Consider the following 115,343-nt stretch of genomic DNA (forward strand, 5'->3'; position numbering starts at 1 on the left):
AAAGACAAAATCAATTTGGTTTCATTAAGACATTATCATATTCGAATCATATTTTTTTGCGATTTATTGAAAATTAAGCTAGACTTTTAAAAATGTCTATGTTATACTTTTATGGCAGTAGGAAATCAGACGTTTTGTCGTTGCTCTACTGGTCAACACTGGAGTAGTACTCAAGAGGCTGAAGAGGTGCCCCTGCTAAGGGTATAGGTCGGGAAACTGGCGCGAGAGTTCAAATCTCTCCTACTCCGCCAATGAACAAATAACATCCGCAAGGATGTTTTTTTCATGCGGAGTAACAAACGTACAATCTCTCGCACCTTAAAACGTTTCGCGCCCTGTTGACTTCAGCAATACCTGTTTTTGTATCGCTGTTATAAACAATAAAATCAATTTTAAAATAAATACATCAGAGCTGCCGTTTTAAAAATGGCAGCTCTGTGTTAGTGAAGATGAAATCTTCACCGTGCCGAAGCACATGAGTTCAAACCCCGGAACGCTTTTTATGAGCCACGCGTGAACTCAGGTGCGTACTAACCAATCCCCAAACAGAGCATATTAGCTTTTGGGGCAGGCCATCAGGCCTTAGGTGCATGAAGAATATTCATGGCACCGACTAAATCACGGTGTTTGTGAAAACCACAGTTGCAAATGTAATCACGACCTTTGACATTATTGATTTTGCCGCATTTGGGGCATCTTTTTGTTGTCAGATAAGGATTTACATATTCAACGCGAATTCCTTCTAGATTGGCTTTATATTCAATGTAATTAGCTAATCGCTGATAGGACCAGCAAATCATATCGTGTCGATGGAATTTCTGTTGAAGATTTAACAATTTTTCTAAACGAATAACAGTGACATTTTGTTGCTTTGCATACATTACAATATCTTTTGATATACAATGATCGATATGCTTTTTGTAGTTATGTAATTTGTGTCCATAATTTTTTAGTTTTACAGGATTGTTTGATTTTTGCAGTTTACGATATCGTAAATTGATTCTGCGAAATTCATATTTCATTTGCCTTCCATTTCCTACAAATTTAATTTTTCCATCACTTGTATAACATACGGCAGGACATTTCATCCCAAGATCAATTCCCATGGAAATTTCATTTTCCTGTGTGTGTTGTGACAAGATACTTTCAGTTTTGAGAATAAAGCGTACAACGTAATATTTGTTTTCCTTACAGACATCCATGCGCAGAACTTCGTGTTGTCGCAGCATTTGTTTTTGATGATCATTCAAAAGAATTGTGCATCGCAATGGATATTTCATAAAGCCTCTGCCAAATTCCATAAGTACTTCATCATCTTTCAATTGAAATGATCTGGCCGATAGTACAAATAATCGATGATATTGTGCAGTAGCATGTTTTTTACGTATCTCATAGAATGTTTGCGCAAGGCGTATTAATTGTTCTTTAGAATGAAATGCAATTTCGCTATTGATTTCACGATATCCTATGAAAATGATTTTGCCGGCTTGTTGATATAGATGAATTAATCGCTCAAATTCTTTATGATAGATAATTCCATATCGTTGAATAACATCCATGGCCCATGGGGTAATTTTTAAATTTGTCTTGATCGTTAGATACATTAGATTCACCTCCTTACACTTATATACATACGTAAAAAATTCTGAAAATCCTAAAAAATCGTAAAAAAAATTAAAAAAACCTATATGTAGTTCATAAAACATACAATTTTGGCAGTTTTTTTTGTATATAGGTTTCTTTAGAATTTGTTGCTATATACATAAAGTTGAAAATCAATCACATGCAACCATTTTTTGCTTATCGCAAAAAATATGCCTTAGATGAAGGAAAGACAATTTTTCACAATGTGATTAATCCATCGTTTTCGTGTCTATGATTGAACAAAAATAAAAAATCAAAAAAATTTAAAAAAATTTCAAAAAAGGGGTTGTCAAAATTTTAAACCCATGGTATTATATACGAGCGCTAAGGAAATAAGGCGTGAACGAAAAACTAAATGATGGTCCAGTGGTGTAGTGGTTAACATGCCTCCCTGTCACGGAGGAGATCGTGGGTTCGAGTCCCATCTGGACCGCCATGCAGATGTAGTTCAATGGTAGAACACAGCCTTGCCAAGGCTGATACGGGGGTTCAATTCCCCTCATCTGCTCCATTAAAATTAAACTTATACAAAGACCTGCAAAGGTCTTTTTTGTTGCAGATGAGGGGAATATAAAAGGCAAGGTTTGTTCTACCATCTTAATAAGGTTGGCGGACCAAGATGGACCCTCCCCACGATTTACTTAAAAAGGCATGTTATGTGTTCGCGTTTTACACTGGACAGGAAAATAAAAGAAAAAGGTTATTAAGAAAAAGATTTTCCTGAATATAAGAAAACGTTTTATATAGGAGAAGATAATAGAGGATCATTTCTTAAAATGCTGATGTGGTCTTTAATAGGAATGCCTTTTGCACTAAAAAATACAACAAGGTAAGATATTCTAATCTAAGAATGTTTGAAAATCAATGCTTTAAAAAGAATGAAAATAATACTATGAACGTATGAATAAGGACTTTTTAATCATTGACATCAAAACTTTTACATGATAAATTTAAAAGGTACGATTTAGGAGGTCCTGTTATGAATAAAAATGAATTAGAGAAGGATCAGTTCACAGAAGAACTTGTGGATGGCGATACATTAATAGAAGAATTAAGAGCAGAAACACAACTACTGGACGATGCTGATGATGAAAAACAGGAACCAGTTCAGGAAGTCACGAATACACAAATAAAATCAGAAAAAAATAAAGCAAAAGTGAATGATGCTTTAAAATCAGTGAAAGAAAAAGCATCATTATTGAAAAATAAAACAGCAGCTGCAGGTAAAGACCTGTTAGAGAAAAAAGAAACATGGGTCAAAAATAGAGAAGCATCAGGAAAGAAACCGGTTGTTTCTGTTGACCAGATCAAAGAAAAAGGCGGCGCTGTTGTGAAAAAAGTTCACACACAGCTCAAAGAAAAGAAAGCAGAAAAGGATGAATTTAAGCCTGAAAAGGTTGTATTAGCTCCAGGAGAAGTCAAAAAATATAAATTATTTTTTGTGTCCGATATGGAAGAAGAAGCTAAATATCTGCATGAAATGTCATTAAAAGGGATGCATTTCGTAAAGAAAGCTGGAATTCAATATGTTTTCCAGACTGGTGAAAGTAAAAATTACTTCTATCATTTAGGATATTATGAAAAAGATAAACGAGAAGGTTCTCGTTATGAAACCAATTATAAAGATGCTGGCTGGGAAAAAATCTATAGTGAAAAAGGTGAATTTGATGGTATGTGGAATTATTTCCGTACAGAAGTCAAAGAAGATGAAATAGAACCACATATTTTTAGTGACCGTGTATCACGTGTAGCATTATATAGTCGTTTGCTGAGTTCCTGGCGTTCTCTGCTTGCGATGATGATTGCATGTCTTGTATGTATGGGTGTGTTCTTATTCTTCTTAAACTCAAAAACAGGACGTGTAGATTCTATATTTTTGATTATTAGTATCACAATCAGCATTATCATTTTGTTGATTTTCGCAATCTATAGCAGAGTTTATTTAAAAATCAATCGAAAACTGGTTGAATTAAAACAATAAAATAAAACGCCATTGGATTATTTCCATGGCGTTTTTTGAAAAGGAGAAAAAGATGCTGATATTTTATTATGTAGTACTATGGCAGATTACGGAAGCATTATCTATTATTTTTCCAGCAGTAATTTTTCTTATAATTCATTATGTATTACACATAAATATTGCGGATGCAAGAAAAATAGTAAAAAAATATTCTAAAATAAAAATAGCAGCGATATTACTAATGATCGAGGCGAGTGCATTTTTACCAATGTTTCCTTTCATCTGTAATGTTTTTTCTGTTTATACAAAGCATTTTCAAGTTTTAGCGTTTTCAATTTTTTTATTACAGCTCATACCATGGGTTTTAAAGTTTCAAAAGGCTAGAGAGTTATTGGAAGAAACAAATGATGATACTGCGATTTATCAATGAAAAAGGGCATATGCCCTTTTAGTTTGTCAAAAAGTCTAAAATATTCCAACCTGCATCAGTTTCACGTTTATATAATTCCGTATAACCACATCTTGTACAAGAAATTGTCACAAATTTTTTGTTTTGTACGTCAAATATTTTTGAAAAATTTCCTCCAGTTGCTTGAAACTGATCACTTTCATAGTGCGTATTGCCACATTTTGGACAAATATATTGTTGTTTAGCCATGAGGTACCTCCTTGTTATGGTAGGTTAATTATATCATGCTATCTTTTGTTGACAAGATATCTTTTGCGAAAAAAAACACAGAAGCTTTTTAACTTCTGTGTCTAATGTTTAGAATAGATTTTTAAAGAAATCGCCGATTTTATCAAGGAAGTTTTCTTTTTTACTTTCTGTTGTTGTGGTTTTTTCTGTATCAGCTTTTTTTGTTTTTTCCAATTCTTCAGTTTTATAAATGAATTTTACTTTTGATTCACTGTTTTCTGGAGCGCCTGTAAAGGTATGTTGTGTTTCATTTTCTTTGATGATTTCATCTTTGATCGCAAGAATCTGATTAATATCATCAACTGTTAAAGTTACACGGCGGTTCATTTCATCAATACCACTTGTTTTGAATGTACTCATACCATTGTTTAATTCTTTTGTTTTACTTGCCAATAAGCTGCTTGCATCATATAACTGTCCAGCACCATTTGTTATTGTTTTCGCACCACCCTGTAACTGTGCAACACCTTGATCTGCACTTTGAATACCTTGTGTTAATGTCTGGCTGCCTGTATATAATTGAGAAGAACCATTCTGTAATTGTCCTAAAGCACCATCTAGTTTTTGTAAAGAAGGATTTAATTGTAACAATGCACCAGCTTTTTCATTTAATTGATTTGTGCCGGCAGCTAAAGTTTCTGCAGATTGAGCAGCTGTATTCAGATTGTTAGAAAGATCATTTACCTTACTTAATAAACCTGAGGCATTTGTTGCTAGTGATTTTAAATTTTCCAATTCTTGCTGTTTAGATGCTAATCCTTGTACACCTTCTGCTAATGTATTGACTCCATCTCTTGTATTATCTAAAGCACCGGTAACACCTTTTAATGATTTATAAATACCACATTCTTGGCTATTAGCATCAAGTTCACAAGCTTGAGCGTATTGCGCAGCGACTTGATTTACAGTTTCTTCTGCAACAGCCAAATCTGTTTTGTTTCCATTAGCATCTACGGTACTTAATCCAGCTTGTAGTTGTCCAACACCATTTGCTAACTGGGATAAACCAGCTTCCAAGCTATTTATTTCATCTGGTAAACCAGATAAGCTGCTTGCTACTGATTGATAAATATCACTTGTTAATAAACTGTTTAATTGAGCACTACCATCTTTTAAACCAGCTGCCAAAGCAGTATTTCCGCCATTGACTTGTTTGATTCCATCCACCAGCTCATTCATAGAACCAGTTGCACTCACCAAGGCAGATGTGCCTTCCTTTGCCTGTGATAATCCATTCTGTAACACATTTAAATTAGAAGATAATGCAGTAGAACCACTAACCAGCTGTCCTGTACCATTTTTCAATGTATCCACACCATTTGTCAGGGTAGGGACACCATCTACTAATTCTTTCATCTTGGAATTGAACGTATTTGTACCATCCGCAAGCTGTGTTGTACCATCTAACAGCTGTTCACTTGCACTTGTTAAGTCATTTAAACCTTTTGTTAAATCATCAAAAGAATCAATATCTTTCAATTTATCTAAAGGAACTTCTGGTGTGAAAGTTACCATAATTGGTCCTAGTTCAAAATCGTTTGTTTCACATTCGATAACATATTCATCACTATAATTTACAGCTTCAGGATCAATATTGCTACTTTTTAAAGTATCTTCAAGACCAGGAATGCTTACAAAACCTACTACCTGATTATTACCTTCAGATAAAACAGTTCCATGATTAATTTTTACATTTTTGAAATGGTCACTACTTAAATCAACAACCCCTGCACCTACATATAAAGGGTGAATATTAGTATTTTTCCCATTGATATTTACTACTTTTGTCTGTGTATTTTTCATTTGGATATGGATTTCTAGTTTTCCACTTTTTCCAATTAAATCTTTACCTTTGATTTCTTTGCCATCTAATTTGTAAGTGACGTTTACGTTTACAGGCAGTTTTTTCGTTGTAGTTCCTTCATAATAGATATCGTTGCTTTCTGAATCCCATGTATAGGTATTTCCAGAAATATTTGGCTTCTCATCACTTTTTACATTCTTAACATCTTTGATATCCAGATTTTCTTTAATATTCTTGATTCCATGATCATTGTGCAGCCAGCTGCTGACAATTTGTTCTTCCACAGTGCCATCACTGTTTAGAATCGCATAGATGGTTTCATCTTTTGTAGTATCTGTATCATCACCATCTTTTGCGTAGACAGCAAGACCAGAGTTTGCCAGCATCATACTTAACATTGTACAAGTTAATACTTTTACATTTTTCTTCATTTTCCTCTACCTCTCTTATTTTAAATTGGCTTTTGGCCAGTCTTTTGTTGTTTTTTCAATAAATTTGTGACATACGATCAATAATGCAGGAAGTACCAGCAAGATGACCAGCATAGAAATAATTGCGCCTCGTGAAATCAAGGTACATAAACTCTTGATCAAGTCCATTTTCGCAATAAAGGATACCCCAATACATGCAGCAAAGAAGGATAAACCAGATGTGATGATACTTGGCGCAGATTTTGCGGCAGCTTCTTTTGCGGCTTCTATGACGGATTTACCATTTAATAGTTCTTCTTTGTATCGGGTGGTCATTAAAATTGCATAATCGACGGTAGCTCCTAATTGGATAGTGCCAATGACAATACTAGCTATGAATGGCAGCACACTTCCTGTGAAATATGGAATACCCATATTGATACAAATAGCAAATTCTATGGAAGCGACCAGAATAACCGGTAATGCAAATGATTTAAAGGTAATGACAATAATTAAGAAGATTGCTAAAACAGATAAGATGTTTACCATCTTAAAGTCGATATCGGTTGTTGTGATCAAATCTCTTGTTAAGGAGCCTTCACCAGCGATAACCGCATGTTTATCATATTGATGCATAATCTGATCAATCTTGTCTAATTGCTCATTTTCTTCATCTGTTGCGGCAGTATACGTAGAGTTTACCAATATCATTTTCTTACCACCGTTATTTAATATATCTTTGATAGCGTCTGGTTCAAATTGTTGAGGAATACCTCCACCAATCAGACTTTCGTAGGATACAACATTGTATACCCCATCTAATTGTTCTACCTGATCGCAGATATCTTTGATCTTATAACTCTCCAGATTTTCATCTACCAGCAAGAAGTGGGTCGTTGTCATATGGAATTGATCTTTTAATTTATTTGTGCCAATAATACTTGCGAAATCTTGTGGCATATTTGCACTTAGATCATAGTAAACACTTGTATGATTTTGTGCGTATCCCATAGGAATAAATAAAACTAAGAAGATGACCAAAATGGATTTATAGTGTTTTGTAAGGAAACCTGGTAACATCTTTGGTTCTTTTAAGATGATTGGGTGTTTCCATTTTTCAATATATTTATCAAAGCGCATCAATAAGGATGGCAGGATGATGATTGTGGACAATACGCCAAATATAACGCCTTTTGCCATAACGATACCAATATCTTTTCCAAGGGTTAACTGCATTGCACATAATGCTAAGAAACCGGCAATGGTTGTGATGGATGAGGAAGTGATAGAGGTAAATGTTGCCTGAATGGCATTTGACATTGCTTCATCACGATCATCTGTTTTCTTCTTTTCTTCTTGGTATCGATGCAACAGGAAGATGGAGTAATCCATTGTTACACCAAGCTGCAAGACTAAGGCAAGTGCTTTGGTGATATAGGATATCTCACCTAAAAATACGTTGGTACCAAAGTTATATGCAACAGGGAAGGCTATACCAGCAACGAAGATAAATGGAGCTATCGTTGATTCAAGTCCCATAAATAAAACAATCATACATAAGATAATTGCGGTTATTCCATATAATGGGGTTTCTTTTTCTGATAAGTCTTTGATATCTTCAGATACAGCTGAGAATCCGCCAAGGTAACATTCTTTTTCGCTATATCCTTTGATTTCATGAATCGCATTCATGGTTCTTTCAGAAGCACTGTCTTCTTCAAAGGTGATAATCATTAAGGTTCCTTTATCAGAATACAGCATTTCTTTTATATCTTTGGGAAGTACTTCTTTTGGTATAGCGATATCTAAGACATCTCCACGCCATAATACATCTTTCACACCATCAATTTTTTCAATTTGTTTTTTTAAATTCTCAACATTTTTATCTGGCATATTTTCAACAACCAGCATACCTGTACTTGCTAACTGGAAATCATCTCCTAAGGATTTTTGTCCAATCATGGATTCTGCATCCGCAGGTAGATAACTTAATAAGTCATAATTGACTTTGGTTCTGGCGTATCCGATTGCACTTGGAATCAGCAGTAAAATGGCGATTACAAGAATCAGATTACGCTTTTTTACGATGAATTGACTTAATTTGCTTTTCATCATTTCTCCTCCTTTATCTTTGAATCATTTTACGAATGGTATCGTAAAGCAATGGTTTCACATGATCGATATCATCTGGCTGTTTTAACACAATGCTGGAATAGCAAAGGGTGGATACCAGTTCTATGATCATGAATATCAGTTGAAATGCTTCGTCTTTGGTATAACCAAGACTGACCAGAAAATCACTGTAGCATTCTAAATGATTGCTGACTTCATAGGTGTCACTGTCCTTTAATTTGTCAGAGATAAGACTCCAAGATAGATTTTTCTGTATGACCTTGATTCTTGCGGGATTCTTCTTAAAAAATTCCACAACATAATCAATCAGGAAAATCAATTCTTCTACACGATCATCAATATTCGCCTCTTTGGCTTTTTCTAAAGCTTCATCAATCAGCAGGGAACTGTATTTGATAATCAGATGGTTGGTTAGCTGTACTTTATCTTTGAAATATAAATAGAAAGTACCTTTCGCAACTCTGGCTTTTTTGACGATTTGATCAATAGAAATTTTATTGAAGTCATCATGTTCAAACAAATTGATTGCAGCTTCTTCTATGCGTCTTTTCTTTTCCGTTTTATTTAACGAAACCTTACTTTGCATATACGAATCACCTCTTTAAATTGACTAACAGTCATTTTCTTGACGTACTTTAGGATATTGCAAAAATGACCAACAGTCAATAAATGCTATGCGCTTACATTCAAATTCATCTATACACTTTTTTTAATTTGTCTAAAATAGTAAAAATACAGGGTTGTAAAAAAATAAATGACAGTTTTGTTATTTTATACCATTTATATATCAAAAGTATGTTATGATTATATAGTGAAGGGTGGTTTGTAATGAAAAAGAAGTATTTGATTTGGTTCATGATTATTTTATTAGCAGGTGTTGGATGCTTTGAAATTACCAGAACAAAAACTACTGAGATCGCATGTGCTCAGACTTTTTCTTATGCCGATTATCCTTTGAATAAACAAATGTTTGAAAGACATGCAAATGAATGTAGTATCTCTTCAAAACTTCTACAAGATAATCATATTTTAGAGTTTTCAGTTAATGGCATACGTGTAAAAATCACAAAAGAGCGTCAACGCTTGATGTTTCATAATAAGAAGCCTAGAGAAAAAACGATACGTAAACAGTTAGAGCATGATGGTAAAATCATCAAAGTGATTTATAAAGGTGTGGAGGAAAACGGTCAAACAGGGATTTATGCTAAATTCATGTTTTCATATAAAGGATATTTCATCCGTGGTAATTTACGTGGTGTTTATTATCAGGAAAAGAAAAAAAGCGTAAAAGAAATACCTGAAGAAGTTTTTACGCAGACAGAAACACGTATTTTAAAATTTGTAGATACTTATATCGCTTAAACCACATTGCGAAAATTAGGAAAAAGTGATATCCTTATCTCTATATGTATGGAGGAATTAACATGGTAAAAGCAGTATTATTTGATTTAGATGGTACTTTATTGCCAATGGATAACGATTATTTCACAAAATGTTATCTGAAATTATTGGGCAAAAAGTTTTATGAACTTGGTTATGATGGAGAAAAAGCCATCAAAGGTGTTTGGAATGGCTTAAAACATATGGTTGGAAATAATGGTACCAAAAGTAATGAAGAAGCCTTCTGGAAAGGTTTTGATCAGGTGATGGCAAGTGATCTGAACCATGATCGAGCACAGTTAAATACTTTATTATTAGGATTTTATCAAAATGAATTTCATGATGCGAAAGCCGCAACAGCACCTTCTCATATCGCTAAGGATATTGTGGAAAAAGTGAAACAGGCAGGGCATAAGGTAATTCTTGCTACCAATCCAATCTTTCCAAGAGAAGCTGTTTTATCCAGATTAAGCTGGATTGATTTAACACAAGATGATTTTGATTATATCACGACATATGAAATATCCCATTATTGTAAACCAAATCCTGATTATTATAAAGAAATTCTAGAGAACTGTAATTTACAGCCTGCAGAATGTGTGATGATTGGAAATGATGTAAAAGAAGATATTGTTCCAGCATCCTCTTTACAAATACCAACCTATCTTGTAAAAGACTATCAAATTGGTGATGAAAGTGGTCTTGATACAGATGCAGGTTCATTAGCTCAGGTTATATCATATTTGAATATTTAAAGAAAAAGGTACGAAAATTCTACTCGTACCTTTATTTTAAGCTTTTTTCTATCGCTGTGATATGTTCATAATGTTCAATTTTTTTATCTAAACGATCAAGGGTAGCCTGCATATCTTCCATACGTTTAATTAACAGGGAACGCTGTTCTATCAGTAACGCTTTTCTAGCATCCGCAGTGTCATCCCCTTGTCGAAATAAGCTAACATATTCAATCAATGCTTCAATTGGTAAGCCAGCACTACGCATACATTTAATAAATTCTACCCATCGAATATCTTCTTCATCATAATCACGGATACCGCTTTTATTACGGTGAACGGGTGGAATTAGTCCGATACGTTCATAATAACGCAGGGTGTCATTTGATAAATCAACTAATTTACTTACTTCTGCAATTGTCATATAAATCACTCCTTTATTTTTAAATCGCAGTATAATATGTTGTGGTCAGAGAATGAGGAGGGAATGGTATCCGCATGTGTTAGCGTAAAGTTATTGGAATAATATATATTGTCTGGAAAACCAAAATCCCGAAAGGTGATGAAAGGATTTTTAAAATGATTCACTGCCTGCATACCATCTATGGAAAAGAAATCAGATTCTTGGAAAGTATTGAAATCACCCAGAAACAAAGTATCTGTCGTATTTTGTATTTCCTTGGAAATAAATGCAATCTGTTTTTTTCTGGCTTCACGCTCTTTAAAACTTAAATGAGAAAGATAGACTTGAATGATACGATGATGAATTTGCACTTTTGCTTTTCCTAATACTCTTGGTTCTTTTAGTAATTCATTGGGTAATTGTGTAGAGGATACTTCTGTGATTGGATAGCGACTTAAAATCCCAATGCCATAGTATCCATCAATGATCCACATCGTTTGAAAAAAATGATAGTAAGGCATGTCACATGCTTCTGCCATTTCTTTTACCATATCCATATTGCCACTGCGCAAAGCATTTTGATCTACTTCCTGAAGGCATAAGATATCAGGCTGTAGAGCTTTGATTTCCTTGGCGAACTTATCTAAATCCTCTCCGTGATTTAATAATTTTACATTATAGGTTGCCACACGCAATTGATCAGGCATCCCTGCTTGAGAAGAAAGTGTTGTATATTGAAGCGTATAGTTACGACAATGTTGCCGCCATAAGAAAAAGCAGGGTATCACAATGATCAGGATCATCATAAATATAAAGAATTTACGTTTCAAATAACATCACTTCCTTTCGCATAGCTATTATAACATGATTTTCTATGTATAATTGTGAAGGTATCCTTAAATAGAATATGTAAAAACAGATATTCATAGAAGCCTTTTGTGGTATATATCTGTCTGTATTAAGCTTAACACCTGGAGTAAACTCCAGGTCAAGGAATTTAAAAAAAATATTTTTTACTTGACTTGGAGTGCACTTCAACTGTTACACTATGGAAGCAATTGTAAAATGATTTACATAGATTGTGATTTACTTTATACTTAAAGAAAAGAGGAGCGATGATTATGACGAAAAATATTCGAAATATGGTATTCTGTGCATTATGTATTGCGATAGGACTGATTTTGCCAATGGCATTACATGTGATACCAAATGCGGGAAGTATCTTTTTACCAATGCATATTCCAGTCTTGTTATGTGGACTGTTGTGTGGGTCTTATTATGGTTTATTATGTGGGTTGCTGGTGCCTGTTTTATCCAGTGTTTTAACAGGAATGCCACCTGCGCCAATACTTCCGGGGATGATTTGTGAATTAGCAATGTATGGCTTTATGACAGGATGGATGTCAAAGAAAGTACATTTGAAAAATGAATTAACAAGTACTTATGTGCAATTGATCATTGCCATGATTTCAGGCCGGTTGTTTTATGGAATATTGAATGGTTTGATTTTTGCGGCTGGTAAGTACTCTTTACAGGTATTTATATCCGCAGCATTTGTGACAGCATTACCAGGTATTGTGATTCAACTGGTATTTTTACCATCGATTGTGGTACTCTTACGAAAGGTAAATAATAAATATCTTGAACAAAAGGTGTAATATGTTTGATATATTAGACGCAATAACATTAGAAAAGAAGCTACATCCCCATACGCAGCCCCAGGATATATTAAAGTTGATCATACAGGCAGGTATGGGAGGGGAACATATGGTGGAAGATGAAATACAAACATTACAATATTTAAAAGAAGAAAAAAAGGCAGCGTGTATGTGTACAAGTGAGCAGCTTCAACCAATTGGCAATGGCTATGTGCGGGTACCACTAGCCATGATGAAGGAAGAGGATCTATCCTTATGGAATCATATGTTTGTGACGGCAACAAAGCATATCAAAAAGGATGTATCCCTTGTGCGAGCACTGATTGAAAAAAATGAATTATCTACATATTTTTCCACAGCACAAATAGAAGATGCACTTGAAAACAGTATGCATCACAGTGTTACATATGCCAATGCATATCATCCTCATTATCGAATACTGCCAAAAGTTTATGTGGATTTTTTTCCTGTATACAAGCAAATCCATGATACGCTTCATAAACAAGCACATGCCTGTTTTATGATTGATGGTTGTTGTGCAAGTGGGAAATCAACACTTGCGCATACCCTTGCCCAGTTATTCCCAGTTCATATATTTCATATGGATGATTATTTTCTTCGCCCGGAACAAAAAAGTGAAGAACGTTTATCAAAGCCTGGTGGCAATGTCGATTACGAACGCTTTGATAAAGAAATTCTTTCATCTTTGCGACATCAAAAGGATGTCATTTACCAGCCATACGATTGCATGAGTCAATCATTAAAGGAAGAGGTGAAAGTTAAGTACCCGCCTTATTCCGTGATCGAAGGCAGTTATGCCCACCATCCTTATTTTCAAATGGATGCGATAAAAATCTTTTTATATTGTGAACGTGAGGTACAGTTACAGCGTTTAAAACAGCGTTCACCTAATCTATATGAACGATTTGTTCATGAATGGATTCCAATGGAAAATACTTATTTTGAAATATTTGATATTAGAAATCAAGCAGATTTTATACTTGATACAACTACATTTTAAGAAAGGGGATATAAATGAAAAAGATATTATATTTGATACGTCATGGTCAGACACAGTTTAATGTAAGAAGAAAGATTCAGGGATGGTGTGATTCACCATTAACACCACTGGGTATTGCCCAGGCCAAGGTAGCAGCAGCTTATTTTAAGGATCACGATATTACATTTGATCATGCTTATGCTTCTACATCAGAGCGTGCATGTGATACCCTTGAAATTATCACATCACAAACTTATACACGTGTCAAAGGTCTAAAGGAATGGAACTTTGGGACATTTGAAGGAGAAAGTGAGGATTTAAATCCAAAGCTTCCTTATGGTGATTTCTTTGTGGCATATGGAGGAGAAGGAGAAATGCAGTTACGTGAAAGAGTATCTAAAACACTGCTCGATATTATGCGTAAGGATGATCATAACTGTGTACTTGCTGTATCACATGGTGCCAGCTGTCGTCAGTTTATGCGTGCTTGGGAGCATACATCTTCTGTCAATGTCAAAGAGCGTTTATACAATTGTTGTATATTGAAGTTTGCGTTTGAAAATGATACTTTTACACTTGAGGAAATCATCAATCATGATTTTAAAGATTTGAAACTGGATTAAAGCAGAACATTTGTTCTGTTTTTTTGTTTTCACATATTCATGCGGGTATTTCTATCAGGAATGCGTGTATAATTTGATTGAACAATTGTTGAATGAATGGAGGTGTCCCATTGACATCATCAAATACAAGAAAGGAACAGGCTTTAGAAACAAGGAAAAAGCTACTTGCCTCAGCACAGACGCTATTCGCGTCCAAAGGCTATGAAGGAACATCTGTTCGTATGATCAATCAACAGATTCATATGGCAGATGGTTTATTGTATCACTACTTTCCAGGTGGAAAACAGGAAATTCTTCAGGTAATGGTAAGAGAACATGTGCTGGCGATGAGTACTGCATTAACAAAAGATATTGAAATCTATGATGAAATGTCTATCGAAGAAGTCCTTGAACAGCTGTATCATCATTTACACAGTGTGGTATTAGAGCATGTGGATATCATCAAAATTTTGATTAAAGATGGAGAAGCGATGAAACTGATTGAGCGACAGGAATTAATCGATATCTTGGAAGAGCGAAAACACTGGCTGCCTGCCTTATTTCAAAAACGTATAAATTCAGGTGAACTAAAGGCAATGGATTGTGAGAGTGCATCAGAAGTTTTGATGTCCTTGTTGATGAGTCATCTGCTGGCAGAGGTCATAACAGGTGAAGATAGTTGTATGGCAAATGAAATAAAAAGAAAACAATTGTTTCGCTATCTGAGTGATATGTGGAAAAACTGCAAATAAAAGAAAGGAGCATTTATGTTACAGTTAAAAAATATAGTAAAAGATTATGTGAGTGGGGATGAAACTGTTCACGCATTAAAAGGTGTATCCTTAACCTTCAGGGAAAATGAATTTGTATCTATTTTAGGACAAAGCGGTTGTGGAAAAACAACCATGTTGAATATCATAGGTGGATTAGATCAATATACCAGCGGTGATTTGATCATCAATGGAAAATCCACAAAGGATTTTAAAGATAAGGATTGGGATGCTTATCGTAATCATTCCATTGGCTTTGTATTCCAAAGCTATAATCTGATACCACATCAAAATGTATTATCCAACGTAGAACTTGCACTGACATTATCTGGTGTATCCAAAGCAGAAAGAAAACAGCGTGCAATAGAAGCACTTGAAAAAGTAGGTCTAAAGGATCAAATATATAAGAAACCAAACCAGATGAGTGGAGGACAAATGCAGCGTGTGGCGATTGCTCGTGCGCTGGTCAATAACCCTGATATTTTATTGGCAGATGAGCCTACCGGAGCATTAGATTCTGCGACAAGTATTCAGATTATGGATCTGTTGAAGGAAGTTGCACAGGATCGCTTAGTAATCATGGTAACTCACAATCCGGACTTGGCAAAACAATATTCTACGCGTATCATCCGTTTATTAGATGGTAAAATTGTGGATGACAGTAATCCTTATGCATTAAAAGAAAGCAAAATACAAGCTGCTGTGGATAAAATTAAATACACCTCCATGTCATTTGCGACAGCCTTATCCTTAAGTAAAAATAACTTAATGACCAAAAAGGCAAGAACTTTTTTAACAGCATTCGCAGGCAGTATCGGTATCATTGGTATCGCATTGATTTTATCCTTATCCAATGGGGTACAAAGCTATATTGATGGTGTGGAAAAAGATACCTTATCTTCTTATCCAATCACGATTCAGGATAACTCCATGGATATGAGTGTCATGATGGAAACCATGATGGGAATGCATGAAAAAGAAACAACACACAATGATGATAAAATCTATTCCCGTCAAATGATCAATGATATCCTGGAAACCATGTCTGATAAGATGACCAACAACAATCTTGCGGCATTTAAAGAATATCTAGAAAGCGCAGATTCTAAGTTTCAGGAGCATACCAAAGCGATTGAATATGGATATCCATTGACACTAAATGTATTTAATGAAAATGGGGCAGCTGGACTTGTACAGGTATCCCCTAATCAGTTGATGAAAACATTAGGTCTGCAGGAAGCAATGGATGCCAGCAGCTTCATGGGATCCAGTGATTCCAGTATGGGTATGGGCAATGAAGTGTGGGCAAAACTGCCTAGTGAAAAAACAATGCGTGATGATGAATATAAACTTGTCGATGGAACATGGCCAAAAGCATATAACGAAGTTGTACTGGCAGTTGATTCTAATAAAGAAATCAGTGATTATACCTTATATTCATTAGGCTTGATGGATCAGGAAGAGCTTGCGAAAAACTTCAAGGCATTACAAAACAAAGAAGAAATAGAAGCTGGGAAACAACGCTCTTATACAACAAAAGAACTACTGGATATGAAGTTTAAATTAATTCTAAACACAGATTTATATGAAAAAGTAAACGGAATCTGGGTTGATCGCAGCGATGATGAAGCATATTTGAAGAAGATTGTGGATAATGGACAGGATATCAAAGTCGTTGGTATCATACAGCCGAAAGAAGGCGCTTTAAGCAAGTCTGAACAAGGTGGTATTTATTACACAGATGAACTTCAAGAATATGTAATTTCTCATGTGGAAAATACGGATATCGTTAAGGAACAAAAGGCTGATAAGAAAATCAATGTCTTTACCGGAACAGCATTCTCAGATGATAAGAAAATGGATTTTTCTACCTTAAGTGATGAACAAAAAATGCAGTTAATGACGATGAGTGAGGAAGAACGTCTTCAGTTTATCAACAGTTATAATGATGCATTAAATTCTACCTATGATGGCAACCTGAAAAAACTTGGCGCAATTGATTTGGATTCTCCAAGCAGTGTGAATATTTACGCAAAAAGTTTTGATGATAAGGAAGCCGTCGCAGATTTAATCAACGACTATAATGAAAAACAAAAGGCTGATGGAAAAGATGCAAATGTTATCAGTTATAATGATATCGTTGGCACCATGATGGAATCTGTCACAACCGTTATAGATATGATTTCTTATGTATTAATTGCCTTTGTCAGTGTATCTTTGATCGTTTCCAGTATTATGATTGGTATTATCACCTATATTTCTGTATTAGAAAGAACAAAGGAAATTGGTATTTTAAGAAGTATTGGTGCCAGCAAGAAAGATATTTCTCATGTATTTAATGCGGAAGCATTTATCATTGGACTGATATCTGGATGTATTGGTATCGGTGTTACAGTACTTTTAGATATTCCAATCAGTATCATTGTGGAAAACTTAACTGGTGTAACCAATATCGCATCTTTACCAGTTGCAGGTGGTGTTATTCTGATTTTGATTTCCCTGTTACTAACAACCATCGCAGGATTGATTCCTTCAAGAATCGCATCAAAGAAGGATCCTGTGGAAGCTCTGCGTACAGAGTAAAAACATTACCCAATCTATACGATTGGGTTTTATTTAAAACTTTGACTAAAAGAATGGAAAAATTCATCCTATAAAAATCAAAAAATCTAAAACTTAAGGTAAAAAAGCAATTAAAAATTTCGATGTATGAAAGCCACTTAAAAAAGAAGAAAATGAATATTCCATTTTAAATGTTGAAGTTGGTTATGGTTCTGTAATTTGTATAATTGATGATTTATCACTAATTGATGAAAAAAATTGGTACGCACCACATGGTTAATAAAAAAATGCAGCAAGCATGAAGTTATTTACTTAACTTTGTGCTTACTGCTTTTCTTTTTTGATCACATGCAATCCACTCATCTAATGTCAAAGGTGTATAATCAGAATACATACAGAAACAATTGATCATATTGCATGGGATATGTACTTCTTCACCTCCAGGATTTTGTACGATCGTAGAGGTTGTAATATCTTGAAATTGTTCTATCAAGCGCTGGTCATGGGTATCATGCACGTGTCCATACAACATATAAGTCTTTGGCTGACCTTCTTTATTTAAACGATATTGCATGTTATAAAACATGATAGGATAATGACTTAAAATCACTTTACGATTATTGTCTGACAATTCTTCATATGATTTGATCCATTCAAAGCGCTCTGTGTGGAAATCTTTACTTTTCAGATATCGATCATGGTTTCCAATAATCAGAAATAAACGCCCGTTTAATCGCTTTAACAGTTCATTTGTTTCCTCATCTTTTCCCCAGGATAAATCTCCCAGAATAACAACTTCATCATTTTTTCTTACTTTTTTATTCCATTGTTGAATCATATATTCATTCATTTCTTCTACACTTTCGAATCCACGTTTATCCATCTTTGTGTTTAAAGCAGCATGGAAAAAATGGCAATCAGCGATATAGTTGCGCATCGTATCACTCCTTTTATAACTATGCGTATTATAAGCGAAAAGATACAAACGTGCAATGGTTGTACATAAAAACCTTGCATTAATCCGCTTGCCGTTTTATCTTATAGATAAAGCTTTGTGGAAGTTTATGTAATAGGGAACTAATCAACAGGATACTGATGATACGGTCTAAATAATCTGTAAATAGCTGTACGATAAAACAACTCAGTGTTAATCCTAATGGTGTTTTGGCTAATAATTGTACGATAAATGTGGAACCTGAAGATGTAATGCCTCCAAAAAGGTATGCGGTGATACAGGCTGATATTAGAGAAGTTGGAATTGTCACAAAAAGTGCACTGAAAAATGCCCATGCAAGATTATCTTTTTTCTTTTTCCAGACAATGCCGACTAACATTCCTAAAAGGATACCAACAGGAGCATAATACAAAGCATAGATATCTGATGTCATTCCTAAAATCAAGCCACTTAAGATACTTGGCATAGCACCATAAAAAGGACCATAAACAGCTGCGATAAAGATAGTGCCCATACTGTCTAAATAAATTGGAAGTTTTAGCATTAAAGCAATTTGACCACCAACCAGATTTATAACAATCGCAAAAGCAATCATGCTGATATGATATACTGTAATTTTTGATTTCATAAATGAAAACCCCTTTCTTTATATGAGTGTGTCCAAAAGATCAATCTGTGCAAGATCCAGATGTAATATACGGGATATAAATAATTGGAAAAAGGCTTTTACATCCACTTGTGTCAAAATGACTGCATTATTCTCCTTGCGATAGAAATGAAAGGCATCCACAACACTTTGTCCTCTTGATATGCCATCTGTTTCAATTTGTACATAAGATGAAAATCCAGAACATATTTCAGGAAAAAGAAAGTAAGCGACAGCAAGGGGATCATTGATCACACAGCCAATCAAATGTTCTTGTGTCCAATGAAAATCAAAATAGAACTTGGTGATTTTTCTTATAAATGCTCCCTTCTCAGGATGCAATCGTTCCATATAGGAAAGAAGATTTGGCGTAAGAACGATTTTGCGTGTGACATCTAAACCCACCATATGTATTTGTTTCTTTGTTTTGGCCATTTGTTGATAAACAAGACAGGCAGCTTCAGGATCTTCCCAATAATTGTATTCAGCGACAGGAGAACAATTACCATGAGATTTATAGCTGCCACCCATGGAAACAAGCTGTTCTATTTTATCAAAAGCTTCCACATCCTGTGAAATAAGCTGAGCTAAATTGGTCAAAGGTCCTAAAGCGATGATGGAACAGGATTGTTTCTTTAAGGTTTTTGATAAAAAGGTGACAGCATCCATTGTTTGATGATATCCAGGAATATCCTTTAAGAAGCTTTCACCAAGACCATCGGCTCCATGCGTATCTAAAGCATCACAGAAAGTTTTCTTTAAGGGCTTATCAGCGCCCACAAATACCGGTATATCCAGACGCTGCATATGTGCTAATATCTTTTTAGCATTTTTAAAACCCATTTCAACAGGTGAATTACCACAAACAATGGTAATGCCTATAACTTCAATCTCATCCGATGATAACGCCAGCATGAGTGCAAGACTGTCATCAATACCCGGATCACAATCGATGATTACTTTTCTTCTCATAAATACTCCTCCATTCAAAAAAAAGACCTTACCAATAAGCAAGGTCATGAAAAAAAAAGCATTTATAAAAAAATTATAAATCTATTATTTCATTTCGTTTGCCTATGATTATACTGGGAGGTAAGGAACCAGTGCGTATTCTTTATACCATAAAAGACAGGAATTCGTAAAGCCTAAATGATACATTTTTAAAAATTTTTACTGTATATCTTACAGAAGAAATAAGATAAAATATGCATATTTCATTTATAGAAACACGATAGTCATGGTATAATGACATATAATACATAAATAAAAAGGAGACATTATGAAACATACAGAACATAAATCGGAAACCATTGATGGTTTTCAATATGATAATGAAAGTCAGTTGTATAAAGCAACCATTCAGAATATTGATTTTATGATGGATGAATACACAGATGAAAATGCAGAATATGCGAGGAAGCTTGCATCTGCTTATCACTTGTATTTATCAAAAATTATGGATTTTTTATTAGAGGATGAAGCCTTTCGTGATGATGGCATATTCCCTGATCAAAATAAAGAAACACTGTTGCCTGCACTGGGAACACCATCTATTTTGCTGTTGTCAAATAATGATGGACAATGTTCCTATTGTAATCAAACATTAGATGATACGCATATCATTTCTTTTGAATTTTCAGATATCTTTGATGATTTATATGATTTAACGATAGAGGGGTGAACCATATGGATATACAAAATTATTGGAAAGCAACACTTCAACAAAATCCTGTACTCATGCGCTCATACTTTCATGAAAATGCAGTCATTCGATGGCATAATACCAATGAAGAATTTACACTGGATGAATTCATACAGGCGAATTGTGAATATCCGGGCAGATGGGATGGCGAGATTGAAAGAATAGAAAGAATAGATCAAGTGATTATCACAGTGACACATGTGTTTTCCACAGAGCTATCTTTTCATGTAACTTCCTTTATAAAAGTAAAAGATGATAAAATTGAATGCATTGACGAGTATTGGGGAGATGATGGTGAACCTCCTTTATGGCGAAAAGAAAAACATATTGGTACATCAATAAAAAAGATATCCATACCATTGCCGGAGTAGAAAAAACAGGAAGTATTTTCCTATACCTATGATGGCATAACTTATACAGAAATACGTATGAAATTCACGATACATAAAGGAGAACATGATCATGTATGAAAGAATGCTTGAGAAAAGTAAACAACCAGCTATTGAAGAAATGGAGGCGTATTGTGGCGATTGTGGAGCATTGTTTATGTTGCTTAATGAGTGGTTATCAACAACCTACCATACCCGGCAAGAATTATCCTATCCATATGGAAATCATTATGGCTGGTGTATTGCCCATCGTATCAAAAAGAAACTCATCTGTAACGTATTTCCTGAACGAAATGCTTTTACAGTGATGGTAAGATTATCAAATAATCAGTTTGATACAATTCTTTCAAAGGTACAGCCTTACACAAAAGAGCTTATTATAAATAAGTATTCTTGTGGAGATGGTGGATGGATACATGAACGTGTATTAACGCAAGAGCATTATGAAGATGCTAAAATTGTATTATCAGCGAAATTCACAAAGGTATCATAATATATAAAAAAATCAGTACTTGATATGGGTACTGATTCATTTTCTTATATGGTGCCGACTAAGGGACTTGAACCCCCGACCTACGCGTTACGAGTGCGTTGCTCTACCAGCTGAGCTAAGTCGGCCTATCGCTTTTGAAAGCGAATTTATTATAGCACAATGCAAAATCAATGTACATAGTTAAAACGAAAATTTCCTTGTCAGTAAACTGGCACCATACATTCCCAAAGATACCCCAATCACACATAACATGACACTAGCGAAAATGTATGAAACAGCTGGTATCCATGCTTTTTTCTCAATTAGTTGGAAGGTTTCTAAAGAGAATGTGGAAAACGTTGTAAAACCACCACAGATACCTGTTTTAATCAGTAACACAAGTTGTGGAGATATATGAGATGATAAGGCAAGCTGTGCAATAAAACCAATGAGAATAGAGCCTAATAAATTAATGAGGAGTGTGTTGATGGGAATGGCAGCTTTCATGGAAATCATAGAAAATCCATAACGAGCCATTGCGCCAATGGCACCACCCAATCCTACATATAAAAATGCTTTCATATCAGCCCTTCTTTCCAATTACTTGTAAAATATGCTCATACTCATATTCGATATGATGATATGTTGACAACAAAGGAATACAATCTGTTTCAATATTCTCCATAATGGTATGAAAATGTTCGTGGCATATATCCACAATTGTGGAATCAATGGCACCTTCATCAGCCATCTGGTATAAAATATGCATCATTTGTTGTTTATCGAATGCTTCTTTATAACTTCGTTTACCACTTAAAGCACTAAAGATATCCGCGACCGCAAGAATACGCTGTTCTAAGGTTAAATCTTTTTCTGATAAACCATAAGGATAGCCTTTGCCATTTAATTTTTCATGATGTCTGACAGCAATCTGTACGATTTCATTATCCATGGTACCTTTCAGAATATGAATAGAGTGTGTGACATGTTCCCGCATGATTTTCATTTCACTGGCAGTTAATCTGCCTGGCTTTTCTAGTATGCTCACAGGTGTTGCGACTTTTCCAATATCATGAAGAAGGGCACCATACATAAGCTTTTGTATCTGTATATCCGAAAGTTTTAAAAGTGTGCCCAGTGTTTTAGAGATACTGGTTGTGGTTATCGTATGTGCGACCATATGTTTACTTTGAAAGTCGATAGAATAACTGATCAATGATATATACTGCAGAATCTCCTGTTCATTAAAATGTAATTCCTCCATCAATCTGTTTTCATGATGTTCATGGGTAATGACTTCCACAACATTACTTTTTTGAACAGTTTTTTTCAATAAGGCAGTTAATTCAGGATCATATTCTTCGGTTGATAAACGATCATGGAAATCATCAGGAAATTTTTCCTTTCGTATCAGATAGAGATCACAATGATCTACCAGATGCAGCATTTGTGTTAATTTAGGATAGGGGATATCATACAGTCCATAATCCTGAAATGGAACATGATGATAAAGTACCACGGAAGACAGTTGTTTTAACGGAGATAAATATTTTAAAAACAAATACCCATAAACAGCATGCTTCCATATATGCCTGGATTCAAAACCTAACATCGCATCAATTTCATCAGTTTTATATGCGCCGATATCATGCAGGATGGCAACCATACTCATATCTCTGATTTCTTCTTCAGAATAGCTTCCATCTTGTATCATCATTTCACGTAATAAATACGCTACACGAAATCCATGGTCGATCAGTCTTTCATCAATTTCATTTAGCGTATTGTGGATAATATGTAAAAGTTCACTGTCATTTATAATCTTCATATAATTTTCCTCATTTTATGCGTTTCCATTATAACAGAAACATCTCATAAACAAAAGGACTTCAACCATTTTTAAGCGGAAGTATCAATTGAAAACAGCATCCTTCTACTTCATTGCTTTCTACCTGTATCTGACCATGATGGGCATCCATGATACTTTTTGCAATTGGTAAGCCTAAACCATAACCACCCTCATGTACTCTTGCTTTATCACAACGATAAAAACGTTCAAAGATATGGGCTTGTTCCTCCTTGGAAATATAACTGCCGGTATTGTGAATCTTACAGACTAGTTTTTCATTGTTTTTTTTCAAATGAATCGATATCTTTCCTTTTGCGGGTGTATATTTACAGGCATTATCAAGAAAAATTAGCATGACTTGTTTTAGCTGTGCTTCATTGCCGCTTACATATAAATCGTTTTCAATTTCGCTGTGTAAATGGATGCCGTGTTCATAAGCGATACTTTCAAAGGGCAGGATACAGTTCCATACGATATCACTGAAGTTTATGTTTTGAAATTCCACAGGCAGACGGTTTGCGTCACTTTTCGCAAGAAATAACAAACTTTCTACCAGTTTTTTCATACGTTGTGCTTCACTTTGTATGCTGTTGATCCACTTCACCTGATGATTAATAGTATCGTTTGCATGGGCAAGCAAGATATCGCTATCCGCTAAGATCACAGTTAAAGGTGTTTTTAGTTCATGCGAAGCATCCGCAACAAACTGTTTCTGTTGATCCCATGCATGCTGTACTGGCCGTAATGCCCAGTTAGACAAAATAAAACTCAATAGTAAGAAAGCCAGAAAAGCAAAAGTACCCACAATCATCGATGTAATAATTAAATTTTTCATATCTTTAAGATTGGCGCTGATATCAACAAACGCAATTTGATAGTTGGAAGATGTCTGTTTGATCTGATAAGCCAGACTTTGTGATTGTAAGATACCTTTTTGTTTATCCTTAATATCCATAGTGGAAAGAATGTTCTGCAGGCTTTCTTGATCTACATCCAGATTCATGGCATGTATGGAAATGATCGTACCATTGAAATCTGTTTCTACACGAAAAGCATTATGCATGCCAAAAGCTTTATCATCTTTATGATCATTAAACTCAAACTTTGGAATTTCTTCTTTCTGTTGCATCATCAACGTACGTGACAAATTATCATCTATCTCTTGCTGCATATGATGATAATTACTGAAACAAAGGATACCGAATACAATGATCAATATCAAAGTGACACAGGACATGGTGATCCAAATAAACTTTTTACGAAGTTTTTTTATCATAAAGCATCACACTCCAAACGATAACCAAGTTTTCGATGAGCTTTAATCTCTACCTTGCTTTCAAGATAAAATAGTTTCTTTCTTAAAAAGGAAATATACGCTTCTACATTATTATCTACAGCCTCACTGTCACAACCCCATACTTTTGTGATCAGTTCTTCTTTACTGATGATCATGGATGGATGCTGCATAAATAACTTCATGATTTCAAATTCTTTATATCCAAGGGTGATATGTTTTTGTGCACACAGTAATTTACATGTATTTAATTGAAGACGCAAGTCATGAAAGCTTAATTCATGAAGGATCATTTCACCTTTTCTTCGTGTAAGGGCATAGATTCTTGCCAATAATTCAGCCGGCGCAAATGGTTTGGTCATATAATCATCTGCCCCAAGCGTTAAACCTTTTACTTTATCGGGGATTTCATCTAATGCGGTCAACATCAGCACTGGTGTATGATGGTTCATTTCTCGTAACGTCTGTACGATCTCAAAACCATTTTTCTTTGGCAGCATGACATCCAGTATGATCATATCAAAGAGATCACTCATGGCATAAGACAAACCCTCCTCGCCATCATATGCAATGGTTGTCTGAAATTTTTCTTCCTCTAATATCTGACGAAGTGCATCGGCTAAATTTCTTTCATCTTCTACAATCAATACCTGCATAACATCACCTCATTTCTACCTCCATTATACACAAACTTTCGCAAAGAAAGCTGAAAATAAGCTGAAACTTGTCTTTCAGTTTGATTTAAGGTTTCTGTTATATCATGTAAGTGTAAAAGGAAAGCAGGTGGAAATATGGCAAAAACACAAACCGTGTTTGCACGCTATGAGAAAAAATATGTGGTATCATCTAAAAAATATGCAAAACTAATAGAAAAAATAACGCCGTATATGGCATTAGACGAATATGGAAAATATACGATTTGTAATATTTATTATGATACCGACAGTTACGAATTAATTCGCCATTCTCTGGATAAACCTTCTTATAAAGAAAAACTGAGAATACGCAGTTATGGTACACCACATGATGAGGATTCGGTATTTATAGAATTAAAGAAAAAGGTAAATGGTATTGTATATAAACGAAGAACGATTTTGCCTTGTGCAATCGCTATGGATTATATGAATCGGGGTATTATGCCAAAAGATGAACAAATTCTAAAAGAAATTGGATGGTTTATCCAGCGTTATGATTTATCAAAACAGACATATATCGCATATGATCGTATGGCGTATTTTGGTAAAGAGAATCATGATCTTCGTATCACTTTTGACTTTGATTTACGCTATCGATTAGACCACTGTGATTTGCGTTTTAAAGATGATGGCGCACCAATTCTTGATCATAATGATATACTAATGGAAATCAAAATGCCATTAGCGATGCCTTTATGGTTATCGAATATCTTAAACGAATTAGAAATATATCCATGTTCCTTTTCTAAATATGGAACATGTTATCGGGAACATATATTTGCACAAGAAAAAATAGGAGGATTTGTTTATGTTTGATAGTATTTTTACATCGATGAATGTCATAGATATGTTGATTTGCAGTGGGGTATCCATTATTTGTGGATTATTCATTGGTTATGTATATATGTTTAAAAATGTATATCATAAAGGTTTTGTGGTCAGTGTGGTATTGATGCCTGTCATCGTGCAGGTAGTCATTATGATGGTCAATGGCAATTTAGGAACCGGCGTCGCTGTTGTTGGAGCATTTTCATTGGTACGTTTTCGTAGTGTTGCCGGCGGTGCACGAGAAATATCTACTATATTTTTATCAATGGCAATCGGTCTTGCGACAGGTATGGGCTATGTTATGTTCGCAATCGTCTTTGCGCTGTTGATTGGTATTACCAGTATGATTTTATATGGCAGTTCATTTGCGGAAGCGAATGTAATGGAAAAAGAATTAAAAATAACAATACCAGAATCTTTGGATTATGAAGGCATCTTTGATGATATTTTCCAACAATATACCACAAAAAACGAATTGTTGAAGGTGAAAACGACCAATATGGGAAGTTTATACGAATTACATTATCATATCTGTTTACGAAAAGGTATTGTGGAAAAAGAAATGATTGATGAATTACGGTGTAGAAATGGCAATCTGAATATCATATGCGGCAGACTGCCTGTAAATAAAGAAGAACTTTAGGAGATGAGGATATGCGAAAACAAACAATGATTGCTTTTATACTCAGTATGGCTTTATTAATTAATGGATGTCAGAAGAAAGAGGAATCTACCACCAATACATCACAAGCTCAATCCACAACGGTAAAGAATGCCACAACATCCAAAATCGATTTCACTTTTGCGGATGAAGATTTTGATGATTCCTATGATGAACAGGCGATATCCATTGACTTATCGGATGCATCTTTGAAGGCTGATGGTGTTTCTATCAAGAATGGAAGTATTACCATATCCAAGGCAGGTACTTACGTATGCAACGGTTCGCTAAAAAATGGTTCTATCATTGTGGATGCAGGTAAAGAAGACCTAGTTCGTATCGTATTAAATAATGCCAATATCACAAGTGATACAAGCAGTGCAATCTATGTAAAACAAGCAAAAAAGACAGTATTGATTTTAGCGAAAGATAGTGAAAATACAATCAGTGATGCGAAAGATTATACCTATGAGGATGCAGAAAAAGAAGAACCCAATGCCGCAATCTTTTCAAAAGATGATTTAAGTATCACTGGTAGTGGAAAACTTATTGTAAATGCAAATTTCAATCATGGTATTTTCTCAAAAAATCAACTGGTCATTACGAGTGGTAGTTTTGATATTACAAGTCAAAATGATGGATTAAAAGGAAAAGACGGTATTGCGATTGCGGATGGTACATTTACCATCAACGCTCAGGGTGATGGTATGCAGGCAAGTGAATCACAAGAGGAAAGTAAAGGCTGGGTATATATTGAGGCAGGTACTTTTCATATCACATCTCAAGGGGATGGAATACAGGCAGAAACAAATTTAGAAATTAGTGATGGAACCTTTGACATCACAACCGGAGGAGGCAGTCAAAATGCTTCCACAAAATCTGATTGGGGCAGATGGGGACCACAGGATCAAACATCCACAAATGAAGATACTACCAGTGCTAAAGGTATAAAGTCTGGAAAAGATATGATCATATCCAAGGGTACCTATACGTTTGATACAAGTGATGATGCGATACATACCAACGCATCTATGGATATCAAAGATGGTACTTACACCATACAAAGTGGAGATGATGGCATACATGCAGATGAAACACTGACGGTGGAAAAAGGCAGTATGGATATCAAAAAAAGTTATGAAGGAATAGAAGGAAATCAAATAGTGATACAGGGTGGAGATATTCAGGTCGTGTCAAGTGATGATGGTTTAAATGCAGCTGGAGGAAATGATGGAAGTTCGATGAATGGGCGTCCTGGACAAAATACATTTAGCTCATCTGACAGTGATGTATCTATCACGATTACGGGTGGAAATATCTATGTCAATGCATCCGGAGATGGTTTAGATTCTAATGGCAATTTATATATCAAAGGTGGCAGTGTGATTGTGGATGGACCCCAAGATAGTGGAAATGGTGCATTAGATTATGATGGAACATGTGAAATTACAGGTGGAACATTGATTGCGGCTGGTATGAGTGGCATGGCGCAAATGCCATCAGATACAAGTTCTCAGGCAAGTGTGATGATCACCTTTGATCAAACACAAAGTGAAAATACACTGATATCACTCATGCAGGATAATGATTTGATCATTGCCTATGCCCCATCAAAGAAGTTTAATAATATCGTCATATCCACGCCATCTCTAACAAAAGATAAAACATATTCGATTCAAAGTGGTGGCACCATCAGTGGTTTAGAAAGCAAAAAAGCAATCACAGAAGGTACAATCAACAATGCTTCTACCCTTGGCAGCTTTACTTTGTCTGATATGGCCACAAGTATTTCGCAGGATGGTACAAGTGTACAGGCAGGTATGAATCAGCCACAAGGAAAGCCAGGTGGAGATAAAAAAATGGGCGGCCCAGGTGGTCATGGTATGTAAGAACAGCAGAAATGCTGTTTTTTTCTCTTGTTTCATGTTAGAATAAGAACGCAATCTTGATAAAAGGAGTCGTTATGAAGAAATATCGAAGTTTACTATTTGATGCAGATGGAACATTATTAGATTTTGAGGCGGCGGAGAAAAGTGCATTGCGCAATACATTTGCGAAATACCAGCTGCCATTTAATGAAGAAATCGAACAGACATATACTAAATTAAACCAGGAGTTGTGGAAAGCGCATGAGCGAGGCGAAATTGATCGTCATACCTTGATTTACACCCGTTTTGGCAAGCTGTTTGATATATATCATTTTGACGCTGATGGTGTAAAATTTGAAGATGATTATCAATTGGCATTAGGACAGGGACATGAATTAATTGATCATGCGATGGAAGTTGTCACAAACTTAAAAAATGATTATGATTTATATATCGTAACTAATGGCGTAGTCGCAACACAATATTCTCGTTTAAAAGACAGTGGTTTGGATCAGCATTTTAAAAAGATCTTTGTATCTGAAGAATGTGGATATCAAAAACCATCAAAAGAATATTTTGATGTTGTTTTTGAGGCAATCAAGCCAAAATCCAAAGAAGAAGTATTGATCATTGGAGATAGTTTATCCAGTGATATACAAGGGGGCAACAATGCAGGTATTGCGACCTGCTGGTTTAATCCAAAAGCTCATCCACATAAACATCACTTACGAATTGATCATGAAATAAAAGACTTACGCGAATTATATGATATTGTCGGGAAAGGAGATACATATGGCAGATAAGAAATTAGATACAAAAGCATTGTTAGAAAAAAGCAGAGCTGCAAAAGCAAATACACCAACCAAAGCATTACAGAAAAAATTAGGCAAGAAGAAAAATGGTGCGAAATTTGGCAAAGTAAATTTTAACGGATAAGAAAAAATGCTGATGATGTTTCAGCATTTTTTTGTGATAGTTGGGTAGAGATATTATACCTAAATATCTATGAATCAAATTTAAGATATGACTATTACTATACCAAAATCGTAACAGCTTTATTTTTATTTTCGATATGTGCCAGTGTTGTACTTCCACCATCCTCACCATCAAGTGTCCAAGGGATATCTTCTACAGATTCGATATCTAAACTGCTGGCAGTGGTAAAATACATCCAGTCATGGTTGACTTCACGTTTTAACAATGCGGCAATAATTACCTGAGCATCAAGGGGATTATTGGGTGTTCTAATCATCAGAATTTCAAACAGACCATCATCCAGCTGCGCATGTTTTGTGGAAACAGTCGTAAATCCAGCGACATATTTAGAATTGGTGATACATCCAAACATATAATCATCTTCAATCATTTCGCCATTAACATGTAATTTTATATGATAGCGGGGAATATTTGCCAATTGTTTCATACCTTCCAGATAATAAGCAACTTTTCCAAACATGTTTTTTGATTGTTGTGGTGTGGAATAGGATACATCAGTAAAAATGCCAAATGCAGCAACATATGTGAAATAGCGGGTATTGAATAAACCGATATCACAGGCAAAAGGATTCCATCGTTCAATGGTATCCATTAATTTCTCAGGACTTTTACTGATTTTTAGAGTAGATGCGAAATCATTGACTGTACCAGAAGGAAGATAGGCAAGATGTGGTTGTGTGGATAAAGGAAGTACACCATTGATAACTTCATTCCATGTTCCATCTCCACCAATACATAATAAAATATCATGACTTGGCCCAAGCTCTTTACTTAAGGTAATCGCATGGCCTTTTGATTGTGTAATGTACACATGAACATGATCTTGTGCCTTACTAAAACGATCGCATATCGTAAATAAAGCACTCTTTCCATTGCCTTTACCGGCTTTTGGATTCATAATGATCATTACATTTCGATTCATTGTATCACCCCATCATTTTTATTATTATAAACCAAAGCTTGTAAAAGGTAAAACAAAATGACAAAAACTGTGAATGAGTGAACTTCAAATCTTTTACATTCAGTATTTGCGATACTTGCTTTTCATAAAATTTTTTATGTTCTTCATTTCTTTTTTTGCGTAAATGCTCTATACTATTGAGGTGGCAGGAAGTAGGGATAATATGGATACCAATCGTTTATTGGATATGGCGGCTTTTGCAGGGAAACTGTTAATAGAAAGCGGCGCAGAAATATATCGTGTAGAAGAAACTATGGTACGTTTATGTACCTGTTTTCATGAAGTAGAAGATGCACAAAGTTTTGTGACACCCACGGGTATCATGTTCTCTATCACTGTAGGGCAGCAAACACTAACAAAAGTATTACGTGTGAAAAGCCGTGGAACTGATTTAAACTGTATTGATAAAATAAATGATTTATCAAGACGTGCGACACAACATGCGTATTCTATAGATGAAATATGGAAAGAGTTACAGGATATCGCCAATGAAAAGCGCTATGGCTTTTGGACTACTTTATTATTTGGGGCACTAAGTGCCTTGGGTTTTGCGATATTTTTTCATGGGACATGGAAAGAAGCATTCGTATCTTTTTTGATTGGAATGTTAATTAAAACTGTAAGCTTTTTACTAGAGAAGCGGGAATGGAATGTATTCTTTACCAATGCATTATCAGCAGGCTTGGCAGCAGTAGCGGCACTTGGTTTTCAATATATGGATCATGGTATTAATAGTGATATCGTGATTATCAGCAGTATCATGCTTTTGGTTCCAGGACTTGCGATTACCAATGCTGTTCGAGATACCATGGCAGGAGATTATTTATCAGGAGTGGCACGTGCAACCGAAGCATTTTTAATTGCTGTAGCAATCGCAGTAGGTATAGGTTTTGTGTTAAGCATGTCTATCCGTTTGAAAGGAGGATTATAAGATGCTGGAAATATTAATTGGCTCTTTTATCGCTTCTTTAGGCTTTGGAATATTATTTAATATCAAAGGAAAAAAGCTGTTACTGGCAGCAATTGGCGGTTCTTTGGGTGGTGTTGTTTATCAACTATGCTTAGATTTTGGCGCAAGTGAATTAAGTGCAATGTTTATCGCATCCATTTGTTTTTCACTTTATTCTGAAATATTGGCAAGAACTGCCCATACCCCGGTTACAACATTTATCATTTGTGCATTAATTCCCTTAGTACCAGGAGGTGGCATGTATCGTACGATGCTTGCCGCAATACAAGGAGATATTATGAAAGCTTTAACAATGGGCTTAGATACGATAACGATTGCAGGGGCACTTGTACTTGGGATATTACTTGTGTCCACGATTATGAAAGCAATCACAAAACGTAAAAAAACAGAGGTGAAAGCATGAAAAAAGTAGAACTATTAGCACCCGCAGGATCGATGGAAGCATTATATGCAGCTGTACAGAATGGTTGTGATGCTGTGTATCTTGGCGGAGAAATGTTTGGCGCAAGAGCATTTGCGCAAAACTTTACAAGAGATGATTTAAAAGAAGCGATATGCTATGCTCATATGTATGGTGTAAGTGTTTATATCACAGTTAATACATTAATCAGAGAAGATGAAATGCATGCGGCTATAGATTATGTTTCTTATTTACAAGATATTGATGTAGATGCATTGATCATACAGGATTTAGGATTACTTCATGTTGTTAGAAATGTGTTCCCGGATATGGAAGTACATGCTTCTACTCAAATGCATGTACATAATCCAGATGGTATTTTATTCTTGAAAAATCAAGGTGTAAAACGAGTCGTTGTCCCAAGAGAAACAACCATCGAAGAAATAGAAGCATACGCAAAACTTGGCGTGGATTTAGAAGTATTTGTACAAGGTGCTTTATGTGTGTCCTATTCTGGACAGTGTTTGATGAGTTCTGTTTTATTTGATCGAAGTGGAAATCGTGGCGCATGTGCACAACCTTGTCGTATGCAATATGGTTTATATCGAAAAGAAGAAGATTGTCTAGTGCCAATTAAAAGTAAAGGAGATTATCTGTTAAGCCCAAAGGACTTAAATACCTTAGAACGTTTACCAGAATTAATAGATGCTGGCGTTGCTTCTTTTAAAATTGAAGGAAGAATGAAACGACCAGAATATGTAGCTTATATGGTATCACTGTATCGTCAGGCAATTGATGCACATTTAGCACATCGTAAATTCAAAGTTAGTAAAGAAATGATAGAAGATATGCAGAAATTATTTCATCGTGGATTTACAACAGGACATATTTTTCATCAAAAAGGCAGTGCATTAATGAATCCGATTCGTCCTAATCATATGGGCGTGGAAGTCGGTAAAATCATTGGTTTGAAAAAAGATAAAATGCGTGTGAAATTAAGCCGTGATCTTGATCAGGGAGATGGTGTACGTATTTTAGGTGATGAAGATGAAGGATTTCGTGTGAATAAAATATATAAAGATGGCTTGCTTGTCAATCATGGCGATGCGGGAAGTATCATTGAATTAGATCGTATCTATGGTGTAAAAGAACATGCGATGATTCTAAAAACCAGTGCTGTTCACCAATTAAAACAGCTGCAGGAAAGCTATCAGGGATATCAGCGAAGAGTTGATATTTATGGCAGATTCACGATGAAAAAAGATCAACATCCATCACTTTCTGTATATGATGAGCAAGGCAATCAAGTAGAAATCATCAGTGATTGTATTGTGGAAAAAGCTATGAAAACACCATTATCCAAAGAACGTTTAGAAGCACAGCTGATGAAAACCAAAGATACCCCATATACTTTTCAAAATATCGAATTTGATATGGATGAAGATGCAATCATGCCAATCAAAGAAATCAATCAGATGCGACGAGATGCTTTAGCGGCATTGAATGAAAAACGTGTCCTACAACATCCAAATCGCAGGAAAAATGATAAAAAAGATCAAAGCATATCTTTAACACAAAAGAAAGAATGCAGTATCATCCTTCATACCTATGAACAATATCGTGCATGTGTTGATCAGGATGTTACCATCTATATTGATTCTTTGCCATTATATGAAAAAATCAAACAAGAAAATCCAGAAGTAAAGCCGATAACACCACGCATTATGAAAACAGCCTATCCAGATCAGGGTATGATACAAGATATTGGTGGATTATATCAGGAAAAAAATTATATTTATGGAACATCTTTAAATGTATCCAATTCCTATAGCGCACAGTTCTTATTTGAACATCAGGCACAAAGTGTTGTTTTCTCATTAGAAACAGATAAAGATGAATGTATAAAGATTATGAAGCAGGCAAAACAGCGTTATCATGGTGGAAGCTTTGCGTATGTAGTATATGGAAAACGAGAACTTATGGTAAGTGAATATTGTCCAATCAACGCAGTGGAAAAAGACAGTGATAAGAAGAACTGTGGCTTATGCCGTAAACATGATTATTTATTAATCGATAAGAAAAAACGTCAGTTTCCTTTGATGATGGATGAAAACTGCCGTATGCATTTATTAGAAGAAACTGCATGGAATCGTTTAGAGGATATTCAAGAGCTGAAAAAAGCAGGAATACAACATTTTATCTGTATATTGAACGATGAAGACGAACAGACAAGTAGAGAAGTAATCAAACAGGTGACAAGCCTATGTCAATGAATACCAAAACATTATTAACAGCTCCGATCCCTAAGCTGTATCTTTCATATTTATTGCCAACATTAATCGCAATGTTATCTAATTCTTTATATTGTCTGGTAGATGTTTATTTTATCTCAAAAGGGGCTGGCAGTGTTGGTCTTGCGGCATTAAATATTGCCATGCCAATCTTTACACTATACTCAGCAATCGGCTTATTATTTGGTGTTGGTGGAGCAACGGTTATGGCAGTTGCAGAAGGCTCACATCATTTAAAGGAAAGAAATCAGGCGTTCACATTAAGTGTGGCATGTATGCTCATCATTGGGATTTTTATCAGCATTGCCGGTACTGTTTTTTTAGAACCTTTTGCCTATGCACTAGGCAGCAGTGAAGCATTATTGCCTTATGTAAAACAATATATGCTACCTGTTAATATCAGTGCTTTTGCTTTTGTGTTAATGTATGCTGCAAGTATTTTAATACGTGCAGACCATGCGCCAAAGCTTGCGATGAATGCCATGTTGCTTGGAAATATCAGCAATATGATATTGGATTACGTATTTGTAATGTTGTTTGGTATGGGACTACAGGGAGCCGCAATTGCGACATGTATCTCACCATTTTTAACGATTATCGGTGTATCCTTTCATTTTATACTAAAGAAGAATACAGTGCATTTTACAAAGGATTGTTTTCATAAAAATCTATTAAAACGTATTTGCAGCAATGGATTAGGCAGTGGAATCATGGAAATCAGTGCAGGGGCAATCATACTATTATTCAATGTGGTAATTTTGCATATGGCTGATGAATTATTTTTAGCAAGTTATGCGATTGTGACCAATATTGCTTATGTTTGTAAAGGTCTGTTGAATGGTTTTGCACAGGGAATCCAGCCAATCATATCCGCAAATTTTGGTGCTGGCAATCGTGAACGTGTCAAAGAAGCATTAAAGGTATGTATTTGTTTCGCATCTGCCTTCGCTATTATCGTATATTTGATTTTTTTGATATTTCCACAAGGTGTCGCTGCGTTATTTGCGAATGGTGATGGCGAGCTGATTACACAATCCGCTACAGGCATTCGTTTATATTTCTCATCTTTGTTATTCACTGCGATGATCACTATGATTATGTATTATTTCCAGTCTATTGAAATGGGAAAGCTATCCACAATGCTTGCGGTATTAAAAGGTTTTGTATTTATTGTAGTCAGTATGGCAATCCTGATTTTCTTATTTGGTATTGATGCTATCTGGTTAAGTGTAACTGCAGCAGAATTATTTGCATTAATGACTGCAGTTATGATCATCAAGAAAGGAAGATTGCTGGCATGATCAATTTAGAAAAAGCAAAGCAGGCATTTGCAGCCTATGTAAAACAATATGATGTACATGATGAACAAATTCAATTGAAAATCAAACATACATATGAAGTTATGCGCTACAGTGAAATGATAGCGAGTGATTTAGCATTATCAGATGAACAAATAAAGCTTGCTTCTCTTATTGGTCTATTACACGATATTGGACGCTTTGAACAAATCCGAAGATATCATACATTTATTGACCGCGATAGTGTAAATCACGCAATGCTTGGCGTTGAAATATTAAAAGAAAAGGATTTTATACGAACTTTTGTAGAAGAAGGATATGATGATATAATTTTTACTGCCATTGCTAATCATAACAAATTTCGTATAGATGAAAGCCTTACAGGAGATACATTGATACAAGCAAAAATCATTCGTGATGCAGATAAAATTGATATCTTTCGGGTAAACAGTACACATAGCTGTGAAACATTGTTTATGTGCAGGGAAGATGAAATGAAAAATACATTAATATCTAAAGAAGTTTTTCAAGATTTTATGACACATACTTCTATATTAAGTGAAAAACGTAAAACACCAGGAGATATTTTAGTATCGCATATAGCTTTGATTTATGATTTTAATTATCCAATTTGTTTTAAAGTACTTTTACAACATTCATGGATACATGATCTATTACGTCGATTTGAATTTGAAAATCCGAATACGAAAAGAGTTATTCAACAGATAGAACAGGAAATACTTGATTATTTAAATAAACATCAATTTAATAGTTGAATGTTGAATGACATCAAGTTATAATAAGGATGCCAGTATTAGGTTGCATCGAAAGATGCTAGCTTATGTAAAAGGGATGGAGTGACTGTAACACTCCATCCCTTAAATTCTTTAAGGAGTACCAGTATTAGGCAAAGGCAGAAACTTCAAAGCAACGCCACTCACCCATTATGTACACCTTACTGGGGTGTTCCCCCAAAACATTCTTCTACAAGAGGAAAGCTATTGCTTCTTGTTCTTGTGTATTGAAGAAATGATTGTGTATACAAGAATTTTAAATAATTAAAATTAACAAAAAAATATGAATTTATAGTTGAATAATGAATGACATCAAGTTATAATAAGGATGCCAGTATTAGGTTGCATCGAAAGATGCTAGCTTATGTAAAAGGGATGGAGTGACTGTAACACTCCATCCCTTAAATTCTTTAAGGAGTACCAGTATTAGGCAAAGGCAGAAACTTCAAAGCAACGCCACTCACCCATTATGTACACCTTACTGGGGTGTTCCCCCAAAACATTCTTCTACAAGAGGAAAGCTATTGCTTCTTGTTCTTGTGTATTGAAGAAATGATTGTGTATACAGTTACTAATAAGACATACGTCATATTAAGCAATAAGTATAACATAACCAAATAATCCATTATACACATGACCTTCCTTCCTAAAGTTCTGGCACGTTGTAATTCAAGTACCATATACTTAACCTCCTCAATTATACATATACGTAAAAAAGGTATGAAAATCCTAAATTTTCTATAAAAAAGTTAAAATAACCTATAAAAAATTAATAAGCATAAATATTATATAAAGTAAACAACAAAAAATATGAATTTATAGTTGAATGGTGAAAGACATCAAGCTATAATAAGAATGCTAGTATTAGGTGGCATCAAAAGATGCTAGCTTATGTAAAAGGGATGGAGTGTAAGTGGCACTCCATCCCTTAAATTCTTTAAGGAATATTATAAGAAAAGGCAACCTTTTAAATATCTCATAGCGGTTGCTTTTTCTTATCTTTCTGGATATAGAATTGTTGTAAAATTCAGTGGATCTATCGTATCTCCATTGTAATAGAAAGTATTATCGGCATATTTTTTTGGAATCTCTATGATATGAATGTATGGTGTCAAATATAAGGCTTTTTCACCTTCAAGCTGTATGATATGATCTTTTAAAGACATCTGGGTGATATCATTCGTATTACTACAAATAATTAGATAGTATCTATCATTACTTTTATCCAAAAACAGGCAGAAGACTCCAACTTCAACGGCGACAAGTAAGTTGGAATACACGCTGTGCACCCTTTGGGCGTGAATGCAGCAATATGAAAATTTCTTGTCTTTTCTTTCTTCTTGTTTCTGTCTTTTTCTATCACAATATTCCACATAATCTTTGTAAGCATTTCTCCTCTTTTTGTGCTATTATTAGCTTAATTACAAAATAGAAAAGAGGTGCTTACATGGTTAAAGAAAAAGAACCTGATGATAAGAATTACCGTGTCTTTCGCTGTATTATAAAGCCTACTCATACGTTTTATGAACCATTTCTACTTGTGACTCATCTTGCGAAAAACCTCTATAATATTGGGATGTTCTATATCCGTAATGCTTATAGTGGTGCTATCAAATCTCCACAGGATAGATTTCTTAATGAAGCGAATGTGATCAACGATCTCAATGGTGTCATTGATCAATTAAATGAAATACGATTGTATGATAAGAAAACGAAACAGAAGAAGAAAAAGCCAGGTAAAATGTTCTCAAAAATCAATGAAGAAAACAGATTCGTTTCCTATGAGCTTTTGGATGGTCTGTTCAAAGTAATGAATCAAGTTGACTATCGTGCATTGCACTCTCATGTAGCTCAACAGGTATTGAGGATGTTGATGCGTGACTGGGATAGCTTTTTCAAAATTCTAAAGAAATATCGTAACGATCCAACAAGCTTAAAAGCTGCACCACATATCCCAAATTATGCAGACAAAAATGGTTATAAAACTGCGACTTTTACCAATCTATCTTGTGATATCAGAAAAGATAAGAAAGGTGGTTATGTCCAATTCCCTAAAATAGTGAAGAAGCATGGATTTCCAAGTGATAGATTCTATATCGGAAAATTAGATATGATGGATAAGGACTTTAAACAAATACGTTTGGTGCCAGAAGAAGATCATATCGTTATGGAGATCGTATATGAGATCAAAGCTGTAGAAGATACTGTAGATGTAGAAACAACAGAAAGGATCGCTGGTATCGATATCGGTGTCAACAACTTGGCAAGTATTGCTTTCACTACAGGGCATCAGCCAGTCATCGTAAAAGGAAGGAAAGCAAAGTCGGTAAATCAAAGATACAATAAAGTCATGGCGCATTTACAATCTGAGCACTTAAAAGGCAAGAAACAAGAAACTCATATCAGAACGAAAAGGATGAAACGTGAAACAAGAAGACGCAACAATCAAATGGATGATTTCATGCATAAGAAATCAAGAAAGATCGTTGATACATGTATGGAAGAAAACGTTGAAGTCATCGTGATCGGCAACAATAAGGATTGGAAACAGAACATCAATCTAGGCAAGAAGAACAATCAGAATTTTGTGCAGATGCCATTTCAGAAATTCATCAAAATGATCAAGTATAAAGCAGAAGCAGCCGGCATCAAAGTAATGATAACAGAAGAAAGCTATACATCCAAAGCCAGTAGTATAGACGAGGATCAAATACCTTGTTATGGCGAAGAAGAAAAGGAATATACATTTAGTGGGAAACGAATAAAACGAGGCTTGTACAGAAGTAAAGAAGGTATCTTGATAAATGCAGATATCAATGGCGCAAGCAATATCATAAGAAAAGTATATCCATGTAAGCCAAAACTCAAAGAGCGATGGTATAGAGGTACAGTGAACGTACCAGTCATGTGTATCTAATTGTAAACACGATCAGATACAGATACGAAAAATTCTAGCTTGTACAAATAATGGATAAGCCAGAAGCTCCCTGCTCTATAGCTGGGAGTAGTTCACCTAGACTAGAATAAAATTTTAGCGATAGATAATTTATTGATAATTCATCAGCTTGAATCAATTGTTCTTTTATTGTATATTTCCTATCGTGTGGTGTAGCCATATTTGAAATTACGAACAGCAGGCAAATAAACACAAGCGATAAAATTATTATTTTCAGTATAAATAAGCGTTTCTTTTTACGATTGATAATATATTCATTACCATCTAATAATTCATTATAATTTAGTTCTAATATTCTCGCGATGGCAGGCAGCATGGTGATGTCAGGATATCCTTTACCAGTTTCATAACAAGATATAGCTTTATCTGAAACATGAAGTTTTTGTGCAAGTTCTTTTTGTGTCCACCCTTTTTCTTCTCGATTTCTTTTTATAATAATGCCAAAGTTTTCCATAATACCCCTCCAAGTACATGGTAAGGCAATTGATACATAAAGTCAATAAAACAGGACTCTCGTTAAATGAGAGCCCTGCTGCTTAAGAAAATTTAGTTTCGATTTTTTGTGACATGAGGATCTACAGTATTTAAATCATCGCCAATGGCATGTAAATGATATCCTGCAGGTCCTTTAATAACCTCACCTGTGTAGGAAAAGCGTGACCCATGACATGGACAATCCCAGGTTTTATCCACATGATTAAAACTACAGATACATCCCATATGCGGGCAAGTGATATCCACAATAAATAATTCATCCTGTTCATCACGATATACACCATATAAATGCCCATCAATTTCCATTTGTTTTGCTTCTTTTTTCAAAGGATAATCAAATTCTCCCTTTTGAAGCTTGCTTTTTATAAAATGAACAGCGGTATTCATATTCTCTTTTAAGAAAGGCAAAGAAAGGAATGAAGTACGTTGTGGAGATGTTAACATTGCATAATTACTATATTGATCTAATAAGTAAGCACTCAGTATTTTGGCAGCCATATTGCTGGTGATATTGCCCCATGCATTATAACCACTAGCAAATAATAAATCCGCATTGTGCTTATCCAGTTTTCCGATTAATGGCAAATAATCAAAAGTAAAATAATCTTCATTTGACCATTCTTCACTGATTTCGTGTATTGGATATAGTGCATATAAGCTTTTTTCAAAGTCCTCATGTTGTTGCGATGTACCTTGACCTGATTTATGCTGATTACCAGCCATGACGATATTTTCTTCAAAAATATTGGCACTATGCATTGGCTTTTCTGCATTAATGATCATTAGATTTGACTGTTTCTGTGTGATCTTTGCGGCACATAATGATTCCTGAATCGGGCGCATACGGGCAAAGTATAAATGCATGTGATCAATAAAAGGAAACTGACATGTGAATACAACTTTGTTGGCATGAATAATACATCCATTAATAGATAATTCATAACCATCATCCTTTTGCTTCATATCTCTTAAAGCACTATGCTCATATATCTGTATATGTCGTTCATCCAATATATCGCTTAATCCTAAACAGTATGCATATGGATTGAATTTCGCCTGATCTTTGATTAAAAGACCAGCTTCCATATAAGTTGGTTCATCTTTACAGCGAACGTATTCACAAGGGATATCTAAATCAAGATATGCTTGGTATTCATCTTGGATATCCGCAACTTTTGCGGCATCATTGGTATAAACAATGGCATCGCTTTTCTGATATTCACAATCAATATGATGCTCCTTAATTATTGCGTCAATGGAAATCATCGCATCATGTTGTGCTTTATAATAGCGTTTCGCAAAGATACGATCATACTTTTCAATTAATGTATGGTATAACAGTCCATGTTGGAACGTTATTTTGCCAGTATTTCTTCCGCTCGCTCCATAACCAATTTGATCAGATTCAAAAATCATGATTTCTGATGTAGCTTTACTGGTATAATAAGCAGTTGTAAGGCCGGTTAATCCAGCACCAATAATCGCAATATTGGTGTATAAATCTTGTTCGACTTTAGGATAATGTTTATCACATTTTGTGTGTTTGATCCAATAGGATTCTTTCATGAAATCACCTCTGCTCACAGTATGGCCTTTTTCAAAGATTTTATAATAGATAATATAGTTGAATTATCATAATGAAACCGATATACTTTATGTAATGAATAACGAGGTGGTATTCTGTGAAGCAGATTTTAGTCATTGATGATGATATACATATTGGAAATGTAATAGAGGAAACTTTAGTGAAGGAAGGATATGATGTCGCAAGAGCATATTCTGGTACGGAAGCACTTCTTTATTTATCTAAACAGCATCCTGATTTGATATTACTAGATTTAATGCTGCCAGGTTTAAATGGGGAGGAAATCCTGCCAAAGATGGCTTCGATTCCGGTTATTGTTGTGAGTGCCAAAGTGGATACATCTGATAAAGTAAATTTATTACTACAAGGTGCAAATGATTATATCACAAAGCCATTTGATATGGCAGAATTACTTGCAAGAATCACTGTACAGCTAAGAAAGATAAAATCTCCAACATCTCATATTTTTCATTTTCATGATATTACATTAGATTTACAGACACACAAAGTATATGTACTTAAACAGGAAATCAAGCTTACGAAAACAGAATATGCCATTTTAAAATTGTTAATGCAGAATCCATCCCAGGTATATACGAAATCAAATATATTAGATGAAATTCGTATGGATACTTTGGATTGTGTAGAAAGTTCTTTGAAAGTACACATCAGCAATTTGCGCAAGAAATTACGGAGTGTAAGTGATCAAGAATATATAGAGGCAGTATGGGGAATTGGATTTAAAATGAAAGAAAACTGATTCTTTACGATTTCTTAACGTTTTTCTTAACTGCTTCCTTAACCTTTTATTTATATAATAAGGCTGTGAAAACAAGGAGGTATAAGAAATGGAATATATATTTACAACCAATGCATTAGAGAAAACCTATAAGCATTTTGATGCGTTAAATCATTTGAATATGCATGTCCCAAAGGGTTCTATTTATGGGTTTGTGGGAAAGAATGGAGCAGGAAAAACAACGTTGATTCGTTTATTATGTGGTTTACAAAAACCAACCAAGGGAAGTTTTTCTTTATATGGCGTAGCACATGATGATGCGAAAATTCATGACGTACGAAAAAGAATTGGCGCAGTTGTGGAAACACCCTCCATATATTTAGATATGAGTGCAAGGGATAATCTAAAGGAACAATATCGCATCTTAGGTTTGCCATCAGATGATGGCATAAACAAGCTGCTTCATCTGGTAGGATTAGATCAGACAGAAAAAAAGAAAGCGAAAAATTTTTCTTTAGGCATGCGGCAACGGCTGGGCATTGCGATTGCACTTGCGGGCAACCCAGACTTTCTAGTTTTAGATGAGCCTGTGAATGGTCTTGATCCGGAGGGTATTATTGAAATCAGAGAATTGATTTTAAAATTAAATAAAGAATATCAAATCACAATTTTGATATCCAGTCATATTCTTGATGAATTATCCAGACTTGCTACACATTATGGCTTTATAGATCATGGAATGATTGTAAAGGAAATCAGTGCAAAAGATTTGGAAGCTGCCTGTAGAAAATGTGTACGTATACAGGTATCAGATACAGCGATTCTTTCCCGTATTCTGGATGATATGCATATGGACTATAAAATATTATCCACAAAAGAAGCAGATATTTATGGAAAAATTAATGTCACAGAATTAACATTAAAGCTTTTGGAGGAAGGCTGTATCATCGATAGAATCAATGAACATGATGAAAGTCTAGAAAATTATTATATTAATCTGGTGGGAGGTGGCCGACATGAATAAATTATTGTCCGCAAATTTCCTGCGTCTTAGAAAAAATACATGTTTTTGGGGCTGTGTCATCTATATGATCGTTGTCGCAGTTATATATCCCATCATACGATATGTTGGAATGAAGCATACAGGATATATCACTTATTTAGAAGGTGGATTTAGTGTATATGCAATATTTGTGCCCATCTTAATGGCAATCTTTTGTAGCTTATTTGTGGGAAGAGAATACAGTGATGGCACTATTCGCAATAAGATCATGATTGGACATAAGCGATTAGATATTTATTTGTCGAATCTGATAACCAATGCGATTGTGATGTTTTTGCTTTGTACCATATTCATAATAGTTTATTTATGTGTAGGAATACCTTTGCTAGGCTTTTTTAAATCAGATGTTTCCTATGTTTTACAGATTGTTTGTCTGGCTTATATACTTTGTCTGGCATTCACCTGTATCTATACAGCGGTGTCCATGATTAGTTCAAGTAAAGCAATATCTTCGATTGTATGTATGATGAGTGTGTTTATTTTGATCATGATTGGAATATATATCAACGCCCGTTTAGAAGAACCAAAAATGTATCCTGCTTATAATGTTTTACAAGATGGAGAAATGGAAGAAAAAGAAGAATTAAATCCTAATTATCTAGAAGGTACAAAACGTGATGTATATGCGTTCTTAAATGATTTTTTACCTGGTGATCAGGTGGTTCAGTGTGCTTCTATGCAGATAGAAAAACCAGTTGTGTTGATGATATATTCTGGCATGATTAGTATCATTTCTAGTGGAATTGGTATATATCTGTTTAAACAAAAAGATTTAAAATAGAAACGAGGTGGTATCATGATGTATCTATTATTGCTATGTATCATCATAATTTTATTATTGTGCTATAAAATCCATTGGATGCGTCAATCAATGAAAGAGATACAAACAGGCGTCATGGATAAGCTTCATCATGATACCAATACTTTAATTTCGATATCTTCCCATGATAAAAAAATAGAGGAACTGACTGCTTGTTTAAATGTTGAACTGGTTCATTTACGTGAATTACGCCAGCGCTATCAACAGGGCGATTTGGAATTAAAAGATGCTGTTACAAATATCTCTCATGATCTTCGTACACCATTAACTGCGGTATATGGATATTTGGATTTATTAGAGAAAGAGGATAAGTCTGAGGACGCAGCACGTTATATTCATATCATAAAAGGACGCATGGATGCATTGAAGCAGTTAACAGAAGAATTGTTTCATTATTCTGTTTTTCTAAGTGAAGCTAAAGAAAGTTTTGAAGTAGTGGAATTAAAACGGGCGATTGAGGAATGTTTATCTGCCAATTATGCATCTTTGAAGGGATGTCATATTACACCGGAAATTGTGTTTTGTGAACAGGAAATCAAAGTGTATATCAATCAAAATGCACTTTCTCGTATCTTAAATAATATCGTGAGCAATGTGATCAAATACAGCACTGGAGATTTTAAAATAGAGTTACTTAATACTGGAGAAATGATTTTTTCCAATCATGCGCCAGCACTTGATGAAACAACGGTTGGCAAGTTGTTTGACCGTTTTTATACAGTAGAAAATGGGATGAAGTCCACAGGGCTTGGTTTATCTATAGCGAAAAGCTTATGTGAACAAATGCATGGGGAAATATATGCAAATTATAAAAAGGATATTTTATATATTCATCTACTATTCCATGATAGGACATAACCATGTGTTATGTCTTTTCTATGTGATTTTATTTCAAAAATGGTAGACAAATGAAGTGAGTTTTGTTAAACTACTCATTAGAGTGAGGAGTGATAAGATGTATAGATAACCAATGATTATTCAACAGATCACGAAAATATCATAGCTGTTTTTTTCGTTGTATCCAATGTCATTGTTATCGATAGCCTCTAACAGGAGGTGCATCTTATGCTGCAAATAAAAAATTTAACCATTAAGGATTTAAAAAATCATATATTAATTGAGAATTTTAATTATTCCCTAGGAAATAACGATAAAGTAGGAATTATCGGTGAAGAAGGGAATGGAAAATCAACGCTTTTAAAAGCAATCAAAGATAAAATATTAATAGAAGACTATACGGTTATCGAAGGTGACATTGTAACAGATTTTCAAAATATCGCATATTTTGAACAACACATACATCCCAAATGGAAGGATGCACAGCTTTATGAATATCTGTTGAAAAAGGATGTGGAAGATGAAATTGAACCACACCAGTATAATGAATTATTAGCATATGAAAAAATGTGTCAGCGATTGTTTCTCCCTGGGGATTTTATACAAAGAAATCAGTGTGTAGGATCATTAAGTGGTGGAGAAAAGGTAAAGCTTCAATTGTTGAAGCTGATGCATGAACCAATGGATTTATTATTGCTGGATGAACCAACGAATGATTTAGATATGGAAACATTAAAATGGCTGGAGCAATTCATTAAGTCATTAACAATACCGGTGATGTTTATCTCACATGATGAAACGTTATTAGAAGAGTGTGCAGACGTATTGATTCATCTAGAACAGCTGAATAAGAAAACAAAAGCAAAAGCGAATATTTATCGTGGAAAATATTCGACATATGTAGAAGAACGTTATCAGAAACGAGAAAAAGAGCTTCAGATAGCGCATAAAGAAAAACAGGAATATATGAAAAAGAAAATCAGGCTGAATGATCAGATGAATGCTGTTCATGACGCATTAAATGATACGGTGAGAAATCCAGGGCAGGCAAGACTGCTGAAAAAGAAAATGAAAAATATCAAAGCATTAGAACGTCGTTTTGATACAGAAAGTTATTCGCATGTGGACAGTGTGGAAGAAGCGATTGATGTTTATTTTCCACCATGTGGACTGCCAGCCACAAAAGTCATATTAGATACGATGATCAAAGATATTCAGATAGAAAATAAGGTACTGATTTATGATGTGCCTTTACAAATCTATGGAAAAGATAAAATCGTGATAACAGGTAATAACGGCTGTGGAAAAAGTGTGTTGATGAAACAGATTTATCAATTACTACAAAGTCGTCAGGATATACGCTTGTGCTATATGCCCCAAAATTATGCTGATTTATTCCATCCAAATGATACACCAGTATCCTTTTTAACAGAGGAAGGCGATTGGGAAGAGATCACAATGGTTCGTGAATTATTAGGCAGGATGAAATTTACCAGAGATGAAATGGAGCACTGTGTTCATGAGTTAAGTGAAGGACAAAAGGCAAAGCTTTATCTCATTCAGGCAATCAAAAAGAAAAGCAATGTTTTATTATTGGATGAGCCTACACGAAATCTTTCACCGCTTACCAATCCTACCATTCGAAGGATTTTATCTACATTTGATGGATGTATCATTGCAGTATCTCATGATCGAAAATTAATACAGGAAGTCTTTCATCGTCAATATTGTATACAAGAGAAACATATTCAAATCAAAGAAATCAAGTGATTCATAAAAACGTCAAAATCTGGCATCATAAGAACAGGGTATATCTGATCCAAGGAGGAAGACTATGAATGTCATATATATAAATGGAGATATTCTTACCATGAAGGAAGGTCAGAACAGCGCAGAGGCTGTTGTTGAGGAAAATGGCAAGATTGTTTTTGTGGGAGATAAGCAAAAAGCATTTACATATCAAAGAAAAGACAGCAGGGTGATTGATTTACAGGGAACATGCATGCTGCCAGGTTTTATTGATGGGCACAGTCACTTTGTTTCTGTAGCGAATTCCCTTCGTTTATGTGATTTATCAAATGCTAAAAGTTTTGCGGATATCGTAAAGCTCATGAAGAAGTTTCAAGAAAAACATGGTTTAAAGGAAAATGAATGGTTGATTGGTACAGGATATGATCATAATTTTTTGAAAGAAAAGAAACATCCTGATCGCTATGTGCTGGATGAAATCAGTCAGGATACTCCTATTTATATCACACATATTTCTTCTCACATGGGTGTTGCGAATTCTAAAGCTTTGAAGCTGTTAGATATCAAAGAGGATATAATTGATCCACAGGGTGGGCGTTATGGTAGAGATGCAAAAGGCAAGTTAAGTGGCTATATGGAAGAAAATGCTTTTTTGACTTTTCAAAAGCGTGTGCCAATGCCCGATATTTCTCAGTTATTTGATTTAATGAAACAGGCACAGGATATTTATGCAAGTTATGGCATTACCACCATTCAGGATGGCATGGTCACAAGAGAATTATTTGCGCTATTAAAGGCCGCTGCAGATCAAGGAATTTTTCATCAGGATATAATTGGATATCTGGATCTAGCAAAAGCTGGTGATTTAGAAGAAAGTTGTCGTCCATATTTTGAAGATTATCATCATCACTTCAAATTAGGGGGATACAAAGTCTTTCTGGATGGTTCCCCTCAGGGAAAAACGGCATGGATGTTAACACCATATAAAGGCGATCATCAATGTGGATATCCCGCATTACAGGATGATCAATTATATCAGTATATAGAAACAAGTGTGAAACAACATCATCAAATCATTGCACATTGTAATGGAGATGCAGCTGCTAAACAATATGTGGATCAGTTTGAAAAGGTCATAGAGAAATATCCAAAGGCACAGGATATACGTGCAGTCATGATTCATGCACAACTGGTACGAAAAGAGGAATTAAAACGCATGAAAGCGATCGGTATGATGCCATCTTTCTTTGTGGCACATACATGGTATTGGGGAGATATTCATATAGAGAACTTTGGATATGAGCGTGCATGTCAGATATCCCCTGTGAAAACAGCTGTAGAGGAAGGACTTCCTTATACCTTTCATCAGGACAGTCCTGTGGTACCATGCGATATCATGAAGAGTATCTGGTGTGCAGTGAATCGTAAAACCAGAACGGGTATATCTATTGGGAAAGAGGAGGCTGTGAGTGTTTGGGATGCATTGAAAGCAAATACCATTTATGGTGCGTATCAGTACTTTGAAGAAGCTCGTAAAGGCAGTATAGAAGAAGGAAAACTGGCAGATTTTGTGATCCTTGATCATAATCCTCTTACTGTAGATACAAAGGATCTGGCGGATATTAAAGTATTGTGTACGATAAAAGAAGGAAATATAATCTATCAGGCAAAATAAAGCTTCAGGGGAACTCCTGAAGCTTTTCTCTTATATTTTAAGATCTTTTAAATTGATAGTTTCAATAAGGAGAATGATACCACCGATACATAAGTAACATGCCAGTAAGTTACTAATCATCAAAGGACCAGCCATAGGCATCATAATCAACAGCAGCGCAAGAAGAATTGCCAATATACCATCTACAACCATCCAGCTTGTGCCAATGATACCAAAAAATCGAAGTTGACTGGAAAAATGCAATAGACCAATACCTGTGATGAATGAAATCATTGCAAATAACCAGCTGAAGGTGGATAAGCCAAGTGATGCTGGAGAAAACAACAATAAGCATCCCAGAAGGATATTGCAGATACCAGTGAATAATTCAAATGCCTGACGAAAGTATACTGGAGTTTTAAAGTAATTGATAATTTCATAAACGCCAGCAACCAGAATCAGAAAAGCAGCACTCTTTTCCAACACGCCCATGGTTTTTACTGGATACAGAAAACATACCACACCAAGAATCATCATCAGTATTGACAACAACAATGCAATGATACGCATGGAACGAAGGCGTTTGTTCCAGTTATTTCGTAATTCCTGTGGATAATCAAAACTGTCCATATCAAAATAGATTTTCATAAACATCCCACTTTCTTTATCTGCTTTCATTATAATACGCATAAAAGTTATTGCGATATACAAAGCTTGGGGACTGTCTAAAACATGGGGAATACCCAGGGTTGTAAGAGATTTCAACAGCTTTTTAAAATTGAATGTAAAAAATTTTAACCCCTTTCTTGCGAATGCCTGAAGATTGGGCTATAATATAACGGTTGCAGGCGCAACGAAATCAAAGAGGTGATAGGCATATGCCTGGAATCAATAAATATGCTTCTATCTTATATCGAATATCACAAATATATTATGATGAACAGCTGGCACCGTACCACATCGGCAGTGGACAGCAGTTTTTTCTTATGCGAATTCATAAACATCCGGGGATATCCCAACAAGAACTTGCGGAGAAAGGTTTTTATGATAAAGGCACTACCGCTAGAGCAGTTAAAAAACTGGAACAGGAAAACTATATCATAAGAAAAGCAGATGAAAATGATAAGCGTATCATTCGTTTATATGTGACGCAGAAGGGTGAATCGCTGATGCCCATCATTGATCAGGTGATTGCCGACTGGCGTGGAATCATCACAGAGGGTATGAGTAAAGAAGAAGCAGATGAAATCGAAAAAGGTATGCAGAGAATCGCTCAAAATGCAAAAGCTCATGCGAAAGGTAAAAGAAAGAGGGTAGGTTATGGAAGCAGTAGAGAAAAAAGCTAGAACGAAAAATCCATTGGGTTATCAGCCAATTGGTAGATTATTAATGAAATTTGCAATTCCTTCCGTCATATCCATGTTGGTAAATGCGGTATATAATATCGTTGACCAGATATTTATCGGACAGGGTGTTGGTTATTTAGGAAATGCCGCAACAACCGTTGCTTTTCCTATCGTTACGATTATCCTTGCGGTAGGAACCATGCTGGGTGCTGGAGGAAGCGCTTATGCCGCCATCAAGCTTGGTGAAAAAAAGGATGATGAAGCAGAAAATACATTGGGGAATGTTTTTATACTGCTGGTTGTTATAGGAATTGTGTTAACTGTTATCGGTCTGGTATTCCTTGATCCAATTTTAACCATTTTTGGCGCTACACCAAAGAATATGGGATATGCAAGAGATTATGCAGGCATCATTTTAATTGGTACGGTATTTAACTTATTAGGTATTGGATTAAGTAATATGGCGAGAACGGATGGAAGTCCAAATATCGCAATGATGAGTATGGTCACAGGCGCATTATTAAACTGTGTGCTTGACCCTGTCTATATTTTTGTGTTCCACTGGGGAGTAAAAGGTGCCGCAATCGCAACCATTACATCACAGATTATCGCAACCATTATTTTAGTATATTATTTCATGAAGAAAGGAAATATGCGTTTACGTTTTGATCATATGAAGCCAAATGGTATCATTATCAAAGCTGCATTTTCCCTTGGTATTTCCAGTTGTATTACACAGTTATCTTCCACGATTCTTCAAATTGTATTAAATAACTCTCTTGTATATTATGGAGATCAGACAAGTGTAACCGGAGATGTTGCATTATCTGCGATGGGAATCGTTATGAAGGTTTCTATGATTATTATTTCTATATGTATTGGAATCGGTATTGGTGCCCAGCCTATTTTAGGCTTTAATAAAGGGGCAAATCAGCCAAAACGTATCAAAAAGACGTATCGTATCGCAAGTAATGTTGCCACTGGTGTAACAGCTTTGGGATGGGCGATGTTTATGTTGATTCCTCATATTATCCTAATGTTGTTTGGAAGTACGGATGAAAACTTTACAAATTTTGCCATTAAAGCGATGCGTATTTATGATTTAGGTGTATTTACTGCCGGATTCCAGATTACCAGTACATCTTATTTCCAGGCAACTGGACAGCCAATGAAGGCAAGTATTTTATCTTCCCTTCGTCAGCTATTACTTTTAATTCCATTAATTATCATACTTCCAATGTCTTTTGGATTAGATGGTATCTTATATGCAGGTCCTGTTGCGGATATCTCCAGTGCAATCATTGTATTCTTCTTTATTCATCATGAAATGAAGAAACTGGACGTACAAATTGCGAATGAAGCAGGGGATGAATTAGGCGTCTTTGACGATGAAGTAAAAACAGCATAACAGTAAATTTGATCATTGTATACGTACAATGGTCTTTTTATATGGTATACTATAGATTAGAAATCAGGAGGCAATGTATGGGACTATTTAAAAAGAAAGTAAAAGAAAAGCAGGAATCGGCATTAAAAATGGATATTATCAAGGCAAAAGACTGGATCATATTAGCGCTTTGTTCATCGGGATATCCTGTGGATACAACATTAGAAAGCTTAAAAGAAATTGACCGTTTTTTTGATGAACAATGTGGCCCAAATGGATTATTGAGTGAACAGCGGGGCAATCGATTATTTGCCATTGGCGCCTATATTGGAGAAGTGATCATTTCAACATATGGTGGAGAATGGATTTGTGATGATGAGGATCCTATGGGAGAAGTCAACGCAAGTATCAGGTTGCTTGATGGAACGATCATCTGGCCAATACAACGAGCAGTCAAACGATATCAAAATGGCGCAGAAGATAGTATCTATGCGTATGCCTGTGCCTTAAATAGTAAATAAAATGTGAGAAGCGGTTTGCATATGAAATCGCTTTTTTTTTGTTCTTTCATTTACATTCGTCAGTGATAAAAGTTATAATAAAAGTAAGAAAAAGCCCATAAACTAAGGCTGTTTAATTCTGTCAAAAAACGTGGTGACAAAGCTGAATTTCATTTGATTGTTTTTTTGCCAAGTGGAAATTATACTGAAAGTGTAAAGAGGTAAACACTTACAGAAAGAAGGGAATTTATGAAAGAATCAGTTCAAAAGTTTGGCCGTTTCCTTAGTGGAATGGTCATGCCAAACATTGCCGTGTTCATTGCGTGGGGTATCATAACGGCATTGTTTATCGCAGATGGCTGGCTGCCAAATGAAACACTTGCGGGAATCGTAGGACCAATGCAAAGATTCCTGTTACCAACGCTGATTGCTTATTCAGGTGGTAAAATGATTTATGATACAAGAGGAGGAATCGTCGGTGCTGCTGCGGCTATGGGGGTTATGGCAGGTACAAAAGATCCAATGTTTATCGGTGCCATGATTATGGGTCCACTTGGCGGTTATCTGATTAAAAAATTAGACAGTGTATTGGAAGGACATATTCCAGCAGGATTTGAAATGTTGATCAACAACTTCTCCGCAGGAATACTTGGTGCATTATTAGCCATCTTTGGATGTCTTGCGATTGAACCAGTATGTGTTGGCATCAAAGATGTTATGGTCACTTGTGTCAATTATTTAGTAGGTCATGGCTTATTGCCATTAACATCTATTCTGGTAGAACCTGCTAAGGTATTGTTCTTGAATAATGCCATTAATCATGGTGTATTTACGCCACTTGGCATGGATCAGGTCGCAGAAGCTGGAAAATCTATCTTCTTCTTGATTGAAGCTAATCCAGGACCAGGTTTAGGATTATTATTGGCATATTGCATCTTTGGCAAAGGCAGTGCAAAAAGCTCTGCGCCAGGAGCTGTCATCATTCACTTCCTTGGTGGAATTCATGAAATCTATTTTCCATACGTATTAATGAACCCATTAACACTACTTGCTGTTATTGCTGGTGGAATGTCTGGTGTCTTTGTGAACAGTATCATGGGCTCAGGACTTGTATCTGCAGCATCACCGGGAAGTATTATCGCCATCCTTGGCATGTGTGCAAAAGACAGCTATCTGGGCGTTATCTTAAGTGTGATTGTGGCAGCTGTGGTATCCTTCTTAATTTCTATGGTCATCTTAAAATTCAGCAATAAAGGTGATGACATGGATTTAGAAGAAGCATCTGCGGCAGTATCTAATATGAAAAGTGAAGCCAAAGGCAAAGCCAAAACCATCAGCGTATCAAAAATCGTATTTGCATGTGATGCTGGTATGGGTAGCTCTGCCATGGGCGCAACAACATTAACCAAGAAGTTAAAAGCAAATGGTATCAACGTTGATGTCAAACACTTTGCGATTGATGATGTACCGATGGATACAGAAGTCATTGTTACCCACCAATCTCTTGTGGAACGTGCAAAAGATCATTGTCCAAATGCAACGATTTTCCCTATCACCAACTTTATGGGTGGTAAAGAATACGATGATATCGTAGAAAAATTAAAGAATCAATAAGGAGGAACACGCGATGATATACTCACCCAGATTAAAAAAGATATTAGAATACTGTCTTGAGATGGATGCGTATGTCAGCGTGGACACCTTAGCAAATATATGCAAGACAAGCACCAGAACCATCTTTCGTGAAATTAAAGATATCGATCAGGATTTAAAAGCATATGATTTGCAGTTAACGAAAACAAAAGCCGGATTGTGTATCGAAGGAAAAGAAGAAAACAAAGCTTTCCTCTTAAAAGAATTGAAAGTACAGGGAATTGCTTATCTGGATAAAACAGAACGAAGAAACATGTTGATTTTTGAACTACTGCATAGTGAAGATTTAGAAAAGCTCATACATTATGCGGGTATGTTTCAGGTCAGTGAAGCAACTATATCCAATGATCTGGATGCGATTGAACCATGGCTTCAAACATATGATTTATCCTTACTGCGTAAGCCTGGCTTTGGTGTACAGCTTATTGGAAAAGAAGAAAATTTCAGAAGGGCAATCACTTCTATCGTAAATCAGAGCATTGTTCAAAATGAACAATTGCAACGTATCAATTTCTTAGATTCATCCAGTTTATTGCATCAGATTTTTATAGATACCGGCTCACAAAGTATTTTAAAGCTGTTAGATCAGGATATCTTAACTAGAGTATTACATGTATTTGAAACTTATCAACATGAACTATCACTTGATCGCTATGCCAGTGTAGGATATATAGGATTGATCATCCATCTGGTCATTGCCATTGACCGTATTCAAAAACATGAGGCGATTGAAGAAAGTAATGAAGTGCTTTCCATGGTTCACATGGACCCGGCTTTCCAGCAGGCCAGAAAAATGGCATATTATCTGGAAATAGAATTTGATATTGATATCCCAGATGTAGAAATCGCATTTATCGCCTTGCATATCAAAGGCGCAAAAATTACTAGACCAGAAGATAAAGCACATGCGACGACCTTAAAACAACAGGTATATGAAATGTTGAAAAGCTTCGATGAAGCAAAACGTGTCATTCTGTTATCAGATGAAGAATTCATGAATGGTTTATTGACACACCTAGAGCCTACCATTATACGATTAAAAAACAATTTACCAATCTATAATCCTTTAAAGGAAACCATTTCCACAATGTATCATGACCTTTATGAACAAACAAAACAAGCATGTCAATATATAGAAAAATGCTATGACTGCAAGGTCAGTGATGATGAAATTGCCTTTATCACCATGCATGTAGGCGCAAGTATTGAACGAAATCAACAGAAAAAATTAAAGAAACGTGAAGTCATGTGCGGCGTTGTATGTGCCAGTGGAATTGGGGTCAGTGCACTATTATCTGCCAGAATATCCAAAGCGATACCAGAAGGTATCAAATTAAAAACTTTATCCATGGAAGATATTACACGTCATCACTATGAAGATATGGAACTCTTGATTTCTACCTTTGATTTACAGCTTGATGATACAGAAGTTTTAATGGTAACACCACTTCTAAATGATGAAGATTTACACCAGTTACTAATGAAACTGCATCCCTTATGGGAAAAAGAAGGGATAAAACCATTAAATAAACAAAGCAATCTGCTTTATCGTATCAAAGAAGCAAGTCATTTGGCTGTAGATATTTTAGAAGAATTTCAAACATATACCATTGATGATACATTAAAGATCAATGATATGATTCACTTTGTTTCATCACACTGCAGGGAATCAGAAAGTGTGTATACAGCGTTAATGAAACGTGAACAAATGGGTTCCGTCATTATGGAGGACTTCCACTTTATCTTATTACACGCACTTGTGCCAGATATAAAGAAGCCCATGATGATGTGCTTATATCCCAAACAGCATTTTCAACATTATCCCAATATCTGTTTTGTACAGGTGATGCTGATGCGAAAAGATGCTAGTGAAATCGAACAGGAATTATGCAGCTATATCAACCGTTCTATTATTGAAGATGATGCATTTCTAACATATATGCAAAAAGGAAATCGAGAAGATATCGTAAAACACCTGCAAATGATAGAAGAACAGTATGTGAAAGAATGTATAGAAGAATAGGAGGTGCATCATGCAGGAAAACTTAAAAATATACTTTGTATGTGATGCTGGAATGGGAAGCAGCGCATTAGGTGCCGGTTTATTACAGAAACGTTTAAAAAAAGCAGGCTGTCATGATAAAGTAAAAAACTGTTCCATTGCGGCAGTACCTGATGATGTAGATATTCTTGTTTCACATATCAATTTCAAACACCAGATCGAACAAGCATTTCCAAACGCTGTGTACTATGGTGTGGAAAGTTTTATGGATCAGAAAGCTTACGAAAGGATCGTGAAGGAAATTATGTTATTTAAGAAGAAAAAAGAAAAAAATGAAATTCTGGAAAAACAGAACATTCGTCTAAATTGTCATGCTAAAAACAGTGATGATGCCATCATGCAAATGGGAAATTTATTATTATCTGCCGGATATATTGAAGAAGGATACATTCAGGGAATGTTAAATCGTGATCATAGCCTAACAACTTATATTGGAAATGATATCGCTATTCCTCATGGAGAATATGAAGTAAAGGACTGTGTAAAGAAAACCGGTATCGCTGTAATGATTTATCCTGATGGCATTCCATGGGCACAGGGAAACGCAAGAATCGTGATCGGTATTGCTGCTAAAAACGATGATCATATGAGCATTCTTGCCAATATCGCAAGTAAACTTGGAGAAATGGAAACTGTTGAACAAGTTGTCGCAGGAGATGTCGATACCATCTATGATATCTTAACGAAGGAGGAAGCATAATGATCATTACCGTTACCTTTAATCCTGCCATTGATAAAACAGCAGAAGTAGAAGAACTAAAAGTTGGCGGATTAAACCGATTAAGCAATGTGATGCAGGATGCAGGTGGAAAAGGTGTCAATGTATCAAAAACAATCAAAGCATTTGGCGGAGAAACTTTATGTACTGGATTTTTAGCTGGCTCTGCTGGTGAATATATCGATCATACCTTGAAAGATTTGCATATCAATACCAATTTCGTATGGGTAGAAGGCATGACACGTACCAATTTAAAAGTATTGGATAAGGATATGGAGTTAACAGAATTAAATGAAGCAGGACCACTCATTGGAGAAGTGGAAGTAGAACAGTTAAAACAAAAAATCTGTGAATTATGTAAGAATGACAGTATCGTTGTATTATCTGGAAATGTCAGTAAAGGTGTAGATACTAACATCTATTATGAATTGATTAATGAAATCAAAAAAGCCGGAAGTCGTGTTGTATTTGATGCAGACGGAGAATTATTTGCGAAAGGGATTCAGGCAAAACCACTTGTGATCAAACCTAATAAATATGAATTAGCTACTTACTTTGGTGTATCACAGGATGTAGATAACAAAGAAATCATCTCTTTGGCAAAGACACTGTTAAATGAAGATACGAAGTATGTTGTCGTATCCATGGGAAAACAAGGAGCTATCTTTATTACCCAGGATCAGGTTATTTTGGCAGAGGCATTAAAAGTAGAAGCACATTCCAGCGTAGGTGCAGGGGATGCAATGGTCGCAGGTATCACGTATGCCATCGAACAAGGCTATTCTTTAGAAGAAATGATTCGCTTTGCGGTAGCCGCAAGTGCAGGCGCTGTGATGACGAAAGGAACACAGCCAGCATCTATGGAGGTTGTGAAGGAATTAAAAAATAAAGTTGTATTAACAACATTGGAGGAAAATTAAATGAAAACAAAAGCAGTACGCTTATATGGCGTTGATGATATTCGCTTAGATGAATTTGAATTACCAGAAATCAAAGATGATGAAATACTAGTAAAAGTTGTATCTGACAGTATTTGTATGTCCACATGGAAAACAGTAAAACAGGGGGCTAATCACAAACGTGTACCAAATGATGTTTATGATCATCCTATTATTATTGGACATGAATTTGCGGGAGATATCGTTCAGGTAGGTAAAAAATGGCAGGAAAAATTCCAGCCAGGACAAAAATTTGCCCAGCAGCCAGCCATTCCAGGCCAGATGGAAAGCCCAGGCTATTCTTACAAGTGGTGTGGTGGAGATACACAATACTGTATTTTCCCAAATGATATCATTGAAGCAGGATGTTTATGGACATTTGAAGGCGACAGCTATTTCGCAAGCTCTGTGGCTGAACCAGTTAGCTGTGTCATTGGTGGATATCATACTAACTATCATACGATTCCAGGGACTTATCAGCATGTGATGGGTACTAAAGAAGGTGGAAATATCATTATCCTTGGAGGATGTGGACCTATGGGCCTTGGTGCCGTAAGCTTTGGCTTAACATTTGAAAACAAGCCAAAACGTATCGTTGTCACAGAAATCAATGATGATAGAATTTATCGTGCAAGAGAAGTGATATCAGAAGCAGATGCCGCAAAACATGGCGTAGAATTAATCTATGTCAATACGGCAAATATGGAAGATCAGGTTCAAGAATTAATGGCATTGACAGATGGCAAAGGTTATGATGATGTCTTTGTATATATCCCAAATCGTGGTGTATGTGAAATGGGGAATCAGATTATGGCATATGATGGATGTATGAATCTGTTCGCTGGACCAACGGATATGAAATTCTCTGCGATGGTCAATTTATATGACTGCCATTATTCAAGAAGTAAAATCATCGGTTCAACAGGAGGAACCATTGATGATATGAAAGAAGCAATTGAAAAAGATGCCAAAGGATTGATTCAATCCGCTGTCATGATTACACATGTTGGAGGACTAGATTCAGTAGTAGAAACAACCAAGAACCTGCCAGATGTACCTGGTGGAAAGAAACTTGTCTATACCCACATCAACATGCCAATGACTGCTATTGAGGATTTTGGCAAACTTGGTGAAAATGATCCATTCTTCAAAGAATTAGATGAAGTATGTAAAAACAACAAAGGCTTATGGAGTGCCAAAGCAGAAAAGATGTTATTGGAACACTTCGCACAATAGCAAGTATCATAAAAAGAATGCGTTATCCGCATTCTTTTTTAATATATAAGTGTACATGGGCTGCAAAAAAATTAAAAAATAAAAAGTTTTTGCACTTCAGTGCATAAACTTGTGTTTTTAATGAGTTTATGCTATATTCATGTTAGGAGGAATGCTCAATGATAGATACTCATAACCTAAAAAAAAGAGATTTATATTTGAATAAAATGATTGCTTTTCAAGATAGTGAACCTGTAAAGGTTGTTACCGGAATGCGCAGATCTGGGAAGAGCAGTCTACTAAAGTTAATGGCAAATCATTTAAAGGAAAGTGGGATTGCGGATGAACAAATTCTTGAAATGAACTTTGAATCCTATGCTTTTAAAAATATGAATAGCGACTCATTATATGATTATGTAAAGCAACATGTTGTTTCAGGTAAAAGAATGTATTTGTTTTTTGACGAGGTTCAGCGAGTTTTAAACTGGGAAGATGCGATCAATGCTTTTCGTGTGGATTTTAACTGCGATCTCTATGTAACTGGGTCTAATGCCTATATGTTATCTTCTGAATATGCAACCTATTTATCCGGTAGATATGTGGAAATAAAGATGTTACCTTTGTCATTTTCTGAGTTTTTATACTTTCATGATTTTGAAATAAAAGGAACAAAAAGTGCACTTGGAGGTACACATAAACAGGTGTTTGACAAAAATGGTGAACATTACGATATTCGTGAAGTCTTTGATGCATATATGAGATTTGGTGGTATGCCAGGAATCGCAGATGTTGGGTTGAATCAGGAAAAAGCATTGGTTTTACTTGATGGTATTTACTCAACAGTAGTTATGAGGGATATTCTTGAACGTGAAAATCGTAGAGGGCAAAAACGTATTACAGACCCAATTCTTTTAAAAAAGATTGTCATGTTTCTTGCGGATAATATTGGTAGTAATATATCTGTGTCTTCTATCGGCAATACGTTAGTGAATGAAGGTTTACTTGAAGATGGAAAGCATAAAGGAACACCTAGTGCACATACTGTGCAAGCTTATGTGAATGCACTTCTAGAATCGTATTTCTTTTATGAAATCAAAAGATTTGATATTAAAGGAAAAGAATTCCTTCGCACACTTGGAAAATACTATATTGTTGATATTGGACTTAGAAATTATTTACTTGGATTTAGAAATCGTGATAGTGGCCATGTATTAGAGAATATAGTGTACTTTGAATTACTTCGTCGAGGTTACGATGTATCCATTGGTAAAGTAGATAATACTGAAGTAGATTTTATTGCCACAAAGGCAGATGATAAGATATATATTCAAGTAAGCGAATCTATGATGAGTGAGGATGTTCGCAAAAGAGAACTTGCGCCATTGCAGAGAATCAATGACAATTATGAAAAAATAGTTCTTTCCATGAATACTGGAATGGATTCATCTTATGAAGGAATTAAATCCCTTGATCTTATAGATTGGTTACTTAGCGAAGCTGTAGAAGAAACGTTATGAAACTGAGAATTACAAAATTTCTCAGTTTTTTGTTTGAAAAAAATGGAATATATATTGTGAAATATAATACTATTCGCTATATCTGATGTTTTTTGTGAAATTATGTAAAAGTCTTTAAAAACACTCGTATTGTAAAGATAAATACGATACAATTGCACAGAAAAACAGAGAGGATGTGTGTCTATGTATAGGCATTATTTGAATAGCGATACACCAATAGAATTGTTTAAAATGAGTTGTGGCAGTCCTTATGTGGATAAAACATTAATGATAAGAGATCTGTCAAAAAGGATCAATACAAACAATCGATACATTTGTGTGACAAGACCAAGGCGATTTGGGAAAACAATGATTGCACATATGCTGGCATCTTATTTCGCAAAGGGTTATGAAACTAAAGAATTATTTGAAGGATTAAATATATCCAAAGTGTCAGAATGTGAAAAACAAAGAAATCAACATCAAGTGATGTATATCGCGTTTAATAGAAGCAATCATTATGAGATAAAATCATGCCAACAATACATAGATTATATTACAGAATGTATACAAATAAATTTATGTGAAGCATATCCAGCAATATGTGGTAAAAAATATCTTTCTTTGCGAGATATGTTTCTAGATATAAATGATTCATTTATTTTTGTTGGATCAATTATTCTATAGATCCAGATGAGTAATCATATATTTATCTAATTTTACTGTATCTTTATAATGATTAATGCTTGACAGTATTTAAAACAAATACGAAATATAAGTTTTCAGTATGTAAAGGTAGTATTTTTTATAATTGTATGTTAATATTTTTTTGAAGTTTTGAGGAGGAAAAAGAAGTGGCAGTAAAGAAAAAAAGTAAAATTAGTGCAGATGCAAAATATTCTGCTAAGGTTACAATCATTGTAGCATTATTTAGTTTTGTTGTAGGAGGTACTGGAGGTTCTTTTATAACCTTTCGTCAAAATGAACAGAATATTAATCAAATAACTATTGAAAATAAAAAAGAAATAGAAAATTTAGAAAAAGAAAATGATGCATTGAATAAACAACTTACTGATTTGAGTAAGGGAATTATTGAAAACGAAGAAGGAATAAAGACAGGAGATTTAATGGAAATAGCGGCTCCTTATAATACTGAGACTTATAATATGAAAATACATGATGGATCTAGCGATGAAAGTATTAAGATTGCGGGAACTGATTATTCAAAAGGGATTGTTCTGAGAATGTCATATGATGAAGAGTCATGTGGTTATGCTTTGATTAACTTAAATGCTGCTTATCATAAGTTATCATTTGAATATGGACATATAGATGGTTCATCTACAGGTGAAACAACATTAGCTATAGAAGGTGATGGAAGAGTACTTGATACCGTAAGCTTAAAACATGACGCGGGATTGAAAAAAACCTCAGTAGATGTATCAGGTGTGAAAATATTAAAAATAAGATTAAAATACTCAAAAGATTTTAATAATGGAGAATATGGAATTGTTAATCTTAATATAGAGTAAGTACAATCCTTTAATTTTATTTTGCTACTTGTATATTCAAAGTAAATAGCGTATGCTTAACATGTATCAGGGGATGGCACCCATCAAAACAAACAGCGATACAAAGGATGAACTTATGATAAAGGTAATAGATGTACAAGGTAACTATTTGCATGATACATATGAAAGACGTGCAAAGGGACTTGTGAAAAAAGGCAGAGCATCCTATATAAATGAATGTACAATTTGTATGGGAAGTGCTTCTGGAAAGGAACCCTATATGGAACAGATGACAAAAGAAGAAATGTTAAAAGAAATAGAATTAATGTTAAAGAATCAGGATTACTTTAAAATGGCATTGGATACGATTGAAAAAATACCAACAGATATGGATAAAGAATTGGTAGAACAACGTATCACAGCTGTCATGAATATTGTGAAAGAAAAAGAAACAACCAACCAGAAGTTGATTGATCTTTGGACACAAATGTATCAAGCTTAATGAAGTTGGGGCCATCAAATGATGGCCTTTTCATTATGAAATGGTAGTAAATGATGCCTTTTTAATCTTATTATCACCGGAATGTAAGCGGACACATTGCTTTGAACTACAAAGTGTGATACACTTATGATATATATCAAAGGAGGAGAACCATGAGATTACTTACAAGATCAGATTTTGATGGTTTGGCATGTGCTGTTTTTTTGAAGGAAGCTGGCATTATTGATCATTGGAAGTTCGTGCATCCCAAAGACTTGCAGGATGGCTTAGTGGAAGTCAGTGAAGATGATTGTTTGGCGAACGTTCCATTTGTGGAAGGCTGTGGCCTTTGGTTTGATCACCATTCCAGTGAAGATGAAAGAAACGCATATAAAGGAAAATATATAGGGGAGAGTAGACAAAGTCCTAGTTGTGCACATATTGTCTATGATTATTATGGTGGAAAAGAAAGATTTCCACAATATGATGATTTATTATGGGCAGTAGATAAAGTAGATAGTGCAAATCTTACAATTGATGAAGTCTTACATCCAACAGGATGGATTTTATTAGGCTTTTTAATGGATCCAAGGACTGGCTTGGGACGTTTCCGTAACTTTACCATCAGTAACTATCAGTTAATGGAAAAAATGATTGACTGGTGCAGCACCTACAATATTGATGAAATACTGGCAATGCCAGATACAAAAGAACGTATTGAATTATATTGGGAACAAAATGATAAATTTATTGAAATGGTAAAGGCACATTCCCGTGTAGAAAATAAGATTATCATTTCTGATATGCGTGGTTTAGAAACAATTTATTCTGGGAATAGATTTTTGATTTACAGTTTATATCCAGAAGCAAATATATCTGCCTGGATAGTAAATGGAAAGGGTGGCAAAGGATGCAGTGTCGCTGTTGGCTACAGTGTGCTGAATCGTACATGTAAGATTGATGTGGGAGAATTGATGTTGAAATATGGCGGCGGAGGTCACCATGTGGTTGGTACCTGCCAGTTCTCTGATGAGGTAATGGAAGAAAAATTACCAATCTTATTAGAAGAAATGAAAGAAATGAACAAATAAGAAGCAACCGGAAGTCGCAAATGACAGCCGGTTTTTCTTATCTTACAAATTTGAAAGGTGATTGTAAGTAACATCCATGGAAGAAGGATGACACCTTTATTATAATAATGGTGTGAAATGAGGTGTGAGCGTTTATGAAATTATCAAAACTGGCTTTTGAAAATGTAAAGAAAAGCTATAAAGATTACTTTATCTATTTTTTAACACTGATGTTCTCAGTATGTTTGTTTTATACCTTTAATTCCTTTTCTTCACAGAAAAATATTATGGAATTAAGTGAATCACAGGCTATGTCCTTACAGATGGTTGGATTGTTTATGAATATGTTATCATTCTTTGTGGTATTTGTTTTAGCATTTTTGATTCTATATGCAAATAACTTTCTGATTCGCAGAAGAAAAAAAGAATTTGGAATTTATATGATGCTGGGAATGGAGAAAAGAGATATCTCTAAAATACTGATATATGAAACGTTATTTGTTGGATCATTATCTTTGATTACTGGATTGATATTAGGAATTGGATGTTCTCAGATTCTTGGTATCGTTACCGCAAAAGGTTTTGGGATTACAGTGGATTATCATATCATCTTCTCTTTTGGCGCAATGTTGGCAACGATTCTATCCTTCTCGGCGATTTTCTTTATTTTGATGTTGTTGAATACAAGAGTTATCGCAAAGGTTAAATTGATTGATTTATTGCAGGCAAAGAAGAAAGTAGAAAAAATCAGAATCAATAATCCATTTGTCGCAGTGATTCTGTTAATTATTTCTTTGATTTGTTTAGGTATTGCTTATTGGTTAACAACCTATTCATTAGAAAGTTTTGCGTTGAGTCTGGCTCAGATTATGCTGTTAGGATCCATTGGTACGATTCTATTCTTCGTATCATTGTCTGGTTTCCTGCTTCAGTTCATGAAACTCAGCAAAAAGATTTATTATAAAAAACTAAACATCTATGTATTACGTCAGATCAATGCGAAAATAAATACGACTAGTATTTCTATGGGTGTTGTATGTTTGATGCTGTTATTGAGTATCGGCGCATTATCATGTGGGTTATCCTTAAATGCTTCCATTACAAAAGTATATGAGCAGGCAAGTGCCTATCCTTTTACTTACCATCAGGATGAACCAATATCTGAAGAAGATATGAAGAATTTGTTGATACTATCAGATGTGGATTACTATAATACAGTCACAATATATAAAGATGAGCATACAATAAATGATATTCTGCCATATATTGACAGCCGTGACGCAAAAGATAAAATGTATCGAGATGCAAAAGTTGAATATATTTCTCTAAGTGATTATAACGAAGCCATGCGTTCACAGGGAAAAGAAACGATGATGTTAAAAGATAATGAAGGATTCTTCATTAGTGGGTTTGATGAAATATTATCCTATCTAAATGAAGCAGGGGATAAACATATAGATTATCAGTTGTTTGGACATGATTTGAAGATTTCAAATAAAAAAGAAGATATTACAATTTTAGGAACTAATTTTTCACCGGATGTCATAGTCACAATGGTTGTGCCAGATCAGGTGCTGGCAGGCCAGACTTCACAGGTTCGTTACTGGAATATTGAAGTAGATGATGCGAAACTACAACCATATATTGAAAAAATCGAGAAAAATATGTATACCTATGCTGATGAACATAAGATTGAACACTATCGTTTTTCAGGTACTTCTCAAAAAGAAGTAGAAGATAATGTCATGGGAATCGGTATGTTGTTTACTTATATCGGATTATATTTAGGTATTGTATTTATGATTTCCAGTGCGGCAATATTAGCGTTGCAGCAGTTAAGTGAAGCAGAGGACTCTCGTGCAAATTATGAGATTTTAAGGAAAATAGGAACACCGGAGAAAATGATGAATCGCTCTGTTTTACTACAGATTGGAATCTATTTCTTATTACCAATGGGACTAGCGATTATTCACTCTTTCATTGGTGTACCAGCAGTATCAGGCGCATTTGGCTATATGTTTGGCGTCAGCAGTATGTGGAAATCTAATCTTATGACAGGCGCAATCATTGTGGCAATTTATGGTATATATTTCATCGTTACCTATCATGGATATAAAACTACATTAAGAAGAAAATAAAAGGAAAAGCGATTTGCTTTTCCTTAATGTGTCAGTATTCTTTCTTCCTCGTCATTATCATAACGAAGGATATGAAATAATGCTTTTTGTTCAGTATGATAGCTTTTTGATTCGGATTTTACCGGAGTGTAAATGTAATGACGAATGACAAGATAAGTGATAAATGTACAAATAAGAGAAATTGTCATTGTTAATCCAATATTTACACCAGTAAAGCATAGCTGGAGAGTAAACAAACATAAAGCATATAGCATAAATAACATAATGTACAGCAATACCAGCATGGAACCATCCTTTCTTTTGCACTAACAATCATACGATAAGATAGCGAATAGTTCTAGCTTTTTGGGAAAAAGTAGAAATTGAGATGAAAAACTGTTCATATTGTACAGATTTTGATAGGTATATCCAAAAAAAGAATAGGAATCTTTTTCTAGATTTCTATTCTTTTCTATATTATTCCATTTTTTCAAACATAGCTTTTGGCACGAAACAAACAGGGCAGGTATATGTATCAGGTTCCTTTGTGATGTCGCCTTCATAGATATAACCACAGATACTACATTTATAACGAACACCAGTAGATGCTTCTTTTACTTCTTCTACAGTATCTTCTATCTTTTCAAACATTGCTTTTGGCACAAAGCAAACGGGGCAGGTATATGTATCAGGTTCCTTTGTGATATCACCTTCATAGATATAGCCGCAGATACTACATTTATAACGAACACCAGTAGATGCTTCTTTTACTTCTTCTACAGTATCTTCCATTTTTTCAAACATTGCTTTTGGCACGAAACAAACAGGGCAGGTATATGTATCAGGTTCTTTTGTGATATCGCCTTCATAGATATAACCACAGATACTGCATTTATAACGAACACCTGAAGCGTTGGATGTTTCATTCGTTTCTTTAGATACTTTCTGATAATCCCTACGATAAACATCTGGATTTTCATTTAGATCCTTACGTTCATGATAACTTGTATGTAACAGTTTTTCCGCAAGAGGGCTTAATGGAGCGTCAAAGAATTCTTCATAGATTTGTTTGATTTGTGGATTATCATGAGAGTTTCTTAAAGTGATGGAAGCATCTTTATCATATAGTGCCTGAATTCGTTTTTCACGTATAACATCCATATCTTCACCAGGATGAAGCGGTTGTCCACCACCGCCAATACATCCACCACGACATGTCATAACTTCCACAAAGTCATAATGAGTACCACTTGTTTCCATATGATCAATAAATGCTCTTGCATTATCTGTACCATGTACTACAGCAACACGTAATGGGATGCCATTGATTTCTAAAGAGGCTTCTTTTACACCATTCATACCACGAACAACTTCCAGTTTTAATAAATCATCGCCTGGTTCATTGCCTGTGATAAAGTAATATGCACTACGTAATGCAGCTTCCATAACACCACCAGTGTTTCCAAAGATGATACCGGCACCACTACCTCTTGGCATTAATGTATCATAGTTACTATCTTCTAACTCATCAAATACGATATTCTCTGCTTTCAGCCAGTTTCCTAATTCACGGGTTGTGACTACAAGATCACAATCTTGGAAAGCTTCCATTTCATGATAGTCGCTGGCATCATGGAATTCTTCACGCAGAATTTCAAATTTTTTAGCAGTACAAGGCGTGATAGCCACAATATAAATATCTCTTGGATCAAGGCCTTCTTTTTTCGCAAAATAAGTTTTAATGGTTGGCGCAAACATACTGATTGGAGATTTGCTGGTTGAAATATTTGGAATGTAAGATGGATAATATGTTTCCACAAATTTTACCCATGCAGGACAACAGCTTGTGAATTGAGGCAAAGGCTTGTTGTTTTGGATACGATCAATTAACTCACTGGCTTCTTCCATAATGGTTAAGTCAGCCGCAAAGGTTGTATCAAATACATAGTCAGCACCTAATGCACGTAAAGCCGCAACCATTTTTTCTTCTACATAGCTGCCAGGTTCCATACCAAATTCTTCACCTATTGCGACACGAACACTTGGAGAAGTGATGAATACAGTCTTTTTACCTTGTCGCATGGCATCCTTTGCCTGCATAAAATCCTGACGTTCTTTGATAGCGTGTGTTGGACATACATTCGCACATTGTCCACAATGGATACAAATGGCAGTATCATTTGTCTTTAACAAATCATAGTGCTGCCCAACACTGATCTGCTTTTGACAAACATCTCTGCACTGTCCACATTTAATACATAAACTATCATAGCGAAGTATTGCTGGATTGCCTTTTTCAATTGGTACACGTACATTAACATCTAAATGTTTACTCATGATTTTTCCTCCTAAATTAAGAATAATTCTTAATTTTAGTTTACATGGTATTCCATAATTTGTCAATCTAATTTGTAAAATATTACTATAACTTTCAATTGGAATATATTTAAATGATGCATGAAATCAAAAAAAAGGGTATAATGATGAAGGAACTTCTGGGAGGTTGATGATTTTGTCAAATAACGAGAAAGCAATTGGTGTATTTGATTCAGGATTAGGTGGAATCAGTGTCTTAAGACAGTTAAAACATCAGATGCCAAACGAACACTATATCTATTATGGAGATTCAGCTTTTGCACCTTATGGTGAAAAAAGCAAAGAAGAAATTACCAAGCACTGTTTTGAAATTATGGAGTTTTTCATTCAACATGGTGTAAAGGCAGTTGTGATTGCCTGCAATACGGCAACCAGCGCTTGTGTGAATGATTTAAGGAAAGCTTATCCTGAGTTACCAATTATTGGTATGGAACCAGCTTTAAAGGTCGTGGCAGATGGAAAAAAAGATCATACCATCATCGTCATGGCGACACATTTCACATTAAAAGAAAAGAAATTTCATGATCTCATGGCAAGATACAGCAACGATAATACAATTATTAAACTACCAACTCCAAAATTGGTTGAAATCGTTGAACAAAATAAGTTACAAGATGATGCACTTGTGAATCAGACTCTGCATGAGTATTTGGATCCATATATGAACAAAACCGTTCATAGTATTGTTCTTGGCTGTACCCACTTTGTATTCTATAAAGAAAAAATCAAGCAAATCGTTGGAGAACAGATTCTTGTAGTAGATGGCAATGAGGGAACTGCCAGACATGTGGAAAAGATATTAAAGGATAAAGGCGAACAACGAGATGACATGGATGGAGAAGTAGAAATTTATAATTCATCAAATGAGCCTTATTACTTAGAATTATCAGAAAAATTATTAGAACAGGATTTGAAATAGTTGATTTCAGACCTGTTTTTCTTTAATTTGGAAGAAAAAAGTGATTATAGTTGTCTTTCTTTTGCGAAAAATATATAATAAATGCGTATGAATGGAGGTATTTCAATGAGAGAAAATGCTTGGAAAAAGTATGATGAGAAGCAGTTAGAAGAAATCTTTGCTTATTGCGAAGGATATAAAAAATATATTTCTGACTGTAAAACAGAACGTGAATGTACAACAGAAGGTATCCGTATTGCGGAAAGCTATGGTTATCGCAATTTGGAGGATGTAATTAAAAACAATGAAACACTAAAAGCAGGAGATAAAGTCTATGCAAATAATATGGGCAAAGGTGTGGCATTGTTTTTGATTGGGAAAGAGCCAATGGTAAATGGATTCAATATTTTAGGGGCACATATTGATAGTCCACGTCTTGACTTAAAACAAAATCCTTTATATGAAGATAAAGAATTTGCGATGTTAGATACACACTATTATGGTGGTATCAAAAAATATCAGTGGGTAACTTTACCACTTGCATTACATGGTGTCGTAGTGAAAAAAGATGGTACTGTGATCAATTTGTCAATTGGTGAAGATGAAAATGATCCTGTAGTTGGTATTTCTGATTTACTTGTGCACTTAGCTGGTGATCAGATGCAGAAAAAAGCAACCAATGTAATTGAAGGTGAAGATCTGAATGTTACATTTGGAAGCATGCCTTTGGCAGGTGAAGAAAAAGATGCTGTCAAAGCAAACATCTTAAAAATGTTGAAAGAAAAATATGACTTTGAAGAAGATGATTTTGTATCAGCTGAAATCGAAGTTGTACCTGCAGGTAAAGCAAGAGATTATGGTTTAGATCGCAGTATGATATTGGGATATGGTCACGATGATCGTATCTGTGCTTATACTTCATTAATGGCACAGATGGAATTAGAAAGTGTTGATCGTACTTCTATCTGCTTATTAGTAGATAAAGAAGAAGTTGGAAGCATTGGTGCTACAGGACAACAATCTAAATTCTTCGAAAATACAGTGGCAGAAGTTATGAACTGTGCTGGTGAATACAACGAATTAAATGTACGCAGAGCTTTAAAGAACTCTAAAATGTTATCTAGTGATGTATCTGCGGCATATGATCCAAACTATGCAAGTGTTAATGAAGAAAAGAACGCTGCCTTTATGGGACATGGTTTAGTATTTGCGAAATATACTGGAAGCCGTGGAAAAGGTGGATGTAATGATGCCAACGCAGAATTCATGGCTGAATTAAGAAACATTATGGATAGTGAAAATGTAACATATCAAACAGCTGAACTTGGTAAAGTAGACCAGGGAGGCGGAGGAACTATCGCCTTCATTTTGGCTCAATATAACATGGAAGTTATCGATAGTGGTATCGCATTACATAACATGCATGCACCTTGGGAAGTAGCAAGTAAGATTGATATCTGGGAAGCTACACAAGGTTATAAAGCATTCTTGAAAAAAGCATAATACGATAAAGAGGTTGTCAAAAGATGACCTCTTTTCATTTACATTCTTATAAGGAATAGGTATCATAATGATATAGAATTATAAAGGAGAACACACGATGATCTATATAAGACAGGTAAAACTTAAACATCTACTTGATATCTATCCATATGATCTGCCTTCTTTCAAAGACTTATCACAATTAGATTTCAAAAAGTCTGTGACTTTCTTTTCCGGAGAAAATGGTTCTGGGAAATCTACCCTTTTAGAAGCAATTGCCATTGCATATGGCTTTAATCCAGAAGGCGGCACTAGAAATTTTGATTTTTCCACAGTAGAAACTCACTCAGGACTTTGGCAGGATATCACATTAGTAAAAGGTACTACACGTGCAAAAGACGGGTTCTTTTTACGAGCGGAAAGCTTTTATAATCTTTCTAGTTGCATAGATGATTTAGATACAGATCCTGAAAATATAAGGGGTAGAAAAATCATTGAAAGTTATGGTGGGAGATCTTTACATACAATATCTCATGGGGAAAGCTTTTTAAATCTAATCATTTATCGTTTTGGGGAAAGCAGTTTATATCTTTTGGATGAACCAGAAGCAGCGTTATCGCCAACAGGTCAATTCACCTTATTAAAAAGAATACATGATCTTTCTACCAATGGATATTCTCAATTCATCATTGCAACGCATTCACCAATCTTGTTATCATATCCCTATGGATGCATCTATGAATTTAATGATGATGGTATAGAGGAAAAGTTATATCAGGAAACCTCAAACTATGCGTTATATCATCGTTTTTTAAATGATGCTACTATGGTAGAACGGATTGTATCAAAGGAGGATTAAGTATGCGATATATTGAAAGTGTTCAAATTATGAGGAAAGATATTCCCAATGAAAATATCTATCCATTCAATATAGAAAGTTTAAAGCACATGCGGAACTTGGATTTTGATCATGATATTACACTTTTCTCTGGGGAAAATGGTTCAGGTAAATCTACTCTGATAGAAGCGATAGCGACAGCATATGGATTTAATCCGGAAGGTGGAAATAAAAATATACAGTTTTCCACAAGAAATACACATTCTGATTTATATGAATATATACGCATGAACCGTGGGATACATCATGCAGAGGATGGCTTTTTCTTACGTGCGGAAAGTTTTTATAATATGGCAAGTAAGATTGATGAAATTGGTGGAATCCATCAATATTATGGAGGAAAATCTTTACATAGTGTATCTCATGGAGAAAGCTTTTTAAATCTTGTTTTAAACCGGTTCTGGGGAAATGGATTATATATATTGGATGAACCAGAAGCCGCATTATCGCCAACCGGGCAGTTTACATTGTTGAAAAAAATTTATGATTTGGCTAATCAAGAAAATTCCCAATTCATCATCGCAACACATTCTCCTATCTTACTGGCATGTCCACATGCGAAAATCTATGAATTTGATGAAGAAGGAATCCATGAAAAAAGTTATCGTGACACAATGAACTTTGCATTATATCATCGTTTTCTGAATGATTCTGCAATGATACAACGTATTTTAGAAGAAGATGAATGAAAATGGTAAATTTTACTAAATAAAAACTAAAATGTATGTTATAATTTAGCTGAAAGGTGGGCGATGGTATGAAAGTGACAGTACATGATATTGCTGTGAAAGCTGGCGTATCTGATGGCTCTGTATCAAATGCATTAAACAATCGTAAGGGCATCAGTGATGAAAAGCGTGAACAGATATTGAAAGTCGCAAGAGAAATGGGGTATTTTAAAAAATCTATAAAAGATAATAAAGCCCTTCGCTTTGTGGTATTAAATAAAACAAAACATGTCATTGGGGATACACCGTTTTTCTCAGAATTAATCAGAGGAATCGAAACAGAAAGCAGTGCTTTAGGCTTTGATTTATTAGTTTCTCATATTACAGTAGATGAAGATAAAAGTGTAGATATCGATGATGTTTTAAAACAAGATTTAGTAGATGGTATCTTGTTATTAGGTACGGAAATGAATTATGAGGATTTAATGGCATTTGAAGCATTAAGTATTCCTATTGTGGTTGTGGATACCGTGTTTAGAACGCAGAAGTTTGATTTTGTGGCAATTAACAATATCGATGGCACATATGAAATCGTATCTCATCTGATAAAACATGGACATAAAAACATAGGCTTAATCAATTCAGCTTATCAAATTAATAATTTCCGTGAACGTAAACATGGATATGAACAAGCGATGAGTGATCATCAATTGGCATGTTATCCACAGAATGAAGCATTGGTGGAACCTAGTCTTGACGGTGCATATGCGGATATGAAAGAATATTTGAAAAGTTTTCTTCAAGAAGGAGAACCTTTACCAACCGCTTATTTCGCGGTAAATGATAATATAGCACTAGGTGCTATGAAAGCCTTTAAAGAGTTTGGCTTAGATGTATCCATTGTAGGTTTTGATGATCTTCCATTATGCGGTTATTGTGACCCACCACTTACGACCGTACAGGTAGATAAGATTAATTTAGGAAGCAAGGCTGTACAACGATTAGTATCCAAAATAACGGAAAAAGATCATAGTAAACTTCAGATATTAGTCGGCACCAAGCTAGTAGAAAGAGAAAGTGTAAAACGGATAGCATAATATATTACATAGGATATAAAGAAATTCCATTGGTGAATAACTGGTGGGATTTTTTTTTGCACAATAACTAAAATTTATATAAATATTTATTTAGTAAATATTTAGCAAATAAATAAATAAATTTAGCTAAAAGTATTGATTTTGTGTTTTTGTTGTATTATACTATCAGTGTAAGGAAGGGGTTACATGAGAGGGCGCGCATAATGTAACTTCATTACAATAGGAGGAAATTTCAAAAATGAAAAAGGATCAAATGATGGAAAAAGTAATGAGCTTTGCGATGAAAGTTCAACAAAACAAATATCTATCAGCAATTTCAACAGGTTTAATGGGGACACTGCCAATTTTGATGATTGGGTCAATTGCTTTATTGCTGGCAGTATTACCAATTGACGCTTATAAAGAGTTTATTACGAATATTGGATTAAGAAGCTTCTTAATGCTTACTTCTACATTAACAACAAGTATTATCGCATTATATTCTTCATTTGCGATTGCATATCGCCTTGCGGAAAAGTTTAAAGTAGAACCAATGATTCCAGGTGTTTTAGCAGTATTGTGTTTCTTTATGATTACACCAATGGTATCTGCGGAAGTAAATGGTGTAGCTGGAAGCTATTTAGATACAAATATGCTTGGCGCAAAAGGTTTGTTTACCGCAATGATTGTTTCTTTAATTTCTTGTCGTCTATATTGTTACTTTATGGAAGGCAAAAAACTGACAATTAAAATGCCTGCTGGAGTACCACCAGTAATTGCTAACTCATTTGCTGGGTTGTTACCTGCCATCGTGGTTGCTATCTTATTCATGTTAGTTGCATGGGGATTCAGCTTTACTTCTTATGGATCAATGGCACAGTTTATTTATTCTGTAATCTCAATGCCTTTAGAGCATTTATCAAGCAGTATGTGGTCTATGGTATTTATCGTATTTATCCAGATGATTTTATGGTTCTTTGGTTTACATGGATCTTTGGTTGTACAAAGCTTTATCACTGCATTATATCTGCCAATGGACACTGCAAATATGGATGCTTTAGCAGCTGGTGTTACAAATTCTGAATTACCAAATATTTTAGGTAAAACCTTCTATAGCTGCTTTGCTGGTATTGGTGGTGCAGGTGGTACCTTATCACTTGTTATCCTTATGTTCATCATGTCAAAAAGTAAGAAAAATAAAGCACTTGCAAATTTAGCAATTGTACCTGGATGCTTTACAATTAATGAACCAATTGTATTTGGTTATCCATTGATTTTAAATCCGATTATGGCAATTCCATTTATCACAGTACCTTTGATTCAGGTGATTGTTGCATATGCTTCTATCGCTGTGGGTATCTGTCCAAGATTAAGTGGTGTTCAGGTTCCATTTGGTATGCCTGTTGTAGTAGGTGGTTTCATTGCTGGTGGATGGAAAATTGCTGTATTACAGGTAGTACTGGTATTGATTGGTATTGCAATATATTATCCATTCTTCAAGATTTCAGATAAACAAGCTGTTGCACAGGAAATGGGAGAAATCAGTACAGAAGAATAATCATTCATTACGTGAAGGAAAGGATTGACATATGAATAAAACAGAGCTGGTAAAAAACGCAGTAACATTACGTAAACAGATTGTAGATGTATGTTATCGCAGTAAAGCAGGACATGTCGGTGGCAGTTTATCTGGCATCGACATCCTGAATGTCTTATATAATCATGAGATGAATATTGATCCAAAAGAGCCAAAGAAAGATGATCGTGATCGTTTCATTTTAAGTAAAGGTCATATCGCTGAAGCATTGTTTGTGACACTTTCTAATCGTGGATTCTTCGATGCATCAGAGCTGGAAACGTTCTCTTGTGCGGGATCTAAATATATTGGACATCCCAATAATAAAATCAATGGTGTAGAAATGAATACCGGTGCATTGGGACATGGATTGGCGCTTGGTGTTGGTATGGCGATTGCCGCAAAGATGGATCATAAAGATTATCGTACGTATGTCATGATGGGTGATGGAGAACAGGCAGAAGGCAGTATCTGGGAAGCTGCTATGGCTGCATCTCATTACAATTTAGATAATCTGGTTGCGATATTAGATCGAAATGGTCTACAGATTTCAGGAACAACAGAAGATGTGATGTCATTGAAAGATATCAAAGCGAAATGGACTGGTTTTGGCTTTGAAGTTATTGAAATCAATGGAAATGATTATGATGAAATTTTAGATGCTTTTGATAAAGCGAAAACAATCAAAGGAAAACCAACCCTGATTCTTGCGCATACGATTAAAGGTAAAGGTGTTTCTTTTATGGAAAATGAAGTCGCATGGCATCATGGGGTATTAAATAATGAACAATATCATCAGGCGATGAGCGAGCTGGGAGGTGCTATCTAATGGGAAAGATGGCGAATCGTGCAGTTATTTGTGAGTGTTTATTAGAAGAAGCAAAACAAGATCAGGATATTTGTGTTGTCGTAAGTGATTCCAGAGGAAGTGCTTCCTTAACACCTTTCACAAAGGCATATCCTGAAAGAACAATAGAAGTTGGTATTGCGGAACAAGATTTGGTTGGCATCAGTGCAGGACTTGCAAGTGCTGGGAAAAAGCCTTATGCGGCAAGTCCGGCAAGTTTTCTAACAATGAGAAGTATTGAACAGGTCAAAGTAGATGTTGCTTATTCTAATGCGAATGTGAAATTGATTGGCATCAGTGCTGGTGTTAGTTATGGGGCATTGGGTATGACACATCATTCTTTACAGGATTTAGCGGTATTGACCGCAATTCCTAATATGCAGATCATTGTACCTGCGGATCAATATGAAACACGTAAAATGATGGCTGCTTTACAGAATGATACACATCCTACCTATATTCGTGTAAGCCGTAATCCGGTAGAAGATGTACATGAAAATGAAAATTTTGATTATGAAATAGGAAAAGCGATTACTTTGCGTGAAGGAGATGATCTTGCGATTGTGGCATGCGGGGATATGGTATCGATTGCATGTCATGCCAGTGATGAGTTGCAGAAACAAGGCATTCACGCACGTGTGATCAATATGCATACCATCAAACCATTTGATGAAGAAGCTATCATAGATGCCGCAAAAAATACAAAAGGCATCATCACAATGGAAGAACACAGTGTTTATGGCGGCTTAGGTGCTATGGTTTGTGAGTGTGTTGCGCAAAATCATCCAACCAAGGTGCGTGTGCTGGCATTCCCTGATGAAATCACAACATCAGGAACTGCTCAGGAATTATTTGATTACTATGGACTTTCTGTGGAAAACGTTGTGAAAGTCGCAAATGAAATGTTATGAAAACCTATGTGATCAGTATTGATCAAAGCACTACGAGCACCAAAGTGTTTTTGATGGATACGAAAGGAAATATCATAAAGGAAACGGCAAAAAAACATAAACAGATCTATCCGGAAAATGGATGGGTGGAGCATGATGCAATGGAAATCTATCAGAATATGATGGATTGCCTGCATCAGATACTTCATACGATTGATCAAGAGGATGAAGTACTAGGAATCTGTTTGACGAATCAAAGGGAAACCACTGTCATTTGGGATACGGACAGTGGTTTGCCACTATACCATGCGATTGTATGGCAATGTCGTCGTACAATACCCATTTGTGAATCATTGAAAGCATATGAAACAATTGTGGAAGAAAAGACAGGATTAAAAATAGATCCATATTTTTCTGCGACAAAGCTGAAATGGTTATTAAATCATGTGGATACACCAATAGAAAAGATTATGGCAGGCACGATGGACAGTTGGCTGTTATATAAACTATGTGGGAAACATGTTTGTGATCATACCAATGCCAGCAGGACATTGCTTTATCATTTAAAGGATAAAAAATGGGATGATGAATTGTTAAAGATATTTGATATACCAAAGTGTATCCTGCCAGAAATCGTTTATAGTGATGGCGATTTTGGAAGTGTGGAAATCGATGGCAGAGTGATTCCGATATTAAGTGTGATTGGCGATAGTCAAAGCGCTTTGTATGCACATCAGGCTTTTAAGCTGGGAGATGTGAAAGTGACGATGGGTACTGGCAGCAGTGTGATGATGAATCTTGGAAAACAATTACCAGAACATCATGGCGGTGTTGTTGGGGCACTAGCTTATCACACGACAAAGAAAGATGCGTATGCTGGGGAAGCAATCATCAATGCCAGTGCAGATACATTAAACTGGTTGCGAGATGATCTTGGTTTATATGAGAAGGATCAAATGTTAAATGATATATCTATGAATGCACATGGTGTTTATCTGGTACCGGCTTTTGTGGGATTGGGTATTCCTTATTGGATGTCACGTGCGAAAGCATGTATTTCAGGTATTTCCAGAAATACAACCAAAACAGATATCGTTGTGGCAGGAATGCAATCAATTGCTTATCAGATTTATGATGCGATTTGTGCATTGGAAGAGAATGCGGATATATCCGCAACTAGAATCAGTGCGGATGGTGGGGCTTCTAAAAATCCGGCTTTGATGCAGTTTTTAGCGGATATCTGTGATAAAGATATCATCACATACAAACAAAGTGCTTTTTCAGCTTTTGGGGTTTATCTGCTGGGACTACAGAAGCTGGGATATGCTTGTGATGACTTACAAAAGATTGATCAAATTTATCATCCAAAGATGGATAAAGAAACCCGTATGCGATACATTGAAGGCTGGAAACAGGCAGTAGATGTTGTGGTATATGATGCGGATAAAAGAGGTGCGCTATGATAAATGAAAGAATAAAAATCAATGATACAGCATATATGGATACATATTTGCTACATAATTCAAAAGAATATAATGTTGGAAAAAAACGCCCTTTGGTCATTGTATGTCCAGGGGGTGGCTATGCGTTTACTTCAGATCGTGAAGCAGAACCGATTGCCTTAAAGTTCAACAGTATTGGCATGCATGCAGTTGTTTTATGGTATACCGTATATGACCAGGTAAAAAATGTGCCAAAAAATGCTCTTGTGGAGGCGGCAGCATGTGTGAAATACGTAAGAGAACATAGTGAAGAATGGCTGGTGGATCATGATCAGATCATTATTTGTGGCTTCTCTGCAGGTGGACATTTGGCGTTATCATTGGCAGTAAAATGGAGCCAGTCATGGTTATGTGAAGCTTTACATACGACAAGTGAGCAGTTGAAGGTAAATCTTTGTATACTGGGATACCCGGCAACAATGGTGGAAAAGGTATTTAATGAAGATGATTTTGGCTTTGCCAGCTCTCTAATCAAAGAGCCAAATACGGCCAATGAGCGATTCTTTGGGGTAAAACGACCAACAGAAAAAGAACTAGATGAGTATAATTTATTGAATTTTGTGAGCGAAGATACACCGCCGATGTTTGTATGGCATACTTATGAAGATGTATTGGTTGATGTCAATAATTCTTTAATGCTAGGAATGAAACTTAGAGAACATCATGTGCCATTTGAATTGCATATTTTTGAAAAAGGAGAACATGGATTAGCTTTGTGTGATCGCACAACCGCAAGAAAAGCAAGTCATCATAATGATCATGTGATTCATTGGTTTGACTTATGTGAAGAATGGATGCGGGCATATATAGATAAGGATGGTGGATGGAAATGGATGTAAAGTTAGGTGTCATTTGCACAAGACGTGAAATTTTCAGTAAAGAAGATGCGTTGCATTATAAACAAATGATTTTAGATAAACTAACAGAAATGAAGATAAACTATGTTGATATTGAGGATATCAATGAAGAAGGTCTGTTGTTTGATGAACAGGATGTAGAAGCAATTGTGGATAAAATGCAGAAGGCAAAAATTGATGCATTGTTTTTCCCACATTGCAACTTTGGGACAGAAGATCTAGTCGCAAAAGTGGCACGTCGTTTCAATCTTCCTATACTATTATGGGGACCAAGAGATGAGGCGCCACTTGCGGATGGATCACGTTTAAGAGATTCTCAATGTGGCTTGTTTGCGACAGGAAAGATCTTACGCAGATTTCAACGCAGGTTTACATATTTGACGATGTGTCGAATAGATGATTCACAGTTTTCTGATGGTATCATGCGCTTTTTAGCTACTGCTAATATTGTTAAACAGGTAAAACAGGCAACCATCTTACAAATTGCGACACGTCCGGCAGGCTTTTGGACCATGATGGTCAATGAAGGGGAACTGCTAGAAAAATTTGATATTCGTATCCATCCAGTTACATTGGCAGAAGTAAAGATGGAAATGAATCATATCAAGGAACAAAGAAGTGAAGATATTGATGCATTAGAAAAGTATATTTATGATATCATGAAGGTAGAAGTGAAAAAGGAGGATGTTCGCAATACAGCAGCCTTAAAACTTGCGATAGAAACATTAGCAAAACGCTATGGATGCCGTGCAGCAGCGATACAGTGCTGGAATGCCATGCAGGATGATTTAGGGCTGTTCCCATGTGTCGCCAATGCATTATTAGCGGATGAAGGTTTCCCTGTCACTTGTGAAACAGATATTCATGGTGCGATTACATCTATTATCGCAAATGCCGCAAGTTTATCAAATAAAAAAAGCTTCTTCGCAGATTGGACAGTACCACATCCAACCAATGAAAATGGAGAATTGTTACAGCATTGTGGACCATGGGCACCATCCCTGATGAAAGAAAAGCCAACCTTTGGCTCACCATTTGCGTTCCATCATTCCCATCCGGGAGCATTACATGGAGAAATCATTGGAGGAGATATGAGTATCCTGCGCTTTGATGGTGATAATGGGGAATATCAACTGTTGATGGGTCATGCAAAAGGAATTGAAGGACCATTCAATCAGGGAACCTATGTGTGGATTGAAGTAGAAAATTTAAAACAGTTAGAAGAAAAACTGGTATGTGGACCATATGTACATCATTGTGTAGGTATTCATGAAGATGTATTGCCACAGGTATATGAAGCTTGTAAGTATCTGAATGGCTTACAGGCTGATGTATATGATTCAAGTGAAGAAAGAATCAAGTCAATCATAAGAGGTGAATAAACGATGTTAAGAATCAGTGAAAACAAACGAACATTTGAAAAAGACGGAAAACCATTCTTTTATCTGGCAGATACCTGCTGGAGTGCTTTTACAAATATCAGTGATGAAGAATGGACATATTATTTAAAACGTCGAAAACAGCAGGGCTTTAATACGATTCAAATCAATATCCTGCCACAATGGGATGCCAGTGAAACACCATACCATTACTATCCTTTACCTACAGAAGATAAAAAGACTTTTGCGTTTACCACATGGAATCAAGCATATTTTACACGTGCAAGAGCAATGTGTGAACAGGCGAAACAACAGGGATTTGAATTAGCACTTGTGGTATTATGGTGTAATTATGTTCCAGATACATGGGCAAATCGTATGAATGATGCCAATACCATGCCGTATGATTTCATTGATTCTTATATTGATATCGTACATGATACCTTCTCTGATTTACATCCAATGTATATCATCAGTGGAGATAGTGATTTTCCAAGTGAACAATGTATTTCTTATTATCGTAAAGCTTTTACATTACTTAAGGAAAAAGCCAAAGATTGCTTGTTCTCTATGCATATCAAAGGACGTTTTTCAAAGATTCCCGCATGCTTTATTGATCTGATGGACTTTTATATGTATCAATCCGGACATAATGCATTGCCTGAAAATAAAGGAATGCCATATCAGCTGGCACAGATCTTCTATCATGAATATCCAATAAAACCGATTTTCAACAGTGAACCATGTTACGAACAGATGGGAAGCTCTGGAGGACTTTATGGTAGATGGTCACAATACGATGTAAGAAAAGCGGCATGGCAAAGTATTTTATCCGGTGCCTGTGCTGGCATTACGTATGGTGCGGCAGGGATCTATTCCTGGCATAAAACTGGCGCAAAATTTGGAACTGGTACAGGAGAGGGATTTGCGACACCAAAACCATGGAATGAAGCAATTCAGTTTCCTGGTGCATGGGATTATGGCTTTATTTCCCATATCCTGCATAGCTTAAAAATCAATGAACTGATACCATGTGAGCTTCTTACAAAACAAAATGAAGAGATTCGTTGCGCAAAAACAACAGATGAAGCATGTTTCTTAATCTATTTACCTAGCAATATTGCACTTCGTATCAACTTAGATTTACAGGATAAAGAAGTATATATCCTAGATATGAAGCATAAAAATATCACGATTCCTGAGGTATGTATTGAGAAAGGACAAAGTGTGATTGAAATGCATCCATTCGATGAAGATGCACTGATAATCATACAGGGATAATATGAAGATATTATTGTTATGTTGTTTTGGCGTATCTGTGGATGTGTTGAAAAAACGTATGCTTCAACAGATTGAAGAAGAACAACTGGATTATACGATTTCAGTCAGTGCACTGAGTGAGGCATCTTTAACAGGAAAGGATGCGGATGTCATTTTACTGACACCACAGGTGCGCTTTAACCTTTCAAAAATCAAGAGTCTGTTTCCTGAAAAAGAAGTTTCCTGTATAGATGCACAGGATTTCAAGCAGGGAAATGGGCAGGCTGTAATCGCATTTGTAAAAAATTACCTGGGAAATAAAGATAAAAAGTAAAACGCTTGCAAAAGTTTTAGAAAAATACAAAAGTAAATAGACAAGAATACTAAAAAAGTGGTAAAATAACATTGTTCTTAAAGAAAAGAGGTAAAAGAAAATGAGAAAAATTGTTTTGGTATGTGCTGCTGGTATGTCTACAAGTATGTTGGTAAAGAAGATGCAGGAAGCTGCAGCTGCTGACAACTACGAAACAGATATTGCTGCATACCCTATCGGCGAAGTTGATACAGCTGGTAAAGGTGCTGATATCATCTTACTTGGACCACAGGTTCGTTTCCAATTAAAGAGCGTTAAGGAAAAATTCCCTAACATCCCTGTAGAATCAATCGACATGGCTGCTTATGGAATGATGGATGGCAAGAAAGTTATTGCTACCGTTAAGAAAACACTGGGAGATTAATTATGGAAGGTATTGAATTAATTTGTTTTCAAATCATTTCTACAGTAGGAAATGCAAGAAGTCTTTACATTGAAGCAATTCAGGCAGCAAAAGCTGGTGACTTTGAAAAAGCAGAAGAATTGATCAAAGAAGGAGAAGCATCCTTTACAGAAGGACATGCGGCCCATGGGAAACTTATTCAGCAGGAAGCAAGTGGAGAAGCAACAACGATGACATTGTTGTTGACTCACGCAGAAGATCAGCTGATGAGTGCGGAAGCATTTGGTATTCTGAGTAGAGAATTCGTTGATTTGTATAAAGAAATCAAAAAATAAACAAAGAAGAGATAAGATGAATAAATCTTATCTTTTTTTTATAGTTTATACATTTTGGTATAATTGTATAGATTATATATAAAATATTGATTATCCTTTGTTTAAAAGTCAAAATAATAAGAATATGATATACGTGTAATCCATTTGTCAAAGATTATATCATAGAGAGAAAGTCATATCTGTGCACTTTTTGCAAGGAGGTAATATATATGATCTCAATCAAAGATAAAGCAACTGCGATGGCAGTGAAGAAAATGATTCAGTATGTTGAGAAAGACCCAGATAAAAATATGGTCAAGATTTTGGACTGGCTGGATCATTTTGATACAGAGGGAAGCATTACAAAGCAGTTAAAGACCGCAAGAAAAGCACTTGCTGATCCTGATAACAACTGGGTGAAACTGGTAAAGAGTCTGTATACCGATATTGATACAGAGGTCAGAAAAACGATGTTTGAAAACTTTGTGATCAATTCTGTCATTATCAGTGATAAACAAAAACAGGAAGTTGTTAAGAAATACCACTGTAATGTTCCATGGGCGATCTTGTTAGATCCTACCAGTGCATGTAATTTAAAATGTATTGGCTGTTGGGCAAGTGAATATGGAAAACAGTTAAGTCTGTCATTAGAAGAATTAGACGATATTATTACACAGGGAAAACAATTGGGTGTATATATGTATTTATATACCGGTGGAGAACCAATGGTAAGAAAACATGATTTAATTGAACTATGTAGACGGCATCCGGATTGTGTATTTTTAGCATTTACGAATGGAACATTGATAGATGAAGCATTTGCGGATGAGATGCTGCAGGTTAAAAATTTCATTCCCGCAATCAGTATTGAGGGAGATGAAACGGCAACGGATCATCGAAGAGGAAAAGGTACTTATCAAAAGGTCGTAAAAGCAATGCACATCTTAAAGGCAAAACGACTGCCTTTTGGGGCATCCTGCTGTTACACAAGTATGAATGTCAATTCTATCAGCAGTGAGGAATTTATAGATTCTCTGGTTGATTTTGGGGCTAAATTCGCATGGTTTTTCCATTACATGCCAATTGGCAATGATGCAGTATTAGATTTATTATGTACACCACCGCAAAGAGAAAAAATGTATCACAGTATTCGACATTTTCGTGGGAATAAACCAATATTTACCATTGATTTTCAAAACGATGGAGAATATGTTGGCGGATGTATTGCAGGTGGTCGTAACTATTTGCATATCAATCCAAACGGCGATGTAGAGCCATGTGCTTTCATCCATTATTCGGATTCTAATATAAGAGAAAAAACATTATTAGAAGCACTTTGTTCCCCATTATTCATGGCATATAAGAAGGGACAGCCATTTAACCAGAATCATTTAAGACCATGTCCAATGTTGGAGAATCCAGAGAAATTAATGGCTATGGTACATGCGACTGGTGCTCATTCTACAGACTTATTGTCAGAAGAACCAGTAGATCATTTATGTGGAAAGTGTAAAAACTATGCCGCAAACTGGGCACCTGTGGCAGATATGTTGTGGAATAATAAACAAGAGTAAATGAAAAACTGCGAATGAATCTATTCGCAGTTTTTATTGAAATAATGACAAAATTTCTTCCTGATTCATGGAAGTGATACTGCCTTCACTACCTTGTGTAAAGGTATCACTTAAATCTTTTTTCATTTCCTGCAGCTTCAGGATTTTTTCTTCAATACTGTTTTTCATAATCATTTTATAAACTTGTACATTTTCTGTTTGACCAATACGATATGCACGATCCGTTGCTTGATTTTGCGCAGACATATTCCACCATGGGTCCACATGAATCACGACTTCCGCAGAAGTAAGATTGAGTCCGGTTCCACCAGCCTTTAAGGATATTAAAAAGACATCCACTTGTTTATCTTGGAATATTTGAACATATTCCCGTCGTTTTTCCTTGCTTGTTTCACCAGTTAGCTTTACATAAGAAATATCTTCTTTATAAAATTCCTTTTCCAGCAATTCTAATAAAGAGGTAAAACTGGAGAAAACCAATACTTTTTTATCCGTAGCTTTTGCGGATTGTATCAGTTCCATACAACCTTCGATTTTGCTGGAAACTGTATCAATATTCTCATATAACAGCCTTGGATCACAACAGATTTGACGAAGTCGTGTCATCATTGCCAGAATCTGAAACTTATCAAAACCTTCCACATGCAGTTTTGCCTGCAGTTCTTTATTGATTTGCACAAGGTTTGCCATATACAGTTTTTCTTCTTCTTCATTGAATTCCAGATATTGTACACGTTCAATTTTATCTGGCAGTTCTTTTAATACATCTTTTTTCAATCTTCGTAATATAAATGGTTCTACCATACGTTTTAATTTCGCAATCACTTCTTTATTTTGGAACTTTACAACTTCTTTCTCATAAAATTTACGGAAGAAATTATAGTTATATAGATAACCCGGCATTAGGAAATCGAAAATACTCCATAGTTCCGCAAGTGAGTTTTCAATAGGTGTACCTGTCATCGCAAAACGATGATTTCCTTTTAATGCTTTTACCACACTGGCATTTTTAGTAGTATGATTTTTGATATATTGAGCTTCATCTAAAATGATATAGTTAAAGATATGTTTTTCATAATATTCATGATCTCTTCTAAGATAATCATAGCTGGTAACTATGACATCATATTCACTCATAGACAAGATTTTATTTTGACGTTGTGCTACACTGCCATGTATACATAAACAATGCAGGTTGTTGGAAAATTTATGGATTTCATCCTGCCAGTTAAAGATTAGGGAAGCTGGTGTGACAATTAAAGAAATGCTGTCTGGATTCTGTAGCTTTTCATCTTCTAATACTGCGATCATCTGTACTGTTTTTCCAAGCCCCATGTCATCAGCTAAGATTGCCCCAAAGCCATAAGCACTCATGGTTTTTAACCATTGATATCCAAACACCTGATAATCTCGCAATATGTTTTCATATCCATCCGGTAATTTGAAAGAATCATATTTGATATGACGTAAGCGATGTAGTGTATCTTCAAAGTTTTTACTGCGTTTCATTTGCGCATGTTGGATATTATTGCTTAAATCATCTACTTCAAAGCTGTGATAAACAGGTAATTGAATAGAACCATTCGCAAAATCAGTTGCACTGACATGCAAATCCTGCATCATATCATCTATTTCCTGAATGCTTTCCTGTTCTAGATAAATCAAATCACCATTTTTCAAACGATGATATTTTTTCTTTTTGCGATAACTTTTTAATACAGCATAGATTTCATCCTGAGGAATATTCACAGATTTTACATCAACCTGAAGCAGGTTGTTTTCCATTCGCACACCCACTTTGAAATTCACTGGTTTGGGACTGTTTAACTGTTTGATGGCATCACTGACAAATACATCACAGAAACTATCTAAATAAGCGAGTCCATCCTTTAAAAAGCTCATGATCTGATGAGAGTCATTGGCAATGTATGCAGTTTTTGCATCATAATCAATCACATCCGCATAGTTTTTTATTAACATGATGGCACGTTCTATGCGTAAACCTGCATGTCCCTCCTGATCAAAGATGGATTGTTTTAAACCGTTTTTCATTGCATAGATTTGAACACTGATATCGCCATTATCTTCCATATCAATATAACAGCTTAAATCTGGTTCATCATCCATAAATTCATCAATAGGATCCCCGCTTAATTCTACATAATCTTCTATCTGGGAATAAACATACTGACAGAATTCATGCATATCCTGATGGGCAATTACAATTTGCCTGTCTTTATGTAACTGCTGTAAAAGGTAGGTACAGGTATCATGGATTTCTTTTATGAAGCGGGATAAACATTTATCCTTGAAGCAATACCAATAAGCTTTTCCTTCATAGAGAGTATCTAAATCTAATGATGTGGTAATGACATAGCCAATACTATCTTTTTGGATATGGAGGGGAATCGTTTCAATTTCATCATATGCAAAATTACAGTCAATACTACAAGCTCCTTCTTCACTAAAGAAATCATAGAAGTCATCTAAACTTCGCTTGTCTAATGTGATACTGCGTTTATCAAGATAACCATATTCAAGTTCACTGATATGTTCCTGACGGTATTTCATAAGGAAATTAATCATTTGTTTTGTCGTATCATCAAAAGCATCAGGATGGTGAACAAAGCTTAAGCTTTTTCCATAATATACTTGACTGCGATGTTCAACTGCTTCTAAGAAGGTAAGAATATTTTTTACTACATAGAATTTATCATTACCAACTTTGAACGTCACATGAAGGCTTTGGTATTCATGATTCAGATAGGCAATCAAACGGATTTTATTTGCGATTAAATTTGCCTGAAATTCACTGTCGCTGATTCGTTTATAGGCATTTAAGAAGCTCTTGGATTGTTCCAGCTGGCGCTGTAACATCCAGTTTTTTAATTCATCTTCACGTTTGATACTGGCATCATAATGATAAGGATAACCAGTTGGTTTCAGATCATGCAGAAATAATAAAACAACACCAATATGTCCACAAGCCACTTCGTCTTCACAATAACGGCATTCACATGAGAAGGAGATGATATCGCCTGCTTTTGATAAAATAAGCTCTACATGATTATTGTAAGTGAACACTTCTACATCAGCACTCACTTCGTACCATTCACGCATTTGATTCTCTTCGATATCTAAATGTTCAATGACATCTTTACGCTGATAAGCTTTTGCGACTGCCCAGTTTCGATCATTAAAAATCCTTTGAATTTCGCTTTCTTTAATATACATAGGATACCACCCTTCTATTTGTTTGTATTGTATCAGATTTTTATGTTTACTTTAAGCACTTTTCATAGGAAAAATAAGTTTTGACAAAATTATAAAAAAATTGAAATTTCCTATTGACAAATATAGTGAAAATAAGTAGAATATACGTGTTGCCGAAATTGGGGTATAGCCAAGCGGTAAGGCACCAGACTCTGAATCTGGCATTTCCTTGGTTCGAATCCAAGTACCCCAGCCATATGAAAACTTACGAACTATGATTATATAGTTCGTTTTTTTTTGTGTAAATGCGTTTGGCTGGGAGGACTTGGATGTCCGAAGATGGTGCATCATTATTTTCTATTAAGTAATGATGTATAATGCATAAAATGATATATTAAAATCTATATAAAAGCATTTAAAATATTGTGAATTAAATAATTAATAATATAACGTGACAAGAACATGGAAATCTGTTATATTGAAGATAGGTAAATGTTAACGTTTACATGAAAGGAGGATTTCCATATGAAATATATTTGTACAATATGTGGCTATATTTATGATGAAGCTGCTGGAAGTCCACAAAGCAATATTACTGCGGGTACGTTATGGAAGGATTTGCCTGATGACTGGGTATGTCCTATCTGTGGTGCACCAAAATCTGCATTTGAACTTAAAGAAGAAACAATCGAATCAACAAAGGTAAACAAAGAGGTGACAATGGATTATGAAAATTGGGATGTGTTATCATTGAGTGCCCTTTGTTCAAATCTTGAAAAAGGCTGTGAAAAGCAGTGTTTAAATGAAGAAGCAAAGCTTTTTCATGAACTTTCTGTATATTTTGAAAGTAAAGCAACAGCTGTTGCAGGCAATATGGCAGCGTTGTTGGTACTCTTGAAAGAAGATATGAATTCGTTATATCCGATTGCAAATCAAATGGCAATAGAAGCAAATGATCGTGGCGCAAAACGTGTTTTAACATGGAGTGAAAAGGTAACACGTCTACAAGCATCATTAATTGAGCGATATGAAAATGAAAAAGGAGCAATGCTGGAAAATACCAGTGTGTATGTATGTGAAATCTGTGGATTCATTTACATAGGGGATACACCTCCAGATATTTGTCCGATTTGTAAAGTTCCAAGTTTTAAGCTTCAGAAAGTAGAAAGGAGCTGAATGATATGTTTGCGGTAAGAACCATACGTCTATGTACAAAAGATTGTTTATGTTTATATGTTTGTCCGACAGGAGCATCAGATACAGAGAATGGACAGATTGATTGGGAGAAATGTATCGGTTGTGGACTTTGTGCAAATGCCTGCCCATCCCATGCGATTTCCATGGTGCCTGAAAAATATGCACCGCAACAAAAGAAAAATCAAAACGTTGTGGATGCCCTGTATGTGTTGATTAATCATAAAGTTAAACAGGAAGCCATCCTGGATTATCTGTGGAAAACTAGTGATGATGCCATGACAAAACAGTTTGCTTTGGCTTTAAAAAAATCTAATCGTTTTATGAGTGAAGATTTATATCGGGAAGCAGGCTATATGCTTCCACAAAGCCATCAAACACATGCAATGTTAGGATCTTTCTTGAAAATCAAAGATCCGGATTTTCCAATGGATGCGGTCAAAACATTATTGAAACTAATCAAACCCAACGATTAGGCAAAAGAAAACATAAGATATAAAAGGTCTTGTGTTTTTTTCATCTCTGTGATTTTATATGGAAAAGCATACAAATGTCTTATAATCATCATAAGTTTTACACTTTTGAAGTAAACTATGTTAAAATATAAGATAGAGAAAAAAGAGGGCGCATATGGAAGAAATTAAGCATGGATTTACAACAAGAGAAGCCTGGTTTGATGCTTTTCAAGTGTATTTCACAAAAATAATCGAAATTGATGATAAAACACATACCCTCATGAATACCAGTTTAAGCTGTGATGAATGGATTGAGGATTTTAAGCGACAATCTAATGAAATCAGGGCGCTGTATCTGAAAAATGATCAATTTAAACAACAGCATATTCATTATTTTGTAAATCAGCCGGAAAACTGGACAGAGGAAGTCGCAGATTCATTATTAGCGTATATCTATCGTTACTGGTCTAGAATGGAAGATGTAGAAGCAATCTATGCGATTGCTCAGTCTTTACAGACATATTATGAAACAAAAAATGATGAAATCGCAATCATGAAGTGTAAGGCTGTTTTACTATATTGTTATACTTATCTGGATGAAGCACATTTTCATGATATCTGTATATCCCTTTGTAAAGAATTAAGAGCGCTATATATCAAACATTATGATGAACTGAGCGAAGAAGATAAAAGCATGGGATTATCGATATATGATATTTTAAATTATGTACGTTATACCAATCTGGTCATTGGTGATGACTTTAAAGATGTATTTGATCAGGTACTGTATCCTGATTATTTAGAATCAATTGAAATGATGGAGCGGTTCATGAAGGAAGCGGATATGAATCAGCCATTAAATCAAATTGTTCCATATATGATTTTAAACGTCAAACGCAGGTTTGCGGAGATATCCTTTCGATTACATAAACAAACTCTGCGTAAAGATCAAATGGAAATTGTGAAAAATATCGCAGAAGAATTGGTATATCTACAAGAAGATATTGATATCAATGGACAGGTTGAAAATCTGATATGTTTTTATATGGCACATCGTTTTGAAACTAATTATACCAGTGAAGAACTTGTGGAAATATTTATGGATGGTATCCGTAATCTGAACGCAAGCCATCAGGTAGAGGAGCAATTAGATATCAAACAGCTGATGGAAACCATGGAGGCTTTTTCACTTGCTTTACAAACCCTTGGGGAAGAAGATCCAGAGAGTGTAAAATCCACGATGCAATGTTGGAATGACTATCTTGAATATTTATTAAAACAGCCCTACAGTAAAGGGATGGCACAGCAGATCAATCAGACCATCTATCATTATATTGTGCCATTGATGAAATATATGGATGATGTAGATGATATCTTTAAATCATTATTGAATATCACAGTCTTTCGTCAGCTGCAGACAGCGATTCATTCCTTGATGGTAGGAAGAAGTGCGAATCTGATCATGCAGTGTATTATTGATAAACAGCCTCAAATATTAGTAGATGCCAAGCTTTTTTCAACAATTAAAGAAGTGAAAACAAATAAAGAAGAACTGCTTTCCTTTGTATCAAAAGCATCACTTGTACATGATGTAGGAAAACTGCTTTGTACACAGGTGATTAATATGCAGTATCGTCGATTGATTGATATTGAATATGAAACAATTAAATTCCATCCAAACAGCAGCTCGACTATACTATCAGATATTCCCTCCTTATCCATCTACCATGATATCGCCATTGGGCATCATAAAAGTTTTGATGGAACATTTGGATATCCAAAAGAATTTGATAATACAGCATCCCCACAGCGTATATTAATTGATCTTATCAGAATATGTGACAGTTTAGATGCTGCCACAGATACCTTCGGTCGTTTGTATGCGGCTCCTAAAAGCTTTCAAACTGTATTAAAAGAGTTTCAGATGTTAAAAGGAACCAGCTATTCTGATGTATTGGTAGATTTCATATCGGAACATGAAGATGTCCAACATCAATTAGAAAATCTGTTGGAGGAAGAACGTGAACAAGTCTATGTAGAAATGTATCATATCATCAAAGGATTGTGAGGAAAAACTGCTTGATCTACGTAAAAAAGTGTGGAAAAAGCGGTTTTTTTCGTATTCTACAAATGTTGTTTGTATTTCTATCTATGAAATGTTATAATGCAACATGTGACTTTGGAGGTAAAGAAAATGATAGGAACAAACAATCTAAGCGTTCGTTTTGGCGCTAGAACATTATATAAAGATGTAAATCTGAAATTCACAGATGGAAACTGCTATGGCTTGATTGGTGCCAATGGTGCTGGTAAATCCACATTTTTAAAGGTACTGGCAGGCGAACTGGCACCGGATACCGGAGATGTATACATGGGACCACATGATACGCTGTATACCTTAAAACAGGACCACTTTCAGTTTGATGAATATCCCGTATTGGAAACTGTATTGATGGGAAATGAAAAGCTGTATCAAATCATGAAGGAAAAAGAAGCCTTATATACAAAGGAAGGCGAATTTACTGAGGAAGATGGACAGCGTGCTGGAGAATTGGAAGAAGCTTTTGCGGATATGGATGGCTGGAATGCGGAAAGTGATGCTGCTATGTTACTATCAGGACTAGATATTCCAGTAGATTTGCATACATCCTTAATGAAGGATATTACACCCGCACAGAAAGTGAAAGTATTATTGGCACAGGCGCTGTTTGGAAAACCAACAACATTATTATTAGATGAGCCGACCAATGGTTTAGATTTAAAAGCAGTCGCTTGGTTAGAAAACTTTCTAATCAATTATGAAAGTACTGTTATTGTCGTATCCCATGACCGTCATTTTTTGAATAAAGTATGTACCCATATCGCTGATGTGGATTATGGAAAAATCAAAATCTTTACTGGAAACTATGACTTCTGGTATGAATCTAGTCAGTTATTAAGTAAACAGTTAAAAGACGCGAATAAAAAGAAAGAAGATAAAATCAAAGAACTGGAAGCCTTTATCGCAAGATTCTCAGCAAATGCTGCCAAGAGTAAACAGGCAACATCACGTAAAAAGATTCTGGATAAGATCGTATTGGATGATTTACAGCCTTCTACCAGAAAATATCCATTCATTGATTTTAAATCCGAAAGAGAATCAGGGAAATCTATTCTGTTTTTAGAAAATATCGGTAAAAGTATAGAAGGCAACGAGCTGTTACATAACATCAGCTTTTCCATGATGAAAGGGGATAAAGTCGCATTGATTGGAAATCCTTTACAAACATCATTGCTGTTGAAGATTATTGCAGGCGTTGTAAAACCAGATGAAGGAAGTATTGAAATCGGACAGACGATCACACCATCCTATATCCCGGATGATAATACAGAATATTTTGAAGGTGAGCAAAGTATCTGTGACTGGTTAAGTCAGTATACGAATATTGAAGATATGGCATATATTAGAGGGTTCCTTGGAAGAATGCTGTTTAGTGGAGAGGAAGCATTAAAGCCGGTAAATGTATTATCCGGAGGAGAACGTGCACGCTGTATGTTATCGAAAAGTATGCTGGAAGCACCAAACCTGTTGCTGTTGGATGATCCAACCAATCATCTTGATTTGGAAAGTATTCAGGCCTTGAATAATGGACTGGTAAGCTTTAAGGGAGAAATGATTTTTACATCCCATGACCACCAGTTTATCCAGACAATTGCCAATCGTATTATCGAAATTACAGAAGATGGCATCATCGATCGTCGTATGAGCTATGATGAATATTTAGAGCGTGAATTAGGTATTGAAGAATAGAAGCAAATCAGCAGGGCTTTTCCTTTTATACAATATAGAGGAAAACCTGCTTTTTTTACGTCTACATACACGGAATCCGTGTATATTCATGCAAAATACACGGTAACCGTGTATTTTGCCTTGCGAAACAAGAGGGTTTAAGGTATGATAAATATGCAAAATTGAAAGGATGACGATATGAAAAAGGTAAGAACAAGATTTGCACCTAGTCCAACAGGCTATATGCATATAGGAAACTTAAGAACAGCGCTGTTTGAATATCTGATCGCAAAACATGAGGGAGGCGACTTCATTTTACGTATTGAAGACACTGACCAGGAACGTTTGGTAGAAGGTGCTGTAGATATTATTTATGATACGATGAAGGAAGTCGGATTAACACACGATGAAGGACCAGACATCGGTGGCGACTTTGGACCATATGTACAATCTGAGCGTTTGCCAATGTATAAAAAATACGCAGATGAATTGGTTGATTTAGGTGGTGCCCACTATTGTTTCTGTGGGGAAGAAGAAATTGAAAGACAAAGAAAAGAAGCAGAAAGCTTAGGTATTTCGTTTAAATACGATGACCCTTGTAAACACATCAGTGTGGAGGAAGCAAGAGAACGTATCGCAAAAGGTGAAAAATATGTTGTAAGACAGACTATTAAACATGGTGGAGAAACTTATTTTGATGATGAAGTTTATGGAAGAATCGAAGTAGATAACAGCATTCTTGATGAATCTGTACTATTAAAATCTGATGGCTATCCAACCTATAACTTTGCCAATATTATTGATGATCACCAAATGAATATTACACATGTTGTACGTGGTAACGAATACTTATCATCTACACCAAAATATAACCTGATTTATCAGGCATATGGATGGGATATTCCTACTTATGTACACGTTCCACCTGTTATGAAGGATGAACAGCATAAATTAAGTAAACGTAATGGAGATGCAAGTTTCCAGGATCTTGTGAAAAAAGGATATCTGCCACAGGCAATCTTAAACTACATTGCATTACTTGGATGGTCACCTGAAACAGAACAGGAAATCTATACATTAGAGGAACTGATTAAAGTATTTGATATCAAACGTATCAGTAAATCACCAGCAATCTTTGACATTGATAAACTGACATGGATGAATGGTATGTATTTACGTGCCATGTCTGAAGAAGAATTCTTTGAAACAGCAAAACCTTATATCGAAGAAGGTGTACATAAAAATGTAGATCTGCGTTCTGTTGCGAAAATCTTACAGCCTCGTACAGATGTATTAACAACAATTCCAGAAGCAATCGACTTTATAGATGAGCTTCCTGAATATGATAATGCAATGTATATTCACAAAAAGATGAAAACAACATACGAAATCGCATTAACGGCATTAAAAGAAGCCACAAAAGTATTAGAAGAGCTTCAGGACTGGTCTAGTGAAGAAAAGATTCATGAAATCTTATTAGCCCTTCCAGCAACCTTAGGCATGAAGAATGGTCAGGTATTATGGCCAGTACGTACTGCCATTACTGGTAAACAGTTCACACCTGGTGGTGCAATCGAAATTGCACATATCTTAGGTAAAGAAGAAACATTAAAACGTATTGCCTACGGTATTGAAAAACTTGAAAAAGAAGTAGCTTAATTATAAAAAACATCTTTCGTATTGATGAAAGATGTTTTTTTGTACACAAATGAATGATTATATATGATGGATAACTGTGGTAAATCAGGATATCTTCAAATAATCGATATATTATGTTGCAGAAAAAAGCAATAATACTAAAAAGTGTAAAAATAAAAATGAAAAATACAAACGGAAAGGGTTTACATGTAACCGTATCCACATTAAAATGTATATGTCAGAAAGGAAAAAGGATATTCTGATAGTGATGAGGATTTTTGCAGATCATCAAAAGTGTTTAAAATAGTATACTATATGAGACGGCTGATTTCAGATGAAAATCAGTCTTTTTTTATGTCTTTATACTGAAAAAAGAAGGGTTTAAGACTTTCTTTAGTATATATAAAATAGTATACATTATGACACACAAACGATGATTAATTAATAAGAAAGGCAGGCGATGAAAAGCTAAAATTTTGTTTGATTTAATTGTGAAAAAAGATAAAGAAATTTTGGAGGGAACATGAAAAATAAAGCGATTCTAAAGAAAATTGGTCCAGTATCTTTGGCGACTGTCATGTCCTTAACGGGTATTTATGGATATGCTACACCGCTAGTACAGGTACACGCAGCAGAAGACGCAGAAACACAGCTAGGTTCTATTATTGATGTTAAAAAAGTAGAAAAGAATATTGTTGAAATTACATACCAAAATGGATATAAAGGACGATTGACGTTCTTAGACAATGGAATTTTCCGTTTCAATGTTGATCCAAGTGGTAAATTTGAATTATATGCAACACCTAATAACAAAGAACATACGGGTAGAATTCAGCAGCAGCCTGATGACTCTGATGAATACACAAAACCAGAAGCTAATATTACAGAAGGGGATATAATTAGTATCTCTGCTGGAAACACAGTCATTGAATTCAATAAAGCAAATACATTAATGACAGTAAAAAGAGCAGATGGCAGTATCGTATTAAAAGAAAGTGAGCCATTACAGATTGCATCAGGGAATACAAAGCAAGTGTTAGAGGCTTCTGATGATGAGTATTTCTATGGTGGCGGTACACAGAACGGTCGTTTCTCTCATAAAGGACAGGTTATCAAAATTGAAAATACGAATAACTGGGTAGATGGAGGCGTTTCTTCACCAAATCCATTTTATTGGTCTACAAAAGGTTATGGTGTTTTAAGAAATACTTTCAAACCAGGTGCTTATGATTTTCAAAATAGCAGCAACGGTGTAATCACAACACACAGCGAAAAAGAATTTGATGCATATTATTTTGTTTCAAAGGCTGCTGATGCATCACAAACAGCTGAAGAGCTATTACAGGATTATTATAAAGTAACAGGAAATGCAATTTTATTACCAGAATATGGTTTCTATCTTGGACATTTAAACTGCTATAATCGTGATGGCTGGGATGTTGAAAAAACTGATGCGACTCTAAAGAATGGAAAAGCAGGTGGGCATTCTCAATGGACATTAGAAGATGGCAATAAATATTGGGAAAATGGTTTAACTGATGGTTATGTTTTAAAACCTGATGCTTATCCTGAAACATTAAATGGTACAATTCCTACAGAACTTGTTGATAACTTCCATGTAAAAGGTTCTGATAAAGATGATATCTATAAATTCTCAGCACGTGCTGTTATCGATGGACATGAAGCTGAAGATATGCCATTAGGCTGGTTTTTGCCAAATGATGGGTATGGTTGCGGATATGGTCAAAACGGGTATGAATATACCGGTGGATCAATGGAAGAAAAAACAAAGGCAATTGATGCCAATGTTGCAAATTTAAAAGATTTTACCGACTATGCAAAAACAAAGGGTGTAACAACCGGTCTTTGGACACAAAGTCAGTTAACGCCTAGTGAAAGTAATACGATAGAATATCAGAAACTTCGTGATTTTGAAAAAGAAGTTAAAAATGGTGGCGTTACTACTTTAAAAACTGACGTTGCATGGGTAGGAGAAGGTTATTCATTTGGATTAGATGGAATCACCAGAGCTTATAATACTGTTACAGAAACAAAAAATCGCCCTAATATTATCACACTAGATGGTTGGGCAGGTACACAGCGTTATGGTAGTATCTGGACTGGTGATCAATATGGTGGAGATTGGGAATACATTCGTTTCCATATACCTACTTATATTGGACAGAGTTTATCCGGAAATCCAAACATTGGTAGTGATATTGATGGTATCTTTGGTGGATCAACAACTGTTTCAACCAGAGATTATCAATGGAAATCTTTTACACCACAGATGTTAGACATGGATGGATGGGGTGCATTGGCTAAGAAACCTTATTATAATGGGGATCCTTATACAGCAATTAACAGAATGTATCTGAAATTAAAAGCAGAATTAATGCCTTACACTTATACATTGGCTAAACAGGCTACGAATGGTCTGCCAATGATTCGTGCAATGTTCCTTGAATATCCTAATGAAGGAAATGCATTTAGCAAACGTAGTACAGAATATCAATATATGTATGGAAGCAACTTCTTAGTAGCTCCTGTATATGAAGATGTTGATGCTGATGAAAATGGCAATGATGTTAGAAATGGTATCTACCTGCCAGATGAAAATCAAATTTGGATTGATTACTTCACAGGAAAACAATATAAAGGTGGACAGACATTAAATAACTTTGATGCACCAATCTGGAAACTTCCATTGTTCGTGAAAAATGGTTCTATCGTACCAATGTATGAAGAACATAACAATCCACAGGCAATCACAGATACAAATAAAAACGGTTTGGATAAAACAAAACGTGTTGTTGAATTCTGGCCTGCAGGTTCTACAAACTTTACTTTATATGAAGATGATGGAAACTATGTAGATAACAGTAATAAAGAAGAAGTTTCTTATGGAGGAAATGTCACTACTAAATTTACTTCTGAAGTAGATGGTACAACAGCTACATTAAAAGCTGCTAAATCTATTGGAAGTTATAATGGATATGATAGTGAACGTAATACAACATTTGTAGTGAATGTTTCTAAAGAGCCTACTAAGATTACTGCAAAAAATGGTAATAGCGAACTGAGTCTGAAAAAAGTGAATTCACAGGAAGAATTTGATAAGGCTGATGGTAATGTCTATTTCTATAACGAAGCACCTAATCTGAATAAATATTCAGAAGCTGGAGAAAGTTTCAATACAGAGATTACAACAAATCCTAAATTATATGTAAAATTTGCGAAAACAAATGTGAATCAGAATGATCAGACATTGGTAATTGAAGGATTTGAAAATAAAGCTGATTTCTCTAAAGAAGAAGTTAACGAAAGCCTTTCAGCACCAGTGTTAACACAGGATGAAGAAGCATTAACACCAACAAGTGTAACATTGAACTGGAATGAAATTGATGGGGCTGATACTTATGAAATCATGACAGATGGTATCATTAATAATGTTGGCAATCACACAAGTTTCCTTGATAGAAATCTTGATTATCATTCTTCTCATACATACAAAGTACGTGCAAGAAATGCTGCAGGATATTCTGAATGGAGTAATGAATTAAATGTTACAACATTAGAAGATCCTTGGAGAAATGTACCTGAACAAAGCGTTATATGGGAGCATGGAGATGATTGGGGTGCATTAGAAAATGCAAACGACAGAAACTTCAATTCTATGTTCCATTCAACAGGTGATGCAAGAGGTCAGGACTTGATTATTGATATGAAAGATGCATATCAACTTGATAAATTTGAATACTATCCACGTGGCGCAGGTCAAAGTGGAGATGGCGCTGTTAGTAGCAGAAGCAATGGTATTATTTCACAGTTAGATGTTTCAATCAGTATGGATGGCAAACATTGGACAAAAGTTCACAATGGTGCAGATGATACATGGACATATAACAATGGTGAAAGTGTTCAAAGTAATGTGAAAACAGTCGATTTAAATGGAAATGCAGCACGTTATGTAAAACTGAATGTCGTTTCTTCTGTAGGTGGATTCTTTGCGACAAACGGAATCTATGTTCATAAGAAAGATGGTACAAACAGCTTTGCGGTAGGAAGTAACTTAAATAAACCAACCGTAACAGAAGGCGATTATACAAATATGAACCAGTATGTTGGTGTATCTAAAAATTATCATCCTACAATCTTTGAATCACAGATCAAAGCACACTATGCGGATATCAATAACAATGATGTTTATGACGCATATGATTATGCATTCACGATGTTTAAACTTGATGGTGGTACTACGAAAACTGGAGATGTAAAAGGTAATATGTTATTTATTCCTAGTGCTGATTCAGTAAAAGCTGGTGAAACTTTCACAGTTGATGTTTACGGTGATTCTATGGAAAATGTAAACGGCTTTGGTGCTTTAATCAACTATGATCCTGATATGATAGGTGATGTATCAGCAACAGCAAACCCTTACGTTGCTTCTTTAGAAAACCTGACAATCAATACACCATACGATGATGGTTCAGGTGCAACTTTGAATATGGCATTCTTAAACAAAGGCGATAAAGCTTTAGTTTCTGGCAACCATACAATTGCGACAATCACAATGAAAGCAAAACAAGATATCAACCTGAAAACAAAAGCAGCGGATTCTTTCTTACATATTGAAAATGGTATTTTAATTGGACCAAACTTCTCTACAGTAGAAGCAAAAATCAATGAAACACCAGAAATACCAGTTGCACCAGATGCAAAAGATACAATCATGAAGGAATCTGATTTAAATTTAACACTTACAAACGAATTCTTACCAACAGATGATGGCACGAATGTTGAAAAGCTGATTCATGGTAAAGAATACAGTGGATTGTTTAATGGTGGTACAGATGATAATGGATTTGAATTCTTCTGGAATATCGAAGATGAATATAAAGAAGAATGTGTAGTTCTTCCAGTTACACTTCATGCGGCACTGAAAGAAGAACAAACATTGTCAAAAATCAACTTATTTAACCGTAATGGTCTTGGACAGGGTGCAGTACACAAAGTGAAATATACAATCACTTATGCTGATGATTCTGTTGAAGAAAAAGTAATTGAAGGAAAAATTGAAGAATACGCTTATACTCCTTTAAAAGCTGATGTGAAAGTTAAGAATGTTGACATTGAAGTATTTGCAGCAGAAGATGCTACAGAAGAGCAGAAAAAACTGTTAACATTATCTGAATTACAGTTGGTACATACAGACAAAGTAAATGTAACAGATGTTATTTTGGATGAAAATAATGCAAAAGAATTATTTGTACGTGAAATCAGTCCTGTTAAAGCAACAGTCACAACAGATCCTGATAATGATGCAAATAAATTCTATAAAGTAGAAAGTTCTAATCCAGAAGTAGCCAATATCATTGTTACAGGAGAAGGAAATAATATCTCTTATCTTGTACACACATTAAAAGCAGGAACAACAACGATTACCGTTACTTCTATCACTGATCCTTCAAAGAGCAAATCTTATGAATTAACAGTGAAAGAAGGTATTAGTACAACTGACTTAATGGATGCAATCAATAAAGGAAATAAATATGGTTCAACAAAATATACTGAAGAAAGCTTTAAAGCATTACAGGATGCTTTGAATGCCGCAACAGAATTATTGAAAAATGAAACATATACACAGGCACAGATTGATAGTGCTACAACAGCAATCTTATCCGCAATCAATGGATTGGTTGTAAAACCATTAGATCAGAATCTATTAATCAATACAGAAGCTAATAAAGCAGGCGTTACAATCAATAGTGTATCTAGTGAAATAACTGCTGAAGATGGCGAAGATGGTATTGCTGCAAATGTTCTTGATTACGATGAAGGTACTTATTGGCATACAAATTATATGAATGAGGACGATTTAAAAATGCCTCAGGATATCGTATTTAACTTAGGAAAGAGCTATGATTTAAGTGATGTTACATTCCTGCCTCGTCAAAACCAGGGCGGAGCAAATGGTGATATCTTAAAAGCAGAAATTCAAATCAGCAAAGATGGAGAAACATTTACATCTGCAGGTGTATTTGAATTTGAAAATAACGGTACATATTTAACTAGCAGAGATTGGCAACGTGCTTCCTTTGATACTATGACTGGACAATATGTGAAGTTTATTGTTTTAAGTGCTGGTGGAAATGAAATGAATGCTTATGCATCTATGGCAGAAATTCGTTTTTATGGCAATGAAACAAAAGAAGTAATTGTGGTGGATAAGAATGCATTACAAAATGCAATAAACGAAGCTTCCTTACTTCATGAAGCAGATTATACGCCAGAAACATGGAAAGAATTTGCTATCGCATTAGAAGCAGCAAAAGATATTATGAAATCTGAAACTGCAGATCAGGCTGCTGTAGATAAAGCCGTTAACGATTTAGCTGATAAGAAAGATAAACTAGAAAAAGTCAATGCTGATATAGTAAGTAAAGTATTGTTAAAAGCTGAAATTGCTACTGCTGAACAATTAGATAAAGCAAATTACACAGAAAAAACATGGAAAGTATTTGAAGCTGCATTAAAAGAAGCAAAACGTGTCGATGCAGATGAAAATGCAACCGTAACTGATGTTGACAAAGCACTAAAAGCATTACGTAATGCAAGATTAGGCTTAGAGAAGATTGCTGATGAACCGATTGTAAATCCAACTACAGGAAAAGAAGCATTGGCAAAATTAGTAAATGATATGAAAGCTTATGATCAGGCAAATTATACTGCAGATAGCTGGAAGAATTTTGAGGCTGCATTGAAAAATGCACAGGCAGTTCTGGATAATGAAAATGCTACAGCTGAAGAAATTGAAAACGCACAAACAGCTTTGAAAAAAGCTATGAGTGAATTAAAAGCTATTGAAAAGAAACCAGAAGAACCTGTAAAACCAGTAACTCCTGATAAAGATAATAATCAGAATGACAACAAACCATCACAAGACAACACAGATAATGGAGATGTTGATACAGCTGATCATACAAATACAGGCTTACTTGCAGGTACTATGCTTGCTGCTGGTATCGGCGCAGTTCTGCTTCTGAAAAAGAAAAAAGAAGAAACAGAATAAGATTATTTGAATTACAGTAATATCTGTTCAAATATATGAAATTTATTTTGAAGTCGTACAATCATAAAACGAAGAGGTATTCCTTGATCAGATAATCAAGAAGAACTATGTTTGTGCATAGTTCTTCTTTTCCATTTTATTTGAAACGAAAAATAGTTGGATGAAAAGAGGACGGATATGAAAAAGAGATGGATGGCTATATTTTTATGCTTATTATTATTAACAGGCTGTTCTGGTTATGATAGAGATGATTCTCCTGGACAGATAATTTATATCACCTTAGATGATATGAAAGCAATGATGGAAGATAAAAAAGAATTTGTAATTGCATTTACACAATCCCTTTGTGTTTATTGTCAAAATTTTCATGAACTATTTTCCGAATATTCAAAACATCATCATGTAGTTATATATGAGGTATTGTTGGATAATGAATTAGGAACACCAAGTCAGAACAGAGCGATTATTCAAGAGTATTTTCCTGCTTTTGATACGACACCTGGAATTTTCTATGCGAAAGATGGAAAAGTATATGACCAATTATCTAATATAAAAATCACAGAGGAAGTATTTGATAACTGGGTTCAAAAAAATCAATTAGATAAGAAAGAATAAAGGAGAATACAATGAAAGAGAAAAAGAAAACAGAAGGAAATGCACATATATTATTTAATGTATTAACGATTTTACTATTGATCTATCTGGTATATACGATATTTACAACGTATTCGCAATTATCTGCATATTGTACACAATACAATACCACAATGGCAGCACAATGGTCTTATTGCCTACAAGTGTTTCTTGCGGCAATTGTGCCATGCCTAATCTATGCATCTACATGTTATGGCATTGGAATCATTATAAAAAACCAACAATCCATTTTGGAAAACAAATCTAAATAAATTATGAAAACAATCTTGATATTAGTTATTTGTGTAATTGTACTAGTCGTAATTTTTGTACTGCTTAGACTATATAAAAAGCTACAATCAAAACAGAGAAGAAAATCAAAAAATGATTTAGATGGAATGTTTCTTTTAAATAGAAAAAGCCATAAACATGATTAATTTATTAAAGAAATCAAACAGTCAGGACAGTTTCGTATCTGTCCTTTTCGTGCTATAATGGTCAACAGGAAGTGACCAAATATGGAAAAAGAAATCATTGAACAAAGAATTCAACATTTTATGGAACTAAGAAATACCAAAACAGGAACCATCAACGCTATGCTGGAGATGGAATTATATGCCTATGATCTGGAACAAAAAACGATTACATTAGCATTTCCAGTACGCACTTGGGAAGCAAATCCAGTTGGCAATATGCATGGTGGAATGATTTGCGCAATACTAGATGTAACAATGGGATGTGCAGCTTATGTATTCTCACAAGCGTATTTTACACCAACGATTCAAATGTCTGTGAATTTCGTGAAAGAAATTACATCAGATGAAGTATTACTGGTAGAAGGAATCTTAGATCATGCAGGCAGCCGTATGGCACAGGCAAGAGCAATCGCAAGATTACAGTGCACAAATGAAGTAGCTGCCACAGGAAATGGCAGTTACGCAATGAATCATAAGAAATGAGACAGTGATGTGATGAAATCACTGTTTTTCTTTCACAAAACATGCTAATATGTAAGAAAGAAAGACCAGAGGGGCGTATCATGAAAATTGTACAACTAAAATATTTCATAGCAGTTATCGACTATGGCAGTATCAATAAAGCCGCTGAACGACTATATGTATCTCAACCAAGCTTAAGCCGATCCATTCAGGCATTAGAAAATGAAATAGGAAAACCATTGCTTATACGTTCCAATCATGGCGTTTCCATGACACCAACCGGGCGTCTGGTTTATTACTATGGACAATCAATTATAAATGAATTAAATACATTGGAACGGTTAAAAGGATTAGATGAAAAATCTATTTACTCAAAACTGAGTGTATCCAGCAGTTCTATCTTTTTAAAAGACGATTTGGTGTTAAAATGTTATGAAAAATTAATATCCAGTGAAACAGAAATCCAGATGATTGAAACAACTACAGAAGAAGTGTTTGAAAATGTGGAAAACTCAAAATCAGAAGTTGGCATTGTGATTTTAAATGATATGCAATTGATAATATTCAAAAAAATGGCAGAAATCAAAGAAATAGAATATGAAGTACTAGGCTCAGGTCCTATTTATATTCATATGAATGAAGAAGATCCATTAGCTAAAAACGATACCATACGTTTTTCTGATTTGATAGACAGAACCTTTATTCATTTACCAAATGATTTCTTTTCTGATATCAATAAGAGTATTAATATCAACGGAATGCAGCTTTCCACGTTTCCCAAGGTTTTGATCATGCGTAACTATCATGCAATGTTAAGTATCGCAAAACATACATCTTCATTCTTAATCGGTCACAAATGGCAAGTAGAAGAATTGAAACATTCTCATATGAAAAGTCTTTTGTTAAAGGACAATGATTTACAAAAACATTTTATTATCATTAAGCGAAAAAATCATGTACTATCCAGTGCTGGTCGTATTTTTATAGATATCATCCATGATACATATAAACAAGTTTAGTTATACAATTTGAGTATAACAGGTAATTAGGTAATAAGCATTATACAAAAAAATCTCCTTGGAATATAATAGTGTTGTAAGGTAAAGATAGCAATCAGCTTATCATTACTACATTCTTATATAAATATCGGAGAGGAGATATTATTATGAAAAAGAGTACACTATTATCATTCGTCACAGCAGGTGCTATCGTAGCAACTAGCGTTGGAACATATGCAGCATGGGATCAGACAAGTGGACAAACAGATACGAAACAGTTAACTTTTACTAAACCAGTTATCGTTGAAGTTACAAAGGATATGGCTGGATTTACAACAAATGAATTAAATGGTAATAGTAACAAATCAAGTACAGGTACTGTAAGTTTAAAATCAAATGATGCAACAAAAACGATTGAATTAAGTTTGGTAGATGCAGATGGAAATCCATTAGCTGTTCCAGAAGGATTAAATGTCAACTTTTCAACATCAGATACTTCCCAAAATGGCACTGTAGTTGATAATGGGGATGGTACAGCTTCAGTTACAGGATATACTGTAGATACTAATTTAACATATGATGTGAAAATAGAAGTTAAAGATGAGGTAACTCCAGATCAAGCAACTAATTTATCAAACACTCCATTGAATTTTGCAGTTAAAGCTACTCTAACTAATACACCAGACGCAGCTTAAAGCCGTAATCCTACGGCTTTTTTCCTAGTCAGAGAACGTATTGTGTAGTAAAATGAAAGAAAGACAAGGGGAGTTGTTTATGCGATGAAGCTGCTAAAGAAAATAACAACCTTTTTAAGTGCTATTGTAGTGATAGCACTTTTGGTGTTTGTTGTTTGTATGCAGATATATCCAGAGGACACTTCCAGAGTGGTTGGATTTCGGTTTTATACTGTATTGACGAATAGTATGGAACCAATAATCCCTACATATTCTCTTGTTTTTAGTAAGATGATAGATGAAGATGAAAAAATTGCACCAGATACGATTGTGACATTTAAGGCGAACCGTTTTGGGCAGGATATCCTGTTGACGCATTATTTCCGTAAGACACAGGAAAAGGATGGTGTGTTGTATTATCGTACCCAAGGGGCAACGGCGCCGGATTATGATAATTATGAAACAAGCAGGAAAGATATTATTGGTAAGTATGTTTTTCATGTGCCATATCTGGGGAAAGTCTTTTTGTTTTTAAAAAGTAAGTTTGGCTTTGTGATGTATGGGGAATTGTTTGTGATCTGGTTGATCAATAAAACGATTAAAACACGTTGGGATGAAAAGGCCAGAGAAAAACGTATCAAGAAGAAACGGGCCTTTACCATTACAGAACTTGCACTTGAGGAAGGAAAAGATTGTCTTGTGTTAAGTGGATATTTAAGAAACAATATGAAGAAGCCAGTACACTTTGTGATGGCAAGATTGAAATTCTATGATGCGAATCACAACTTGGTAAAAGAAGATTTATGGTATCTTGCGGATAAAACGTATCTGAAGCAGGATGATATGGTGAAATTTGAATATCTGCTGCTGGATTATGAAGGTATTGAAGACTTTGAAATTCATGTGATTAAATATAAGCATTAGCTGATGGTGGAAAAACTGTCAGCTTTTCTTTTTGAAAATGTGAAAAGCGCTTGCGAAATCATGGATTTGGGGTACAATGAATAAGGATGAAAAAGGAGGCTGTTTTATGACAATTATTGAAAAATTAAATGCATTGAGAACATTAATGAAAGAAAGAAATCTGGATGTCTATATGATTCCAACTTCTGACTTTCATGAAACGGAATATGTAGGAGAACATTTTAAGGCAAGAGCATATATGTCTGGATTTACCGGATCACAGGGAACATTGATTGTGACACTCGATGATGCGGCATTATGGACTGATGGCCGTTACTTTATTCAGGCGGCAGATCAGTTGAAGGATACCACGATTACGTTGATGAAACAGGGAGAAGAAGGTGTTCCTACCATTGCACAGTATATTTATGATCATGTGACTATGCGGGGTGGCGTAGGTTTTGATGGTCGTGTCATGAATACCAAAATGGTAAAGGCAATCATGAGTAAGCTGGAAGAAAAAGAAGTGCATATCGCTTATGAAGAAGATCTGGTGGGTATGATTTGGGAAGATCGACCAGCATTACCTAAAAAACAAGGCTTCTTTTTGAACGTAGAATATAGTGGTAAATCCACAAAAGATAAATTAGCTGATTTATATGATATCATGAAAAAACAGGGAATTACACATCATATCATTACATCACTAGATGATATCGCATGGATCACAAATATGCGTGGATGGGATATTGCACGCTATCCTGTTATGCTGGCTTATCTGATTTTGACATTAGATGGTGGTGTGATTTTCGTTGATAAAGAGAAATTGAATGATGAATTGATCGCAAACTTTGAAGAAAATCATATAGAAATTAAAGACTATAATGATATTTATGAATATGTGAAAACCATTGATTCAGATGCAGTGATTATGTTAGACAGCAGTGTGGTAAATTATGCGATTACCCAGAATTTAAATCAGAATATCAAGATTGAGGATCGTGTAAATCCAAGTCAGCTGATGAAAGCCATGAAGAATGAAATTGAATTAGAAAATAATCGTAAAGTACATATCAAAGATGCTGTCGCTATGACAAAATTTATGTATTGGTTAAAGACGAATATCGGTAAAGAAAAGATGAGTGAAATCATTGCGAGTGATTATTTAGAAAAGCTTCGTAAAGCACAAGGTGCCATTGATTTAAGTTTTAATACGATTTCTGCGTATAAAGAACATGCGGCAATGATGCATTATAGCGCAACACCTGAAAGTGATGTAGAGTTGAAAAAAGAAGGCATGCTTTTGGTTGATAGTGGCGGACAGTATATGGAAGGTACTACAGATATTACCAGAACATTTGTATTGGGTGAAATCAGTGATGAAGAGCGTTATTGGTTCACAACTGCATTACGCAGCAACATCGCATTATCAAAAGCGCATTTCTTATATGGCTGTCGTGGTATGAATCTGGATATTCTTGCCAGAGGACCATTATGGGAACAGGGTATGGATTACAAGTGTGGTACAGGACATGGCGTTGGTCATTTACTGAATGTGCATGAAGGTCCAAATGGTTTCCGCTGGAAGATCGTACCGGAAAGAAAAGACAGCTGCGTATTAGAAGAAGGTATGACACAATCCAATGAACCGGGTGTTTATGAAGAAGGCAAGTTTGGTATCCGTCATGAAAATGAAATGGTTGTACGTAAGGGTGAAAAGAATGAATATGGACAGTTTATGTATTTTGAAACAATTACCTTTGTGCCATTTGATTTAGATGGACTAGATGAAGCTTTATTGACACAATATGATAAAGAATGGCTGAATGCTTATCATAAACAGGTTTTTGAAAAGGTGTCACCATACTTGAGTGATGATGAAGTGGCATGGTTAAGAAAGGCAACAAGAGCTATCTAATATAGCTCTTTTTCACATATGAAAACGGTATTGATAGAATTACAATGTCCCATGTGTGGGGCAATCTTTCATAAGAAAAGTGAAACATTATTGTTGCATGGATTTGAATCCAATGATGAAGCAAGACTTCGTGATGGTACCTTTTTCACAGCACACTGCCCCATTTGTGGAAAGGAAAGCAAGATTTTGCATAACTTTCTGTATATTGATAAAGAACATCATTTTGCGATATTGGTGAAATCAAGAAAAGATATGGTGGAAAGTGATCAGGAGCTTTACGCAAGAGATGCTCATTTAAGAAAACGCTATGTGAGTAAAGTAGATGAGATTCCAGAGAAAATCAGGGTATTGGAAGATGGATTGGATGATCGTGTAATAGAGATATTAAAGCTAAAACTATTACGGCAATATCAAAGGAAAACACCAGATGTGAAAAATGTCATCTATCATGACAGCGATAGACAAAGTGAAACATTGTGGTTTGATATCCTGTATACAGATCGAGAGGATATTGTCGGTATAGAAAAAATCAGTTATGATCGAATTTTAAAACAGCTGCCAGTGGATGGCATGCGATTTGTGGAAATTGATCGAGATTGGGCATTATCACAGGATAGATAAACGAAAAGGAGAGGCATGATGGAACAGGAAAAAGATCGCCAGCTGGGAATCACCTTTCAGATTAGTCTGGACAGCTTTTTAGATGAGCCAAAAATTGTGAATGATGAAAAGAGTACACAATATGAACAGGCATTACAGGTGCTGGAAGAAGCGAAACGCTTTCGCAGTAATCAGAAGAAATGCGATATCGCAAAGCAGGCACTTGGCATATGTGGGGATTGTATTGAAGCATATCTGGTGTATGGCTGGAATGTACAGGATATTTATGAACGTATCCATATCCTTCGTCAGGGTATGGAGCTTGCGACAATGAATATCGGCAAAGAATTTTTCTTGCGTCATGTGGCAGATTTTTATGAAGAAGATGTGATGAAGCCGCTTCTGCAAATCAAATTTGCGTATGCGCTGTCTTTATATGAAGCTGGCAATTTGAAAAAAGCACAAAAACAGTTTCAGGAGATATTGAATCTGAATCCATCGGATGTTTTTCATGTCAAACATTATGTATATGCATCTTATCTTTATTTTGAACAATTGGAAAAATGTAAAGAATTGCTTGGCAGGGAACTGCACGAGGATACTTTCTTAATGTATGTAAGGTTTTTGTTGTTGATGAAGGAAGAACAAATAAATGAAGCGAAGGCTATGGTAACACAGTTGGCTCAGGCAAATACGCATCTATTTGATATGTTGACGTATCGTATGATGAATACAGCCGCAATAGTGCCCCATTTTGAAGCTGGTTCTTTTGAAGAAGCGGCCTATATTTATAAAGTGTTGTCCAAAGTGATTTCTACCTTGGAATACCTGCCGGTATTTTTGATGAAATATGAGAATGAAGATTAGGGAAAGCCATTACAAGACGGCTTTCCCTTTTCAATTCATACAAAAAATGGTAAACTTGACATAGGAAGTGATGGCATGGCAAAACTGGAACTACAGCATATACAGAAACATTTTGGCAAGGTGAATGCAGTCAATGATTTCTCATTGAGGCTGAATGAAAAAGCATTTGTAGTATTGGCAGGACCAAGTGGCTGTGGAAAAACAACGCTGTTACAGTTGATAGCCGGATTACTTCCAGCAGATTCTGGCCGTATCATATTAAATGATACAGACATCACAACAACAGAACCAGGAAAACGAAAGATTGCGATGGTATTTCAGGAGGCCGCATTGTTTCCACATTTGAATGTATATGAAAATATTGCTTTTGGACTGGCTTATCAGGGAATGAAAGAAGCGAATATTCATAAGGCTGTTCATCAGATGGCAGAAATGTTATCAATAGATGAGCTGCTGGATCGTGCAGCGAATACACTCAGTGGTGGACAGATGCAGCGTGTTGCGATTGCTAGAGCATTGATTCGCCAGCCGGATCTGTTTTTGATGGATGAGCCATTAAGTTCTTTGGATGCATCTTTGAAATCAAAGCTGCGTATAGAAATTGCACAGCTGTATCAACGCTCAAATGCAACATTTCTTTATGTTACACATGATCAGATGGAAGCGATGACGCTTGCTACGGTTTTGATCATCATGAAGGATGGTGTGATTCAACAGGTTGGTAAACCAAGGGATTTATATCATGATCCATGTAATCTGTTTGTCGCAAACTTTTTAGGGCGTTATGGAATCAATCAATTCCATGGACATATTCAGCATCATACTTTATACTGTATGCAGAAACGAAAGGTATTGGATTTTCAGATAGAAGATCAGGAGGTATATGTTTGTGTCAGACCACAGGATATACATGAAGATGCACAAGGAGAAATCGGCCGGATTATTTTAATTGAAGATATCGGGGATGAAATTTATTATCATGTTTTGGTGAATGGTACGACGATTATTATGAAACATACGCATGAAAGGGAATATCAGATGGATGAAGAAATTCACATTGATTTTCATTGGGTGGATGCGCTATATTTCCATAGTAACACGGAGGAGAGAGTACACATTGGCTAGTACGACGAAAAAGAAGGCACACGTCTTCTTTTTTGTATATAATCGCACAAAAAAATCCCGATAAGCGATAACCTATCGAGATTCGTTTTAAATTTGGTGGAGCTTATCGGGATCGAACCGATGACCCCCTGCGTGCAAGGCAGGTGCTCTCCCAGCTGAGCTAAAACCCCAAGTTGCGTTATTAATATAGCATGCAGGGGGCATCTTTGTCAATGATTTCCAAACATCTATTGCGAAAAAATGCAAATTCCTATACAATAATACCAATTATACAAAAAGCGAGGGGATTTTTTTGAAGAACACAGTCAAAGAAGCATTGCGCTTATCATTCCCTGTCATGGTAGGCTATGTATTTTTAGGATTTGCTTTTGGATTATTATGTCAAAATCAGGGTTACTCCTGGATCTGGGCTGTATTGATGTCTGCGATTGTATATGCTGGAAGTATGCAGTTTGTATTATTGACCTTTTTTCATACAGGCTTTTCTCTTATAGAAGCATGCATGGTCACATTAAGTGTCAATGCAAGACAGATTTTTTATGGGATATCTTTTCTAAAAGAATTTCAGAATATGGGAAAAAAGAAATGGTATATGATATTTTCATTAACGGATGAAACATACTCTTTATTGTGTGCCATTCCAGATAAAGATACACCCCATGGAAAACAGCTGATGTTTTTTATATCTTTTTTTGATCAATGCTATTGGATCATAGGATCTTTGATTGGGGCAGTATTGGGAAGTGCCTTATCTTTTGATTCCACAGGCATAGATTTTGCGATGACAGCATTATTTACCGTTATCTTTGTGGAACAATGGATTGCAAGTACCCATCATGTATCTATCTTGATCGCAGTGTTTTGTATTGTGGTCAGTGCGTTGATTTTTGGATTAAAAAACTTTTTACTTCCGGCATTGATCCTTTTGGTTTTATTGCTTGCGATATTTGAAAAATATGTTGATCAAGATAAGGAGGATGCATCATGATAGGCGTAAAAGAAAGTCTGGCGATTATTCTGGTCGTGGCAATTACCACCTTTTTCACTAGAGCGTTACCATTTCTGATATTCAAAAATACATCCACACTGCCAGAAAAAGTTGTATACCTTGGAAAAGTGCTGCCTATGGCAATTATGCTTTGTCTGGTTGTATACTGTTTACGTAATACAGCTTTTCTTACATATCCATATGGCATACCTGAACTCATCAGTATTGGTGTGGTTGTGATATTGCATGTATGGAAACGTAATAATATGATTTCCATTGTTTGTGGTACGGTATTGTATATGGTGCTGATTCAGGTTGTATTTGCGTAAAAAAAAGCGATTACTCGCTTTGTAGGATACAGGAAATAAAATCTTTATATTCTTCCATGAATATAGTGTTTTTTTAAGTGATAAATGTAAAATCACGCTGGATATCAAAATCTTTTAAAGGAATCACCTCCATGGTTCCTTTTTTTAATTCTTCCTCCACTGCGGCTTTATATAGGAATGTGATTCCTGTATTTTCTTCCACTAAATGTTTAATGGCATTCATATTGCCAATTTCAATGGTATTAGAGAAATCCTGAATGGTCAAGTTACGTTCTTTCAATACACGCTCTAATACTTCACGGGTACCACTGCCTTCTTCACGAATAATCAAAGGTTCATCAAATAAATCCTGCAGGGTATAGACTGGCTTTTGCATTTGATAATCTTTTCCTTTTAACGCAACATATGGCTGTCTGCTTAACATCTGGTGTTCATAACGATGTAGTGGGAAATAGCCTTCCACAATCGCAAAACTGATTTCTCCATGATCTAACATCTGAAGCAGGGTTGCGGTATTTTCTACCAGCATGGTTAGATTGGTTTGCGGATGGATATGTAAATATTGTTTTATTCGTTTTGGTAGAATATATTCACCAATCGTCAAGGTAGCACCAAATTTGATTCTGGTGATATCTTTAATATTTCTTAAATTCTCCACCACACGCTTTTCATCTGCATTCATGGTGCGAAGGCAGCTGGCCAAATATTCTCCCTGTTTGGTAAGCACTAGGTTTTTTCCATGGTGGTCAAACAGTTTGATTTGATAAGTCGTTTCTAAATAACGGATATGCTGAGAAACAGCAGGCTGTGTGATACATAAAATCTCAGCAGCTTTGGTATAGTTTAATGTTTCTGATAATGTTAAAAATGTATATAAACGATAATCAAGCATAATAATTTCTCCTTTAACATAAGTATATCATGGATGAGTAAAAAGAAAAAGTCATGTTTGTTTCTGATTTGTGAACAAATGTATCTAAAATGTTTACATAAAGAAAACTGTTTTCAAAATATATTACAAAATCTTTCAAAGACTCTTTCATTTTATTTCATTTGTGCTATAATGGGTGTCACTAACACAAGATGTTAAAGAGAAAGGAAGGTGCCGATATTTATGGCCGAAAACAGAATTTTCAATTTTTCAGCAGGACCATCCATGCTGCCACTGGAGGTATTACAAAAAGCACAATCGCAGATGCTAAACTATGAGGGTAGTGGAATGTCGGTCATGGAGATGAGTCATCGTTCCAAAGCATATGATGAAATCATTACAACTACACAGGCAAGATTACGCCGTATTTTGAATATTCCTGACAACTATAAAGTATTGTTTATGCAGGGAGGAGGAACCATGCAGTTCTCTATGGTACCTTTAAACCTATTGCAGAAGGGAAAAGCCGATTATATCTTAACTGGATATTTCGCAGAAAAAGCTTATAAAGAAGCATGCAAGTTTGGGGATATCAAAGTTGCTGCATCAAGTAAGGAACAGGATTTCACTTTTATTCCAAAACAGGAAGATTTAAATCTTGATCCAGAAGCTGATTACGTTTATTTATGTGCAAACAACACGATCTATGGTACAGAATGGCAATATGTGCCTGAAACAAATGGTGTACCAATCGTTGCGGATATGTCAAGTGACATCCTTAGCAAACCAATTGATGTTTCAAAATTTGGAATCATCTTTGCGGGCGCTCAGAAAAACATGGGCTGTGCAGGATTAACTGTTGGCATCGTACGTGAAGATTTATTAGGAAATGCGAAAGAAAACACACCAGTGTTATTAGACTATAAAACACTTGCTGATAAAGATTCTATGTACAACACACCACCAACTTATGCCATCTATATTTTAGGACTTGTCTTAGAATGGATTGAAAACATGGGTGGTGTAGAAGTAATGCAGGAGAAAAACAAGAAGAAAGCTGCAATGTTATATGATTACTTAGACAGCTCTGACTTCTATACTACAACTGCAAACAAAGAAGATCGTTCTATGATGAATGTAACATTCCGTTCACCTAATGCAGAACTTGACGCAAAATTTGCGAAAGAAAGTGCTGCTGCAGGTATGAGTAACTTAAAGGGACACCGGGCAGTTGGAGGAATGCGTGCTTCTATTTATAACGCAATGCCAATCGAAGGTGTTGAAAAGCTGATTGATTTCATGAAGAAATTTGAGGCTGAAAACAAATAAAAAAGGAGAGAGAAAATTTTATGAAAGTAAAATTATTAAATAAAATCGCAAAAGTTGGTTTGGATCAGTTTGATGCAAATTACGAATGCAGTGAAGATTTTCAAGATTACGATGCCATTATGGTACGTAGCGCAAAACTTCACGATGTAGAATTCAGTAAAGATTTAAAATGTATTGCACGTGCAGGTGCTGGTGTAAACAATATTCCACTTGATCGATGCAGTGAAGAAGGAATCGTTGTATTCAATACACCAGGGGCAAATGCCAATGCGGTAAAAGAACTGGTTATTGCGGCACTTGTATTATCTGGAAGAAAGATTGCACAGGGTATCAACTGGGTAAAATCTATCGCTGATGATGACGATTTAAGTAAACAGATTGAAAAAGGCAAAAGTAATTTTGTCGGACCTGAAATTGCAGGTAAAAAACTTGGTGTTATTGGTTTAGGTGCCATTGGGGTACAGGTAGCCAATGCCGCAGCTGCTATGGATATGGAGGTTTATGGTTATGACCCTTATATTTCTGTACAGGCTGCATGGACATTGAAAGCCAGAATCAACCATGCAAAAGACTTGAAAACCATCTTTGAAGAATGTGATTATATCACTGTTCATGTTCCTTATAATGAAGCAACCAAGAACATTGTAAATGCGGAAGCATTTGATCAGATGAAAGACGGCGTTCGTATCTTAAACTTTGCACGTAATGGTCTAATTGATGAAGATGCATTGGTAAAAGCATTGGCAAGTGGCAAAGTTGGTGGATATATTACAGACTTCCCATCTAAAGAACTGTTACAATTTGATAATGTATTAGGTGTTCCTCACTTAGGTGCTTCTACTCCAGAAAGTGAAGAAAACTGTGCGGTCATGGCAGCAAATGAAATTCGTGATTACCTTGAAAATGGTAATATTACACATTCTGTAAATATGCCAGATATTCAAATGGCACAGGAAGCAAAATATCGTTTGTGTATCATCAATAAAAACATTCCAAACATGGTTGGTGAAATGACCACAAAACTTGCGAATGTTGGTATCAACATTGAGAATATGGCAAACAAGGCAAAGAAAGATTATGCATATACAATTTTGGAAACAAATGATGAAATCTCTGCAGAGCTATTGGATAAATTAGCTGCACAGGATGGTATCAAATCCGTTCGTTTAATTGTAAAATAAGTTGTAAAACAGACATTGCAAAAAGCTGATGTCTGTTTTCTTTTTTTGATAAATTTATGATATAATAAGAAAACCTGTGGAAGGAGGAGCCTTATGAAGTCATTGATTATTGCGGAAAAGCCAGAGCTTGGACGTGCGATTGCTAAAGCGATTGATGGACCAGATAAAGAGGTACATGGTGTCATTGTGAAAAAGAATGTAGTCATCACATGGGCATATGGACACTTGCTGCGATTGGCAGAACCAGATGAATATGATCCAAAATATAAAAAATGGAATAAGGAGGATCTTCCTATTTGTTTTGATAACTGGAAACTGGTGCCAGATGGTTCTAAAAAAGATCGTGTGCAACAAATCATCACATTGATGCAGGATTGTGACCAGATTATCCATGCTGGTGACCCGGATGATGAGGGACAGTTTCTGATTGATGAAATATTAGATTATGCCAAGAACACAAAACCGGTCAAACGTGTGTATATCAATGATAATACACCTTCCAATATCAAAAAAGCTTTTCATCAATTAATTGATAATGATGATAAATTAAGAGCTGTTGGACGAAGCGCTTATGCTCGTGCAGTCGCAGATTATGTAGTAGGAATTAATTATTCACGCTTGTATTCTTTAGCACTTCGTAGAAAAGGTATGAGTGTAGGACGTGTACAAAGCCCTACACTTGGATTAATCGTGACACGTGATGAATTAATTGATCATCATAAGAAACAAAAATACTATGAAATGGAAGTACAGGGGGATGTGGAAAAACAAGAAACCACCATTACCTTTGCATTAAAACCGAAAAATGATTTATTAGATGATGGAAAACACATCTTAAGTCAGAAAATCATGCAGGATATGTGTGATGATATTCTAAAAGAGCCGCATCGTAAGATGAAGGTAGATGAAAAGCTGATGGATGTAAAACCACCATTGCCTTTTAATCTGGCAAAACTTCAGGCCCATATGAATACAAAGTATGGCTTTGATTTGAGTAAAACCGATGCAATTACCCAGACTCTTCGTGATAAGTATCAGGCAATTACATATAATCGAAGTGATTCTCAATATCTAAAAGAGGAACATTTTACAGAAGCTCCTCAGGTATTGACACATG

General features: G+C 35.3%; 103 protein-coding genes and 6 tRNA genes (1 of these 109 running past the window's edge). 84 read left to right on the top strand and 25 right to left on the bottom strand.

Going from position 1 to position 115,343, the window contains the following annotated elements; translation table 11 throughout:
- Positions 1 to 160: 160 nt before the first annotated feature.
- Positions 161 to 251, top strand: a tRNA-Ser gene (locus DW761_RS03805).
- Between the two features lie 324 nt (positions 252 to 575).
- Here the strand turns inward: DW761_RS03805 and DW761_RS03810 are convergent.
- Entirely contained in the window at positions 576 to 1,604 is a 1,029-nt protein-coding gene (locus DW761_RS03810) for an RNA-guided endonuclease TnpB family protein (protein WP_158552358.1), read from the bottom strand.
- A 400-nt stretch (positions 1,605 to 2,004) separates the two neighbouring features.
- Here DW761_RS03810 and DW761_RS03815 point away from each other — a divergent pair.
- The 4 genes from DW761_RS03815 (at position 2,005) to DW761_RS03830 (ending at position 4,034) form a co-directional block, all read left to right on the top strand.
- Positions 2,005 to 2,080: transfer RNA gene (locus tag DW761_RS03815), tRNA-Asp, on the top strand.
- Position 2,081: 1 nt separating this feature from the next.
- A tRNA-Gly gene (locus tag DW761_RS03820) sits at positions 2,082 to 2,155 on the top strand.
- Positions 2,156 to 2,623: 468 nt separating this feature from the next.
- Positions 2,624 to 3,625: a DUF2812 domain-containing protein gene (locus DW761_RS21335; protein WP_207732766.1), complete on the top strand. Its 1,002-nt coding sequence runs from the start codon at positions 2,624 to 2,626 to the stop codon at positions 3,623 to 3,625.
- A gap of 52 nt (positions 3,626 to 3,677) precedes the next feature.
- The gene (locus DW761_RS03830; RefSeq protein ID WP_117455803.1) at positions 3,678 to 4,034 is read left to right on the top strand and encodes a hypothetical protein; all 357 of its coding nucleotides are present in this window, start codon (positions 3,678 to 3,680) and stop codon (positions 4,032 to 4,034) included.
- 18 nt (positions 4,035 to 4,052) lie between these two features.
- Here the strand turns inward: DW761_RS03830 and DW761_RS03835 are convergent, their stop codons facing one another.
- The 4 genes from DW761_RS03835 to DW761_RS03850 form a co-directional block, all read right to left on the bottom strand.
- A complete protein-coding gene (locus DW761_RS03835) occupies positions 4,053 to 4,262 on the bottom strand; it encodes a zinc ribbon domain-containing protein (RefSeq protein ID WP_117455805.1) in 210 nt (69 codons plus the stop codon).
- Between the two features lie 108 nt (positions 4,263 to 4,370).
- Complete coding sequence (locus DW761_RS03840; RefSeq protein ID WP_117455807.1) at positions 4,371 to 6,536, bottom strand: hypothetical protein; 2,166 nt, start codon at positions 6,534 to 6,536, stop codon at positions 4,371 to 4,373.
- Between the two features lie 15 nt (positions 6,537 to 6,551).
- Positions 6,552 to 8,627, bottom strand: a complete 2,076-nt coding sequence (locus DW761_RS03845) for an efflux RND transporter permease subunit (RefSeq protein ID WP_117455809.1) — start codon at positions 8,625 to 8,627, stop codon at positions 6,552 to 6,554.
- A 13-nt stretch (positions 8,628 to 8,640) separates the two neighbouring features.
- Positions 8,641 to 9,234: a TetR/AcrR family transcriptional regulator gene (locus tag DW761_RS03850; RefSeq protein WP_117455811.1), complete on the bottom strand. Its 594-nt coding sequence runs from the start codon at positions 9,232 to 9,234 to the stop codon at positions 8,641 to 8,643.
- Between the two features lie 242 nt (positions 9,235 to 9,476).
- Between DW761_RS03850 and DW761_RS03855 the strand changes: the two genes are divergently transcribed.
- Both DW761_RS03855 and DW761_RS03860 read left to right on the top strand, forming a co-directional pair.
- A complete protein-coding gene (locus DW761_RS03855; RefSeq protein WP_117455813.1) occupies positions 9,477 to 10,010 on the top strand; it encodes a hypothetical protein in 534 nt (177 codons plus the stop codon).
- A gap of 62 nt (positions 10,011 to 10,072) precedes the next feature.
- A complete protein-coding gene (locus DW761_RS03860) occupies positions 10,073 to 10,783 on the top strand; it encodes an HAD family hydrolase (RefSeq protein ID WP_158553741.1) in 711 nt (236 codons plus the stop codon).
- Positions 10,784 to 10,814: 31 nt separating this feature from the next.
- Here DW761_RS03860 and DW761_RS03865 read toward each other — a convergent pair whose 3' ends face one another.
- Positions 10,815 to 11,186, bottom strand: coding sequence for a MerR family transcriptional regulator (locus DW761_RS03865; protein WP_117455817.1), 372 nt, complete (start codon positions 11,184 to 11,186; stop codon positions 10,815 to 10,817).
- A gap of 5 nt (positions 11,187 to 11,191) precedes the next feature.
- The gene (locus DW761_RS03870) at positions 11,192 to 11,995 is read right to left on the bottom strand and encodes an endonuclease/exonuclease/phosphatase family protein (protein WP_117516459.1); all 804 of its coding nucleotides are present in this window, start codon (positions 11,993 to 11,995) and stop codon (positions 11,192 to 11,194) included.
- A 291-nt stretch (positions 11,996 to 12,286) separates the two neighbouring features.
- Between DW761_RS03870 and DW761_RS03875 the strand changes: the two genes are divergently transcribed.
- The 5 genes from DW761_RS03875 to DW761_RS03895 all read left to right on the top strand — a co-directional run bounded on the left by DW761_RS03875 (position 12,287) and on the right by DW761_RS03895 (position 17,778).
- Positions 12,287 to 12,823, top strand: coding sequence for an ECF transporter S component (locus DW761_RS03875; RefSeq protein ID WP_117516460.1), 537 nt, complete (start codon positions 12,287 to 12,289; stop codon positions 12,821 to 12,823).
- Between the two features lies 1 nt (position 12,824).
- Complete coding sequence (locus tag DW761_RS03880) at positions 12,825 to 13,844, top strand: uridine kinase family protein (RefSeq protein ID WP_117516461.1); 1,020 nt, start codon at positions 12,825 to 12,827, stop codon at positions 13,842 to 13,844.
- Between the two features lie 14 nt (positions 13,845 to 13,858).
- Entirely contained in the window at positions 13,859 to 14,446 is a 588-nt protein-coding gene (locus DW761_RS03885) for a histidine phosphatase family protein (protein ID WP_117516462.1), read from the top strand.
- Between the two features lie 110 nt (positions 14,447 to 14,556).
- The gene (locus tag DW761_RS03890; RefSeq protein ID WP_158553742.1) at positions 14,557 to 15,177 is read left to right on the top strand and encodes a TetR/AcrR family transcriptional regulator; all 621 of its coding nucleotides are present in this window, start codon (positions 14,557 to 14,559) and stop codon (positions 15,175 to 15,177) included.
- 15 nt (positions 15,178 to 15,192) lie between these two features.
- Positions 15,193 to 17,778 (top strand): ABC transporter ATP-binding protein/permease, encoded by a 2,586-nt coding sequence (locus DW761_RS03895; protein WP_117516464.1) that lies wholly within the window; start codon positions 15,193 to 15,195, stop codon positions 17,776 to 17,778.
- Between the two features lie 283 nt (positions 17,779 to 18,061).
- Here the strand turns inward: DW761_RS03895 and DW761_RS03900 are convergent, their stop codons facing one another.
- The 3 genes from DW761_RS03900 to DW761_RS03910 all read right to left on the bottom strand — a co-directional run bounded on the left by DW761_RS03900 (position 18,062) and on the right by DW761_RS03910 (position 20,330).
- A complete protein-coding gene (locus DW761_RS03900; protein WP_117516465.1) occupies positions 18,062 to 18,694 on the bottom strand; it encodes a metallophosphoesterase in 633 nt (210 codons plus the stop codon).
- A 79-nt stretch (positions 18,695 to 18,773) separates the two neighbouring features.
- Complete coding sequence (locus tag DW761_RS03905) at positions 18,774 to 19,340, bottom strand: ECF transporter S component (protein WP_117516466.1); 567 nt, start codon at positions 19,338 to 19,340, stop codon at positions 18,774 to 18,776.
- 18 nt (positions 19,341 to 19,358) lie between these two features.
- Positions 19,359 to 20,330 (bottom strand): nucleoside hydrolase, encoded by a 972-nt coding sequence (locus DW761_RS03910; RefSeq protein ID WP_117516467.1) that lies wholly within the window; start codon positions 20,328 to 20,330, stop codon positions 19,359 to 19,361.
- 307 nt (positions 20,331 to 20,637) lie between these two features.
- Here DW761_RS03910 and DW761_RS03915 point away from each other — a divergent pair, with 307 nt between their 5' ends.
- The 3 genes from DW761_RS03915 (at position 20,638) to DW761_RS03925 (ending at position 21,942) form a co-directional block, all read left to right on the top strand.
- Positions 20,638 to 21,039 (top strand): hypothetical protein, encoded by a 402-nt coding sequence (locus DW761_RS03915; RefSeq protein ID WP_117516468.1) that lies wholly within the window; start codon positions 20,638 to 20,640, stop codon positions 21,037 to 21,039.
- Positions 21,040 to 21,044: 5 nt separating this feature from the next.
- Positions 21,045 to 21,431: a nuclear transport factor 2 family protein gene (locus DW761_RS03920; RefSeq protein WP_117516469.1), complete on the top strand. Its 387-nt coding sequence runs from the start codon at positions 21,045 to 21,047 to the stop codon at positions 21,429 to 21,431.
- Between the two features lie 91 nt (positions 21,432 to 21,522).
- Positions 21,523 to 21,942, top strand: coding sequence for a DUF3788 domain-containing protein (locus DW761_RS03925; protein WP_117516470.1), 420 nt, complete (start codon positions 21,523 to 21,525; stop codon positions 21,940 to 21,942).
- A 49-nt stretch (positions 21,943 to 21,991) separates the two neighbouring features.
- On the opposite strand, the gene DW761_RS03930 is transcribed toward DW761_RS03925, so the two are convergent.
- The 5 genes from DW761_RS03930 to DW761_RS03950 all read right to left on the bottom strand — a co-directional run bounded on the left by DW761_RS03930 (position 21,992) and on the right by DW761_RS03950 (position 25,720).
- Positions 21,992 to 22,067, bottom strand: a tRNA-Thr gene (locus tag DW761_RS03930).
- A 55-nt stretch (positions 22,068 to 22,122) separates the two neighbouring features.
- The gene (gene crcB / locus DW761_RS03935) at positions 22,123 to 22,503 is read right to left on the bottom strand and encodes a fluoride efflux transporter CrcB (RefSeq protein WP_117516471.1); all 381 of its coding nucleotides are present in this window, start codon (positions 22,501 to 22,503) and stop codon (positions 22,123 to 22,125) included.
- Position 22,504: 1 nt separating this feature from the next.
- Positions 22,505 to 23,749 (bottom strand): HD-GYP domain-containing protein, encoded by a 1,245-nt coding sequence (locus tag DW761_RS03940; protein WP_117455845.1) that lies wholly within the window; start codon positions 23,747 to 23,749, stop codon positions 22,505 to 22,507.
- A gap of 61 nt (positions 23,750 to 23,810) precedes the next feature.
- Positions 23,811 to 25,046 (bottom strand): sensor histidine kinase, encoded by a 1,236-nt coding sequence (locus DW761_RS03945; RefSeq protein WP_117516472.1) that lies wholly within the window; start codon positions 25,044 to 25,046, stop codon positions 23,811 to 23,813.
- Positions 25,043 to 25,720, bottom strand: a complete 678-nt coding sequence (locus DW761_RS03950; RefSeq protein ID WP_117516473.1) for a response regulator transcription factor — start codon at positions 25,718 to 25,720, stop codon at positions 25,043 to 25,045. Before DW761_RS03950 ends, DW761_RS03945 begins: the two co-directional genes overlap by 4 nt.
- Before the next feature lie 135 nt (positions 25,721 to 25,855).
- Here DW761_RS03950 and DW761_RS03955 point away from each other — a divergent pair, with 135 nt between their 5' ends.
- From DW761_RS03955 to DW761_RS21130, 5 genes are all read left to right on the top strand, one after another.
- Entirely contained in the window at positions 25,856 to 26,575 is a 720-nt protein-coding gene (locus tag DW761_RS03955; RefSeq protein WP_117516474.1) for a polyphosphate polymerase domain-containing protein, read from the top strand.
- On the top strand, positions 26,568 to 27,230 hold the full coding sequence (locus DW761_RS03960; RefSeq protein ID WP_117456041.1) for a DUF4956 domain-containing protein: 663 nt from the start codon (positions 26,568 to 26,570) through the stop codon (positions 27,228 to 27,230). The genes DW761_RS03955 and DW761_RS03960 overlap by 8 nt, the downstream gene beginning before the upstream one ends.
- Before the next feature lie 11 nt (positions 27,231 to 27,241).
- The gene (locus DW761_RS03965; protein WP_117516475.1) at positions 27,242 to 29,137 is read left to right on the top strand and encodes a carbohydrate-binding domain-containing protein; all 1,896 of its coding nucleotides are present in this window, start codon (positions 27,242 to 27,244) and stop codon (positions 29,135 to 29,137) included.
- A gap of 74 nt (positions 29,138 to 29,211) precedes the next feature.
- Positions 29,212 to 29,919 carry a YjjG family noncanonical pyrimidine nucleotidase gene (locus DW761_RS03970; protein ID WP_117516476.1) on the top strand — a complete coding sequence of 236 codons (708 nt, stop codon included), beginning with the start codon at positions 29,212 to 29,214 and terminating at the stop codon, positions 29,917 to 29,919.
- Entirely contained in the window at positions 29,909 to 30,052 is a 144-nt protein-coding gene (locus DW761_RS21130) for a hypothetical protein (RefSeq protein ID WP_178695255.1), read from the top strand. Before DW761_RS03970 ends, DW761_RS21130 begins: the two co-directional genes overlap by 11 nt.
- A 97-nt stretch (positions 30,053 to 30,149) precedes the next feature.
- On the opposite strand, the gene DW761_RS03975 is transcribed toward DW761_RS21130, so the two are convergent.
- On the bottom strand, positions 30,150 to 31,034 hold the full coding sequence (locus DW761_RS03975; protein ID WP_117516477.1) for a diacylglycerol/lipid kinase family protein: 885 nt from the start codon (positions 31,032 to 31,034) through the stop codon (positions 30,150 to 30,152).
- 163 nt (positions 31,035 to 31,197) lie between these two features.
- On the opposite strand from DW761_RS03975, the gene DW761_RS03980 reads away from it, so the two are divergent.
- From DW761_RS03980 to DW761_RS04000, 5 genes are read left to right on the top strand one after another with little or no spacing between them, the layout of a single operon-like run.
- A complete protein-coding gene (locus tag DW761_RS03980) occupies positions 31,198 to 32,004 on the top strand; it encodes a threonine/serine exporter family protein (RefSeq protein ID WP_233513017.1) in 807 nt (268 codons plus the stop codon).
- Between the two features lies 1 nt (position 32,005).
- The gene (locus tag DW761_RS03985; protein WP_117456058.1) at positions 32,006 to 32,446 is read left to right on the top strand and encodes a threonine/serine exporter family protein; all 441 of its coding nucleotides are present in this window, start codon (positions 32,006 to 32,008) and stop codon (positions 32,444 to 32,446) included.
- Positions 32,443 to 34,716, top strand: a complete 2,274-nt coding sequence (locus DW761_RS03990; RefSeq protein ID WP_117516478.1) for a U32 family peptidase — start codon at positions 32,443 to 32,445, stop codon at positions 34,714 to 34,716. The genes DW761_RS03985 and DW761_RS03990 overlap by 4 nt, the downstream gene beginning before the upstream one ends.
- The gene (locus DW761_RS03995) at positions 34,707 to 36,035 is read left to right on the top strand and encodes an MATE family efflux transporter (RefSeq protein WP_233509625.1); all 1,329 of its coding nucleotides are present in this window, start codon (positions 34,707 to 34,709) and stop codon (positions 36,033 to 36,035) included. Before DW761_RS03990 ends, DW761_RS03995 begins: the two co-directional genes overlap by 10 nt.
- The gene (locus tag DW761_RS04000) at positions 36,032 to 36,808 is read left to right on the top strand and encodes an HD domain-containing protein (RefSeq protein ID WP_117516479.1); all 777 of its coding nucleotides are present in this window, start codon (positions 36,032 to 36,034) and stop codon (positions 36,806 to 36,808) included. The genes DW761_RS03995 and DW761_RS04000 overlap by 4 nt, the downstream gene beginning before the upstream one ends.
- Before the next feature lie 1,013 nt (positions 36,809 to 37,821).
- Here the strand turns inward: DW761_RS04000 and DW761_RS20920 are convergent.
- The gene (locus tag DW761_RS20920; protein ID WP_147323301.1) at positions 37,822 to 38,055 is read right to left on the bottom strand and encodes a hypothetical protein; all 234 of its coding nucleotides are present in this window, start codon (positions 38,053 to 38,055) and stop codon (positions 37,822 to 37,824) included.
- Between the two features lie 218 nt (positions 38,056 to 38,273).
- Here DW761_RS20920 and DW761_RS21340 point away from each other — a divergent pair, with 218 nt between their 5' ends.
- The gene (locus tag DW761_RS21340; RefSeq protein ID WP_233513018.1) at positions 38,274 to 39,743 is read left to right on the top strand and encodes an RNA-guided endonuclease InsQ/TnpB family protein; all 1,470 of its coding nucleotides are present in this window, start codon (positions 38,274 to 38,276) and stop codon (positions 39,741 to 39,743) included.
- A 34-nt stretch (positions 39,744 to 39,777) separates the two neighbouring features.
- Here DW761_RS21340 and DW761_RS04015 read toward each other — a convergent pair whose 3' ends face one another.
- Positions 39,778 to 40,236, bottom strand: a complete 459-nt coding sequence (locus DW761_RS04015) for a helix-turn-helix domain-containing protein (RefSeq protein ID WP_117516481.1) — start codon at positions 40,234 to 40,236, stop codon at positions 39,778 to 39,780.
- A gap of 92 nt (positions 40,237 to 40,328) precedes the next feature.
- On the bottom strand, positions 40,329 to 41,843 hold the full coding sequence (locus DW761_RS04020) for an FAD-dependent oxidoreductase (protein ID WP_117516482.1): 1,515 nt from the start codon (positions 41,841 to 41,843) through the stop codon (positions 40,329 to 40,331).
- Positions 41,844 to 41,959: 116 nt separating this feature from the next.
- On the opposite strand from DW761_RS04020, the gene DW761_RS04025 reads away from it, so the two are divergent.
- From DW761_RS04025 to DW761_RS04050, 6 genes are all read left to right on the top strand, one after another.
- On the top strand, positions 41,960 to 42,622 hold the full coding sequence (locus tag DW761_RS04025; RefSeq protein ID WP_117516483.1) for a response regulator transcription factor: 663 nt from the start codon (positions 41,960 to 41,962) through the stop codon (positions 42,620 to 42,622).
- An 88-nt stretch (positions 42,623 to 42,710) separates the two neighbouring features.
- Entirely contained in the window at positions 42,711 to 43,625 is a 915-nt protein-coding gene (locus DW761_RS04030; RefSeq protein WP_117516484.1) for an ATP-binding cassette domain-containing protein, read from the top strand.
- On the top strand, positions 43,618 to 44,445 hold the full coding sequence (locus DW761_RS04035) for an ABC transporter permease subunit (protein ID WP_117516485.1): 828 nt from the start codon (positions 43,618 to 43,620) through the stop codon (positions 44,443 to 44,445). Before DW761_RS04030 ends, DW761_RS04035 begins: the two co-directional genes overlap by 8 nt.
- 15 nt (positions 44,446 to 44,460) lie before the next feature.
- A complete protein-coding gene (locus DW761_RS04040; RefSeq protein ID WP_117516486.1) occupies positions 44,461 to 45,342 on the top strand; it encodes a sensor histidine kinase in 882 nt (293 codons plus the stop codon).
- 207 nt (positions 45,343 to 45,549) lie between these two features.
- Positions 45,550 to 47,091: an ATP-binding cassette domain-containing protein gene (locus DW761_RS04045; protein WP_117516487.1), complete on the top strand. Its 1,542-nt coding sequence runs from the start codon at positions 45,550 to 45,552 to the stop codon at positions 47,089 to 47,091.
- A gap of 64 nt (positions 47,092 to 47,155) precedes the next feature.
- Positions 47,156 to 48,745: an amidohydrolase gene (locus DW761_RS04050; protein WP_117516488.1), complete on the top strand. Its 1,590-nt coding sequence runs from the start codon at positions 47,156 to 47,158 to the stop codon at positions 48,743 to 48,745.
- Positions 48,746 to 48,775: 30 nt separating this feature from the next.
- Here DW761_RS04050 and DW761_RS04055 read toward each other — a convergent pair whose 3' ends face one another.
- Positions 48,776 to 49,414 carry an HdeD family acid-resistance protein gene (locus DW761_RS04055; RefSeq protein WP_147323302.1) on the bottom strand — a complete coding sequence of 213 codons (639 nt, stop codon included), beginning with the start codon at positions 49,412 to 49,414 and terminating at the stop codon, positions 48,776 to 48,778.
- 188 nt (positions 49,415 to 49,602) lie between these two features.
- On the opposite strand from DW761_RS04055, the gene DW761_RS04060 reads away from it, so the two are divergent.
- The 14 genes from DW761_RS04060 to DW761_RS04125 all read left to right on the top strand — a co-directional run bounded on the left by DW761_RS04060 (position 49,603) and on the right by DW761_RS04125 (position 65,239).
- Positions 49,603 to 50,070, top strand: coding sequence for a MarR family winged helix-turn-helix transcriptional regulator (locus tag DW761_RS04060; protein WP_117454166.1), 468 nt, complete (start codon positions 49,603 to 49,605; stop codon positions 50,068 to 50,070).
- The gene (locus DW761_RS04065) at positions 50,045 to 51,478 is read left to right on the top strand and encodes an MATE family efflux transporter (RefSeq protein ID WP_117516490.1); all 1,434 of its coding nucleotides are present in this window, start codon (positions 50,045 to 50,047) and stop codon (positions 51,476 to 51,478) included. Before DW761_RS04060 ends, DW761_RS04065 begins: the two co-directional genes overlap by 26 nt.
- Before the next feature lie 77 nt (positions 51,479 to 51,555).
- Positions 51,556 to 51,978, top strand: coding sequence for a hypothetical protein (locus DW761_RS04070; RefSeq protein WP_117516491.1), 423 nt, complete (start codon positions 51,556 to 51,558; stop codon positions 51,976 to 51,978).
- A 228-nt stretch (positions 51,979 to 52,206) separates the two neighbouring features.
- On the top strand, positions 52,207 to 53,571 hold the full coding sequence (locus tag DW761_RS04075) for a PTS mannitol transporter subunit IICB (protein WP_117516492.1): 1,365 nt from the start codon (positions 52,207 to 52,209) through the stop codon (positions 53,569 to 53,571).
- Between the two features lie 13 nt (positions 53,572 to 53,584).
- Entirely contained in the window at positions 53,585 to 55,633 is a 2,049-nt protein-coding gene (locus tag DW761_RS04080; protein WP_117516493.1) for a BglG family transcription antiterminator, read from the top strand.
- Between the two features lie 10 nt (positions 55,634 to 55,643).
- Entirely contained in the window at positions 55,644 to 56,372 is a 729-nt protein-coding gene (locus DW761_RS04085) for a PTS sugar transporter subunit IIA (protein WP_117454171.1), read from the top strand.
- A complete protein-coding gene (gene pfkB, locus DW761_RS04090; RefSeq protein WP_117516494.1) occupies positions 56,372 to 57,310 on the top strand; it encodes a 1-phosphofructokinase in 939 nt (312 codons plus the stop codon). Before DW761_RS04085 ends, pfkB begins: the two co-directional genes overlap by 1 nt.
- Complete coding sequence (locus DW761_RS04095; protein WP_117516495.1) at positions 57,311 to 58,564, top strand: alcohol dehydrogenase catalytic domain-containing protein; 1,254 nt, start codon at positions 57,311 to 57,313, stop codon at positions 58,562 to 58,564.
- Positions 58,565 to 58,722: 158 nt separating this feature from the next.
- The gene (locus tag DW761_RS04100; RefSeq protein ID WP_117516496.1) at positions 58,723 to 60,060 is read left to right on the top strand and encodes an ATP-binding protein; all 1,338 of its coding nucleotides are present in this window, start codon (positions 58,723 to 58,725) and stop codon (positions 60,058 to 60,060) included.
- 183 nt (positions 60,061 to 60,243) lie between these two features.
- Positions 60,244 to 60,726 (top strand): AAA family ATPase, encoded by a 483-nt coding sequence (locus DW761_RS04105; RefSeq protein ID WP_117516497.1) that lies wholly within the window; start codon positions 60,244 to 60,246, stop codon positions 60,724 to 60,726.
- 167 nt (positions 60,727 to 60,893) lie between these two features.
- Positions 60,894 to 61,571: an NPCBM/NEW2 domain-containing protein gene (locus tag DW761_RS04110; RefSeq protein ID WP_117516498.1), complete on the top strand. Its 678-nt coding sequence runs from the start codon at positions 60,894 to 60,896 to the stop codon at positions 61,569 to 61,571.
- Between the two features lie 73 nt (positions 61,572 to 61,644).
- Positions 61,645 to 62,052, top strand: coding sequence for a hypothetical protein (locus DW761_RS04115; protein WP_233513019.1), 408 nt, complete (start codon positions 61,645 to 61,647; stop codon positions 62,050 to 62,052).
- A 152-nt stretch (positions 62,053 to 62,204) separates the two neighbouring features.
- Positions 62,205 to 63,122, top strand: coding sequence for an exopolyphosphatase (locus DW761_RS04120; RefSeq protein WP_117454175.1), 918 nt, complete (start codon positions 62,205 to 62,207; stop codon positions 63,120 to 63,122).
- A gap of 134 nt (positions 63,123 to 63,256) precedes the next feature.
- Entirely contained in the window at positions 63,257 to 65,239 is a 1,983-nt protein-coding gene (locus DW761_RS04125) for an ABC transporter permease (protein WP_117516499.1), read from the top strand.
- A gap of 23 nt (positions 65,240 to 65,262) precedes the next feature.
- On the opposite strand, the gene DW761_RS04130 is transcribed toward DW761_RS04125, so the two are convergent.
- Together DW761_RS04130 and DW761_RS04135 are read right to left on the bottom strand one after the other, a co-directional pair.
- Positions 65,263 to 65,523 carry a hypothetical protein gene (locus DW761_RS04130; RefSeq protein WP_117454177.1) on the bottom strand — a complete coding sequence of 87 codons (261 nt, stop codon included), beginning with the start codon at positions 65,521 to 65,523 and terminating at the stop codon, positions 65,263 to 65,265.
- A gap of 172 nt (positions 65,524 to 65,695) precedes the next feature.
- Positions 65,696 to 67,555 carry a [FeFe] hydrogenase, group A gene (locus tag DW761_RS04135; protein ID WP_117516500.1) on the bottom strand — a complete coding sequence of 620 codons (1,860 nt, stop codon included), beginning with the start codon at positions 67,553 to 67,555 and terminating at the stop codon, positions 65,696 to 65,698.
- Between the two features lie 169 nt (positions 67,556 to 67,724).
- Between DW761_RS04135 and murI the strand changes: the two genes are divergently transcribed.
- From murI to DW761_RS04215, 16 genes are all read left to right on the top strand, one after another.
- Positions 67,725 to 68,513 carry a glutamate racemase gene (gene murI / locus DW761_RS04140; protein WP_117516501.1) on the top strand — a complete coding sequence of 263 codons (789 nt, stop codon included), beginning with the start codon at positions 67,725 to 67,727 and terminating at the stop codon, positions 68,511 to 68,513.
- Between the two features lie 105 nt (positions 68,514 to 68,618).
- The gene (locus DW761_RS04145) at positions 68,619 to 69,995 is read left to right on the top strand and encodes an aminopeptidase (protein WP_117516502.1); all 1,377 of its coding nucleotides are present in this window, start codon (positions 68,619 to 68,621) and stop codon (positions 69,993 to 69,995) included.
- A 97-nt stretch (positions 69,996 to 70,092) separates the two neighbouring features.
- A complete protein-coding gene (locus DW761_RS04150) occupies positions 70,093 to 70,833 on the top strand; it encodes an AAA family ATPase (RefSeq protein WP_117516503.1) in 741 nt (246 codons plus the stop codon).
- A gap of 2 nt (positions 70,834 to 70,835) precedes the next feature.
- A complete protein-coding gene (locus DW761_RS04155) occupies positions 70,836 to 71,561 on the top strand; it encodes an AAA family ATPase (protein ID WP_117516504.1) in 726 nt (241 codons plus the stop codon).
- A gap of 68 nt (positions 71,562 to 71,629) precedes the next feature.
- The gene (locus DW761_RS04160; RefSeq protein WP_117516505.1) at positions 71,630 to 72,637 is read left to right on the top strand and encodes a LacI family DNA-binding transcriptional regulator; all 1,008 of its coding nucleotides are present in this window, start codon (positions 71,630 to 71,632) and stop codon (positions 72,635 to 72,637) included.
- 238 nt (positions 72,638 to 72,875) lie between these two features.
- Positions 72,876 to 74,174 (top strand): PTS sugar transporter subunit IIC, encoded by a 1,299-nt coding sequence (locus DW761_RS04165; RefSeq protein ID WP_117454184.1) that lies wholly within the window; start codon positions 72,876 to 72,878, stop codon positions 74,172 to 74,174.
- Positions 74,175 to 74,205: 31 nt separating this feature from the next.
- Positions 74,206 to 75,021, top strand: a complete 816-nt coding sequence (locus DW761_RS04170) for a transketolase (RefSeq protein ID WP_117516506.1) — start codon at positions 74,206 to 74,208, stop codon at positions 75,019 to 75,021.
- Positions 75,021 to 75,950 carry a transketolase family protein gene (locus DW761_RS04175; RefSeq protein WP_117516507.1) on the top strand — a complete coding sequence of 310 codons (930 nt, stop codon included), beginning with the start codon at positions 75,021 to 75,023 and terminating at the stop codon, positions 75,948 to 75,950. Before DW761_RS04170 ends, DW761_RS04175 begins: the two co-directional genes overlap by 1 nt.
- Positions 75,947 to 77,392, top strand: a complete 1,446-nt coding sequence (locus DW761_RS04180) for an FGGY-family carbohydrate kinase (RefSeq protein ID WP_117516508.1) — start codon at positions 75,947 to 75,949, stop codon at positions 77,390 to 77,392. Before DW761_RS04175 ends, DW761_RS04180 begins: the two co-directional genes overlap by 4 nt.
- Complete coding sequence (locus DW761_RS04185; RefSeq protein ID WP_117516509.1) at positions 77,389 to 78,270, top strand: alpha/beta hydrolase; 882 nt, start codon at positions 77,389 to 77,391, stop codon at positions 78,268 to 78,270. The genes DW761_RS04180 and DW761_RS04185 overlap by 4 nt, the downstream gene beginning before the upstream one ends.
- Positions 78,261 to 79,670 (top strand): L-fucose/L-arabinose isomerase family protein, encoded by a 1,410-nt coding sequence (locus DW761_RS04190; RefSeq protein ID WP_199485588.1) that lies wholly within the window; start codon positions 78,261 to 78,263, stop codon positions 79,668 to 79,670. The genes DW761_RS04185 and DW761_RS04190 overlap by 10 nt, the downstream gene beginning before the upstream one ends.
- Before the next feature lie 3 nt (positions 79,671 to 79,673).
- The gene (locus DW761_RS04195) at positions 79,674 to 80,948 is read left to right on the top strand and encodes a DUF4038 domain-containing protein (protein ID WP_117516511.1); all 1,275 of its coding nucleotides are present in this window, start codon (positions 79,674 to 79,676) and stop codon (positions 80,946 to 80,948) included.
- 1 nt (position 80,949) lies between these two features.
- Positions 80,950 to 81,261: a PTS sugar transporter subunit IIB gene (locus tag DW761_RS04200; RefSeq protein WP_117454191.1), complete on the top strand. Its 312-nt coding sequence runs from the start codon at positions 80,950 to 80,952 to the stop codon at positions 81,259 to 81,261.
- Between the two features lie 100 nt (positions 81,262 to 81,361).
- Positions 81,362 to 81,664 (top strand): PTS sugar transporter subunit IIB, encoded by a 303-nt coding sequence (locus DW761_RS04205; RefSeq protein WP_117516512.1) that lies wholly within the window; start codon positions 81,362 to 81,364, stop codon positions 81,662 to 81,664.
- A gap of 2 nt (positions 81,665 to 81,666) precedes the next feature.
- The gene (locus tag DW761_RS04210; protein WP_117454193.1) at positions 81,667 to 81,978 is read left to right on the top strand and encodes a PTS lactose/cellobiose transporter subunit IIA; all 312 of its coding nucleotides are present in this window, start codon (positions 81,667 to 81,669) and stop codon (positions 81,976 to 81,978) included.
- A gap of 209 nt (positions 81,979 to 82,187) precedes the next feature.
- Positions 82,188 to 83,531 (top strand): radical SAM protein, encoded by a 1,344-nt coding sequence (locus DW761_RS04215; RefSeq protein WP_117454194.1) that lies wholly within the window; start codon positions 82,188 to 82,190, stop codon positions 83,529 to 83,531.
- Between the two features lie 33 nt (positions 83,532 to 83,564).
- On the opposite strand, the gene DW761_RS04220 is transcribed toward DW761_RS04215, so the two are convergent.
- The gene (locus DW761_RS04220) at positions 83,565 to 86,765 is read right to left on the bottom strand and encodes a DEAD/DEAH box helicase (RefSeq protein WP_117516513.1); all 3,201 of its coding nucleotides are present in this window, start codon (positions 86,763 to 86,765) and stop codon (positions 83,565 to 83,567) included.
- Positions 86,766 to 86,924: 159 nt separating this feature from the next.
- Here DW761_RS04220 and DW761_RS04225 point away from each other — a divergent pair.
- The 17 genes from DW761_RS04225 to DW761_RS04305 all read left to right on the top strand — a co-directional run bounded on the left by DW761_RS04225 (position 86,925) and on the right by DW761_RS04305 (position 109,528).
- Positions 86,925 to 87,000, top strand: a tRNA-Gln gene (locus DW761_RS04225).
- Positions 87,001 to 87,269: 269 nt separating this feature from the next.
- A complete protein-coding gene (locus DW761_RS21740) occupies positions 87,270 to 87,920 on the top strand; it encodes a rubredoxin (protein ID WP_117516514.1) in 651 nt (216 codons plus the stop codon).
- A 5-nt stretch (positions 87,921 to 87,925) separates the two neighbouring features.
- Positions 87,926 to 88,414 carry a 4Fe-4S binding protein gene (locus DW761_RS04235; RefSeq protein ID WP_117516515.1) on the top strand — a complete coding sequence of 163 codons (489 nt, stop codon included), beginning with the start codon at positions 87,926 to 87,928 and terminating at the stop codon, positions 88,412 to 88,414.
- Between the two features lie 154 nt (positions 88,415 to 88,568).
- Positions 88,569 to 90,461 (top strand): HD-GYP domain-containing protein, encoded by a 1,893-nt coding sequence (locus DW761_RS04240; RefSeq protein ID WP_117516516.1) that lies wholly within the window; start codon positions 88,569 to 88,571, stop codon positions 90,459 to 90,461.
- A 126-nt stretch (positions 90,462 to 90,587) separates the two neighbouring features.
- Complete coding sequence (locus DW761_RS04245) at positions 90,588 to 92,183, top strand: ABC-F family ATP-binding cassette domain-containing protein (RefSeq protein WP_117516517.1); 1,596 nt, start codon at positions 90,588 to 90,590, stop codon at positions 92,181 to 92,183.
- A 177-nt stretch (positions 92,184 to 92,360) separates the two neighbouring features.
- On the top strand, positions 92,361 to 93,821 hold the full coding sequence (gltX, locus tag DW761_RS04250; protein WP_117454200.1) for a glutamate--tRNA ligase: 1,461 nt from the start codon (positions 92,361 to 92,363) through the stop codon (positions 93,819 to 93,821).
- A 502-nt stretch (positions 93,822 to 94,323) separates the two neighbouring features.
- On the top strand, positions 94,324 to 100,872 hold the full coding sequence (locus tag DW761_RS04255; RefSeq protein ID WP_117516518.1) for a discoidin domain-containing protein: 6,549 nt from the start codon (positions 94,324 to 94,326) through the stop codon (positions 100,870 to 100,872).
- Between the two features lie 177 nt (positions 100,873 to 101,049).
- Positions 101,050 to 101,487: a hypothetical protein gene (locus DW761_RS04260; protein WP_117516519.1), complete on the top strand. Its 438-nt coding sequence runs from the start codon at positions 101,050 to 101,052 to the stop codon at positions 101,485 to 101,487.
- Between the two features lie 11 nt (positions 101,488 to 101,498).
- Complete coding sequence (locus tag DW761_RS04265; RefSeq protein WP_117516520.1) at positions 101,499 to 101,777, top strand: hypothetical protein; 279 nt, start codon at positions 101,499 to 101,501, stop codon at positions 101,775 to 101,777.
- Positions 101,778 to 102,197: 420 nt separating this feature from the next.
- Positions 102,198 to 102,464: a PaaI family thioesterase gene (locus tag DW761_RS21815; protein ID WP_394336547.1), complete on the top strand. Its 267-nt coding sequence runs from the start codon at positions 102,198 to 102,200 to the stop codon at positions 102,462 to 102,464.
- Positions 102,465 to 102,544: 80 nt separating this feature from the next.
- Complete coding sequence (locus tag DW761_RS04275; RefSeq protein WP_117454205.1) at positions 102,545 to 103,462, top strand: LysR family transcriptional regulator; 918 nt, start codon at positions 102,545 to 102,547, stop codon at positions 103,460 to 103,462.
- A gap of 146 nt (positions 103,463 to 103,608) precedes the next feature.
- On the top strand, positions 103,609 to 104,136 hold the full coding sequence (locus tag DW761_RS04280; protein ID WP_117516522.1) for a hypothetical protein: 528 nt from the start codon (positions 103,609 to 103,611) through the stop codon (positions 104,134 to 104,136).
- An 84-nt stretch (positions 104,137 to 104,220) separates the two neighbouring features.
- On the top strand, positions 104,221 to 105,039 hold the full coding sequence (locus tag DW761_RS04285) for a signal peptidase I (RefSeq protein ID WP_117516523.1): 819 nt from the start codon (positions 104,221 to 104,223) through the stop codon (positions 105,037 to 105,039).
- A gap of 106 nt (positions 105,040 to 105,145) precedes the next feature.
- The gene (locus DW761_RS04290) at positions 105,146 to 106,936 is read left to right on the top strand and encodes an aminopeptidase P family protein (protein ID WP_117516524.1); all 1,791 of its coding nucleotides are present in this window, start codon (positions 105,146 to 105,148) and stop codon (positions 106,934 to 106,936) included.
- 18 nt (positions 106,937 to 106,954) lie between these two features.
- Positions 106,955 to 107,557 (top strand): CpXC domain-containing protein, encoded by a 603-nt coding sequence (locus DW761_RS04295; RefSeq protein WP_117516525.1) that lies wholly within the window; start codon positions 106,955 to 106,957, stop codon positions 107,555 to 107,557.
- A gap of 18 nt (positions 107,558 to 107,575) precedes the next feature.
- Positions 107,576 to 108,403: a hypothetical protein gene (locus tag DW761_RS04300; RefSeq protein ID WP_233513020.1), complete on the top strand. Its 828-nt coding sequence runs from the start codon at positions 107,576 to 107,578 to the stop codon at positions 108,401 to 108,403.
- A gap of 75 nt (positions 108,404 to 108,478) precedes the next feature.
- The gene (locus DW761_RS04305) at positions 108,479 to 109,528 is read left to right on the top strand and encodes an ABC transporter ATP-binding protein (protein WP_117454211.1); all 1,050 of its coding nucleotides are present in this window, start codon (positions 108,479 to 108,481) and stop codon (positions 109,526 to 109,528) included.
- Between the two features lie 94 nt (positions 109,529 to 109,622).
- Here DW761_RS04305 and DW761_RS04310 read toward each other — a convergent pair.
- Positions 109,623 to 109,698 (bottom strand) — tRNA-Ala (locus DW761_RS04310).
- A gap of 167 nt (positions 109,699 to 109,865) precedes the next feature.
- Here DW761_RS04310 and DW761_RS04315 point away from each other — a divergent pair.
- Together DW761_RS04315 and DW761_RS04320 are read left to right on the top strand one after the other, a co-directional pair.
- Positions 109,866 to 110,516 carry an AzlC family ABC transporter permease gene (locus DW761_RS04315; protein WP_199483613.1) on the top strand — a complete coding sequence of 217 codons (651 nt, stop codon included), beginning with the start codon at positions 109,866 to 109,868 and terminating at the stop codon, positions 110,514 to 110,516.
- Positions 110,513 to 110,845 carry a branched-chain amino acid transporter permease gene (locus tag DW761_RS04320; protein WP_117454213.1) on the top strand — a complete coding sequence of 111 codons (333 nt, stop codon included), beginning with the start codon at positions 110,513 to 110,515 and terminating at the stop codon, positions 110,843 to 110,845. Before DW761_RS04315 ends, DW761_RS04320 begins: the two co-directional genes overlap by 4 nt.
- Before the next feature lie 73 nt (positions 110,846 to 110,918).
- Here the strand turns inward: DW761_RS04320 and DW761_RS04325 are convergent, their stop codons facing one another.
- Positions 110,919 to 111,737, bottom strand: a complete 819-nt coding sequence (locus DW761_RS04325) for a LysR family transcriptional regulator (protein WP_117454214.1) — start codon at positions 111,735 to 111,737, stop codon at positions 110,919 to 110,921.
- A 222-nt stretch (positions 111,738 to 111,959) separates the two neighbouring features.
- Between DW761_RS04325 and serC the strand changes: the two genes are divergently transcribed.
- The 3 genes from serC to DW761_RS04340 all read left to right on the top strand — a co-directional run.
- Positions 111,960 to 113,045, top strand: a complete 1,086-nt coding sequence (gene serC / locus DW761_RS04330) for a 3-phosphoserine/phosphohydroxythreonine transaminase (RefSeq protein ID WP_117454215.1) — start codon at positions 111,960 to 111,962, stop codon at positions 113,043 to 113,045.
- A 20-nt stretch (positions 113,046 to 113,065) separates the two neighbouring features.
- Positions 113,066 to 114,226, top strand: a complete 1,161-nt coding sequence (locus DW761_RS04335; protein ID WP_117454216.1) for a 3-phosphoglycerate dehydrogenase family protein — start codon at positions 113,066 to 113,068, stop codon at positions 114,224 to 114,226.
- A 93-nt stretch (positions 114,227 to 114,319) separates the two neighbouring features.
- Positions 114,320 to 115,343, top strand: the 5' end (the start) of a protein-coding gene (locus DW761_RS04340) for a DNA topoisomerase (protein ID WP_117516527.1). The gene runs 1,127 nt beyond the window's last position; only the first 1,024 of its 2,151 coding nucleotides appear in the window; the start codon lies at positions 114,320 to 114,322; its stop codon lies off the right edge, out of view.

The organism is Absiella sp. AM29-15 (assembly GCF_003434225.1).
Taxonomy (GTDB): domain Bacteria; phylum Bacillota_I; class Bacilli_A; order Erysipelotrichales; family Erysipelotrichaceae; genus Hoskinsella; species Hoskinsella hominis.

What these genes read in the sequence shown, in the direction of transcription:
- DW761_RS03810 (WP_158552358.1), bottom strand. Translation starts at nt 1,604, where the DNA reads ATGTATCTAACGATCAAGACAAATTTAAAAATTACCCCATGGGCCATG.
- DW761_RS21335 (WP_207732766.1), top strand. Translation starts at nt 2,624, where the DNA reads ATGAATAAAAATGAATTAGAGAAGGATCAGTTCACAGAAGAACTTGTG.
- DW761_RS03830 (WP_117455803.1), top strand. Translation starts at nt 3,678, where the DNA reads ATGCTGATATTTTATTATGTAGTACTATGGCAGATTACGGAAGCATTA.
- DW761_RS03835 (WP_117455805.1), bottom strand. Translation starts at nt 4,262, where the DNA reads ATGGCTAAACAACAATATATTTGTCCAAAATGTGGCAATACGCACTAT.
- DW761_RS03840 (WP_117455807.1), bottom strand. Translation starts at nt 6,536, where the DNA reads ATGAAGAAAAATGTAAAAGTATTAACTTGTACAATGTTAAGTATGATG.
- DW761_RS03845 (WP_117455809.1), bottom strand. Translation starts at nt 8,627, where the DNA reads ATGAAAAGCAAATTAAGTCAATTCATCGTAAAAAAGCGTAATCTGATT.
- DW761_RS03850 (WP_117455811.1), bottom strand. Translation starts at nt 9,234, where the DNA reads ATGCAAAGTAAGGTTTCGTTAAATAAAACGGAAAAGAAAAGACGCATA.
- DW761_RS03855 (WP_117455813.1), top strand. Translation starts at nt 9,477, where the DNA reads ATGAAAAAGAAGTATTTGATTTGGTTCATGATTATTTTATTAGCAGGT.
- DW761_RS03860 (WP_158553741.1), top strand. Translation starts at nt 10,073, where the DNA reads ATGGTAAAAGCAGTATTATTTGATTTAGATGGTACTTTATTGCCAATG.
- DW761_RS03865 (WP_117455817.1), bottom strand. Translation starts at nt 11,186, where the DNA reads ATGACAATTGCAGAAGTAAGTAAATTAGTTGATTTATCAAATGACACC.
- DW761_RS03875 (WP_117516460.1), top strand. Translation starts at nt 12,287, where the DNA reads ATGACGAAAAATATTCGAAATATGGTATTCTGTGCATTATGTATTGCG.
- DW761_RS03880 (WP_117516461.1), top strand. Translation starts at nt 12,825, where the DNA reads ATGTTTGATATATTAGACGCAATAACATTAGAAAAGAAGCTACATCCC.
- DW761_RS03885 (WP_117516462.1), top strand. Translation starts at nt 13,859, where the DNA reads ATGAAAAAGATATTATATTTGATACGTCATGGTCAGACACAGTTTAAT.
- DW761_RS03895 (WP_117516464.1), top strand. Translation starts at nt 15,193, where the DNA reads ATGTTACAGTTAAAAAATATAGTAAAAGATTATGTGAGTGGGGATGAA.
- DW761_RS03900 (WP_117516465.1), bottom strand. Translation starts at nt 18,694, where the DNA reads ATGCGCAACTATATCGCTGATTGCCATTTTTTCCATGCTGCTTTAAAC.
- DW761_RS03905 (WP_117516466.1), bottom strand. Translation starts at nt 19,340, where the DNA reads ATGAAATCAAAAATTACAGTATATCATATCAGCATGATTGCTTTTGCG.
- DW761_RS03910 (WP_117516467.1), bottom strand. Translation starts at nt 20,330, where the DNA reads ATGAGAAGAAAAGTAATCATCGATTGTGATCCGGGTATTGATGACAGT.
- DW761_RS03915 (WP_117516468.1), top strand. Translation starts at nt 20,638, where the DNA reads ATGAAACATACAGAACATAAATCGGAAACCATTGATGGTTTTCAATAT.
- DW761_RS03920 (WP_117516469.1), top strand. Translation starts at nt 21,045, where the DNA reads ATGGATATACAAAATTATTGGAAAGCAACACTTCAACAAAATCCTGTA.
- DW761_RS03925 (WP_117516470.1), top strand. Translation starts at nt 21,523, where the DNA reads ATGTATGAAAGAATGCTTGAGAAAAGTAAACAACCAGCTATTGAAGAA.
- crcB (WP_117516471.1), bottom strand. Translation starts at nt 22,503, where the DNA reads ATGAAAGCATTTTTATATGTAGGATTGGGTGGTGCCATTGGCGCAATG.
- DW761_RS03940 (WP_117455845.1), bottom strand. Translation starts at nt 23,749, where the DNA reads ATGAAGATTATAAATGACAGTGAACTTTTACATATTATCCACAATACG.
- DW761_RS03945 (WP_117516472.1), bottom strand. Translation starts at nt 25,046, where the DNA reads ATGATAAAAAAACTTCGTAAAAAGTTTATTTGGATCACCATGTCCTGT.
- DW761_RS03950 (WP_117516473.1), bottom strand. Translation starts at nt 25,720, where the DNA reads ATGCAGGTATTGATTGTAGAAGATGAAAGAAATTTAGCCGATGCACTT.
- DW761_RS03955 (WP_117516474.1), top strand. Translation starts at nt 25,856, where the DNA reads ATGGCAAAAACACAAACCGTGTTTGCACGCTATGAGAAAAAATATGTG.
- DW761_RS03960 (WP_117456041.1), top strand. Translation starts at nt 26,568, where the DNA reads ATGTTTGATAGTATTTTTACATCGATGAATGTCATAGATATGTTGATT.
- DW761_RS03965 (WP_117516475.1), top strand. Translation starts at nt 27,242, where the DNA reads ATGCGAAAACAAACAATGATTGCTTTTATACTCAGTATGGCTTTATTA.
- DW761_RS03970 (WP_117516476.1), top strand. Translation starts at nt 29,212, where the DNA reads ATGAAGAAATATCGAAGTTTACTATTTGATGCAGATGGAACATTATTA.
- DW761_RS21130 (WP_178695255.1), top strand. Translation starts at nt 29,909, where the DNA reads ATGGCAGATAAGAAATTAGATACAAAAGCATTGTTAGAAAAAAGCAGA.
- DW761_RS03975 (WP_117516477.1), bottom strand. Translation starts at nt 31,034, where the DNA reads ATGAATCGAAATGTAATGATCATTATGAATCCAAAAGCCGGTAAAGGC.
- DW761_RS03980 (WP_233513017.1), top strand. Translation starts at nt 31,198, where the DNA reads ATGCTCTATACTATTGAGGTGGCAGGAAGTAGGGATAATATGGATACC.
- DW761_RS03985 (WP_117456058.1), top strand. Translation starts at nt 32,006, where the DNA reads ATGCTGGAAATATTAATTGGCTCTTTTATCGCTTCTTTAGGCTTTGGA.
- DW761_RS03990 (WP_117516478.1), top strand. Translation starts at nt 32,443, where the DNA reads ATGAAAAAAGTAGAACTATTAGCACCCGCAGGATCGATGGAAGCATTA.
- DW761_RS03995 (WP_233509625.1), top strand. Translation starts at nt 34,707, where the DNA reads ATGTCAATGAATACCAAAACATTATTAACAGCTCCGATCCCTAAGCTG.
- DW761_RS04000 (WP_117516479.1), top strand. Translation starts at nt 36,032, where the DNA reads ATGATCAATTTAGAAAAAGCAAAGCAGGCATTTGCAGCCTATGTAAAA.
- DW761_RS21340 (WP_233513018.1), top strand. Translation starts at nt 38,274, where the DNA reads ATGGTTAAAGAAAAAGAACCTGATGATAAGAATTACCGTGTCTTTCGC.
- DW761_RS04015 (WP_117516481.1), bottom strand. Translation starts at nt 40,236, where the DNA reads ATGGAAAACTTTGGCATTATTATAAAAAGAAATCGAGAAGAAAAAGGG.
- DW761_RS04020 (WP_117516482.1), bottom strand. Translation starts at nt 41,843, where the DNA reads ATGAAAGAATCCTATTGGATCAAACACACAAAATGTGATAAACATTAT.
- DW761_RS04030 (WP_117516484.1), top strand. Translation starts at nt 42,711, where the DNA reads ATGGAATATATATTTACAACCAATGCATTAGAGAAAACCTATAAGCAT.
- DW761_RS04035 (WP_117516485.1), top strand. Translation starts at nt 43,618, where the DNA reads ATGAATAAATTATTGTCCGCAAATTTCCTGCGTCTTAGAAAAAATACA.
- DW761_RS04040 (WP_117516486.1), top strand. Translation starts at nt 44,461, where the DNA reads ATGATGTATCTATTATTGCTATGTATCATCATAATTTTATTATTGTGC.
- DW761_RS04045 (WP_117516487.1), top strand. Translation starts at nt 45,550, where the DNA reads ATGCTGCAAATAAAAAATTTAACCATTAAGGATTTAAAAAATCATATA.
- DW761_RS04050 (WP_117516488.1), top strand. Translation starts at nt 47,156, where the DNA reads ATGAATGTCATATATATAAATGGAGATATTCTTACCATGAAGGAAGGT.
- DW761_RS04055 (WP_147323302.1), bottom strand. Translation starts at nt 49,414, where the DNA reads ATGCGTATTATAATGAAAGCAGATAAAGAAAGTGGGATGTTTATGAAA.
- DW761_RS04060 (WP_117454166.1), top strand. Translation starts at nt 49,603, where the DNA reads ATGCCTGGAATCAATAAATATGCTTCTATCTTATATCGAATATCACAA.
- DW761_RS04065 (WP_117516490.1), top strand. Translation starts at nt 50,045, where the DNA reads ATGGAAGCAGTAGAGAAAAAAGCTAGAACGAAAAATCCATTGGGTTAT.
- DW761_RS04070 (WP_117516491.1), top strand. Translation starts at nt 51,556, where the DNA reads ATGGGACTATTTAAAAAGAAAGTAAAAGAAAAGCAGGAATCGGCATTA.
- DW761_RS04075 (WP_117516492.1), top strand. Translation starts at nt 52,207, where the DNA reads ATGAAAGAATCAGTTCAAAAGTTTGGCCGTTTCCTTAGTGGAATGGTC.
- DW761_RS04080 (WP_117516493.1), top strand. Translation starts at nt 53,585, where the DNA reads ATGATATACTCACCCAGATTAAAAAAGATATTAGAATACTGTCTTGAG.
- DW761_RS04085 (WP_117454171.1), top strand. Translation starts at nt 55,644, where the DNA reads ATGCAGGAAAACTTAAAAATATACTTTGTATGTGATGCTGGAATGGGA.
- pfkB (WP_117516494.1), top strand. Translation starts at nt 56,372, where the DNA reads ATGATCATTACCGTTACCTTTAATCCTGCCATTGATAAAACAGCAGAA.
- DW761_RS04095 (WP_117516495.1), top strand. Translation starts at nt 57,311, where the DNA reads ATGAAAACAAAAGCAGTACGCTTATATGGCGTTGATGATATTCGCTTA.
- DW761_RS04100 (WP_117516496.1), top strand. Translation starts at nt 58,723, where the DNA reads ATGATAGATACTCATAACCTAAAAAAAAGAGATTTATATTTGAATAAA.
- DW761_RS04105 (WP_117516497.1), top strand. Translation starts at nt 60,244, where the DNA reads ATGTATAGGCATTATTTGAATAGCGATACACCAATAGAATTGTTTAAA.
- DW761_RS04115 (WP_233513019.1), top strand. Translation starts at nt 61,645, where the DNA reads ATGGCACCCATCAAAACAAACAGCGATACAAAGGATGAACTTATGATA.
- DW761_RS04120 (WP_117454175.1), top strand. Translation starts at nt 62,205, where the DNA reads ATGAGATTACTTACAAGATCAGATTTTGATGGTTTGGCATGTGCTGTT.
- DW761_RS04125 (WP_117516499.1), top strand. Translation starts at nt 63,257, where the DNA reads ATGAAATTATCAAAACTGGCTTTTGAAAATGTAAAGAAAAGCTATAAA.
- DW761_RS04130 (WP_117454177.1), bottom strand. Translation starts at nt 65,523, where the DNA reads ATGCTGGTATTGCTGTACATTATGTTATTTATGCTATATGCTTTATGT.
- DW761_RS04135 (WP_117516500.1), bottom strand. Translation starts at nt 67,555, where the DNA reads ATGAGTAAACATTTAGATGTTAATGTACGTGTACCAATTGAAAAAGGC.
- murI (WP_117516501.1), top strand. Translation starts at nt 67,725, where the DNA reads ATGATTTTGTCAAATAACGAGAAAGCAATTGGTGTATTTGATTCAGGA.
- DW761_RS04145 (WP_117516502.1), top strand. Translation starts at nt 68,619, where the DNA reads ATGAGAGAAAATGCTTGGAAAAAGTATGATGAGAAGCAGTTAGAAGAA.
- DW761_RS04150 (WP_117516503.1), top strand. Translation starts at nt 70,093, where the DNA reads ATGATCTATATAAGACAGGTAAAACTTAAACATCTACTTGATATCTAT.
- DW761_RS04155 (WP_117516504.1), top strand. Translation starts at nt 70,836, where the DNA reads ATGCGATATATTGAAAGTGTTCAAATTATGAGGAAAGATATTCCCAAT.
- DW761_RS04160 (WP_117516505.1), top strand. Translation starts at nt 71,630, where the DNA reads ATGAAAGTGACAGTACATGATATTGCTGTGAAAGCTGGCGTATCTGAT.
- DW761_RS04165 (WP_117454184.1), top strand. Translation starts at nt 72,876, where the DNA reads ATGAAAAAGGATCAAATGATGGAAAAAGTAATGAGCTTTGCGATGAAA.
- DW761_RS04170 (WP_117516506.1), top strand. Translation starts at nt 74,206, where the DNA reads ATGAATAAAACAGAGCTGGTAAAAAACGCAGTAACATTACGTAAACAG.
- DW761_RS04175 (WP_117516507.1), top strand. Translation starts at nt 75,021, where the DNA reads ATGGGAAAGATGGCGAATCGTGCAGTTATTTGTGAGTGTTTATTAGAA.
- DW761_RS04180 (WP_117516508.1), top strand. Translation starts at nt 75,947, where the DNA reads ATGAAAACCTATGTGATCAGTATTGATCAAAGCACTACGAGCACCAAA.
- DW761_RS04185 (WP_117516509.1), top strand. Translation starts at nt 77,389, where the DNA reads ATGATAAATGAAAGAATAAAAATCAATGATACAGCATATATGGATACA.
- DW761_RS04190 (WP_199485588.1), top strand. Translation starts at nt 78,261, where the DNA reads ATGGATGTAAAGTTAGGTGTCATTTGCACAAGACGTGAAATTTTCAGT.
- DW761_RS04195 (WP_117516511.1), top strand. Translation starts at nt 79,674, where the DNA reads ATGTTAAGAATCAGTGAAAACAAACGAACATTTGAAAAAGACGGAAAA.
- DW761_RS04200 (WP_117454191.1), top strand. Translation starts at nt 80,950, where the DNA reads ATGAAGATATTATTGTTATGTTGTTTTGGCGTATCTGTGGATGTGTTG.
- DW761_RS04205 (WP_117516512.1), top strand. Translation starts at nt 81,362, where the DNA reads ATGAGAAAAATTGTTTTGGTATGTGCTGCTGGTATGTCTACAAGTATG.
- DW761_RS04210 (WP_117454193.1), top strand. Translation starts at nt 81,667, where the DNA reads ATGGAAGGTATTGAATTAATTTGTTTTCAAATCATTTCTACAGTAGGA.
- DW761_RS04215 (WP_117454194.1), top strand. Translation starts at nt 82,188, where the DNA reads ATGATCTCAATCAAAGATAAAGCAACTGCGATGGCAGTGAAGAAAATG.
- DW761_RS04220 (WP_117516513.1), bottom strand. Translation starts at nt 86,765, where the DNA reads ATGTATATTAAAGAAAGCGAAATTCAAAGGATTTTTAATGATCGAAAC.
- DW761_RS21740 (WP_117516514.1), top strand. Translation starts at nt 87,270, where the DNA reads ATGAAATATATTTGTACAATATGTGGCTATATTTATGATGAAGCTGCT.
- DW761_RS04235 (WP_117516515.1), top strand. Translation starts at nt 87,926, where the DNA reads ATGTTTGCGGTAAGAACCATACGTCTATGTACAAAAGATTGTTTATGT.
- DW761_RS04240 (WP_117516516.1), top strand. Translation starts at nt 88,569, where the DNA reads ATGGAAGAAATTAAGCATGGATTTACAACAAGAGAAGCCTGGTTTGAT.
- DW761_RS04245 (WP_117516517.1), top strand. Translation starts at nt 90,588, where the DNA reads ATGATAGGAACAAACAATCTAAGCGTTCGTTTTGGCGCTAGAACATTA.
- gltX (WP_117454200.1), top strand. Translation starts at nt 92,361, where the DNA reads ATGAAAAAGGTAAGAACAAGATTTGCACCTAGTCCAACAGGCTATATG.
- DW761_RS04255 (WP_117516518.1), top strand. Translation starts at nt 94,324, where the DNA reads ATGAAAAATAAAGCGATTCTAAAGAAAATTGGTCCAGTATCTTTGGCG.
- DW761_RS04260 (WP_117516519.1), top strand. Translation starts at nt 101,050, where the DNA reads ATGAAAAAGAGATGGATGGCTATATTTTTATGCTTATTATTATTAACA.
- DW761_RS04265 (WP_117516520.1), top strand. Translation starts at nt 101,499, where the DNA reads ATGAAAGAGAAAAAGAAAACAGAAGGAAATGCACATATATTATTTAAT.
- DW761_RS21815 (WP_394336547.1), top strand. Translation starts at nt 102,198, where the DNA reads ATGCATGGTGGAATGATTTGCGCAATACTAGATGTAACAATGGGATGT.
- DW761_RS04275 (WP_117454205.1), top strand. Translation starts at nt 102,545, where the DNA reads ATGAAAATTGTACAACTAAAATATTTCATAGCAGTTATCGACTATGGC.
- DW761_RS04280 (WP_117516522.1), top strand. Translation starts at nt 103,609, where the DNA reads ATGAAAAAGAGTACACTATTATCATTCGTCACAGCAGGTGCTATCGTA.
- DW761_RS04285 (WP_117516523.1), top strand. Translation starts at nt 104,221, where the DNA reads ATGAAGCTGCTAAAGAAAATAACAACCTTTTTAAGTGCTATTGTAGTG.
- DW761_RS04290 (WP_117516524.1), top strand. Translation starts at nt 105,146, where the DNA reads ATGACAATTATTGAAAAATTAAATGCATTGAGAACATTAATGAAAGAA.
- DW761_RS04295 (WP_117516525.1), top strand. Translation starts at nt 106,955, where the DNA reads ATGAAAACGGTATTGATAGAATTACAATGTCCCATGTGTGGGGCAATC.
- DW761_RS04300 (WP_233513020.1), top strand. Translation starts at nt 107,576, where the DNA reads ATGGAACAGGAAAAAGATCGCCAGCTGGGAATCACCTTTCAGATTAGT.
- DW761_RS04305 (WP_117454211.1), top strand. Translation starts at nt 108,479, where the DNA reads ATGGCAAAACTGGAACTACAGCATATACAGAAACATTTTGGCAAGGTG.
- DW761_RS04315 (WP_199483613.1), top strand. Translation starts at nt 109,866, where the DNA reads ATGGTAGGCTATGTATTTTTAGGATTTGCTTTTGGATTATTATGTCAA.
- DW761_RS04320 (WP_117454213.1), top strand. Translation starts at nt 110,513, where the DNA reads ATGATAGGCGTAAAAGAAAGTCTGGCGATTATTCTGGTCGTGGCAATT.
- DW761_RS04325 (WP_117454214.1), bottom strand. Translation starts at nt 111,737, where the DNA reads ATGCTTGATTATCGTTTATATACATTTTTAACATTATCAGAAACATTA.
- serC (WP_117454215.1), top strand. Translation starts at nt 111,960, where the DNA reads ATGGCCGAAAACAGAATTTTCAATTTTTCAGCAGGACCATCCATGCTG.
- DW761_RS04335 (WP_117454216.1), top strand. Translation starts at nt 113,066, where the DNA reads ATGAAAGTAAAATTATTAAATAAAATCGCAAAAGTTGGTTTGGATCAG.